The sequence below is a fragment of the Arthrobacter sp. NPDC058097 genome (assembly GCF_042884885.1).
Classification (GTDB): Bacteria; Actinomycetota; Actinomycetes; order Actinomycetales; family Micrococcaceae; genus Arthrobacter.
The window spans coordinates 1-98,955 of the sequence record NZ_JBHVSZ010000013.1 but is presented as its reverse complement, the minus strand read 5'-3'; the positions used below and the strand labels follow the sequence as shown (position 1 = coordinate 98,955).

At 67.2% G+C, this 98,955-nt stretch carries 101 protein-coding genes; 54 read left to right on the top strand and 47 right to left on the bottom strand.

Annotation, left to right across the window (positions count from 1 at the left end; translation table 11 throughout):
* Positions 1-144: 144 nt before the first annotated feature.
* Positions 145-939: a carbon-nitrogen hydrolase family protein gene (locus ACFVTE_RS20420; RefSeq protein ID WP_387103633.1), complete on the bottom strand. Its 795-nt coding sequence runs from the start codon at positions 937-939 to the stop codon at positions 145-147.
* A gap of 32 nt (positions 940-971) precedes the next feature.
* Here ACFVTE_RS20420 and ACFVTE_RS20415 point away from each other — a divergent pair, with 32 nt between their 5' ends.
* Positions 972-1,628, top strand: a complete 657-nt coding sequence (locus tag ACFVTE_RS20415; RefSeq protein ID WP_387103630.1) for a GntR family transcriptional regulator — start codon at positions 972-974, stop codon at positions 1,626-1,628.
* 81 nt (positions 1,629-1,709) lie between these two features.
* Here the strand turns inward: ACFVTE_RS20415 and ACFVTE_RS20410 are convergent, their stop codons facing one another.
* On the bottom strand, positions 1,710-3,104 hold the full coding sequence (locus ACFVTE_RS20410) for an MFS transporter (protein ID WP_387103627.1): 1,395 nt from the start codon (positions 3,102-3,104) through the stop codon (positions 1,710-1,712).
* A 151-nt stretch (positions 3,105-3,255) separates the two neighbouring features.
* On the opposite strand from ACFVTE_RS20410, the gene ACFVTE_RS20405 reads away from it, so the two are divergent.
* Positions 3,256-3,942 carry a DUF2848 domain-containing protein gene (locus tag ACFVTE_RS20405; RefSeq protein ID WP_387103624.1) on the top strand — a complete coding sequence of 229 codons (687 nt, stop codon included), beginning with the start codon at positions 3,256-3,258 and terminating at the stop codon, positions 3,940-3,942.
* On the opposite strand, the gene ACFVTE_RS20400 is transcribed toward ACFVTE_RS20405, so the two are convergent.
* Positions 3,932-4,759 (bottom strand): phosphatase PAP2 family protein, encoded by an 828-nt coding sequence (locus ACFVTE_RS20400; RefSeq protein ID WP_387103621.1) that lies wholly within the window; start codon positions 4,757-4,759, stop codon positions 3,932-3,934. The two genes, ACFVTE_RS20405 and ACFVTE_RS20400, sit on opposite strands and share 11 nt — an antisense overlap.
* Positions 4,760-4,898: 139 nt before the next feature.
* Positions 4,899-5,903: an Lrp/AsnC family transcriptional regulator gene (locus ACFVTE_RS20395; RefSeq protein WP_387103619.1), complete on the bottom strand. Its 1,005-nt coding sequence runs from the start codon at positions 5,901-5,903 to the stop codon at positions 4,899-4,901.
* A gap of 261 nt (positions 5,904-6,164) precedes the next feature.
* Between ACFVTE_RS20395 and ACFVTE_RS20390 the strand changes: the two genes are divergently transcribed.
* Genes ACFVTE_RS20390 through ACFVTE_RS20365 form a run of 6 tightly spaced genes read left to right on the top strand, consistent with a single transcriptional unit; the run spans position 6,165 to position 12,500 of the window.
* The gene (locus ACFVTE_RS20390; RefSeq protein WP_387103616.1) at positions 6,165-7,085 is read left to right on the top strand and encodes a polysaccharide deacetylase; all 921 of its coding nucleotides are present in this window, start codon (positions 6,165-6,167) and stop codon (positions 7,083-7,085) included.
* Positions 7,082-8,395, top strand: a complete 1,314-nt coding sequence (locus ACFVTE_RS20385; protein WP_387103614.1) for an MFS transporter — start codon at positions 7,082-7,084, stop codon at positions 8,393-8,395. Before ACFVTE_RS20390 ends, ACFVTE_RS20385 begins: the two co-directional genes overlap by 4 nt.
* Positions 8,392-9,198 carry an SDR family NAD(P)-dependent oxidoreductase gene (locus ACFVTE_RS20380; RefSeq protein ID WP_387103611.1) on the top strand — a complete coding sequence of 269 codons (807 nt, stop codon included), beginning with the start codon at positions 8,392-8,394 and terminating at the stop codon, positions 9,196-9,198. Before ACFVTE_RS20385 ends, ACFVTE_RS20380 begins: the two co-directional genes overlap by 4 nt.
* Positions 9,188-10,207 carry a ketopantoate reductase family protein gene (locus tag ACFVTE_RS20375; protein ID WP_387103608.1) on the top strand — a complete coding sequence of 340 codons (1,020 nt, stop codon included), beginning with the start codon at positions 9,188-9,190 and terminating at the stop codon, positions 10,205-10,207. The genes ACFVTE_RS20380 and ACFVTE_RS20375 overlap by 11 nt, the downstream gene beginning before the upstream one ends.
* Positions 10,204-11,403, top strand: coding sequence for a M20 family metallopeptidase (locus ACFVTE_RS20370; protein WP_387103606.1), 1,200 nt, complete (start codon positions 10,204-10,206; stop codon positions 11,401-11,403). Before ACFVTE_RS20375 ends, ACFVTE_RS20370 begins: the two co-directional genes overlap by 4 nt.
* A gap of 17 nt (positions 11,404-11,420) precedes the next feature.
* A complete protein-coding gene (locus tag ACFVTE_RS20365; RefSeq protein ID WP_387103604.1) occupies positions 11,421-12,500 on the top strand; it encodes an NADH:flavin oxidoreductase/NADH oxidase in 1,080 nt (359 codons plus the stop codon).
* Between the two features lie 90 nt (positions 12,501-12,590).
* On the opposite strand, the gene ACFVTE_RS20360 is transcribed toward ACFVTE_RS20365, so the two are convergent.
* Both ACFVTE_RS20360 and ACFVTE_RS20355 read right to left on the bottom strand, forming a co-directional pair.
* Complete coding sequence (locus ACFVTE_RS20360) at positions 12,591-13,868, bottom strand: pyridoxal phosphate-dependent aminotransferase (RefSeq protein WP_387103601.1); 1,278 nt, start codon at positions 13,866-13,868, stop codon at positions 12,591-12,593.
* 11 nt (positions 13,869-13,879) lie between these two features.
* Positions 13,880-14,275, bottom strand: coding sequence for a hypothetical protein (locus ACFVTE_RS20355; protein ID WP_387103598.1), 396 nt, complete (start codon positions 14,273-14,275; stop codon positions 13,880-13,882).
* A gap of 8 nt (positions 14,276-14,283) precedes the next feature.
* Here ACFVTE_RS20355 and ACFVTE_RS20350 point away from each other — a divergent pair, with 8 nt between their 5' ends.
* Positions 14,284-15,057, top strand: a complete 774-nt coding sequence (locus ACFVTE_RS20350) for a glycoside hydrolase family 15 protein (protein WP_387103690.1) — start codon at positions 14,284-14,286, stop codon at positions 15,055-15,057.
* A 7-nt stretch (positions 15,058-15,064) separates the two neighbouring features.
* Here the strand turns inward: ACFVTE_RS20350 and ACFVTE_RS20345 are convergent, their stop codons facing one another.
* Positions 15,065-16,039, bottom strand: a complete 975-nt coding sequence (locus ACFVTE_RS20345) for a peptidase (protein WP_387103596.1) — start codon at positions 16,037-16,039, stop codon at positions 15,065-15,067.
* A gap of 237 nt (positions 16,040-16,276) precedes the next feature.
* Here ACFVTE_RS20345 and ACFVTE_RS20340 point away from each other — a divergent pair, with 237 nt between their 5' ends.
* Together ACFVTE_RS20340 and ACFVTE_RS20335 are read left to right on the top strand one after the other, a co-directional pair.
* The gene (locus ACFVTE_RS20340; protein ID WP_387103594.1) at positions 16,277-16,744 is read left to right on the top strand and encodes a hypothetical protein; all 468 of its coding nucleotides are present in this window, start codon (positions 16,277-16,279) and stop codon (positions 16,742-16,744) included.
* Positions 16,745-17,641, top strand: a complete 897-nt coding sequence (locus ACFVTE_RS20335) for an LssY C-terminal domain-containing protein (protein WP_387103592.1) — start codon at positions 16,745-16,747, stop codon at positions 17,639-17,641.
* 61 nt (positions 17,642-17,702) lie between these two features.
* Here the strand turns inward: ACFVTE_RS20335 and ACFVTE_RS20330 are convergent, their stop codons facing one another.
* On the bottom strand, positions 17,703-18,344 hold the full coding sequence (locus ACFVTE_RS20330) for an NADPH-dependent F420 reductase (protein WP_387103590.1): 642 nt from the start codon (positions 18,342-18,344) through the stop codon (positions 17,703-17,705).
* A gap of 412 nt (positions 18,345-18,756) precedes the next feature.
* Between ACFVTE_RS20330 and ACFVTE_RS20325 the strand changes: the two genes are divergently transcribed.
* The 3 genes from ACFVTE_RS20325 (at position 18,757) to ACFVTE_RS20315 (ending at position 20,571) form a co-directional block, all read left to right on the top strand.
* Positions 18,757-18,948, top strand: coding sequence for a hypothetical protein (locus ACFVTE_RS20325; RefSeq protein ID WP_387103588.1), 192 nt, complete (start codon positions 18,757-18,759; stop codon positions 18,946-18,948).
* Between the two features lie 73 nt (positions 18,949-19,021).
* Entirely contained in the window at positions 19,022-19,651 is a 630-nt protein-coding gene (locus ACFVTE_RS20320) for a DUF1992 domain-containing protein (protein ID WP_387103687.1), read from the top strand.
* Between the two features lie 41 nt (positions 19,652-19,692).
* The gene (locus ACFVTE_RS20315; protein WP_387103585.1) at positions 19,693-20,571 is read left to right on the top strand and encodes an HNH endonuclease; all 879 of its coding nucleotides are present in this window, start codon (positions 19,693-19,695) and stop codon (positions 20,569-20,571) included.
* Positions 20,572-20,608: 37 nt separating this feature from the next.
* On the opposite strand, the gene ACFVTE_RS20310 is transcribed toward ACFVTE_RS20315, so the two are convergent.
* Genes ACFVTE_RS20310 through ACFVTE_RS20300 form a run of 3 tightly spaced genes read right to left on the bottom strand, consistent with a single transcriptional unit; the run spans position 20,609 to position 23,838 of the window.
* Positions 20,609-20,932: a DUF6221 family protein gene (locus tag ACFVTE_RS20310; RefSeq protein WP_387103582.1), complete on the bottom strand. Its 324-nt coding sequence runs from the start codon at positions 20,930-20,932 to the stop codon at positions 20,609-20,611.
* A gap of 36 nt (positions 20,933-20,968) precedes the next feature.
* Entirely contained in the window at positions 20,969-21,946 is a 978-nt protein-coding gene (locus tag ACFVTE_RS20305) for an NUDIX hydrolase (protein ID WP_387103581.1), read from the bottom strand.
* On the bottom strand, positions 21,943-23,838 hold the full coding sequence (locus tag ACFVTE_RS20300; RefSeq protein WP_387103579.1) for an ABC transporter ATP-binding protein: 1,896 nt from the start codon (positions 23,836-23,838) through the stop codon (positions 21,943-21,945). Before ACFVTE_RS20300 ends, ACFVTE_RS20305 begins: the two co-directional genes overlap by 4 nt.
* Positions 23,839-24,110: 272 nt before the next feature.
* Here ACFVTE_RS20300 and ACFVTE_RS20295 point away from each other — a divergent pair, with 272 nt between their 5' ends.
* On the top strand, positions 24,111-24,488 hold the full coding sequence (locus ACFVTE_RS20295) for a hypothetical protein (protein ID WP_387103578.1): 378 nt from the start codon (positions 24,111-24,113) through the stop codon (positions 24,486-24,488).
* Between the two features lie 29 nt (positions 24,489-24,517).
* On the opposite strand, the gene ACFVTE_RS20290 is transcribed toward ACFVTE_RS20295, so the two are convergent.
* Both ACFVTE_RS20290 and ACFVTE_RS20285 read right to left on the bottom strand, forming a co-directional pair.
* Positions 24,518-26,383, bottom strand: coding sequence for a Na+/H+ antiporter (locus ACFVTE_RS20290; RefSeq protein WP_387103575.1), 1,866 nt, complete (start codon positions 26,381-26,383; stop codon positions 24,518-24,520).
* A gap of 71 nt (positions 26,384-26,454) precedes the next feature.
* On the bottom strand, positions 26,455-26,598 hold the full coding sequence (locus tag ACFVTE_RS20285) for a hypothetical protein (RefSeq protein WP_387103574.1): 144 nt from the start codon (positions 26,596-26,598) through the stop codon (positions 26,455-26,457).
* Between the two features lie 229 nt (positions 26,599-26,827).
* Between ACFVTE_RS20285 and ACFVTE_RS20280 the strand changes: the two genes are divergently transcribed.
* Entirely contained in the window at positions 26,828-27,439 is a 612-nt protein-coding gene (locus tag ACFVTE_RS20280) for an NADPH-dependent FMN reductase (RefSeq protein ID WP_387103573.1), read from the top strand.
* A 115-nt stretch (positions 27,440-27,554) separates the two neighbouring features.
* On the opposite strand, the gene ACFVTE_RS20275 is transcribed toward ACFVTE_RS20280, so the two are convergent.
* The 3 genes from ACFVTE_RS20275 to ACFVTE_RS20265 form a co-directional block, all read right to left on the bottom strand.
* Positions 27,555-29,078, bottom strand: a complete 1,524-nt coding sequence (locus ACFVTE_RS20275) for a carboxyl transferase domain-containing protein (protein ID WP_387103572.1) — start codon at positions 29,076-29,078, stop codon at positions 27,555-27,557.
* Positions 29,075-30,352 carry a CaiB/BaiF CoA transferase family protein gene (locus tag ACFVTE_RS20270; RefSeq protein ID WP_387103569.1) on the bottom strand — a complete coding sequence of 426 codons (1,278 nt, stop codon included), beginning with the start codon at positions 30,350-30,352 and terminating at the stop codon, positions 29,075-29,077. Before ACFVTE_RS20270 ends, ACFVTE_RS20275 begins: the two co-directional genes overlap by 4 nt.
* Positions 30,353-30,419: 67 nt before the next feature.
* Entirely contained in the window at positions 30,420-31,811 is a 1,392-nt protein-coding gene (locus ACFVTE_RS20265) for an SLC13 family permease (protein ID WP_387103567.1), read from the bottom strand.
* 129 nt (positions 31,812-31,940) lie between these two features.
* On the opposite strand from ACFVTE_RS20265, the gene ACFVTE_RS20260 reads away from it, so the two are divergent.
* On the top strand, positions 31,941-32,642 hold the full coding sequence (locus ACFVTE_RS20260; protein WP_387103564.1) for a FadR/GntR family transcriptional regulator: 702 nt from the start codon (positions 31,941-31,943) through the stop codon (positions 32,640-32,642).
* Between the two features lie 4 nt (positions 32,643-32,646).
* Positions 32,647-33,378, top strand: coding sequence for a glutamine amidotransferase (locus ACFVTE_RS20255; protein ID WP_387103562.1), 732 nt, complete (start codon positions 32,647-32,649; stop codon positions 33,376-33,378).
* 73 nt (positions 33,379-33,451) lie between these two features.
* Here ACFVTE_RS20255 and ACFVTE_RS20250 read toward each other — a convergent pair whose 3' ends face one another.
* Positions 33,452-34,444, bottom strand: a complete 993-nt coding sequence (locus tag ACFVTE_RS20250; protein WP_387103561.1) for a DUF6454 family protein — start codon at positions 34,442-34,444, stop codon at positions 33,452-33,454.
* Positions 34,445-34,787: 343 nt separating this feature from the next.
* On the opposite strand from ACFVTE_RS20250, the gene ACFVTE_RS20245 reads away from it, so the two are divergent.
* The 3 genes from ACFVTE_RS20245 (at position 34,788) to ACFVTE_RS20235 (ending at position 38,624) form a co-directional block, all read left to right on the top strand.
* Positions 34,788-35,186: a cupin domain-containing protein gene (locus ACFVTE_RS20245; RefSeq protein ID WP_387103559.1), complete on the top strand. Its 399-nt coding sequence runs from the start codon at positions 34,788-34,790 to the stop codon at positions 35,184-35,186.
* A gap of 106 nt (positions 35,187-35,292) precedes the next feature.
* Complete coding sequence (locus ACFVTE_RS20240; protein WP_387103557.1) at positions 35,293-36,309, top strand: magnesium and cobalt transport protein CorA; 1,017 nt, start codon at positions 35,293-35,295, stop codon at positions 36,307-36,309.
* 209 nt (positions 36,310-36,518) lie between these two features.
* On the top strand, positions 36,519-38,624 hold the full coding sequence (locus ACFVTE_RS20235) for an Ig-like domain-containing protein (RefSeq protein ID WP_387103555.1): 2,106 nt from the start codon (positions 36,519-36,521) through the stop codon (positions 38,622-38,624).
* A 194-nt stretch (positions 38,625-38,818) separates the two neighbouring features.
* On the opposite strand, the gene ACFVTE_RS20230 is transcribed toward ACFVTE_RS20235, so the two are convergent.
* Positions 38,819-39,655 carry an alpha/beta fold hydrolase gene (locus tag ACFVTE_RS20230; protein ID WP_387103553.1) on the bottom strand — a complete coding sequence of 279 codons (837 nt, stop codon included), beginning with the start codon at positions 39,653-39,655 and terminating at the stop codon, positions 38,819-38,821.
* A gap of 142 nt (positions 39,656-39,797) precedes the next feature.
* Here ACFVTE_RS20230 and ACFVTE_RS20225 point away from each other — a divergent pair, with 142 nt between their 5' ends.
* Together ACFVTE_RS20225 and ACFVTE_RS20220 are read left to right on the top strand one after the other, a co-directional pair.
* Positions 39,798-40,844 carry an LLM class flavin-dependent oxidoreductase gene (locus ACFVTE_RS20225; RefSeq protein ID WP_387103551.1) on the top strand — a complete coding sequence of 349 codons (1,047 nt, stop codon included), beginning with the start codon at positions 39,798-39,800 and terminating at the stop codon, positions 40,842-40,844.
* Between the two features lie 70 nt (positions 40,845-40,914).
* Positions 40,915-41,160, top strand: a complete 246-nt coding sequence (locus ACFVTE_RS20220; protein WP_387103548.1) for a hypothetical protein — start codon at positions 40,915-40,917, stop codon at positions 41,158-41,160.
* On the opposite strand, the gene ACFVTE_RS20215 is transcribed toward ACFVTE_RS20220, so the two are convergent.
* From ACFVTE_RS20215 to ACFVTE_RS20205, 3 genes are all read right to left on the bottom strand, one after another.
* Positions 41,161-41,826 carry a nucleoside/nucleotide kinase family protein gene (locus ACFVTE_RS20215; RefSeq protein ID WP_387103545.1) on the bottom strand — a complete coding sequence of 222 codons (666 nt, stop codon included), beginning with the start codon at positions 41,824-41,826 and terminating at the stop codon, positions 41,161-41,163. It abuts the gene before it with no gap.
* Positions 41,827-41,878: 52 nt separating this feature from the next.
* Positions 41,879-42,352, bottom strand: a complete 474-nt coding sequence (locus ACFVTE_RS20210; protein ID WP_387103544.1) for a sensor histidine kinase — start codon at positions 42,350-42,352, stop codon at positions 41,879-41,881.
* Positions 42,353-42,520: 168 nt separating this feature from the next.
* Positions 42,521-42,757, bottom strand: a complete 237-nt coding sequence (locus tag ACFVTE_RS20205; protein WP_387103541.1) for a hypothetical protein — start codon at positions 42,755-42,757, stop codon at positions 42,521-42,523.
* A gap of 141 nt (positions 42,758-42,898) precedes the next feature.
* Here ACFVTE_RS20205 and ACFVTE_RS20200 point away from each other — a divergent pair, with 141 nt between their 5' ends.
* On the top strand, positions 42,899-43,513 hold the full coding sequence (locus ACFVTE_RS20200) for a TetR/AcrR family transcriptional regulator (protein ID WP_387103540.1): 615 nt from the start codon (positions 42,899-42,901) through the stop codon (positions 43,511-43,513).
* 15 nt (positions 43,514-43,528) lie between these two features.
* On the opposite strand, the gene ACFVTE_RS20195 is transcribed toward ACFVTE_RS20200, so the two are convergent.
* Complete coding sequence (locus tag ACFVTE_RS20195; protein WP_387103538.1) at positions 43,529-43,993, bottom strand: hypothetical protein; 465 nt, start codon at positions 43,991-43,993, stop codon at positions 43,529-43,531.
* A 437-nt stretch (positions 43,994-44,430) separates the two neighbouring features.
* Here ACFVTE_RS20195 and ACFVTE_RS20190 point away from each other — a divergent pair, with 437 nt between their 5' ends.
* A complete protein-coding gene (locus tag ACFVTE_RS20190) occupies positions 44,431-44,970 on the top strand; it encodes an Hsp20/alpha crystallin family protein (RefSeq protein WP_387103536.1) in 540 nt (179 codons plus the stop codon).
* Here ACFVTE_RS20190 and ACFVTE_RS20185 read toward each other — a convergent pair.
* A complete protein-coding gene (locus ACFVTE_RS20185) occupies positions 44,958-45,701 on the bottom strand; it encodes a GAF and ANTAR domain-containing protein (RefSeq protein WP_387103534.1) in 744 nt (247 codons plus the stop codon). The genes ACFVTE_RS20190 and ACFVTE_RS20185 overlap by 13 nt on opposite strands.
* A gap of 288 nt (positions 45,702-45,989) precedes the next feature.
* Between ACFVTE_RS20185 and ACFVTE_RS20180 the strand changes: the two genes are divergently transcribed.
* Positions 45,990-46,862 (top strand): NAD-dependent epimerase/dehydratase family protein, encoded by an 873-nt coding sequence (locus ACFVTE_RS20180; RefSeq protein ID WP_387103532.1) that lies wholly within the window; start codon positions 45,990-45,992, stop codon positions 46,860-46,862.
* Positions 46,863-46,892: 30 nt separating this feature from the next.
* Here the strand turns inward: ACFVTE_RS20180 and ACFVTE_RS20175 are convergent, their stop codons facing one another.
* Entirely contained in the window at positions 46,893-47,648 is a 756-nt protein-coding gene (locus tag ACFVTE_RS20175; RefSeq protein ID WP_387103529.1) for a FadR/GntR family transcriptional regulator, read from the bottom strand.
* Positions 47,649-47,780: 132 nt separating this feature from the next.
* On the opposite strand from ACFVTE_RS20175, the gene ACFVTE_RS20170 reads away from it, so the two are divergent.
* The 7 genes from ACFVTE_RS20170 (at position 47,781) to manD (ending at position 55,115) form a co-directional block, all read left to right on the top strand.
* Entirely contained in the window at positions 47,781-49,067 is a 1,287-nt protein-coding gene (locus tag ACFVTE_RS20170; protein ID WP_387103526.1) for an ABC transporter substrate-binding protein, read from the top strand.
* 86 nt (positions 49,068-49,153) lie between these two features.
* Complete coding sequence (locus ACFVTE_RS20165) at positions 49,154-50,092, top strand: carbohydrate ABC transporter permease (protein ID WP_387103522.1); 939 nt, start codon at positions 49,154-49,156, stop codon at positions 50,090-50,092.
* Positions 50,089-50,988: a carbohydrate ABC transporter permease gene (locus ACFVTE_RS20160; protein ID WP_387103521.1), complete on the top strand. Its 900-nt coding sequence runs from the start codon at positions 50,089-50,091 to the stop codon at positions 50,986-50,988. Before ACFVTE_RS20165 ends, ACFVTE_RS20160 begins: the two co-directional genes overlap by 4 nt.
* Before the next feature lie 11 nt (positions 50,989-50,999).
* The gene (gene dgoD, locus ACFVTE_RS20155; RefSeq protein ID WP_387103518.1) at positions 51,000-52,148 is read left to right on the top strand and encodes a galactonate dehydratase; all 1,149 of its coding nucleotides are present in this window, start codon (positions 51,000-51,002) and stop codon (positions 52,146-52,148) included.
* Positions 52,149-52,156: 8 nt separating this feature from the next.
* Complete coding sequence (locus ACFVTE_RS20150) at positions 52,157-52,837, top strand: bifunctional 4-hydroxy-2-oxoglutarate aldolase/2-dehydro-3-deoxy-phosphogluconate aldolase (protein WP_387103516.1); 681 nt, start codon at positions 52,157-52,159, stop codon at positions 52,835-52,837.
* Entirely contained in the window at positions 52,834-53,820 is a 987-nt protein-coding gene (locus tag ACFVTE_RS20145; protein WP_387103514.1) for a sugar kinase, read from the top strand. Before ACFVTE_RS20150 ends, ACFVTE_RS20145 begins: the two co-directional genes overlap by 4 nt.
* Positions 53,821-53,885: 65 nt before the next feature.
* Positions 53,886-55,115, top strand: coding sequence for a D-mannonate dehydratase ManD (manD, locus tag ACFVTE_RS20140; RefSeq protein WP_387103513.1), 1,230 nt, complete (start codon positions 53,886-53,888; stop codon positions 55,113-55,115).
* A 25-nt stretch (positions 55,116-55,140) separates the two neighbouring features.
* Here manD and ACFVTE_RS20135 read toward each other — a convergent pair whose 3' ends face one another.
* The 3 genes from ACFVTE_RS20135 to ACFVTE_RS20125 form a co-directional block, all read right to left on the bottom strand.
* Positions 55,141-56,727 carry an alkaline phosphatase D family protein gene (locus ACFVTE_RS20135; protein ID WP_387103512.1) on the bottom strand — a complete coding sequence of 529 codons (1,587 nt, stop codon included), beginning with the start codon at positions 56,725-56,727 and terminating at the stop codon, positions 55,141-55,143.
* 109 nt (positions 56,728-56,836) lie between these two features.
* Positions 56,837-57,034: a hypothetical protein gene (locus ACFVTE_RS20130; RefSeq protein WP_307105216.1), complete on the bottom strand. Its 198-nt coding sequence runs from the start codon at positions 57,032-57,034 to the stop codon at positions 56,837-56,839.
* Between the two features lie 125 nt (positions 57,035-57,159).
* Positions 57,160-57,417: a hypothetical protein gene (locus ACFVTE_RS20125; protein ID WP_387103509.1), complete on the bottom strand. Its 258-nt coding sequence runs from the start codon at positions 57,415-57,417 to the stop codon at positions 57,160-57,162.
* A gap of 153 nt (positions 57,418-57,570) precedes the next feature.
* On the opposite strand from ACFVTE_RS20125, the gene ACFVTE_RS20120 reads away from it, so the two are divergent.
* A complete protein-coding gene (locus ACFVTE_RS20120; protein ID WP_387103507.1) occupies positions 57,571-58,347 on the top strand; it encodes a phosphatase PAP2 family protein in 777 nt (258 codons plus the stop codon).
* A 4-nt stretch (positions 58,348-58,351) separates the two neighbouring features.
* The gene (locus ACFVTE_RS20115; RefSeq protein ID WP_387103505.1) at positions 58,352-58,657 is read left to right on the top strand and encodes an MmcQ/YjbR family DNA-binding protein; all 306 of its coding nucleotides are present in this window, start codon (positions 58,352-58,354) and stop codon (positions 58,655-58,657) included.
* A 38-nt stretch (positions 58,658-58,695) separates the two neighbouring features.
* Here ACFVTE_RS20115 and ACFVTE_RS20110 read toward each other — a convergent pair whose 3' ends face one another.
* A complete protein-coding gene (locus ACFVTE_RS20110; RefSeq protein WP_387103502.1) occupies positions 58,696-59,028 on the bottom strand; it encodes a MerR family transcriptional regulator in 333 nt (110 codons plus the stop codon).
* Between the two features lie 139 nt (positions 59,029-59,167).
* On the opposite strand from ACFVTE_RS20110, the gene ACFVTE_RS20105 reads away from it, so the two are divergent.
* The 3 genes from ACFVTE_RS20105 to ACFVTE_RS20095 all read left to right on the top strand — a co-directional run bounded on the left by ACFVTE_RS20105 (position 59,168) and on the right by ACFVTE_RS20095 (position 60,453).
* Positions 59,168-59,590 carry an Hsp20/alpha crystallin family protein gene (locus ACFVTE_RS20105; RefSeq protein ID WP_353713345.1) on the top strand — a complete coding sequence of 141 codons (423 nt, stop codon included), beginning with the start codon at positions 59,168-59,170 and terminating at the stop codon, positions 59,588-59,590.
* Between the two features lie 101 nt (positions 59,591-59,691).
* Positions 59,692-60,030, top strand: a complete 339-nt coding sequence (locus ACFVTE_RS20100; RefSeq protein ID WP_387103499.1) for a J domain-containing protein — start codon at positions 59,692-59,694, stop codon at positions 60,028-60,030.
* Positions 60,031-60,063: 33 nt separating this feature from the next.
* Positions 60,064-60,453, top strand: a complete 390-nt coding sequence (locus tag ACFVTE_RS20095; protein WP_387103496.1) for a hypothetical protein — start codon at positions 60,064-60,066, stop codon at positions 60,451-60,453.
* On the opposite strand, the gene ACFVTE_RS20090 is transcribed toward ACFVTE_RS20095, so the two are convergent.
* Positions 60,450-61,946, bottom strand: coding sequence for an AAA family ATPase (locus tag ACFVTE_RS20090; RefSeq protein WP_387103494.1), 1,497 nt, complete (start codon positions 61,944-61,946; stop codon positions 60,450-60,452). The two genes, ACFVTE_RS20095 and ACFVTE_RS20090, sit on opposite strands and share 4 nt — an antisense overlap.
* Before the next feature lie 181 nt (positions 61,947-62,127).
* Between ACFVTE_RS20090 and ACFVTE_RS20085 the strand changes: the two genes are divergently transcribed.
* Positions 62,128-62,535, top strand: a complete 408-nt coding sequence (locus ACFVTE_RS20085) for a VOC family protein (protein WP_387103491.1) — start codon at positions 62,128-62,130, stop codon at positions 62,533-62,535.
* Positions 62,536-62,601: 66 nt separating this feature from the next.
* Entirely contained in the window at positions 62,602-64,170 is a 1,569-nt protein-coding gene (locus tag ACFVTE_RS20080) for a glycoside hydrolase family 1 protein (RefSeq protein ID WP_387103488.1), read from the top strand.
* 31 nt (positions 64,171-64,201) lie between these two features.
* Here the strand turns inward: ACFVTE_RS20080 and ACFVTE_RS20075 are convergent, their stop codons facing one another.
* From ACFVTE_RS20075 to ACFVTE_RS20065, 3 genes are read right to left on the bottom strand one after another with little or no spacing between them, the layout of a single operon-like run.
* Positions 64,202-65,275 carry an App1 family protein gene (locus ACFVTE_RS20075; protein WP_387103485.1) on the bottom strand — a complete coding sequence of 358 codons (1,074 nt, stop codon included), beginning with the start codon at positions 65,273-65,275 and terminating at the stop codon, positions 64,202-64,204.
* Between the two features lie 52 nt (positions 65,276-65,327).
* Positions 65,328-66,062, bottom strand: a complete 735-nt coding sequence (locus tag ACFVTE_RS20070) for a DUF72 domain-containing protein (RefSeq protein WP_387103483.1) — start codon at positions 66,060-66,062, stop codon at positions 65,328-65,330.
* 10 nt (positions 66,063-66,072) lie between these two features.
* Positions 66,073-66,759: an ANTAR domain-containing protein gene (locus ACFVTE_RS20065; RefSeq protein ID WP_387103684.1), complete on the bottom strand. Its 687-nt coding sequence runs from the start codon at positions 66,757-66,759 to the stop codon at positions 66,073-66,075.
* 202 nt (positions 66,760-66,961) lie between these two features.
* Here ACFVTE_RS20065 and ACFVTE_RS20060 point away from each other — a divergent pair, with 202 nt between their 5' ends.
* The 3 genes from ACFVTE_RS20060 to ACFVTE_RS20050 all read left to right on the top strand — a co-directional run bounded on the left by ACFVTE_RS20060 (position 66,962) and on the right by ACFVTE_RS20050 (position 69,888).
* Positions 66,962-68,767 carry a glycoside hydrolase family 15 protein gene (locus tag ACFVTE_RS20060; RefSeq protein ID WP_387103482.1) on the top strand — a complete coding sequence of 602 codons (1,806 nt, stop codon included), beginning with the start codon at positions 66,962-66,964 and terminating at the stop codon, positions 68,765-68,767.
* A gap of 102 nt (positions 68,768-68,869) precedes the next feature.
* Positions 68,870-69,187 carry a YegP family protein gene (locus ACFVTE_RS20055; RefSeq protein ID WP_387103479.1) on the top strand — a complete coding sequence of 106 codons (318 nt, stop codon included), beginning with the start codon at positions 68,870-68,872 and terminating at the stop codon, positions 69,185-69,187.
* A gap of 5 nt (positions 69,188-69,192) precedes the next feature.
* Positions 69,193-69,888 carry an HAD family hydrolase gene (locus ACFVTE_RS20050; RefSeq protein ID WP_387103477.1) on the top strand — a complete coding sequence of 232 codons (696 nt, stop codon included), beginning with the start codon at positions 69,193-69,195 and terminating at the stop codon, positions 69,886-69,888.
* Between the two features lie 4 nt (positions 69,889-69,892).
* On the opposite strand, the gene ACFVTE_RS20045 is transcribed toward ACFVTE_RS20050, so the two are convergent.
* Positions 69,893-70,189: a hypothetical protein gene (locus ACFVTE_RS20045; RefSeq protein WP_387103476.1), complete on the bottom strand. Its 297-nt coding sequence runs from the start codon at positions 70,187-70,189 to the stop codon at positions 69,893-69,895.
* A 171-nt stretch (positions 70,190-70,360) separates the two neighbouring features.
* On the opposite strand from ACFVTE_RS20045, the gene ACFVTE_RS20040 reads away from it, so the two are divergent.
* Entirely contained in the window at positions 70,361-71,536 is a 1,176-nt protein-coding gene (locus ACFVTE_RS20040) for a zinc-dependent alcohol dehydrogenase (protein ID WP_387103473.1), read from the top strand.
* Positions 71,537-71,641: 105 nt separating this feature from the next.
* Here the strand turns inward: ACFVTE_RS20040 and ACFVTE_RS20035 are convergent, their stop codons facing one another.
* The 6 genes from ACFVTE_RS20035 to ACFVTE_RS20010 form a co-directional block, all read right to left on the bottom strand.
* The gene (locus tag ACFVTE_RS20035; RefSeq protein ID WP_387103470.1) at positions 71,642-72,451 is read right to left on the bottom strand and encodes an SDR family oxidoreductase; all 810 of its coding nucleotides are present in this window, start codon (positions 72,449-72,451) and stop codon (positions 71,642-71,644) included.
* 34 nt (positions 72,452-72,485) lie between these two features.
* Positions 72,486-72,842 carry a VOC family protein gene (locus ACFVTE_RS20030; protein ID WP_387103468.1) on the bottom strand — a complete coding sequence of 119 codons (357 nt, stop codon included), beginning with the start codon at positions 72,840-72,842 and terminating at the stop codon, positions 72,486-72,488.
* Positions 72,843-73,006: 164 nt separating this feature from the next.
* Entirely contained in the window at positions 73,007-73,819 is an 813-nt protein-coding gene (locus ACFVTE_RS20025) for a bifunctional allantoicase/(S)-ureidoglycine aminohydrolase (protein WP_387103466.1), read from the bottom strand.
* 10 nt (positions 73,820-73,829) lie between these two features.
* Positions 73,830-75,104 (bottom strand): DUF6986 family protein, encoded by a 1,275-nt coding sequence (locus ACFVTE_RS20020; protein ID WP_387103463.1) that lies wholly within the window; start codon positions 75,102-75,104, stop codon positions 73,830-73,832.
* A 1-nt stretch (position 75,105) separates the two neighbouring features.
* Positions 75,106-76,704 (bottom strand): malate synthase A, encoded by a 1,599-nt coding sequence (aceB, locus tag ACFVTE_RS20015; RefSeq protein ID WP_387103462.1) that lies wholly within the window; start codon positions 76,702-76,704, stop codon positions 75,106-75,108.
* 23 nt (positions 76,705-76,727) lie between these two features.
* Positions 76,728-78,194, bottom strand: a complete 1,467-nt coding sequence (locus ACFVTE_RS20010) for an NAD-dependent malic enzyme (protein ID WP_387103461.1) — start codon at positions 78,192-78,194, stop codon at positions 76,728-76,730.
* Between the two features lie 212 nt (positions 78,195-78,406).
* Between ACFVTE_RS20010 and ACFVTE_RS20005 the strand changes: the two genes are divergently transcribed.
* On the top strand, positions 78,407-79,162 hold the full coding sequence (locus ACFVTE_RS20005) for an IclR family transcriptional regulator (RefSeq protein WP_377952783.1): 756 nt from the start codon (positions 78,407-78,409) through the stop codon (positions 79,160-79,162).
* A gap of 133 nt (positions 79,163-79,295) precedes the next feature.
* On the opposite strand, the gene ACFVTE_RS20000 is transcribed toward ACFVTE_RS20005, so the two are convergent.
* The 4 genes from ACFVTE_RS20000 to pucL form a co-directional block, all read right to left on the bottom strand.
* Complete coding sequence (locus ACFVTE_RS20000; protein ID WP_387103459.1) at positions 79,296-80,858, bottom strand: NCS1 family nucleobase:cation symporter-1; 1,563 nt, start codon at positions 80,856-80,858, stop codon at positions 79,296-79,298.
* A 128-nt stretch (positions 80,859-80,986) separates the two neighbouring features.
* Positions 80,987-81,811: a MurR/RpiR family transcriptional regulator gene (locus ACFVTE_RS19995; protein ID WP_387103457.1), complete on the bottom strand. Its 825-nt coding sequence runs from the start codon at positions 81,809-81,811 to the stop codon at positions 80,987-80,989.
* 130 nt (positions 81,812-81,941) lie between these two features.
* Positions 81,942-83,423 (bottom strand): nucleobase:cation symporter-2 family protein, encoded by a 1,482-nt coding sequence (locus ACFVTE_RS19990; protein ID WP_387103454.1) that lies wholly within the window; start codon positions 83,421-83,423, stop codon positions 81,942-81,944.
* A gap of 238 nt (positions 83,424-83,661) precedes the next feature.
* Positions 83,662-84,570: a factor-independent urate hydroxylase gene (gene pucL / locus ACFVTE_RS19985; RefSeq protein WP_387103452.1), complete on the bottom strand. Its 909-nt coding sequence runs from the start codon at positions 84,568-84,570 to the stop codon at positions 83,662-83,664.
* A gap of 374 nt (positions 84,571-84,944) precedes the next feature.
* Here pucL and ACFVTE_RS19980 point away from each other — a divergent pair, with 374 nt between their 5' ends.
* The gene (locus ACFVTE_RS19980; protein WP_214856926.1) at positions 84,945-85,118 is read left to right on the top strand and encodes a hypothetical protein; all 174 of its coding nucleotides are present in this window, start codon (positions 84,945-84,947) and stop codon (positions 85,116-85,118) included.
* A 95-nt stretch (positions 85,119-85,213) separates the two neighbouring features.
* On the opposite strand, the gene ligD is transcribed toward ACFVTE_RS19980, so the two are convergent.
* Complete coding sequence (gene ligD, locus ACFVTE_RS19975) at positions 85,214-86,470, bottom strand: non-homologous end-joining DNA ligase (protein ID WP_387103449.1); 1,257 nt, start codon at positions 86,468-86,470, stop codon at positions 85,214-85,216.
* Between the two features lie 110 nt (positions 86,471-86,580).
* A complete protein-coding gene (locus ACFVTE_RS19970) occupies positions 86,581-87,969 on the bottom strand; it encodes an 8-oxoguanine deaminase (RefSeq protein WP_387103447.1) in 1,389 nt (462 codons plus the stop codon).
* 437 nt (positions 87,970-88,406) lie between these two features.
* On the opposite strand from ACFVTE_RS19970, the gene ACFVTE_RS19965 reads away from it, so the two are divergent.
* From ACFVTE_RS19965 to ACFVTE_RS19935, 7 genes are all read left to right on the top strand, one after another.
* Complete coding sequence (locus tag ACFVTE_RS19965) at positions 88,407-88,901, top strand: nucleoside deaminase (RefSeq protein WP_377952789.1); 495 nt, start codon at positions 88,407-88,409, stop codon at positions 88,899-88,901.
* 6 nt (positions 88,902-88,907) lie between these two features.
* On the top strand, positions 88,908-90,473 hold the full coding sequence (locus ACFVTE_RS19960; protein WP_387103444.1) for an NCS2 family permease: 1,566 nt from the start codon (positions 88,908-88,910) through the stop codon (positions 90,471-90,473).
* 190 nt (positions 90,474-90,663) lie between these two features.
* Positions 90,664-92,034 carry an XdhC family protein gene (locus ACFVTE_RS19955; protein ID WP_387103443.1) on the top strand — a complete coding sequence of 457 codons (1,371 nt, stop codon included), beginning with the start codon at positions 90,664-90,666 and terminating at the stop codon, positions 92,032-92,034.
* Positions 92,025-92,990, top strand: coding sequence for an FAD binding domain-containing protein (locus ACFVTE_RS19950; RefSeq protein WP_387103439.1), 966 nt, complete (start codon positions 92,025-92,027; stop codon positions 92,988-92,990). Before ACFVTE_RS19955 ends, ACFVTE_RS19950 begins: the two co-directional genes overlap by 10 nt.
* Before the next feature lie 2 nt (positions 92,991-92,992).
* Complete coding sequence (locus ACFVTE_RS19945) at positions 92,993-95,863, top strand: molybdopterin-dependent oxidoreductase (protein ID WP_387103437.1); 2,871 nt, start codon at positions 92,993-92,995, stop codon at positions 95,861-95,863.
* Between the two features lie 58 nt (positions 95,864-95,921).
* Positions 95,922-96,902 (top strand): aldo/keto reductase, encoded by a 981-nt coding sequence (locus ACFVTE_RS19940; protein ID WP_387103434.1) that lies wholly within the window; start codon positions 95,922-95,924, stop codon positions 96,900-96,902.
* A gap of 97 nt (positions 96,903-96,999) precedes the next feature.
* Entirely contained in the window at positions 97,000-97,650 is a 651-nt protein-coding gene (locus ACFVTE_RS19935; RefSeq protein WP_387103433.1) for a uracil-DNA glycosylase, read from the top strand.
* Positions 97,651-97,676: 26 nt separating this feature from the next.
* Here the strand turns inward: ACFVTE_RS19935 and nboR are convergent, their stop codons facing one another.
* Positions 97,677-98,300, bottom strand: coding sequence for a nicotine blue oxidoreductase (nboR, locus tag ACFVTE_RS19930; RefSeq protein WP_387103431.1), 624 nt, complete (start codon positions 98,298-98,300; stop codon positions 97,677-97,679).
* Between the two features lie 160 nt (positions 98,301-98,460).
* Between nboR and ACFVTE_RS19925 the strand changes: the two genes are divergently transcribed.
* Positions 98,461-98,646: a YegP family protein gene (locus ACFVTE_RS19925; protein WP_387103429.1), complete on the top strand. Its 186-nt coding sequence runs from the start codon at positions 98,461-98,463 to the stop codon at positions 98,644-98,646.
* 71 nt (positions 98,647-98,717) lie between these two features.
* On the opposite strand, the gene ACFVTE_RS19920 is transcribed toward ACFVTE_RS19925, so the two are convergent.
* The coding region (locus ACFVTE_RS19920) for a hypothetical protein (protein WP_387103426.1) at positions 98,718-98,955 on the bottom strand (238 nt) is incomplete at its 5' end.

Sequence of the window (98,955 nt, the reverse complement as noted above, 5' to 3'; positions counted from 1 at the left end):
TTTTTTACCCCCCCCCGCCCGGGCGCGGGGGGGGGGGGGGGCGGGGGGGGGCGGGCGTCCCCCACCCACACCCGGGGGGGGGGGGGCCCCCCCCGCGGCCCCCCCCCCCCCGCCGTCGTACTTCCCGGAAACTGTCCGGCAGGTCTAGAGACTCCGGGCATTCGCCAGTACGGGCAGCTTTCCGCGGACCTCCGGAATGATGGCCGGGTCTATGTCCACGACGGCCAGTTCGGGCTCGCCACCCAGTGCCACCAGCGCGGTACCGAGCGGCGATACCACCGCACTGTGGCCGATCCCGGTGGGCGCGGCGCCTGCAGACGGCAGCCCGAGGGTTGCCGGATCACCCTGGCCGCAAGCCACCACGAAGGTGGTGCTGTCCACGGCCCGTGCCCGGACCAGCAGGTCCCACTGCTCCGCCTTGCCCTCGCCCGCACCCCAGGACGCGCAGACGATGTTGATGGCGGCACCGGCCCTGGCATTGGCCGTGAACAGTGCAGGAAAGCGGACGTCGTAGCAGGTGGCCAGGCCGATGGTGGTGCCGTTGAGCTCGAAAGTCACCGGAGCCGTTCCCGCATCCACGGAATCGGATTCGGCAAAGCCGAACGCGTCGAAGAGGTGGATCTTGTCGTAGGAGGTGTCGAGCCCCGGACCGGTGACCAGCAGCGTGTTCCGTACCCGGCCGCCCTCGCCGGGCGTGAACATGCCAACCACGACGGCGATGCCCAGGTCCCGGGCAATAACCCGTACCGCTGTGGCCCACGGCCCGTCCAGCGGCTCAGCGCTGCCGGCCAGCGGATTGCCGAAGGCGCGCATTGCCGCTTCGGGGAAGACCACCAGCTCCGCGCCGGCCGCCTTTGCCCGCGTGGCGTAGTCTCGGATCAGCCCGAGGTTGGCCGTGAGGTCGGCACCGGTGACGATTTGGGCAACTGCTAGACGCATGGATCTGCTCTTCTCTGTTGTATACCTGATGTATGCGAAAAAGTTCTGGGACGGCGGCGTCCGGCCGGGAGAAGGCGTACGCCTATCTGCGTGAAAACATCCTCACCGACCCGGAGATGCAGGGGCGGTTCCTCAACGAGCAGGAGCTGGCCGCCGAGATCGGGGTCTCGCGCACCCCTGTCCGCGAGGCCCTGCTGCTGCTGGTCTCCGACGGCCTGGTGGAGCTCATCCCGCAGCGCGGCGCGTACGTTCCCCCGGTGACCGGCCGCGAAATCTCGGAACTGATGGAGCTGCGGGGCGTGCTGGAAAGCCACGCCGCCCGCCTTGTCATCGAACACCGCAGCGTTCCGGCGGACCAGATGCAGGACACCCTCGACCAGCAGTCCAAACTGCCCGAAAACGAAGGGGCCGAAGCTGCGCGGGAGTTCATCCGGCTGGACACCCTCTTCCACCAGCAGCTCATTGACGCCGCGGGCAACGAGCTCATCTCCAGGACCTACAGCAAACTGCACGTCCGGCAGATCGTCGTCGGGGTTTCCGCCCTGTTCCGGACCGGGGGACGGCGCGAGCAGGTGTGCTCCGAACACCAGGACATCCTCGATGCCCTGGTGTCCGGAGACGCGGCGAAGGCGCAAAAGGCCATCGACCATCACCTGGCCGTCACCCGCGACATCCTTCTGCGGACCTGATCCCCCACCTGATGGAGTTTTTGTCCAGATATCGCGACTTCCCGGGCCTCTAACTGCCGATATCTGGACAAAAACTCGCAGCTAGGCTGCGCCGGACTGCTGGCCGGCCGAGGCGGAACCTTCCAGCAGCAGCCGGTAGTCCAGGTCCTCGATGGTGTCGTTGTCCCGGCCGAGGGCCAGCCCCAGCACGGTGACCGCCCCGGCCACGGCCACGTAGATGGCCACCGGAATCCACGTCCCGAACTCGGCGAGCAGCAGCGTGAACAGCAGGGGCGCGATGGCGCCGCCGATGACGCCGGCGAAGGTGTACGCCAGCGAGCTGCCGGTGGACCGGAGTCGTGGGGAGAACTGCTCCACAATGAAGGCGGCCTGCGGGCCGTACATGAAGGAGTGGGCCATGAGGCCGAGGACGATGCCCACGATGAGCATCGGCTGGTTGTTTCCGCCGAGGACGCCGAAGAAGATGAACGTCCACACCGCGCCCGCCACAGCGCCGACGCCGTAGACCAGGCGGCGGTTGAAGCGGTCGGAGACGTAGCCGGCCAGCGGGATCATGAACAGCTGGAACGCGGAACCGATCAGGACGGCGGTGAGCACCTGATTGCGCTCGTAGCCCAGGACCTGGATGCCGTAGGTCAGCGTGAAGACGGTGAACAGCGCGTACAGCACGTCCGGTCCCACGCGGCAGAGAATGGCGGCGATGAGCGGGCGGAGCTCCTTGCTGAAGACCTCACGGACGGGGGCGTGGGGCTGCTCGCCGTGGGCCGCGATGGCCTTGAAGATCGGGGTGTCCTCAAGCCGCAGCCGGATCCAGAGGCCAAAGCCAACCAGCACTGCCGAGACCAGGAAAGCGATGCGCCAGCCAAAGCTGAGGAACTGCTCCTCGGTCAGCGAGACGGTCAGAACGGCGAGGGCGCCATTGGCCAGGAGGTTGCCGGCGGGCGGGCCCACCTGGGCCGCGGAGGCCCAGAAGCCGCGGCGGTGCGGGTCGCCGTATTCGCTGGAGAGCAGGACGGCACCGCCCCATTCGCCGCCGACGCCCACGCCCTGTGCGAACCGCAGCAGGACCAGGAGGATCCCTGCCGTGGCGCCGATGTTGGCGTAGCTGGGCAGCACGCCGATGAGCACCGTGGCGACGCCGATGATCATCAGCGTGGTCACCAGGACCTTCTTGCGGCCGATGCGGTCCCCGAGCCGGCCGAAGATGATCCCGCCCACCGGGCGGGAAACATAGCCGACGGCGTAGGTGGAGAAGGCGAGGATTGTCCCGGTCAGGGGATCGGTCGCCGGGAAGAAAACGACGGGAAATACGACGGCGGCCGCCGCCGAGTACACGGCGAAGTCGTACCACTCGAGGGCGGTGCCGGTGAGGCTGGCGGCGAAGGCCTTGTACAGGCCCTTGGGGTGGATCGTCGGGTGCGGGGCGGCGTGCGGATGCGGCGCGGTGCCGGGATCCGGAACTGGAGCGTTGGCCATGGTGTTGTCCTCCACGAGGTTTTTCGAGTGACGCCTGTCACGCTGGCGTTAAATGTATACATTACGCATACTGGATGTACATTGGCGACCGTTTCCGGTTTCCGGTTTGTAAATATTTCTGCAGCAGCAAATGCAAAGGATGGATCCCACGATGACGACTCTGAGCTTCGAACTACCGGACGGCCGCACACAGGATGTGGAGGTCAGGCACCTCCTGAATGCCGGCTACGCGGGGCGTGAGCAGGATGAAGTCCAGGCCCATATCGCTGAGCTCGCTGAACTTGGCGTTCCGGGCCCGGCCACTACTCCCGCCCTGTATCCAGTGTCCCCCTATCTGGCCCAGCAGGTATCGGAAGTCCGGGTGCAGCATGAACGCACCTCCGGGGAGGCTGAGTGGGCCCTTGTCATCACCGGGGAGGGCGTGCTGCTCACCGTCGCCTGCGACCACACGGACCGCGCCCTCGAGGTGCACGGTGTGGCCTGGAGCAAGAACGCGAGCCCGGACGTTCTGGGCCGCAAGGCCTGGCGGCTCGATGACGTCCGGGACCACCTGGACCAGATCACCCTCAAGGCCTGGGTGGGGGAGGGCGACACCCCCGACACCCTCATCCAGGACAGCTCACTGGAAGCCCTGCTGACGCCGGACTACTGGCTGGACGTCCTCACCGAACGCGGCCTCAACGCCCCCGGGACGGTACTCATCTCCGGCACCGTGGCCATGACCGGCGGCGTGAACCAGTTCGCCCGCAGCTGGAAGGTGGAGATGGCCGATCCCGTGACCGGCACCGCCGTGGACGTCCAGTACGTCGTGGAACAGATGGCCGAGCCTATCGGCTGACGTTCGCCGCCCTCTTCTTCCGCACCGTCAGGTAAAGCCGGTGGGCGGTGATCACGAGGGCCAGCCAGGCCGCGCCGAGCGCCCATGCGGCGAGCACGTCGGTGAGCCAGTGGTGGCCCAGATACACCCTGCTCAGGCCCATGGCCGCGGCGAAAACCGCGGCGGCCGCCCCGGTGAGGACGCGGCTGCGGGCCGTCTTCAGGCGCAGGATGATCAGGTAGGCGACGATTCCCGCGATCACCACGGCGTTCAGGGAGTGGCCGCTGGGAAACGAGGCCGAGTGCTCGTAGGGCGGAACGGCGTCGCTGAGGTCGGGGCGGGTGCGGCCGATCAGCCGCTTCCCCGCGATGGTCATCAGCAGGGAGCCCAGGCCGGCCGTGACAATCAAAATGACGGGCGTCCATGAGCGCCGCCGGTAGGCAAGCGCACCCATGGCGGTCAGGGCGAGGATTGGCATGCCGATGGTGCCGCCCACGTCGGTGAAGGCCGTGATGGCCACGTCCAGGCCGGGGGAGCGCAGGCTCTTGCCGGCCGCGAGGACCGGATGGTCGAGGCCGGCCACCCCGTCGGCCCGGACCACCGACTCGTACACCTCGGCAAAGGCGGCGGTGAGGACCGCGGCAATGACCGCCCCCAGCAACAGGGTCAGGATCAATGCGCCCTGCGGGCCCAGGATCTGGCTGATCCGCTGGACGGCTCCCACCAGGAGGCGTCCGAACCGGCTCTGCCAGCGGGTGAGGTCCTTGCCGCCGACGGTCGTGTCCTGGCGGAGCTCACCGCGCACGCCCGTTTCTGGTGTTTCTTGTTTATCGGTCAACGCCGGATCCCGTCCTTCGTCCTCAGCCACGTCACCCACAAGCAGGGCTTTAGTAAGCAACCTTACTGATTGTCTGCGGGAACAGGAAAGCGGACGACGGCGGGAGCCTCCCGCCGTCGTCCGCTCGGGTTCCTGAATGTTACCGGCGCAGCAAGCCTTCCACCTGGTCGCCGATGAAGGCGCCCTCGCGATCCATCCAATAGCGCCGCATGACTTTCAGCCCCACGCTGGTGTCCATGGTCCGGATGCCGGGGAGTGCGCCAATGTCCTCGGTGATGAAGTCGGCCAGGTCTGTTGGACTCCGGAACACCCCGTGAAAGACCACCGGTGCCTGGCCGGTCACCATCGCGATCATGCGGGCAGACTCATGGCTGCTGAGCCGGTCGAGCACCGCGGCGATGGAGTTGGGCTTGACCTGCAGCGAGACAACGGCGGTGAGGGGGAAGCCCACTGCGCTGGGTTCCACCTCGACGCGGGGCGAAATGGCTCCAGTGGCCAGGAGCATCTGGATGGCCCGGTACGCGGAGGAGCTGCTGACATTCAGGGTCCGGGCCACTTCGGCGGCGGAGGCGCGGGCATTACGCCCCAGCTCGCACATGGTACCGAACTCCAAATCCGACAGGTCATCGAGGGAGTTGAGCGCCGGCTGATTGACAGGAATGACGTGGGTGGACAGGGCCTCGGTCTGTTCCGGGGTGAGCCGTTGGAAGCGCCAGTTCTGGCCCACGCGCCGGGAATCCAGCACCAGGCGTGACTCAACCGACCTGATGCCGGCCAGCGAGGGGATCCGGTTGGTGACAAGGTCATTGATGTCTGAACCATGCAGGGGATACAGGTCCGCATAGATGTCGCCGGTTCCCGAGGTGGTCATGACGAACTGGATCTCGGTGAAGGCCTTCAGCTGTTGCGCCACGTGGGTTGATTGGCCGGGCTCGCAACAGATCCACAGCTGTTGCGGGTTCCCGGAGAGGATCAGTGGCCAGGCGAACCGTCCGATCACCTTCATGATCCGGTCCTGCTGCAGCCGGTTCAGCCGCCGGGTGATCGTGGAGGTAGGAATCCCAAGGATCTCCCCAAGGGCGTTTGCAGGGACGCGCGGGGCGGCCTGCAGTGCAGCGACGATGTCGAGGTCGGTCTCGTCCATGAGTGAAATTTCGGCCTCCACCGGTCATCCAAATGCTTTCTGGTGGATCAAGACTACCGCGAAAACACGGGCCGCGACACTGAAAAAACCGTTAACACATCTTTTTTTGAATGATTTTCCCATTGAGGCTTGTCCTCGTTCACGATTTGCCCTACCTTTATGCAGTGAGAGCTGAATCACGCTCAATATTTCGCAACCTTGGACCCCAGGCCGGCCGCTGCCGAATCGCCTGCTGGCCGCGAGACTACAAAAGGAGCACCTGTGAACAACGCCCAGTCGTGGCAGTGGCCCGAGCCTGAGTGGCGCGGGCACGTGAACAAAGTCCGTGCCGGGCAGTCGCTCGTCCACTCCGATCCGTCCCTGCGCTGGCAGGGCGGCGCCCGGGCTGCAGTTCTGCTCTCCTTCGACTCTGACCACGAAACTCCCTCCCTGCGCGACGGCGAGACCTCCCCGGGGCGGATGGCCCAGGGGGAATACGGTGCACGGGCCGGCGTCCCGCGGATCCTGGAACTCCTGCGCCGCTACGAGGCGCCGGCTTCCTTCTACATCCCGGCCGTGTGCGCCCTGCTCCGCCCGGAGGAGGTGCCCACCTATGTGGAACAGGGCCACGAAGTGGGAGTCCACGGCTGGATCCACGAGCGCAACACGCTGCTTTCCTACGAACAGGAGTTGGACCTCCTGGGCCGGGCCACCGACGTCCTGCACAGCCAGTCCGGAACCCGTCCCGTGGGGATCCGGACGCCCTCCTGGGACTTCTCCGACTCCACTCTCGACGTCATTCGGGAGCTGGGATTTGTCTACGACTCCTCCCTGATGGCCGACGACGAACCCTACGAGCTGCTCGCGGACGGGGCCCAGACAGGGATCATCGAAATTCCGGTCGAGTGGATCCGGGATGACGCGCCTTACCTGATGATGGACCGCTTCTCCGGACTGCGCCCCTACATGCCTCCGCGCCAGCTCCTCCAGATCTGGAAGGACGAGTTCGACGCTGCCTACGCGGCAGGCGGCGTCTTCCAGCTCACCATGCATCCGCACATCATCGGCCACCGATCCCGGCTGATGATCCTGGCGGAGCTCATGGACCACATCCGATCCCACAACGACGTATGGATCACCACCCACGCCGACCTGGCAACCCACGTTTCTTCCCAACTCACCCCCAGGATGACAGTCGCATGACTCACCAGCTGACAGTGGAAACCGTCCACGAAACCAAGCTCTCCTCCCGCGGCCGCAAGGCAATCATCGCCGGCGGCATCGGCAACGCCGTCGAGTGGGTGGACTGGGCCGTCTACACCACCTTCTCATCCGTCTTCGCCCACCACTTCTTCCCCAAGGGCGACCCCATCGCTGCCCTGCTGGCCACGCTCGCCATCTTCGCCGTCGGCTTCATCATGCGGCCCGTGGGCGCGGCGGTCATGGGAGCCTACGCCGACCGTCACGGCCGGAAGAAGGGCCTGGTGCTGACCATTGGCCTGATGGCCGGCGCGACCGCCGTGATCGGCCTGGCTCCCACGTACGAGAGCGTGGGGCTCCTGTCGCCGATCATCCTGGTGGTGGCCCGCATGGTCCAGGGTTTCTCTGCCGGCGGCGAGTTCGGATCCTCCTCGGCCTTCCTCGTTGAGTCAGCGGCGCCCCGCCGGCGTGCCTTTGCCGGCTCCTGGCAGCAGGTTTCGGTCGGCGCCGGCGTGCTGCTCGCATCCGGCATGGGGGCGATCATCACCTCCACCCTGTCCAAGGACGCCCTGGACGGCTGGGGCTGGCGACTTGCGTTCCTGCTCGCCGCACTCCTGGGCATCGTGGGCCTCTGGCTGCGCTCCTCAGTGGAAGAGACCGAATCGTTTGTCAACGCCAAGGCCCTTACCGAGGCCTCCGGAGAGACTCGCCGTAATTCGGTGCTGACCATGTTCGTCAAACACCCGAAGGCAACTCTGCGGGTCTTCGGCATCACCATTGCAGGCACGCTGCTGTACTACATGTGGGTCTCATATATGCCCACGTACGCCGCTGTCTCTACTGGCATTCCCCTGAGCCAGGCGCTGCTGGCCAACTTCATCGCGGTCGGCATCTTCCTGATCCTGCTGCCGTTCGCCGGGCTTCTGTCGGACAAAATCGGCCGCCGGCCCACCATGACCGCCTTCGCAGGCGGGTTCCTGCTGTTCGCGTGGCCGGCCTTCACCCTGCTCAACGGCAACTTTTGGGTGCTCCTGCTCATCGAAGTCATCGGCATCATCCTGCTCCTGGGCTACTCCGCCAACTGCGCCGTGATCATGGCCGAGCAGTTCCCCGCCGAGGTCCGGGCGACCGGCATCGGCCTGCCCTACGCCCTCGCAGTGGCGTTGTTCGGCGGAACCGCCCCGTACATCACCACCTGGATGAGCGCCAGCGGCTACGGCGGCTTCGTGTGGCTCTACTGCATGGTGGCGGCAGCGATCGGCGTCGCGGTCTACCTGACCATGCCGGAAACGAAAGGCAAGGCCCTCGATTGAGCCGGCATGCAGTCATCACGGGAGCGGGCAGCGGCATCGGCCGGCAGGTCGCTGCCCGCTTCGCGGGCCTTGGCTACCGGCTGACCCTGGCCGACATCGATGCAGCAGCCCTGCCCTCGGCGGCGGAGGACTGCCGGGCTGCCGGAGCGGCCGAGGTACTGACGGTGGCGGCGGACCTCGCGTCTCCGGACGGCCCCGAGTCCCTGATAGCCGAAGCCTGGGCGGCAGGACCGGTGGACGTGCTGGTCAACTCGGCGGGTATCTACCCGGCCACCCCGATCCTTTCCCTGGACGCGCGGACCTGGGATGCGGTGCAGAACCTCAACACCAGGGCTCCCGTGCTTGCGACTGTGGCGCTGGCCAAGCGGGCCATCGAGGCCGGCCGCGGTGCCTCCGTCATCAATATCTCCTCCGGAGCGGCGTTGCGGGCCCGGCCCGGAGCCGCACCGTACTCCACCTCCAAGGCCGCCCTGGAAATGGCAACCCGGGCCTCGGCGCTCGAACTGGGCCAGCACGGCATCCGCGTCAACGCCGTAGCTCCCGGATTTGTCACAGTAAACAGCAGCGCCAACCCCGTCACCGAGGAATACGCTGCCGCCGTCTCCGGCAACCCGCTGGGCCGCCGCGGTGAACCGGACGATATCGCCCGCGCGGTCGTATGGCTCTCCGGCGAGGAAGCCGAATGGATCACCGGCGAGACACTGCGCGTCGACGGCGGGTCCTCTACCGGTGCCATTAACCTCCCGCTCCACTGGCCAGCTGGCACGGCGGTTCAGGGCAAGAAAGGAAACCATGAAGGATAGTCCATACACAGTAGTCGGGGCTGGCGCCATCGGCGGCACCCTTGCCGCGCACCTGCACGCACAAGGTGTCCCGGTTCAACTGGTCGATGCCGACGCCCTGCACGTCGAGGCGATCCGCAAGAATGGTCTTCAGATCAAGACGCCCGGCGGCGTGCTCGTCGCGGAGGTACCGGTGTACGGGTTGGACGATGCCCCGGAGAACCTGGACCGCGTGCTCCTCGCCGTGAAGTCCCAAGCAACAGACAAAGCAGCGGCCTGGATAGCCCCACGGCTGAGCAGTGACGGCTACGTCGCCTCCATGCAGAACGGGCTCAACGAGGCGACAATTGCCGCGCACGTCGGTGCTGACCGGACCGTGATTGCCTTCGTCGACCTCTTCGCCGATGTCCTGGAACCGGGCGTCATCAATGACGGCGGCATAGGCGCCATGGCGCTCGGCGAATTCGCAGGCGGCACCAGCGCCCGGGTACGGCAGCTTGCCCACGACCTGCGGCACTGGGGCACCCCGACAGTCACCGGAAACGTCGCAGGGTTCCTGTGGGCCAAGCTGGGCTTCGGCGCCATGCTCACGGCGACGGCGCTGGCAGACGCGGACATGGCCGAGCTCATCGACCGGCACCGGCCCGCCATGAACGGGCTGGCCGCGGAGGTGTTCGACGTCGCGGCGGCCGAGGGCATCAGCCTTGAGGGCTTTGATGCGTTTGACCCGTCCAGCTATTTGCGCAGCGCCGACCCCGTGCGGAACTCCGAAGCCACGGACGACCTCATCAAATGGCTTTCCACCCAGACGAAGACCCGGTCCGGCATCTGGCGTGACATCGCCGTCAGAAAGCGTCCTACCGAGGTTGCCAGCCAGTACCACCCGGTCCTGCTGATCGCTGAGGAGCATGGGCTGAAGCTGCCTCTGGTGGAGGAGCTTGTCGCTTTGATCGGGCAGCTCGAGCGCGGCGTGATCACTATGAGTGAAGAACATCTCGTGGCCCTCGACAAGAAGGCCATGGCAGGATGAGCACCCTTCACGACTTGCCGGCATGGATTGCTGCGAACAGGCCACACATGGTGGCGGACCTGACGGAATACGTATCCCAGGAAACTCCCTCGGACGACAAGGCGCTGCTCGCATCGGGGCTGGCCTGGGTGGAGGAATGGGTGCGGGCCCGCATCGGAGCGCCGGCCGAACGGCGTCTCTTTGACGGCGGTGAATGGGGTGACACCCTTGTGCTGGATTATCCGGCGGAGAATAGGGCCAATGCCTGGATCACGGCTTTGTGCCACTACGACACCGTCTGGTCCGCCGGCACACTCCGCGACTGGCCCGTGACCGTCGAGGGGGACCGCTTTTCCGGACCCGGTGCCTTGGATATGAAGGGCGGCCTGGTGCAGCTCGTGTGGGCGCTGAAGGCCGCGAAGGAACTCGGGCTTCGACGGCCGAACGTCAGGCTGGTCCTGAACGGCGATGAAGAAGTGGGCAGCCCGTCCTCGCGTCCCGTCATTGAGTCGGAAGTGGTCCGCGGTGACGCCGTCCTGGTCTTCGAAGCCAGCGCCGGGGGAGCGTTGAAGACTGCGCGCAAGGGCGTGGGCATCTTCCAGGTGAGCGCCACCGGACAGGAAGCGCATGCCGGGCTTGACCCGGAGGTGGGAGTCAGCGCCATCGACGAGATTGCCCGCGTGATCCTCCGGCTCCATGGCGAGACCGATCTTGAAAAGGGGACCACCGTCAACGTCGGTCTGGTCCGCGGTGGCACCCGGACGAACGTCAAGGCAGGCACCGCGACAGCGGACCTCGATGTCCGGGTTTCCTCCGAGCGGGAAGCCAAGCGCATTGAGGCAGTGCTGGACGGGCTAACAGCCCGCCATGCGGACGCGACACTGAGCGTCAGCGGCGGCTGGAACCGGCCTGTCATGGCACGGTCCCCGCAAACGGCACGGCTGTTTGCGGCGGCTGAGCAAGTGGCGGAGCAACTAGGCTTCCGGCTGGCAGAGACGTCGGTTGGCGGTGCCAGTGACGGCAACTTCGCGGCCGCGCTCGGTTTGCCGGTGCTGGACGGGCTCGGCGCGGTGGGGGATGGCGCGCACGCGCGGAACGAATGGATCAGCATTGACGGCATGCTCGAACGCACCTGCCTTGCCGCAGGCCTTCTCGCCGCACTGGAGGAGCCCGACGTTCTGCCCCGGGGCTCTGTAGCCAACGCCCTGGCTGTCTAAAGGAAACGTTGAAATTAATGAGCATCCAATTCGAAAAATTTGTACGCCCCCTGAAGTTGCGTGCATTGGAGATCCCCAACCGCATATGGATGTCTCCGATGTGCCAGTACTCGGCCGGGGCGGATGGTATTCCCACCAGCTGGCACACCATCCACTACGGGTCCCGGGCGGTGGGCGGCGCCGGGATGATTATGGTGGAGTCGACCGCCATCGGGCCCCGCCACCGGACTACCGCCCACGACCTTGGCATTTGGAGTGATGACCAGGTCAGTGCACACCGGGAGCTGGCGGCCCACATCAAGCACCTTGGCGCGGCCGCCGCGGTGCAGCTTCAGAGTGCGGGCCGCAAGAGTTCTCACAACGTGCCGTGGCTACTGGGCGGCCAGAACAGTGCAGTAACCGTCGACGACGGCGGCTGGATTCCCATGGCCCCGTCCGCCAAGCCGTTCGGTCAGCTCACCGTTCCAGTGGAGATGACAATCAGCGAGATGGACGAGGTGGTGGAGGCATTCTTCCAGGCGGCTGTCAATGCGCACGCCGCCGAATACGATGTTGTCGAGGTCCACGCAGCGCATGGCTATTTGCTGCATCAGTTCCTCTCACCCATCACGAACGATCGCAGCGATGACTACGGCGGCTCGCTGGAGAATCGGATGCGGCTGCCCTTGCGGGTCTGCAAAGCGGTCCGCGAAGCGTTTCCGCAAGAGAAGCCAGTTTTTGTCAGGATCACGGCCACCGACTGGATCGACGGCGGCATCACAATGGAGGAGGCCGGTACCTTTGCCGGCCGTCTTGCGGGCCTGGGCATCGACCTGCTGGACGTGACATCGGGGGCCTTGACCGCAGACGTTCCGCCGCCCAGCAGGCATGGGCTAAACCTGGAGTTCGCCGAGGTCCTGCGGGAAAAATCCGGACTGGCCGTGGCGCCCGTCGGTCAACTCTCCGACCCGGACTTGCTGGGGACGGTTTTTGAATCTTCGCCGGTGGACGCAGTGATCGTAGGCCGAGCCCTCCTTCTGGACCCCTACTTCGCGCTCCGGCTCGCCGGAGACGCACCGAAAAAGTTCTGGCCGAGCCAGTATCACCGGGCGCTGTAGTCCGGGGCGCTCCTACGAAAGCGGACGACGGCGGGAGGTTCCCGCCGTCGTCCGCTTTCCAATGCCTTTTGGTCCGTGCCGCTGCAGGGCTCAGGCGCTCAGTTCGTCCTGGCTGTGGTGGGCGTTGCCGGACATGGCGCGGGCGCGGCCCGCTTTGGCCCGGTACGAGGACAGGAAGGTGGCGATGCGGCGCACGGCCTCGCGGATGTCGTCCACGGCGGGCAGGATAACGAACCGGAAGTGGTCGGTGGCGTGCCAGTGGAACGCCGTCCCGTGCGAGACCAGGATTTTCTGGTCCTGCAGCAGGTCCAGGACAAACTGCTCGTCGTCCACGAACGGGTACATCTCCGGATCCAGCTTCGGGAACAGGTACATCGCACCGGCGGCCGGAACACAGCTCACGCCGGGAATCTCGTTGAGCAGCCGGCACGCGAGGTCGCGCTGTTCCCGCAGCCGGCCGCCGGGCCGGATCAGGTCGGTGATGCTCTGGTAGCCACCCAGCGAGGTCTGGATCGCGTGCTGCGCGGGAACGTTCGGGCAGAGCCGGAGTGAGGCCAGCAGTTCCAGCGACTCCCGGTACGCGGCGGTGGCCCAGCGCGGACCGCAGACAGCCACCCAGCCGGCCCGGTAGCCCGGCATCCGGTAGGCCTTGGACAGGCCGGAGAAGGTCAGCACCGGAATGTCCCGGGCCACGGAAGCGGTGTGGATGTGGACGTTGTCGTCGAACAGGATCTTCTCGTAGATCTCGTCGGAGAACAGCACCAGGTCATGGCGCCGGGCCAGATCGGCGAACCCCTCCAGGATGTGCCGGGGATAGACGGCGCCCGTCGGGTTGTTGGGGTTGATGAGCACGATGGCCCGCGTGCGGTCGGTGATCTTCGCCTCGACGTCAGCCATGTCCGGCCACCAGTTGTTCTCCTCATCGCACACGTAGTGCACGGCGCTGCCGCCGCACAGCACGGTGGCCGCCGTCCACAGCGGATAGTCCGGGGACGGGATGAGGACCTCGTCGCCGTCCTCCAGGAAGGCCTGCAGCGTCATGGAAATGAGCTCGCTGACCCCGTTGCCGATGAAGATGTCCTCGACGCCGATCTCCATCAGGCCCTTGGTCTGGTAGTACTGCGAAATGGCGGTCCGGGCGGAGAAGATGCCCTTCGAGTCGCTGTAGCCCTGCGCCTCGCGCAGGTGGTGGATCATGTCCACCACAATGGACTCCGGCGCATGCAAGCCAAACGGCGCCGGGTCCCCCAGGTTCATGCGCAGAATGCTGTGGCCTTCCGACTCCATTTTCTTCGCCGCATGCTGCACCGGACCCCTGAGGTCGTACCGGACATCTTGCAATCGGCTGGAATTCTGCATGGCGCGCATGAGGCATGTTTTCACAGCTGCGCCGCTCCGGACAATGTGAACAGCGCAGCCCCGCCGGGGCCTTCCCCGCGGGCAGCGCCCGTGCCCTCGCAGAGCCTTGCCGAATCGGTTATGGTGCGGGCATGGCCAGTGACCCGATTGCTGATTATGCGCTGCTCTCCGACTGCCGATCCGCCGCGCTGGTGGGGGCCAGGGGATCGGTGGACTGGCTGCGTTTCCCCGACCCGCGGCCCGAATACGGCCTGGTCCGGCCGCTGCTGCAGCCGACGGCCGGCGGCCTGCTCGCCCGGGGCGGAGCCGATGTGCTGGCCCTGTCCAGCCCGGTCCCGTTCGAGCTCGACGGCGGACCTGCCCGGGCCCGGCTGTCCCTGCGGACCGGCGACGCGGTGCACTTCGTCCTTCACCACCGGCACAGCTGGCAGGACCGGCCTGCATTGGCGGTGAACGGGACCTGTCCGAGCGCGAGCTCGCGCACCTTCCGGGCTGGCGCTCCAGCCGGCCGGTGCGGGTCGGCAACGGGGCATGGCAGCAGCGTCAGCTCGACATCTACGGGGAGCTGCTGGACTCCGCGGCCAGGCTGCCGGAACTCCTCGCCGGCGTGGAACCGGAGACGAAACGGTTCCTGGCCGGCGCCTGGGACCGGGTACGGGGCTGGGAGCAGGCACGCGAGGACATGGCTGCTGCGATCCGCGGCCAGGGCTGGAGCGATGCAGCAAACGCCTACACCCAGGCATTCGGCTCGGCCGAGCTCGACGCGTCAAGCCTGCTGCTGTGCATCGCGGGCTTCCTGCCGGCCGACGATCCGCGCATGCTGGCCACCATCGACGCCGTGGACCGGCACCTGACCGATGACCGGGGCCTGGTGTACCGGGACCGGGCTGCCGACGGGCTTCCGGGTGAGGAAGGGACGTTCCTGCTGTGCACCTTCTGGCTGGCCCAGGCCCTGGCGCTCGCCGGGCAGACCGAACGGGCCCGCACGATTTTCGACCGTGCCGCCGGCTTCGCTACGGACCTGGGGCTGCTGGCGGAGGAGGTGTCGGCCGATGGCCGTGAACTGCTGGGGAATTTCCCGCAGGCGTTCAGCCACATCGGGCTAGTCAACGCCGCCTGGGCCATCGCGTCCGCCGAGCAGAACGGGAAGAACTCCGAGCAGAACGGGGAGAACTCCGAACAGAAAGGGCGGGAGTAGCGCCGGCTCAGAGTTCCGGGACGCATTCCCCGCCGCCCAGAACGGCCAGGCCGGCGAGGTCGCCGGCCGCGAATTCGGTGACTCCGGTGCCCTCCGGGTTCATCAGCTGCGTAGGGTCGTTCACGTGGTCCAGGCCCACGACGTGGGCGAGCTCGTGCATGATGACGGCTCGGCCGTACTTCGATCCGTCAGGCCACCGCAGGATGTCCGCGAAATCGGGGGCATCGAGTGCCACTTGGCCCGCCACCAGGACGTAGGGCTGACCCTCCACGTACGCGTAGCCGCTGCCGCCCAGGCCGTCGACGTCCCCCGCCAGGTCAGGACTCTCCGAAGGATTGGACCAGGCAATGAGCACAGGTGCCCACCTCTTGCCGTACAGGTCCGGCTGGTACGTTTCACGCTCGTCGCTGGGGGCTTCCGACGTGGGCCCGTCGTAGACAAAGCGCAGTCCTGTGGCGGCAGAAACCCTGGACACTGCCTCCTGGATCAGCTGGTCAGCGCCGGGCGGGGCGTTGTCGGGACGGACCACGTAGTGCACGGGCCGGCAGGGATCGTAGGCGGCGAACGGCTGGCCGGGGTCGGGGGATTCCTGCAGCGCGTACGCCTTCGACCCCGCGCTGGCAGGCGGCTGTCCCAGCGGCGCAGCGGCGGCCTCGAACCCGGGCGGCGGCACCGGCGCTCCGGGGAGGTACGGCAGGACTGCAGGCAGCACAAAGCGCTCGAAGACCATCGGCACCGAGGAGAGGCCCACGAGCAGGGCAATGCCCGCGCCGATGGCCCACTTTCTGCCGAGGCGTCTTCTGCGCCGGCCGTAGGCCGGACCCGGAGGGGGCATGTGGGTGGGCGGACCCGTACGCCACGGGGCGGGGTCCTGCAACGCTCCGAAAGCCTCGTCGATGGCCCACTGCGGAACACGGCCGCTCGCGGACCGCCGGACGCCCGGGGGCAGTCCCTCGGTAGGAATGAAGGATCCGTTGGGCACGCCGAAATCTGGTGGCGGCGGGCTCTCCCGCCAGTTGGAATCCGGACGCAACAGTGTCCCCCTGGTTGTTGCACGTGGCCATCACGAGAAATGGCTCACCCAAAGCATAAGCGTGCAGGGGGGACAATAGCTGCCATCAATTCTCCGACGGCGGCCGCCGCCGTTGCCGCGGTCACCGGACCTGACGTAGCTTCGGGGAAGAACATGCTTGGGAGTTGGCCAGAAGGAGTGTTGAGGATGTCCCTGTTCAAAGGACTTGTGAACGGAGCGCTCGCCGGCGCCGCGGGAACCACGGCGCTGAACGCGGTGAGCTACCTGGACATGGTGTGGCGGGGCCGGGCGGCGAGCACCACCCCCAGCGACTCGGTGGAGCGGCTGGCGGAACGGGCAGGCGTGACCATCCCGGGGACCGAGGCCCAGCGCGGGAACCGGGTGGAGGCGCTTGGCCCGCTGCTCGGGATCGCCACCGGCATGGGCCTCGGCGCTGTGCTGGGGGCGGCCGGATCAATGGGGGTGCGCACCGGACCCGTGGGCTCGGTGGCGGTGGCCTCCGTGGCCGCCCTCCTCGTCTCGAACGTTCCCATGACGGCCCTGGGCGTGACGGATCCGCGGACCTGGAGTGCCGCGGACTGGGTCAGCGACATCGTGCCGCACGTCGCGTACGGCGCGGTCACGGGGCACCTGCTGGAGCACCTGCCCAAGTAAGTGGCTGTTCCGAAAGAAACCGAAGCGACGGAGCCCGAGCACTCCCGGCCGGACAGCCGGAAGGCGCGCTGGGGCACCCGCTGGGCCACCGTCGTCGCCGTCCTCCAGCGGCTGCTGTACGTGGCCATCACCGCCGCGGTGGGCTGGGCCGTCTATTTCTTCCTGCTCGCCCGGCTGGCCAGGGGACCGGAGCAGGTGTGGGTGTTCCTCCCGGTCTGGCTGATTGCCGCCTACGCCTTCCTGCCACGCGTCCACAAGATCCTCAGCAGCCTGTACCTGCCGAACTACTTCATCGGACGTGCCCGCACCGGCGACGGCGTGCTGGGCGACCCGGTCAACCTCGCCGTCATCGGCCCGGCGGAGGAGCTGCGCACCGCGATGCTCACGGCGGGGTGGATCGAGGCCGACCCCGTCACCCCGGCCACTGCCTGGCGCACCCTCACCGCGACGCTGCTGGGCAGGAGTTATCCGCAGTCGCCGGTCAGTGCCCTGTACGTCTTCGGCAAAAGACAGGACATGGCGTTCCAGCGCGAAATCGACGGCAACCCGCGCAAGCGGCACCACGTGCGGTTCTGGAAATGCCCCGACGGCTGGATGCTTCCCGGCGGGTTCGCCGTCGACTGGGTGGGAGCCGGAACGTACGACAAAAGCGTGGGACTGTCGCTCTTCACATTCCAGATCACGCACAAGATCGCCGACGGCACCGATGAGGAGCGCGACTTCATCATCGGCACGCTGAAAACTGCCAATGCGGTGGAATCCGTGCACGTCATCCGCCACTTCTCCTCCGGCTACCACCACCGCAACGGCGGCGGCGACAGCATCCGCACGGACGGTCACCTGCCCATCATCGACCTCCTGCCGCCGGAACAGGCTTACCCTCCCCGGCCAAATTAGCCGGATGGAGAACGCAAGAGGACGACGACGGGACGCACCCGCCGTCGTCCTCTTTCCTTTGTCAGATGGTCCGCGGAGCCTTTGCCAGGTTCTCGGCGAGCTCGGCCGCGTTCTGCCGGACCACGTAGGCCGGGCGGTCGCGCTCGACGCGCCAGCTGTCGGCCAGGGGACCGATGTTGACGGTGTCGAAGCCGAACTCGTCGTAGAGCTTCGTCACGAGGTCACTGGCCTCGGGGTAGTCGCTGGCCGTGGCCAGCGCGCGGCGGTTCTCCGTGCCCGCCGGGGTACCGTCCGAGGAGATCTGCTTGGCCATGATGTGGTTGAAGCCCTTGGCCACCTTGGACTTCGGAAGGTGCTCCTGCAGCAGCCCGGATGTGGTGGCGTCCCCGTTGTCCAGCGCCGGGAAGCGGCCGTCCCGTTCCCAGTAGTAGTTGTTGGTATCGATCACGATCTTTCCGGCCAGCGGCTCCACGGGGATGTCCCGGTAGCTCTTGAGCGGAACCGTGACGACCGCGAAGTCACCCGCCGCTGCGGCCTCCGCAGCTGTGGCCGCCTTCGCCCGCGGTCCCAGCTCCGCAACGAGCGGGGCCAGCGTTTCCGGCCCCCGCGAATTGCTGATGACCACGTCATAGCCGAGCTCCACAGCCTTGCGTGCGACCTGGCTTCCAATGTGTCCTGCACCGATGATTCCGATTGTTGTCATGTCCGTCGCAACAGCCGTCAGGCGGCAGGTATTTCGCACATTACGCCCGACGACTTACGCCGAACTGTTTATGTTCTGCGACGGCGGGCTGCCGGCGGCCCGCGCGTGCCCAAGTAGCGGAAGCCGCGCAAATTCGAGTACCTGCTACGGATGCCACTACAGGCTTTGGCGCATAGGGTTGACTCATTGGGCGGTGGAAAGTGTGACGGCGACACCAATTGCCGGCACACACGGGGCTGGGACGGCCGCCACGGTTGTTGCCGTACCAGCCGGTCCTCCCCGGCTGGTTCGGCACGTCGGTGATCGCCGGATCGATTAGCCGCAGGGCTGCCAAAGCCTCGTCTGACGGCCGGCAATCATGGTTAACTACCCGGTCCGGCTTTATGTTGCCGCCCCACCTGCGAGGGCCCCTATGAAGATTTCGAGGTCTGAACTTCCCGTCATCACGGCGGCTGTGAACACGGCACCTGTGAAGGCGGTCCCCGACCAACCTCCCGGCCCGGCCGCAGCCGCCCCGGAGGCTGCCGCCGTGCGGCCCCAGGGCGACGGCGTCACCGCCGTTCCGGCGCGCGCCGACATCGGCAACTGGCCCGACCCAATGTAAACCCGGCCCGGCTGGTTCCCCGCAACGCTTCGTTGAAGTGTCCGGCACGCGCCGGAATACTGGAATGGGAACAATGTCCGGCGGCAGGGGCGGTGAAAAGGTGACGGGTTCAACGGGCGGCGACTTCAGGCGGAAGGTGGCGCGCGCGGCCGAACTCCGTGCCCTCCGGTCCTCCGGCGGGACAGCCGAGGAGGACGCCGAGCTGTCCGCCGCGGAGTCCGAACTGCGGGAAAAACGCCGGAAGGTCAGCGACGCGGCCCGTGCCGATTACCTGATCCGGGATGCGATGGCCCAGGGAAAGTTCGACAACCTGAAATACTCCGGCAAGCCTATTCCCGGGCTCGGCGAGGGCTACGATCCCGACTGGTGGGTCAAGGGCCTCATCCAGCGCGAGCACCTCACCGGGCTGGGACCAAAAGCAATCCTGCTGCGCACCGAGGACGCGGAGCTGGACGCCAGACTGGACGCGCAGTACACGGAAAAGCAGGTCCGCGACATCGTCCGGGACTTCAACGCCAGCGTCATCGATGCCCGCCGCCAGCTCCAGGGCGGGCCGCCGGTGGTGACGAAAACCCGTGACGCCGACGTCGAGGTGCAGCGGTGGCGCGAACGGCGGGCCGCGGCGGCGGCCGCGGCTGCGGCGGAACCTGTTCCCGAAGCCAAACCGCCGTGGTGGCGGCGCCTGCGCCACCGCTCCTCCTGAGCCGCGAGTCCTTAAGTCCCACGAGGTGGCACGATAAAGGAATGGTGGCTGTTCTGCTGGGCTGGGACCCGGGCGTAGGCGATACCTGGCCGGGCTATTCACGGGTGGTGGATGAGCTGGGCACCGCCGGTGTGCACCGGCGCGCATGGCCCATCGGGCAGGGAACCGGCACCGGAGCTCAGCCGGCACCGGGAGCAGACGCCTGGCTCCTGCTGCATGGAAAGGCAGGCAGCGGGCTGATTGGCCACGGTGTGGTCGCCTCTGCCCCATATCTGGCTGCGGGGCCGGATCCGGAAGGCGAACCCCAGACCTGCCTTGACGTGGACTTCGACGTGCTGCTGCCGCTCGGGGACGAGGTACCGGCGGACGTCCTGGCAGCCCGGACGCCGCTGACGGACTGGTTTGCTGCGGCGCCCGCTGGCGCCTGCCGGCTAATTCCGGAGGAAGAGGCACGCGCCATCCGCGAGCTCTGGACCGAATGCATGCCCGCCGACGAGATGGATCCGGTTCTGCCTGTGCCCGGTACCCTGCCGCAGGACGACCTGGTCCGGGTGGGCGTCAACCGGTACGAGCGCAACCCGCACGCCCGGCGCGTCTGCCTGGCGCACCACGGCACCTCGTGCGCCGCCTGCGGGTTTTCCTTCGAAGCCGCCTATGGCCCGGAAGGCGAAGGCTTCATCCACGTCCACCACCTGGTGCCGCCGGCCCAGCTGGGGCCCGGCTACGATCTCGACCCCGTGGGTGATCTCGTTCCGCTCTGCCCCAACTGCCACGCCATGGCGCACCGGCGCCGCATCCCCTACACCGTGGCCGAACTGCGGGCCATGCGGTCCCGAGCAGGGTACATCAGCGGATCCGTGGTGTCGCAGCAGGAGCTGGACGCCCAGGCCGACGCCCGGCGCATTCTGGGCAGCACCTGAACCAACGTTGGCCGCAACCGCGCCCGGCAGAGGGAACCTACGGATACCAGAGCCAGTCCCGGTTGAAGTCGGGATGGTCGCTGTAGGGGACCGCGAGTGCATTGAGGGACAGGGTGGTCCATTCCAGCGCCTGCGGAATCCACTCGGTCTCGTCCCCGAAAGGATCGCTCACGAGTGTGGCCAGCGCTGTCTGCCGGGCCGCCTCGACGATGCCGATCAGGCGCCGCTTGGCTTCGCACTCCAGCAGCAGGCGGCGTTCGTACCACTTGCCCGATTCCGACGTCGTGCGGTCGTCGAGCAGTTTGCGCGCCACGGCCTCGTCCTCAGCGATGCGCGCGGACAGGAACTCCACAATGTCCACTGTCTGAGCGTACGCCCGCAACCAGGGCATACGGTGCTAGACGGCGGCCCGAAGGTCTGCAGGGGAGCGAAGCTCCGCGGCGCTGTTGAGGTCCACCGCAGTGCTGAGGTCCGCCGGGGACAGCGGCAGATAGTAGGCGGAGCGGTAGCGGGTACGGTCGCCGGTCAGCACCCACGCCGACCCCTTGCGGACGCGGAAGCGCTTGGTCAGAACCGTCCGGTCGTGTTGGATGAGGTGGGCCAGGACATCGGCCATGACATCCTCGTGCGTGCACAGGACCGTTCCCGTCCCGCGGGCCCTGGCCACGAGGTCCAATGTGGCCGCCAGGTTGCCGCCGGTCAGGTGCTCCGAGAGCTCCACTTCGAGCGATTCCCGGCGTGCCAGTTCGGCGACGGTTGCGACGCAGCGGATCGAGGGCGCCGAGACGATGCGTTCGACGGCAAACATGGCTCCCAGCGAGGCCAGCGACCCGGCAGCCTGCTCGCCGGTCGGTGCCAGCTGCCTGCCGCCTGCTGCCGGGTCCCACCCATCCCGTTTCGTCATCTCAGCCCCGCGCACCAGCAGCAGCATTTTCTCCCGCTTCGGCGCCGGACGGACGCCCAGCTCCGATTGGAGCCGGCTGCCCAGGGCGATGATGGCTGGCCTGTCCCGGGGTTCAGACACCGTGCGCAAGGCGGCCGGAAGCGAAAGCCAACTGACGGCGTCGACCTCGTCATTGGGGGTGAAACGGCCTGTCCCCGCCGCGGCAGCCCAGTAACGGATGGTCTTGATCCTGCGTTTGGCGTCCTCGTAGCGGATGCTGGGCAGTTCCGCGCCCACGCGGCAGCGCAGGCCCGTTTCTTCCCGCACCTCGCGTTCCGCGCATTCCCGGCCGGTTTCACCGGGGTCCGCCTTGCCCTTGGGGATGGACCAGTCGCCGTGGGCCGGCCGGTGGATCAGGAGCACTTCGAGGGCGCCCTTCGTTCCGATCCGCCAGGGGAGGGCGCCGTATGTCGGGGGCTTCGCCCTGTTCATGCGCTCGTCTCCGTCTGAAGGCTGCCGTTTCCGGCAGAAAGCAGGTCCCCGGCGGGGACCAAGGTGTCTGCAGAGACCAGGTTCTCGGCCGGGACCAGGGTGAGGGCCGGCGCGTCCTTGGCGTGCTGCAGGCTGTCCAGCCGGCTGTAGAGACCGCCTGACGCGGCGAGTTCGCCGTGCCTGCCGCTTTCCACGATCCGCCCCTTGTCCAGCACATAAATCCGGTCGGCCCGTTTGAGGGTTGAGAGCCGGTGCGCGATGACGATCACCGTGCGCCCGGCCATAAGCCGCTCGAGGCCGCGCATGACGTACTGCTCCGAGATGGCGTCCAGGCCCGACGTCGGCTCATCGAGGATGACGATGGGGGTATCCCGGACCAAAGCGCGGGCGATGGCGATACGCTGGCGCTGGCCGCCGGAGAGAGTAACGCCGCGCTCCGCCACCGGGGTGTCGTATCCCAAGGGCAGGGTGCGGACGAACTCGTCCACGTGGGCTGCCTCGGCCGCGGCCAGGACCTGCTCGCGGGTGACGCCCTCCGAGCCGTAGGCGATGTTGTCGTAGATGGTCCCGCGGAACAGGATGGATTCCTGCAGCACCATCGAGACCTGCCTGCGCACGGTGGCCACCTGCAGGTCCCGCACGTCCAGCCCGTCAAGCAGAACTTCCCCCTCGGCCGCATCGTAGAGCCGCGGAATCAGGCTGACGACGGACGACTTCCCGGCTCCCGTCGGGCCGGTGATCGCCACGACGCTGCCGGGCTCCACCTTGAGGTCAACCCCGTGCAGCACATGCCGGTCGCCCTGGTAGCCGAAGCTCACCGAGCGCAGCTCCACGGCACCGGCCAGCCGTGGAGCCGGCCGGGCGCCGGGCAGGTCTGAGATGGCGGGCGCGGTGTCCAGGATTTCCTGGATCCGCTCGGCGCTGGCCTGGCCGCGGCTGATGACGGTGGTGAGCTTGGCCAGCGACTTCATGGGGGAGTACAGGGCCTTGAGGTAGGCGAGGAAAACGAGGAGCAGGCCCAGGGTGAGGGACCCATCCAGCACCCGCTGGGCGCCGATCCAGAGGACCAGCACCGTGCCCAGGGTTGCGATGATGTCAACCAGCGGCGAGAACAGGGACTGCAGCCGGATGACCCTCAGGCCGGCGTCGCGCCGGCCGTCGTTCCGGGTCCGGAAGTCCTCCTCGTGGCGCGCCTCACTCGTGTAGGTCTGCATCACCCGGACCGAGGCGAATGTCTCCGACATCGCCGCCGCGATGTCGCTGTCCCTGCTGCGGGCCTCCTTCGACGCGCCCTTGATGCGGCGCCGGTAGAAGAGCACCGTGATGAACAGCAGCGGCGACACCGCCAGGCCGATCACGGCAAAGGTCGGGTCGATCAGCATGCAGATGGTGATGACGAAGCCCAGGATGAAGATGTTGGGCAGCAGCACCGACAGGATGGACACCATGAGGGCGCGCACGTAGTCGACGTCGGTGGTGGTGCGGGTGACGAGGTCGCCCAGTCGCTGCTTGTCGTGGAAGGCCAGTGACAGCCGCTGCAGATGGGTGAAGACTTCGGCACGGATGGTGGCCATTGCCCTCTCACCGACGCCGTTGAGCAGGCGGGTGCCGAGGTAGTCCGAGCCCGCATTCAGCACCGTCATCGCGAGCAGCGCCGAGGCGGCGAGCAGGAGCAACTGCAGCTGGCCCAGGGCGGCCAGGCCGAGGAAGGCGGGCATCTCATGGAGCTTCGAGCTGCCCGTCGGCTGCAGCACGTCGTCGACAATGACCTTCATGGGCCACGGCAGGGCCACTTCCATGGCGGCGACAAAAACCACCAGGAGGGCGCCGCCTGCCAGCGCCCAGGCATGTGGGGCTATCGCCCCGCGGAACCGCCAAAAGGTTTGAAACATCTCTCCCCCTAAGAAGAAACCGGCGGTCGCGGGCATCGCCCGAACGCTGCGCGTTGGGCGATGCTCTGAGACCGTCCAGGGATCATCCCTGGTCCCGCTCACTATTTCCTACAGAGCTTTGGGAAAACTCTCCCGGAGCTTGGGGAAAACCTGCTGGCGGTTTGGAGCCCGACGGCGGTTCCACCGTTTAGGGGGCTTACATCCGGGCTGTCTCGGACTACCGTTTGCATGTAGAGGCAGTTTTCAACCTGCAGGGCAGCAAAGGAGTGGCCATGGGCGACGTGTGGATCCGCACGATCAACCATGGACTGGTGCGGGCCGACAGGGTCACGGAGATTGCCGCATCCCGCGGATCGGTCCACGAGGAGCGCGGGTATTCGATCAAGGCCGTGGCCGAGGGCAAGGCCTACATCCTGATCGACAACAGCGACCTTGAGGGCACCCCGAACGGACGGTTCGGCCATGCCGGCCGCATGCAGGCGGCATTGCTCCTCGCCGTGGACGAGGCACGCACGGCCGCCACATCGATGGTGATCAGTTATGAACAGGCCGGGGAACGCTGGGTCCTCACCCCGGCGTCGGACATTGCGGGTGAATCGGTGCCGGCCGTGCCGATGGCATCGGGGGACCATCACCTGCCCGCGGGCTGAGGTACGGCCAGTCCGTCGTAGCTGCCCGATTACCCGAGCAGATCATCCACATAGCACCACCGCCAGTCCTCACCCGGTTCGATGCTGCGCATGACCGGGTGACCGGTCGACTGGAAGTGCTTTGAGGCGTGGGTGGCAGGCGAGGAATCGCAGCAGGCCACATTGCCGCACTCCAGGCACATCCGCAGGTGGACGGTGGTGGTCCCTTCGCGTAGGCAGGCGTCACAGCGTGCATCGCCGGGAACTTCGGGTTCGCGTGCCGCCTCCAGGTGCTCGCAGTCGCCTCCCGGCCTGGCGACGGCGCGGGAGCCGGAAACATCGGCCTCCTCGATGACGGCGTCCAGCATCGACTCCTCGACGTCGAGCCGCTCCAGGACGCTGCTGAGGACCTCGTGGGGGTAGTTCCCGCCGCTCCTGAGTTCGAGGACTTTCGCCCGCTCCGCCTCAAGCATTGCCAGCCGCAGCTGGGCATAGCGCTGGCTGGGGGTGGCTGCCTCCGCCGTCGGCCTCCCAAGACGTTCCCACGCCGCCAGCCCGCGTTCCTGCGTCCTCCGCTTGAGCATGGCCACCACCTCCGGCGGGTCGTCATCCGTCTGCAGCTGATGCAGCCGCTCCACCCCCGCTGCTGTGGCCTGCTGCGTCAGATCCGCCTGGGCCAGCGCGTCCTCGCCTGGATCGGGGCCCTGCACCCGGAGCAGCCGTACCAGGGCGGGCAGTGTGAACCCCTGCAGCGCCAGGGTCCCGGCCACCACAACCATCGCTGCCAGGATCAGTACCGTGCGGTGTTCCAAATCCTCGGGCAGGGTGAGGGCCGCGGCGAGCGTGACCACCCCGCGCATGCCGGCCCACGAGATGATGGCGGGGTACTGCCAGGGCGGAGCGGGATCCTTCCGGGCCACGGCCGGGATAAGCCTGGGCAGATAGGTCGCCGGAAAGACCCAGACCGGCCGCAGGAGCAGCACCGCCAGCAGGATCACCGCGCAGCCCGCCCAGATCCTGGCCGAGCCCAGGGAATCGTCCTGGACGCCCTCGATAATGGTCCGCACCTGCAGGCCGATGAGGAGGAACACCGAGTTTTCCAGCAGGAACTGAACTGTCTCCCAGTTGCTCCGCTGGCTTTGCCGGGCGGCCCCGCTGGGCATGGACGGCGCCTTCGTGCCCATGATCAGGCCGGTGACTACCACGGCCAGGACGCCGGACGCGTGGATAGCCTCCGCGGGCAGGTACGCCACGAAGGGTGCCATCAGCGACGTGGAGGTATTGATGGCCACGTTGCGGATCCGCAGGCGCAGCTGGGTCAGGACGTAGGCAGCGGCGAGTCCCACCACCAGCCCACCGCCGGCGGCGAGCAGGAAGTCGGCGCCGATCTCCAGCACGGACACGCTTCCTGCGATGGCCGCGATGGCTGCGCGCAGGCACACCAGGGCGGTTGCGTCGTTGACCAGCGATTCGCCTTCCAGGATGGTCACGATCCTGCGCGGCATCCCCACCTTGCGTGCAATGGCCGTGGCGGCCACCGCATCGGGCGGGGCAACCACGGCACCGAGCGCGATGGCTGCGGCCACCGGTATCTCCGGGAACAGCCACCAGACCACCAGGCCCACCACGATGGTGCCGAAGATGACGTAGCCCACCGAGAGCAGCCCGATGGCCCTTTTGTTGGAGTGGAAGTCGTAGAGCGACGTCTGCAGGGCCGCGGCATACAGGAGCGGCGGCAGCAGCCCTACGAGGACCAGCTCAGGGTTGAGGTCGACCCGGGGGATGAACGGGAGAAAGGAGCCGGCCACTCCGGCGAGTACCAGGAGCAGCGGAACGGATACGTCAAGCTTCCGGCCAAGGGCGCTAACCGCGCAGACCACGGCGGCGAGAGCCAACAACCCCAGGGCGACTTCCATGCAGCTATTTTCTCAACTGTCCCGGACCGCCCAACGGAGGGCGGCGCCGTCGGACATTACCACGACGCAGGTCAGGACCTGGTTCCGCCGGCGTCGTCGGCACCCTCGGCCGGATCCTGCGAATGCACACGGATGTCGGTGGGGTCGGCCGTTTCATCGCCTTCGGCGGGGGCTTCACTGTGGATGCGCTGCAGCATCTCCGGATTCTCGCTCATGACTTCCGTTCCTCTGTTGCGGTTGTGTGCTGGTGGCCATCGCTTAGGTTCATCTAGCTACCGCACCGGCAGGGCTGTCAAGAACCGGTGCGCGCTCTGGCCGTGGATTTTGTTGTGTGCTGAACTGTTGGGGTTGCACCCGAAATGCCCCGCGGCTAACTGCCGCAGCACTGCCCTTTGCACCATCGGCCCAGCCGGTTCGCGCCGGCTGATGGGAAGGAACACCACTATGGCAACGCACAAGATCGGCTATTTCGTAGGGAGCCTGGCCAGCGGCTCCATCAACCGGACGCTCTCCAAGGCCCTCATCAAGCTCGCCCCCGGGGACCTGGAGTTTACCGAGATCCCCATCAAGGACCTGCCCCTGTACAGCTACGACTACGATGCCGAATTCCCGCCCGCAGGCCGTGCCCTCAAGGAAGCCATCGAGGGCTCCGACGGCATCCTCTTTGTGTCCCCGGAATACAACCGTTCCATTCCCGGGGCCCTGAAGAATGCCATCGACTGGGGATCCCGTCCCTGGGGGACCAACTCGTTCGCCCGCAAGCCCACCGGCATCATCGGCGCCTCACCCGGGAGTATCGGCACCGCCGTGATGCAGTCCTCCATGCGCGCCGTGCTGAGCTTCCTCGATGCCCCGCAGCTGAACGCGCCCGAGGCCTACGTGAAGTTCAACCCGGACGTGTTCGGCAGCGACGGCGAGGTGAAGGACGAATCCACCGAGGCCTTCCTGCGGCATTACATGGAGGAGTACTGCGCCTTCGTCCAGCGGGTCCTGGCCGCGAATGCACCTGGCCACATCGGCGACCCGGAACCCGACACCCAGAAGCTCTCCCGCTAGCCGCCCCTCGCCCGACCCGCCCTCGTTCTTCCCGAGTTTTTGTCCAGATAATGGCCGCTCGGAGGCCCCGAAGCCCCATTATCTGGACAAAAACTCCTAGAAGTGGAGGGTGGTTTTAGAGGGACAGGGGGACCATGCCGCCGAGGTTGCGGTACTTTTCGAGCCGTTGCGGGAGGAGTTCCGCCACGCCGGCGCCCGAGAGCGCGGCCAGCTCGTACTCGATGGCCTGGCCCAGCCGCTGGCAGAAGGCCCTGCCCTCGAGGGCAGCGTCGCCGCGTTCGTCCACGATGTGCTCCACCATGCCGTGGGCGTAGAGCGAGGCGACGTTGACTCCCTGCGCCTCGGACATCGCCGGGGCGAACTCGGTGCTGCGGTGCACGATGGCGCTCGCACCCTCGGGCGGCAGCGGGGACAGCCAGGCGTGCTGCGCGGCGATGGTGCGGTCGGCAGGGAACAGGGCCAGGGCGCCGCCGCCGGTGCCCTGGCCCATCAGCACGGAGACGGTGGGGGAGTTGAGCCCGATGAGGTCGTGCAGCGACCGGGCGATTTCACCGGCCAGCCCGCCCTCTTCCGCTTCCTTTGACAGCGCCGCCCCGCCCGTGTCGATCACCGTCACCAGGGGCAGTCCGAGTTCCTCCGCCAGGCGCATGCCGCGCCGGGCTTCGCGCAGCGACGCCGGCCCCATGGCGGTCTGCTGCGAGGGCCGCGGGCGGGTGTGCCCGATCACCACGCAGGACTTCTGGCCGAAGCGGGCCAGCGCCAGCAGCAGTCCGGGGTCCTTTTCCCCCTGCCCGGTGCCGTTCAATGGCAGCACATCGCGGGCGCCGTAGGCCAGCAGCTGCCGCAGGTCCGGGCGCCGCGGATTCCGGGAGATTTCGATCGATTCCCAGGCTCCGGCGTCGGACGGTTTCACGGACAGTGTCCGCGGCGGCCGGACCCGCGCATGCGGGCCGGCGACGAGAATGCTCAGGGCGCGGTCGACGACGTCGGACAGCTGCCACGGCGGGACCACCGCGTCCACCAGGCCCTTGTCGAACAGGTTCTCGGTCACCTGGACGTTCTCCGGAAAAGGGGAACCATAGAGGGCCTCGTAGACCCGGGGTCCGAGGAACCCGAGGAGGGCGCCCGGCTCGGCCACCGTGATGTGCCCGAGGGAACCCCAGGAGGCCATGACGCCGCCCGTGGTGGGATGCCGGAGGTACACGAGGTAAGGGAGTCCTGCCTGCCGGTGCGCCCGGACCGCCGCGCTGATCTTGACCATGGAGAGGAAGGCGATGGTGCCTTCCTGCATCCGGGTTCCACCCGACGCCGGTCCGGCCAGGAGCGGAAGCCCCTCCCGGGTGGCCCGTTCGACGGCGTTCACGATCCGTTCCGCTGCGGCGAGGCCGATGGAACCGGCCAGGAAGCGGAACTCGCTGACTATGACGGCCACCCGCCGGCCGCGGATGAGGCCCTCACCGGTGAGGACGGACTCGTCCACGCCGGTCTTCTCCCGGGCCGCCGCCAGCTCCTGCCGGTATTCCGGGGTGGGATCGGGGTCCACCACGGGCGAGTCCCACGTGCGGTAGGAACTGGGGTCAAGGACGGCGGCAATGAGTTCGGCGGCGTCCAGGTGGCGGGCCTGCTGGGCTGCACTCATGCTCCGCGGCCCTCCCCGGCGGCGCCCGCAGAGGCACCGGAGGCAGCAACGGCTTCGGCCGGAACAAGCCCCAGCCACTGCCGGATCTGGTCGCCGTCCTGGTCCAGCAGCGGCGGAGCCGTGTGGGCCTTGAGCGTGGTTTCCGCGGTGTCCGCGGCGCTGAAAAAGCGCAGCGGCGGCCCCGGCAGGGTGACGTTCCCCAGGATCTTGTGGTCGACGTCGATCACCAGGCCCTGCGAATGGACCTGTTCCCATGCGTAGACCTCGTCCAGCGTGCGGACCTTGCCCGCCGGGATCCCGGCCTCGTTCAGCAGGGCCAGCAGCGGCTCCGCCTCATACGCGGCGAAGGCGCGCTCCACCTCCTCGATGACCTTTTCCCGGTTCCGGACGCGCTCGGCGTTGGACGCGAACTCCGGCCGGTCCGCATCGATGCCGAACGCCGCGGCAAACGTGCGCCACAGCTTCTCGCTGCCCACGCTGATCTGCACGCGCCCCTGCCGGCAGTGGAACAGGCCGTACGGCGCGATGGACGGGTGGTGGTTGCCCTGGGCCTTGGGCACCTCGCCGGCAACGGTGGCGCGCGTGCCCTGGAACGCGTGCACACCGATCAGCGCGGCAAGCAGCGAGGTCCGCACGATCTGACCCTGGCCCGTCCGTTCGCGCTGCAGCAGCGCCGCAAGCGTGCCGAACGCCCCGTACATGCCGGAGAGCAGATCCGCGATGGGCACGCCCACCCGCTGGGGGTCGTCCGGGCCGGAGCCGGTGAGCGACATCAGCCCGGCCTCACCCTGCAGGATCTGGTCGTAGCCGCTGCGGCGCGACTCCGGGCCGTCGTGGCCAAAACCGGTGATGGACAGGACCACCAGCGCAGGGTTCAGCGCGTGCATCTCCGCCGCGGAGAACCCCAGCCGGTCCAGCACGCCCGGGCGGAAGTTTTCAATCACGACGTCGGCACGCTCCAGCAGTTCGCGCAGCACCGTCCGCCCGTCGTCACTCTTCAGGTCCAGCGCGATGGATTCCTTGTTGCGGTTGCAGGAGAGGAAGTACGTGGCCTGGGGATCGTCCTCGGGACCGACGAACGGCGGCCCCCAGCCGCGCGTATCGTCTCCGGTGCCGGGACTCTCAACCTTGATGACCCGTGCGCCAAGGTCTGCCAGCATCATGCCGGCGTGCGGTCCGGCCAGGGCCCGGCTCAGGTCCACCACAAGGTATCCGGCGAGGGGGCCTTCGGGCTGCGCCGTGCCTTCGGGCTGGGGCGTGGAATCATGGCTCATGCTGGGTGTTCCTTCTCTTGCTTGGAGGGGCTGCTGGTGCTGGTCCCGGGCATTGACGTCCGGGCGGCTACATCCAGCCCGGGAGGACCATAACCAGCCAGGCAATGGCGGGGCCGGCGATGACGACGACGCCGCTGTAGGCCAGGATCTGCTTGTAGAACTTGTCCTTGTCCACGTCCTCCGGGGCGTTGGCGAGTACCAGCGCGCCGTTGGTGGAGAACGGGGAGACGTCCACGATCGTGGCGGCGACGGCCAGGGCGGCGATCACGCCGACGGCGCCGATCTCACCGGTGGACAGGAACGGGACGGCCAGTGGGATGAGCGCGGCCAGGATGGCGGTGGAGGAGGCGAAGGCCGAGACCACGGCGCCGATGTAGCAGATCAGCAGGGCCGCGAGCAGGGGCATCCCGAGGTGGGCGACGCCGTCGGACACGAACTTGATGGTGCCGGCTTCCTCGAGGACGCCCACGAAGGTGAGCATGCCGCAGATGAGCAGGACGGTTGACCAGCTGATCTTGTTCACGGCGCCCTTCTGGGCGGCGGGCGAGACGAGGGCCAGGACCATGGCGATGGTGATGGAGACGAACCCGACGTCCACCTTGAAGCCGAGCGAGATGACGGCGAGCGCGATCAGGCCTGCAATCGTGACCAGCTGCGGGACAGTGGCCCGGGCGCCGGAGGCGTCAGCCGCGTCAGCGGCAGCTGAAGAGGAGCCGGAGGTTCCCTTGCGGGCGACGCCGGAGGAGGAGATGTCGGAGCCGGAGCCCTGCAGGGTGACACCGGCGGCGCGGGCGCCCACGCTCACGGCCATCCGGGACTCGGCGGCGTGCTCCACGAGCCGGCCGGTCTTGGTGGAGAGCAGTTTGCTGCCGCCCAGGACGATGAAGAGCACCACGGCGATGGCGAGGTTGAAGACGAAGCTGGCGAGGAAGATCGCCATGGGGCTGGCCTCGAGGTCCGTCTTGGCGATGATGCCGTTGACCGTGACGCCGTAGACGGCGATCGGGGAGAAGCCGCCGGCCTGCGCCCCGTGGATCACCATCATGCCCATCATCAGGGGGTTGATCTTGTGCTTGGCGGCGAAGCTCAGGGCGATGGGGGCGATGATTGCGACGGCGGCGGGAGACAGGGCGCCGACGGCGGTGATGACCGCCGTGATGGCGAACATGACCCAGGGGATGAGGGCCACCTTGCTGCCCACCATCCGCACCGCGCCGCGGACCAGCAGGTCGATGGTTCCGTTGTTCTGGGCGATTGCGAAGAGGTAGGTGACGCCGACGATCGTCAGGAACAGGCCGCCGGGAAAGTTGGCAAGAATGTCGGTGGTGGACATTCCGAGGACCACCGAGCCGAGCAGGAAGGCGCCTACGAAGGCCAGGGCGCCCATGTTGAGGGGCAGCACCGTGGCCAGCAGGAACATCACCGCCAGGATGATGATGGACAGGACGGGAGCGGACATCGTTGTTCCTCCGGGGATGAGAGTTGATGTGATGGGGATTACAGGCTCACTGGCCTAGCCTCCTAGACACTAGGTGACTTTGTCAATACTCCTCCGCTAAGCTGATGCAAGACCGCCGGAAGGATGCGCATGCCCAAGAAGACCGCAACGCAACAGATTTCCCGCGTCGCGCGCCCGCGTCTCTACGAGCAGCTTGTAGAGCAGCTGATGGATTTCATCGAGTCAGCACAGCTGGGGCCCGGCGACACCCTGCCCGCCGAACGGGACCTGGCCGAACGGCTGGGCGTCTCGCGGGCGACGCTTGCCCAGGCGCTGGTGGCCCTGGAAGTCCTCGGCGTTATCGACGTCCAGCACGGCACCGGAGCGGTGCTGGTCTACCGTCCCAACGTTCCCTCTGTGCTCAAGGGACTGCGCGAGCACCGGAGCCGCCTCCCCGAGATCGTGGAGGCCCGCAGCACGCTTGAGGTCAAGCTGGCCGAGCTTGCGGCCGCGCGGCGCACGGACGAGGACATGCAGGCGATCGACAAGGCACTCGACGTCATGGCGGAGGAGGTGGCCGCGGGCGCGAAGGGGGCCCATGGCGACGAGCTGTTCCACCAGGCCATCACCGCCGCGGCGCACTCCGGCGTGCTGGCCCAGCTCATGACCTTCATTGCCGAGATGATCCTCGAAACCCGGCTCGAGTCGCTGGGGCAGCCCGGCCGGCCGGAGCAGTCCCTGGCATCCCACCGCAAGATCGCGGACGCCATCCGGGCCCAGGATTCGGAGGCCGCCGCGGCAGCAATGCTGGACCACATCACCCTCGTGTCCGACGTCGCCCTGCTGAAGTAAGCACGTGAAGCCGTTTCTGCTGCTCGCCTCGCGGGCCGAGGACGTCGCCGCGGAGGACGAATACGAGGCGTACCTGCGCTTTGGCGGGCTGGAACCGGATCAGCTGACGCGGATCCGGATGGAGCGGGCGCCGCTGCCGGAGCTGGACCTGGACGACTATGCCGGCGTCATCGTCGGCGGCAGCCCGTTCACCTCGAGCGACCCGCCCGCGAAGAAGAGCGAAGCCCAGCACCGGGTGGAGCGCGAACTGTCCGGGCTGCTGGACCGGATCGTGGCGGAGGACTTCCCGTTCCTGGGCGCCTGTTACGGCGTGGGGACCCTTGGCCTGCACCAGGGCGCCGTGATCGACCGGACCTACGGCGAGCAGCTGGGCGGGGTGACCATCAGCCTGAGCCCGGAAGGCCTGGAGGACCCGCTGCTCGCCGGCCTGCCCGCGCAGTTCACCGCGTTCACGGGGCACAAGGAAGGCTGCACGGTGCTGCCGCCGCACGCTGTGCTGCTGGCGAGCTCCGCCGCCTGCCCGGTGCACATGTTCCGGATCAAGCAGAACCTGTACGCCACACAGTTCCACCCCGAGCTCGACGCCGAAGGCCTGGTGACCAGGATCGACATTTACCGCCACGCCGGATACTTCCCGCCCGAATCCGCCGAACAGCTGATGGCGGAGGCCCGGACCTTCACGGCCACGGAACCGATGAAGATCCTGCGGAACTTCGTGAAGCTCTACGGCAAGTAGGCACAGCGATAACAGAGGCGGACGACGGCGGGACGCACCCGCCGTCGTCCGCTTCCTTTTTGCGGTACGGCGCTTAGTGCGCCGGGGTCACCGTGGCCTCATAGGTGAGGATCTCGGTGCCGTTGCCCTCTTCGCCGTTGTCCGGCGCTACCCGCATTGTCAGGCGGTTGCCGTCAGCGGTCATCTTGAAGGGGTTGCGGGTTGCCACATGGCCTCCCGCGGTCCACTGCTGGAAAGGCACGTCGTGCAGGACGTTGTGGGTTCTGATGTCGAGCAGGGCGATGCCGCCAAGCTCGTAGTTCGCGGCAGGCCCGCCGGCAGCGGGTGTCTGCGGCAGGTTGGCCAGGCCGGCGCACAGCATTTTGGAGTCCGCCGCATACTGGCAGTCCTGGTAGTCGATGAAGTTGTCCGGATTCTGCCACGTGGACAGTTCCTTGCCTTTCAGATTCCACTCGGCGAAGCGGCGCGAACCCCAGGTGTTGCCCACCAGGTGTCCGGTCTGTTTGTCCAGAACGATGCCGCCGAAGTGGTCCTTGACCTCGAACTGCTTGTGCACATCCAAGGTTTCGGCGTCCACCCGGTACACGATGGAGCTGCTGTTGGGGCGGTACTCCGCCACCGGCACCCAGACGTTCCCGCCGTCGAAGTCGATGCCTCCGGGGTGGTACATCGCACCCTCGCCCAGGACGATGTCCCTCTGGAGCTTGCCCGCCTTGTCCATGACAAAGAGGTGGCCCTTACCCTTTCCCGGGGTGCGGTCGTAGCCGCCCTGGGGGCTGGGAAACTTCACAGTCGGTTCGATGATCTCCACGGACGAGAGGAAGATGTGGTCCTCCGTGAAGGCGATGCCTTCCGTGTGGAAGGTGGGAAAGTCCAGCTTCAGCGTGCCGGTCAGTTGCCAGGCCGTAGCGCGGCCGACGGCGGCAAACCCGTCGGCGACGGCGGTTTCCGGCGAGCGGCGCTCGCCTTGGGATGCCTGTGCGACGGCAGTGCCGCCGATGGCGGACGCGGCGATGACCGCCGCCGCGGCTGCGGCGAAAATGGTGCGCGTGCGGGTGATGCGCATGGGGAGACCCTCTCGTTGGTTCGGACCGCAACGACGCTAACGGCCGGCCGTGAACCGGCGGCAAAGGACGGCTTAACGCGGTTTGGCCGGCCGGCACACCGGTGCGCGGGCGGCCATTTTTCGCGGGCCAACGCTGCCCATTGACTTCGGCCTGCGGAGGTCTACGGTTGAACTACGTCAACATTGATCTGTTGCGTGCGCGTGCGGCGAGGGGCAGCCACACCAACATACGCGGTTGCCGCACCGTCACGTCTAGGCGGCAGTCCGCACCTCGCCAGCGTTTGGCTCCCCTCCGGAGCCACCTTCACATTCCAGGTCTCAACCCAGTCTGCAGGTGCCGTCCATGACCGCCAATTTTATTACTGCCCTAGCCGTCAAGTCCTTCGATGAACCGGACAAGAAGAGGTGCCCCGACAAAGCCGAGGTGGACCTGGTCAGCGTCAACGACTTCTCGGTCGCCCGACTGATCCTTGCCCCCGGCTGGCGCTGGTCCGAATGCACCAAGCCCACGGAGCAGACACCCTTCTGCCAGCACAACCATCTTGGGTTCTGCATCTCCGGTGCCATGGAGGTCGAGACACCGGAGGGGGTCCGCTCCTTCATCCATGCCAATGACACGTATGCGATTCCGCCGGGACACGATGAGTGGGTGGTGGGCTCCGAGCCGTTCGTGGCGGTTGAATTCCTCGGCGCGGCCTCGTTCGGGCGGCCGGTCAGCCGCGGGCTCCACGCCAGAATCTGATTGGCCCCGCGCGGCGGCTTGGTCCCCCGGCCCCTTATTGGCACGGCGTCCCGGAAGGGATAACGTCACTGCCATGGGATGCCGGTCCAGCTGAGGAGTCGCTGCCATGGCCATTATCGATAACGCCGTCTACGTGGCCGGACGCCGGACGGCTGATCCGGAGGGGCTGGAGGAGACCTACTTCCTGCTGCGGCAGCGCGAGGGGATGGCCTGGATTGGCCTCTACCGTCCCGACCCCCACGAGTTGCGGTCGGTGGCGGACGAGTTCGACCTCAGCGCCCTGGCTGTCGAGGATGCGCTGACCGGGCACCAGCGCGCCAAGCTTGAGCTTTACGGTGAGACGCTCTTCCTGGTGTTGCGCCCGGCACGGTACCTCGACGACATCGAAAAGGTGGAGTTCGGCGAGATCCACGTCTTTGCCGGGCCGGATTTCGTGGTCACCGTCCGCCGCGCGGAATCACCGGACCTGGCGCGGGTGCGCCGCCGGATGGAATCACAGCCCGAGTTCCTCGCCCTGGGTCCCGACGCCGTACTGTACGCCATCCTGGACCAGGTGGTCGACGAGTACGAGCCGGTTGCGGCTGGCCTGGAAAACGACATCGACGAGATCGAGGACGAGCTGTTCGGCGCGGACCCGGAGGTGTCCCGGCGCATCTACGAACTTTCCCGCCAGGTCATCACCGTGCAGCGTGCCACGGGGCCGCTGGCCGGAATCCTACAGGCCCTGATCAGCGGAACGCCGGACCACCACCCCGGCCCCGAACTCCAGGACCACCTCCGCGACGTGCTGGACCACGTCCTGCGGCTCAACGACCGGATCGCGTCCTTCCGGGCGCTGCTGCAGAACGCGCTCGCCGTCAATGCGGCACTCGTGGCCCAGCGGCAGAACGACGAGATGCGCCGCCTCACCGAGTCCAGCTTCGCGCAGAGCGAGCAGGTCAAGAGAATCTCTTCCTGGGCGGCCATCCTCTTCGCGCCGACGCTCATCGGGACGATTTACGGGATGAACTTCCACACGATGCCCGAACTCGACTGGATCTTCGGGTATCCCATGGCGCTGGGGCTGATGATCGGCATGGGGCTGATCCTGTACGCCGCCTTCAAACGGAATAACTGGATCTAGCGAAAGCACAGGTTTACGCGGTTTTTCCGCAGGACCCGAAGCTTCATCGAAGCTTCCGTGCAGCTCCGGGCCGGTGCGGGACCGCGGAAAATACACTGGAATCAGCCGTCCGCTGGCTCTTCCCGCCGGCCCCTCAGCTTTCGAAGGAACCCAAAATTCGCGCTTCGTCTGTTCTCCGTCCTGCCCTGGCCACGCTGCTGCTCACGGGCTTGGCCGCCGCCTTCGCGGGGGTCTCGCCGGGCACTGCCGACTCCGGTGCTGCAGCCGGCGCCGCCCCGGAAACCCAGGCCGCAGCTCCTGCCCGCTACATCGTGCGCTACTCCGCCGGGACCGACGTATCCTCGGCCGTGCGGAACCTGCACTCGCGGAACATCGGCGTCGGGCGCATCTTCGCCAAGGCCATGCGCGGTGCCGTCGTGACGGCGACGCCGGGGCAGGCCGCGGAACTGAAGCGCTCGGCGGGCGTTGCCGCCGTCGAACTCGATGCCCCGGTGACGGCCGCCGATACCCAGCCGTCCGCAACGTGGGGTCTGGACCGTATTGACCAGCGTGCCCTGCCGCTGTCCGGGACCTACACCTCGGCGTCCTCCGGCGCCGGCGTGAGCGCTTACGTGATTGACTCCGGCGTGCTGTCTGCGCACGCGGAGTTTGGCGGGCGCGTCGCACAGGGCTGGACGGCGATTTCCGACGGGCTGGGCACCGGGGACTGCAACGGCCACGGCACGCATGTTGCCGGCACCATCGCGGGAAAGACCTACGGCGTGGCCAAGGCGGCCACCGTGATTCCCGTCCGCGTGCTGGACTGCAACGGATCGGGCTTCAACTCGGACGTCATCGCCGGGCTCGAGTGGGTGGCGTCCAGCCACCAGGCCGGGACCCCGGCCGTGGCGAACCTGAGCCTCGGCAGCACCGCCAGCGCCATGGTGGACGCCGCGGTGCAGGGCATCATCAACGACGGCGTCACCGCGGTGGTCGCCGCCGGGAACGCCGCCGCTGATGCGTGCAACAGCTCCCCGGCACGCGTGGCCGGCGCGCTGACCGTCGCCGCGAGCGACTCCGCGGACAAGCAGGCGTCCTTTTCCAACTACGGCAGCTGCGTCGACCTGTATGCGCCGGGAGTCGGCATCAAGTCCGCTTCCCCTGCCTCCACCACGGCCACGGCCCTGATGAGCGGCACCTCCATGGCGTCCCCGCACGTGGCCGGCGCCGCAGCCGTCCTGCTGTCCCGCTCGCCGGGCCTGCTCCCTGCGGACGTGGCGGCGAAGCTGCTGTCCGCAGCTACCCCAGGTGCTGTCTCCGCCGCCACCGCGGGAACCCCCAACCGCCTGCTGTTCACCGACCCCGCCGCCGCGGTCCTCGCCGCGCCGGCAGTGACGGCGCTCAGCCCGGCAGCCAGCTCCTCGGGCACCGCCGTGGCAGCCAACGTCACAGCCACCTTCGGCTCAGCGGTCCAGGGCGTGAACGGTTCCACCTTCATCCTCCGGAACGCCTCCGGAGCAACAGTGCCCGCCGCCGTCAGCTACGACGCCGCCACGCACACGGCAACCCTGAACCCCGAGGGCCTGCTCGGAGCATCGCAGAAATACACGGCCACGCTGACCGGCGGACCCGCCGCCATCCGCGACGCCGCAGGCACCCCCTTCGTAACGGGCAGCTGGTCCTTCACCACCGCCGCGGCCCCCACGGTCACCGCACGCACGCCCGGCGCGAACGCCACCGCCATTGCGGCCGGAAGCAACGTCACGGCGACGTTCAGCACCGGAATACAGGGCATCAGCGGCAGCACCTTCGAGCTGCGCGGCCCGGGCGGCACCGTTGTCCCCGGGGCCGTCACCTACAGCGCCACCACCCGGACCGCCACGCTGGACCCCGCGGCCAACCTCGCCAACGACGCCAAGTACACGGTGGCCCTGACCGGCGGGCCCACCGCCGTCCGCGACGCCGCAGGCACGCCGCTGGCCACCACCAGCTGGACGTTCACCACCGGCCCGGCCCCAGCCATCACGGCCATGACGCCGCGCCAGGGCACCACGCTGGTGCGCCGCGCCACCAACATCGCGGTGACCTTCAGCGAGGCTATCCAGGGTGCGGGCACCGGCACCGTCACGCTAAAGAACACCGTCACCGGCGCCAAGGTGACCGCCACCGTTTCCCGCAACGGCACCACGAACCAGTGGATCCTGAAGCCTACGGCAACCCTGGCCGTGCGGACCGCCTACGCGGTCAGCGTGACCGGCGGCGCCGCGGCGGTCCGCGACCTGGCGGGCAATCCGCTGAAGTCTGCCAGCTGGACGTTCACCACAGGCTCTCTCTGAGCCATAACAAACCGGGCGAGAGTCAAAGGGAGGCCGACGGCGGCACCCGCGTGCCGCCGTCGGCCTTTTCAGTTAGTTGGATGAAGGGTCAGCCTGAAACGCCTGGCGGTGTCAGTAGCTGTGGCCGAAATCGACCGTCCCGTTTTGATCCCGGCGTCGGTCGCCTGCCGCGGCATTGACCGAATCGCGCGGGGCTACTTGCGCAGGAAAGCGAGCAGTGCCTCGTTGACCTCTGCGCCGTGGGTCCAGAGCAGTCCGTGCGGGGCGCCGTCGATCTCCAGGTACTCAGCCTCCGGCAGGGCCTTGTGGAACTCCCGGCCGGTGGCGTCAATCGGCAGGATGTTGTCCGCCGTGCCGTGCACGATCAGTGCCGGGACGTCGATTTTCGGGATATCGGGGCGGAAATCGGTGATCCAGGTGGGTTGGGCGGCCACCGAGGCGAAAGCACCGGAGCTGGCGGCGAGGTTCCAGCTGGCCCGCACGGACTCCTCGCTGAGCCGGGGGGTGCCGAGGAAAGTGTCGCTGTTGTAGAAGTTCTTGAAGAACTCGGTGAAGAAGGCGTAGCGGTCTGCCTTGACTGCCTCGGCGAGGCCATCGAACACGGACTGCGGCACTCCGGTGGGGTTGTCGTCGGCCTGCAGGAGGTACGGTTCCAGGGACCCGAGGAAAGCGGCCTTGGCCACGCGGGCCGACCCGAAGGTGGAGAGGTACCGGGCCACCTCACCGGTTCCCATCGAGAAGCCCACCAGCACCGTGTCGTTGAGGTCCAGGGTGGTGAGGACGGTGTTGAGGTCGCCCGCGAAGGTGTCGTAGTCGTAGCCGGTGGTGGGCTTGCTGGACTTTCCGAAGCCGCGGCGGTCGTACGTGATGACCCGGTAGCCGGCGTCCAGCAGGGCAGCGGTCTGCTTCTCCCAGGAGGACCCGTCCAGGGGGTAGCCGTGGATGAGGACAACAGCCTGTCCGGTTCCGTGGTCTTCGTAGTAGAGCTCGATGTCGGTGCTGTTTTCCTGTCCAACGGTGATGTAAGCCATGTCAGCATTCCCTTCGGTCTCGTGAGAACGGACGTCCTCAAGCGGTGGTACCAACCTATCGGGATCGCGGGCCGGTGCGCGCGGCCTGTCACAGGGCGTAGCCTGCAGGAATGGCAGCAGGGACCGGGGTGTTGTGCAGGGCATGAAACGAATTGGCTTCCTCTCCTTCGGCCACTGGGGCCCGGTGCAGGGTTCCCGCACCCGGACGGCCCGTGATGCGCTGCTGCAGGGGATAGAGCTGGCGGTGGCCGCGGAGGATCTGGGCATCGATGGCGCCTTCTTCCGCGTGCACCACTTCGCACGCCAGCAGGCATCGCCGTTCCCGCTGCTGGCGGCCGCCGCGGCCCGCACCAGCCGCATTGAGCTTGGCACCGGGGTCATCGACATGCGCTATGAGAATCCGCTGTACATGGCGGAGGAGGCGGCGGCCACGGACCTCATCAGCGGCGGCCGGCTCCAGCTCGGCATCAGCCGCGGTTCACCCGAGCCCGCCCGCAACGGCGCAGCGGCCTTCGGGTATGCGCCGCGGGAGGGCGAGACGGATGCCGACATGGCGCGCCGGCACGCCGAGGAGTTCCGGCGGGCCATCGCCGGCGCCGGCGTGGTGGAAGCCGACCCGCGGTACGCCGGAGGGGCCACCGGGCTGCTGCCCGTCCAGCCCCGCTCCGAGGGCCTGCCCGCGCGGATCTGGTGGGGCGCCGGGACCCGGAAGACGGCGGTCTGGGCGGCAGAGCGGGGGATGAACCTGATGAGTTCCACGCTGCTGACCGAGGATACCGGGGTGCCGTTCGATGAGCTGCAGGCCGAGCAGATTGCCATGTTCCGCGAGGCATGGGACGCGGCCGGGCATGGCCGCGAGCCGCGGGTTTCCGTCAGCCGCAGCGTCCTGCCACTGGTTGATGACGAGGACCGCCAGTACTTCGGGCTGAGCGCACTCCGTGAGGGCCGGGACCAGGTGGGTGCCCTCGACGGAACCCTGGCGCGCTTCGGCAAGAGCTACATCGGTGAGCCGGACGCCATCGCCGGGGAGCTCGCCGCCGATGCCGCGGTGCAGGCGGCGGATACCCTCCTGCTCACCGTCCCCAACCAGCTTGGCGTGGAGTACAACGCCAAGCTGCTGGGAAACATCGCCCGCCATGTTGCCCCGGTCCTGGGATGGGCGCCGCACGAGGTGCGGGAGCAGGCGTAACCCGGAGCTGCCCGTGGTGCCTGCGCCTAGACTGGGACGCGACCGGCATTTCCCAGTGAGAGGCAGTGGCATGACCGACAGCAAGCGCAACGCGGAAGAGCCCGGCGGCCTTCGGGGCCCTGGCGACCCGGACACCGTCGAACAGGAGCAGCCCCATCCCGAGGCCGGTACGCCGCACAACATCCGTGAGGAGCAGATGACACAGGCGGGCGGCACGGTTCCAGCCAGCTACGTGGGCAGTGGGGCGCCGGAGGGCGGACACAAGCCGGAAGAGGCCGCGGACGAACCGGGGCTGTGGGACGCCGGGGACAGGTAGCTAAAGCCAGGGAAGGATCCTGTCGGCGCGGGAGCGTGTGGCTTCGATCAGGCGCGCATTGGCCGCGTCCGGCCCGTTGGCCCAGGCCTCGGCCGCCGCGCGGTCCATGCCGAAGAGCATGTGCCGTTCAATCAGGCGGGCAAGGCGCATGTCATGCGGTGTGTCGATGAACCACACTTCGTCCAGTTGTGCCCGCACCTGCTGCCAGCGCGGACCGTCGTTGAGCAGGTAGTTGCCCTCGGTGATGATGACGGGGAAAGCGGCCGGAACGGCCAGCGATGCGGCCACCGGCTCATCGAGCGTCCGGCGGAAGTCCGGAGCATACACAACGTCCTCGTCCCGGCGCGCAAGCCGCTGCAGGAGCGAAAGGTAACCGCCGACGTCGAACGTGTCCGGCGCGCCCTTGCGCTGCCGCAGCGGAGTGCTGTCGATGATGGCGTTGCCCAGGTGGAAGCCGTCCATGGGCACCACGAGGGCGGCATCGGAGCCGAGGGCCTCCGCGAGGCAGGCCGAGAAGGTGGACTTGCCGGACCCCGGCGAGCCGGCCACGCCGAGGAGAAACCGCCTTCCGGAGGTCACCCGGCTGCGCAGCTGGGCGACGGCCTGCTGGATTTCCGCGGAATCGAAAGCCCGGAGGGAGCGTGGCTCAACGTTTGGAAGGGTCATGCACAGCATCCTAGGCGGGGCCCGGGATGCAGACGCCGTAATGCGCGGAGGTTCAGTCGAGCGGGATGGTGATGGTGATCGCGGTGCCGGTGCCGGGAGCCGAGGTGATGTTCACGGTTCCGCCCGCTTCCTCTACGGCCTGCGAGATGGTCCGCAGGCCGTGGCCGTTGACTTCTCCCGGCGACTGGGGGGCCGACTCGAAGCCGGTGCCGTTGTCCGCGACCATGAGGCGGATGCCGTGGAAGACGGCGGCAAGCCGGACAGTCACATCCGTGGCGTGCGCATGCTTGAACGTGTTGCTCAGCGCCTCCTGCGCCGACTGGTAGAGCAGGGAGGCGCAGCCGGATGAGATCTCCACGCCGTGGTGCGGTGTCTCCCAGCGGACGCACGTACCCTGACGGCGCAAGGGGGCCGTGAGCCTGTCGATGCAGCCGGCCAGCCCCAGCCGGTAGAAGTCCAGCGGCTGACGGTCAGTGATGAGACCCCCGACTTCGACGACTTCCTCGAGAGTTGCTGATTGGTTCATGGCGGCCCCCCGCTTCCTTGCGGTCCTCGTTGCATGCTCCCCCTGGAAGGATCGCTCCTCCAGGGGCTGATGCATTAAGGGTGGTGCCGGCCGATCAGGCTTGCCGCAGGTTTACCCCGGGATCGAATCAAGTTTCCGCAAGATGTTCTGCAGCCGGGTGTTCTGCGGCTACTGGGCCATCATCCAGGGCTGGAGCGAGTGCTGCGGATACGTGGCGGCGTCGGCGGCGTCGAGCACCTCCAGCGCTGTCATGTGCGCGGCTTCCGCCACTTCACGGATCGGCTTGCCGTGGGTTACTGCCGCGGCAACTGCACTTTGCAGGCTTGCAGCCGCGGGGTCATGCTCTACTGCTGCGGATTCCAGCGTCGCCACGGCTTCTTCCACCGCGCGGATGTCTTCGTCCATCGGTACCCTCCTGTATCTGCCCCATTGCAGTGACACCAGGCGCTGGGAGCTGCAACTGCTCCCCGGACGAAGTGTCATGATCCTAAAACAATAAGACAGACAGGTCTGTCTCTGCCAGTGCCAAGGTACACTGAATCTCTGATGAGTGCTCCTGATGCAACCGGGGATGCGTTGCTGCCTGAAGAGGTGCGTACCGGCCATAGTGAACCAGTGGACCGGATCCTGGCTACCGCCTACGAGCTTTTTTCGCACCGCGGTGTCCGCGACGTCGGAATCAATGAACTGATCGAGCGGTCCGGAGTGGCCAAGTCCACGTTTTACCGCCACTTCCCGTCCAAAGACGCACTGGTCCTGGCATTCCTGGCACTCCGCGACCAGGTCTGGACCGTGGACCTGATCGTCTCCGAGGCGCGGCGCCGGGGTGGCACTCCCGAAGCGCGCCTGCTGGCCATCTTCGACGTCTTCGGCGACTGGTTCCAGCGGGACGATTTTGAGGCGTGCACCTTTATCAATGTCCTCCTTGAGATGGGCCCCGGCCATCCGCTGGGGGAGGCCAGCATCGGCTACCTCGCCAGGATCCGCGGCCACATCCAGGCGCTTGCCGAGGAGGCGGGGCTGGAACGCCCCGACGAATTCGCCCGCTCGTGGCACATCCTGATGAAGGGCTCCATCATTTCCGCGACCGAAGGCGACTTCCTCGCCAACAAGCGGGCGCAGCAGATGGCCGGCTGGCTGATCGCACACCACCGGGGCTGACCCCTTCCGGCCCGTTCAGTCGTGCCGCAGCAGGTTCCGCAGCGGAGCCGGGAGCCACTTCGGCTTCGGTCCGTCAGCCGGGTTTTCATCACTCTCCTTCGAGGGCTCCGCGGCGCCGGCTGTGAAGTAGTCCCCGCCCGCCGGGAGATAGTCACCGGCCGGGAGGTTGCCGTCGCCGGCCGCCGGCGGGAGGCAGGCGTTCTCACTCAGATGGCACAGCAGGGCTTGCTCGGGGGACCCGGGATGCGAGGCCAGGTGCTGCAGCAGCCGGCGCCGGGCGTCCGACTGGACGTCCGTGGTGGCGAGGATATCCAGGATGAGTTCGATGACCTGGGCGCGCATCACGGTCCGGTCGATGGACCTCAGCGAGTCGCTGCAGAAGACCTCCAGCGCGTCCGCTGCATCCTGGGTACACCGGACCGGTTCCGTGGCCGTCTTCAGCCATTCAGGCTCAGCAGGGGAGTGGGCATTAGCGTCCATCGGGACCTCCGGACATGTTCGCGTCTTCCTCGAGGGTCTTCACTGCGTTCTTCATCACGGCTCCTCCATTGGCGGCATGATTCCTGCATGGTGACAATGTGCGGCGGGGCTCCTGTGAAAACCTCGTTCCGGGGACCCCTCGATTGGAACGCGCCGGGTGGAAATTGGGGGGTCAGTGCAGCAAAAAGGCCTCCCCCAGGCCGGCGGCGGGCGCTGCCGGCGGAAAGTTCCCGGTTTTTCACAAGGAAACTCTCAGGATTCGTCCGTCGTGGGCTGCCGGAGGCCGGTTGGTTCCAGCAAGCGGGCTGGCCACCGCCCTGGACAGGCATTCGGCAAGAGACAAGCGTTCCACATGGGCGTAGCTTTGTTGGTGTTGGGACCCGATCCGGTTCTCCGCATCCTGCAATGGGGCCGGAAGCTGACAGGAGGTAACAGCGTTGACCAACATATTCAGGCGTGCCGGCGTCGATATCCCGGAACCCTTCCGGCGTTTCCTGGAGGGGGATTTGGACGCCTGGCTGCGGGTGGAGGAATACCGTGAGTCAGGCTCCCTGGTGGTCAGGGCCGAGGCGCCGGGCATCGATCCTGACAATGACGTCGATATCACCCTCGCCGGCAGCCAGCTGCGGATCACGGTCCGCCGTGAGGAAAAGTCGGAGCACACGGAGAGGGAAGGGTACCGTTCGGAATTCCGCTTCGGCACGTTTTCGCGGACAGTAAGCCTTCCGGCCCCGGTGAATCAGGAGGACATCCGTGCTTCGTACACCGACGGCGTCCTGGAAGTCCGCGTTCCGTTGACCGAGGAACCCGCAGCGGGCGGCCAGAAGATCCGGGTCTCCCGCGGCGCTGGATCTGCCGGTGCGGGCGCCGAGGGTGCCGGAACCGGCGGTGCCGGGACTGGCGGTTTCGGAGCCGGTACCGCGGGAACTGGGGGGACTTCGCGCACTACGGGGCAGGATCCACTTCAGCCCTCGTAGTGCGTCCTCGCCGGGCCCTGGCCGAGGGAGTCCACGATTGACGTCGCAACGCTGTGCAGCTTGATGTTGCGGGTGCTCGACGCTGCCTTGAGCAGGTCGAAGGCTTCCTCCTGGCTGCACCGGTTCTGGGCCATGATCACGCCGACGGCGACGTCAATGACGGTCCGGGTTTCTAGCGTGGCCTTGAGGTTGGCGGCAGCGTCGCTGTAGTGGGCGAAGCGTACGGCCAGCCGCAGGGCCATTGAGGTCTGGCTGACGAAGTCCTGGGCCAGTTCCAGGACCCGGCCCTCGAACCGGCCCGGACGGTGCGAGTACAGGTTCAGCGCGGCACGGGTCTCGCCCTCGAGGACGAACGGGATGGCGAGGATGGAACGGACGCCCTGCCCCAGAACCTTCTCCGCGTAGCTCTCCCAGCGGTCGTGCTTCTCGAGGTCCGTGATGTGGATGGTGACCTGGTCGCGGGAAGCCGTCATGCAGGGGCCGTCGCCGAAGTCGTACTGGATCTCGTCCATGGCCTGCGCCTCGGGGCTGCTGCTCGCCACGGTTGCTGCCTTGCGGTGCCGCAGCAGGGTCACGCCGCAGAGGACTTCGTCGCCGGGTTCGGACAGGCTGCGTGCGGAAATCCGGGCAAGCTCGTGGAGGAATTCGCCCACGTCGGAGCTGGTGAGCACAAGCTCGTTGAGGTGCTCCGTGACGGAGTTTTCAGGTTTTGCGGTCGACTCGCTGGCCACGATCTTTCGGTACCGTTTCGCTCAGGTCAAGACGAACCGGCGGGCGCAGCGCAGGGGACCCCGTTGGCGGGGCGGTAGCAGCAAGCAAGGTGCCGGATCGAACAACAATCCAACGGCCTTCTGCTAAACCGTACCGAGAAAATATACACCAGAACCGCACGCGCCATGGCCGTGGTTACAGGCGCGGGCCCTAGGCTGGGGGAAAGGTGCCGGGCGGCGGAAGCCGCAGCGGCCATCGGATTGCGGCCGCCCGGGCCAGGGCCGGCCAACCAACAGAAGGAGGCCGCGGTGAGAATTGCCGTAACGGGAGGCAGCGGAAAGCTCGGACGGAACGTGGTCCGCAGGCTTGTGGCGGACGGGCATTCCGTCCTTAACCTGGACCGGACCGGCAGCCGGAGCCCGGACTTTGCCGCCGTGGACCTGCGCAACTACGGGCAGGTTGTGGACGTCATCCTGGGCCTGGACGACAGGCACCAGGGCTTTGACGCCGTGGTCCACCTGGGCGCCATCCCGGCTCCGGGCCTGGTGCCCGACGCCGCCACCTTCGAAAACAACATGCTGTCCACCTACAACGTGTTCCAGGCGGCCCGCAGGGCGGGCATCAAGAAAATCGTCTATGCCTCCAGTGAGACGGTGCTGGGACTGCCGTTCGACGTCGACCCTCCCTACATCCCGGTGGACGAGGAGTATCCGGCCCGCCCGGAGAGCACCTACTCGCTGGTCAAGCATTTGGAGGAGCAGATGGCCATCCAGATGACGCGCTGGGACCCGGAGCTGAGCATCGTTGGCCTCCGGTTCTCCAACGTCATGGACCCGGAGGACTACGAGGAGTTCCCGTCCTTTGACTCGGACACCGCCCTGCGCAAATGGAACCTCTGGGGCTACATCGACGCGCGCGACGGTGCGCAGGCAGTGGCGCGCGCCCTGGACTATCGCACGCCGGGGTTCGAAGCCTTCATCATCGCCAACGAGGACACCGTCATGGGCCGTTCCAGTGCCAGCCTGGCGGCGGAGGTGTTCCCGCGGGTGGAGGTGACCAAGGAGCTGGGCGAGCACGAGACCCTGCTGTCCATTGACAAGGCCAAGCGGCTCCTTGGCTACGCGCCCGAACACAGCTGGCGGACCTACCACTCCAACCGCACGACGCCCACCGAGGACTGAGCACCGAAGGGGGACTGCTTTTCCTAAACGCTAAGGATCGTTTCGCGTTGGCGAAGCAGTGCCCTGCTGGTGCAGTGACCAGATGTCGCCCATTTCCTCGGTGGACTGCTCAACGATCCTGCTCATCGCCCCATGCGCAGCCTCGGCCTCGCCGCGCTGGATGGCGCTGGCCACGTCGACATGGAGCTGCAGGGCTTCGTGATGCGGCAGATGCGGCATCAGTCCGTGTTCGGTGCGGCCCGTAAGTACTTCCCTCACCAGGTCGTGCAGCTGGGAGAACATCGCGTTGCCGGATGCCTTGAGGACCGCGGCATGGAATTCGATGTCGAGGCGCAGGAACTGTTCCTGGTTATCGCCCTGGCCAGCGGCCCAGAGCCGTGCTGCCAGGGACACCAGGTCGGAGCCGGCTTCCAGTGAGATCCGACCTGCGGCGAGCTTGGCTGCTTGCGGCTCTATGGCGCCCCGCAGCTCATTCAGTGCCCGGAGCTGATCCAGCCGCGCGGAGGATGCCAGTCGCCACCGGATGACCTGGGGGTCATAGAGGTTCCAGTGGTCCTCAGCCTGGACCACCGTTCCCAGGCGCCGGCGCGATTCGAGCATGCCCATGGAACTGAGCACCTTGGTGGCTTCCCGGACCACGGACCGGGAAACCTTGTGCTCGAGTTCCAGCTCCTCGATCCGTAGGACCGAGTGCGGGGCCAAGGTCCCGTCCGCGATTGCCAGGCCCAGCCGTTCCAGGAAGGAGGCGGGTGCGGCCTTAGGGTTCTCCGCCGTTGGAGTTTTCATAAATAAATCATACGGCTTGATAGTCAGGTCTTGTTTAAGTCTGTCTTATTTGTAAGGATCGCTGGCGGAGCGAATGCAAGGATGCGTTTGTGGGCGGCCGGACGATCTCCGGCCCTGAGTCAAGGAGTCGTAATGAAGCGACGTTCAGTAGTGAAGTACGCGGCCGTCGCCGCTGCCCTCTCGGTGGGGCTTACCGCCTGTGGGGGAGGCGGAAGCAGCGAGTCGAAGGGATCGGACACGGTCCGGGTCACTCTCGCCAACCATGTTTGGACTGAGGGAATTAAGGCGGCGACCCCGGAATTCGAAAAATCCACCGGGCTCAAAGTGGAACTCACCCAGCTTGGCGAGGACCAGCTGTCCGACCAGTACAACGTCAAGCTCAACGCCGGCAGCGACGAAATCGATGTCATGATGTACCGGCCGCTTCAGGAGGGCAAAGCGTTCGCCAAGAACGGCTACCTGGCGGACTTGACCGGCAAGGTTGCCGAAGACGCGGACTGGAACTGGAAGGACTACCAGGACGGCCCGGTCAAGGCCTCCACCTTTGAAGACAAGGTCATGGGTGTTCCGATCATCACCGAGCGCGAGGTGCTTTACTACCGCAAGGACCTGCTGAAGGCAGCCGGCCTTGAGGTGCCCAAGACCATGGAGGAGCTCGAGGCTGCGGCCAAGAAGATCGCCTCCGCGGACACCGCCGGCTTCGTTGCCCGCACTGGCAAGTCCGCCGCGGTCACCCAGTTCTCCAGCTTCCTGTACAGCTTCGGCGGCGACTTCACCGACGAAAGCGGCAAGTCAGCCGTCGGCAGCGAGGAAGCCAAGAAGGCCTACGCCTTCTACGGCGGGCTCATCAAGAACTACGGCCCCAAGAACGTCAGCACCGACATGAGCTGGCCGGAAGCCATGGCCATCTTCACCCAGGGCAAGGCCGCTTTCTACACCGAGGCGGATTCCCTCTACAAGAACGCCACCGATCCGGCCAAGTCCAAGGTGGCCGACACAGTGGGCTTTGCCCCGCTTCCGGCCGGACCGGCAGGCTCCAAGCCGTACAACATCCCGTCTTGGGGCCTGGCGATCAACAAGGCCTCCGGCAACCAGGACAACGCCTGGAAGTTCATCAAGTGGGCCACCAGCAAGGAGCGCACCCTCGAAGCACAGAAGGCTGGCGTTCCCGGTCCCCGTGCCTCCGTCTGGTCCGACCCGGCCGGCACCTCCACCTACCCGAAGGACCTGGCCTCCGCCATCGCAGTGAGCGCCGAAAACGGCGTGGGCCACGACCGCCCGCAGGTCGTCACCGTCGGCAAGGCCCGCGAAATTGTCGGTGAACCCATCGTCGCGTCCATCACCGGCTCTGACGCGTCGTCCGCTGCCGACCAGGCCAACACTGCCTTCCAGAAGTTCCTGGACGGCGAAAACAAGTAAGTAAAGCGCGACGGCGGGACAACCGCTCGGCTGTTGTCCCGCCGTCGAACTTGAAAAGCCTTCACCCCCAACTTCTTAGGTGAACCATGTCTGTACTGACCCCTGCCCGGACGTCCGGTCAATCGGCGAGCAGCCGGGATAATTTTTCCGCCTGGGCGAACCGCCACCGGAAATGGCTGTTTGCAGCCCCTGCCATGATCTTCGTCGGCATCCTCATCGTCTTTCCGCTGGCCTGGACCCTTTACCTGAGCCTGACTGATTCCCAGGGGTCCGTCCGCGCGGCCTCTGACTTTGTGGGGCTCGAAAACTACCTCACCGTCCTGACAGACACCGAACGGTTCTGGCCGGCCGTAGGCCGAACGCTGTCCTTCACGCTGACCGCCCTGGCCTGCGAGATTGTCCTGGGCATGTGCATCGCCTTGCTCCTGTGGCGGCCGTTCCGCGGCGAAAAGTGGGTCCGCGTAGCCATTCTGCTGCCGCTCGTGGCCACCCCGGTGGCGGTTGGCATGATGTGGCGCCTGATCTTTGATCCGAACATCGGGTTCGCCAACCAACTGCTGGGGCTGATCGGCATTCCGCCGCAGCCCTGGCTCTCCGGGCAGGACTCTGCCCTGCCCACCACTATCTTCATGGACATCTGGCAGTGGACCCCCATGGTGGTCCTTATCCTCCTGGCCGGCCTGACCTCACTGTCCGACGAACCGGATGAGGCTGCACGCATGGATGGCGCCAACGCGTTCCAGCGCTTCTTCTTCGTCACCCTGCCCCTCATGATGCCCACCGTGATCGTGGCCATCCTGCTGCGCGGCATCGACGCGCTCAAGACGTTCGACATCCTCTACGCCACCAAAGGCAAGGGCGGCGGCTCATTTCACGAGGTGGAGACGCTCAACGTCTACGCCTACGGCCTCAGCTTCGACTACAACCAGTACGGGATCTCCTCAGCCGTGTTGATCCTGTTCTTCATGATCATCATCGGCTCCATGTGGCTGCTGACCATGCGCAAGAAAGCGGTAAGCAAATGACCGTCCAGACGGAAAACGGAGAGAACACAGAATCCCGGACCCCGGCTGCCCTGCGGCGGTCAACGGTCCGCCGCAGGAAACCGTTGCGTAGCAGCGGGTACAAGGTGTTCCGGGTGGTGGCCCTGGTCGTGGTGGTGCTGTTCCTCATCGCGCCGCTTTTCTGGATGCTGCTGGCCTCCTTCAAGACCAACGTGGACATCTACGACGCCGGGAAGTCGTTCCTGTTCACCCCGACCGGCGAGAACTATGCCAATGTCCTGCAGCGGAACAACTACTTCGTCTTCATCTTCAACAGCTTCTGGGTGGCCTTCGTTTCCACTGCCTTGTCGCTGGTCCTGGGTGTTCCGGCCGCTTACGCCATGAGCCGGTTCACCATGCACCGCTCCGCGCTGGTGGTACTCATGGCACGTGTGATTCCCGGCGTCTCGCTCCTGGTGCCTTGGTACTACGTCTTCTCCAACCTGAAGATGGTGGGGGGCTTTGAGGTGCTGATCCTGAGCCACATGTTCGTGGCACTGCCGCTGATCGTCTACATCATGATGAGCTACTTCGACTCGCTGCCCCTGGAACTGGAGGAGTCGGCGCAGGTGGACGGGCTCACCCCGATCGGTGCCTTCCGCCACATCACGCTGCCGCTTTCCGTCGCGGGCATGGCCACCGCCGGCATCCTCGCCTTCATCTTCTCCTGGAACAACTTCATGTTCGCGCTGGTCCTCTCCGGCTCCAAGACGAAGACACTGCCCGTGGCCATCTTCGACTTCGTCTCCTACGCCAGCATCGATTGGGGCGGGCTGATGGCCGCCGCCACGGTGGTGACCATCCCGATCATGATCATTGCGCTGTTCACGCAGAAGTACATCGTCTCCGGTCTGACCGCCGGTGCCACCAAGGGCTAGGGGGCTCGGAAATGACACGAATCAGCAGGATCGAAACGTTCCTCGTACCGCCGCGCTGGCTGTTCGTCCGCATCGAGACGGACAGCGGGATCATCGGCTGGGGCGAGGCCAGCTGCGAGGGCCGCAGTGAAACGGTCCGCACCGCCGTCGAGCAGCTCTCCGAGCTGCTTATCGGCCAGGACGCCCTCCGCATCGAAGACCATTGGCAGGTCATGACCAAGGGCTCGTTCTACCGGGGCGGCCCCATTCTGGCCAGCGCGGTATCCGGGCTGGACCAGGCCTTGTGGGACATTGCCGGCAAGCACTTCAACGCTCCCGTGCACCAGCTGCTGGGCGGACCGGTCCGTGACCGGATCCGGATGTACGGCTGGGTGGGCGGCGATGAGCCCAACGAGGTGGCTGACCAGATCAGCGCCCAGCTCGACGTGGGCCTGACCGCCGTTAAGATGAATGCCAGCGGCAGGATGAGCCCGGTGGCCTCGGTCGCGGAGCTCGACGGTGTGGTCCGCCGTGTGGCCGCCGCCCGCGAAGTCCTGGGGGACCACCGCGACGTCGCCGTGGATTTCCACGGCCGCTTCAGCCTCGCCAACGCCCGCCGGGTGGCGCCGCTGCTGGAACCGTTCCGGCCGTTCTTCCTCGAGGAGCCCGTGGTTCCCGAGAACAGTCACCTGCTGCGCGAATTCACGTCCGCCACCACGACGCCGGTCTCCACCGGCGAGCGGCTCTACAGCAGGCAGGAGTTCCTGCCCGTGCTGCAGGCAGGGATCGCCGTGGCGCAGCCAGACCTCTCGCATGCGGGCGGCATCACGGAAACCCGCAAGATCGCCTCGCTGGCCGAGATCTACGAGGTGCAGCTTGCCCCGCACTGCCCGCTCGGCCCGCTCGCGCTGGCCGCATGCCTGCAGGTGGGATTCGCGACCCCCAACTTCCTCATCCAGGAACAAAGCATCGGCATCCACTACAACCAGGGCGCCGAAGTTCTGGACTACGTGGTGGACAAGACACCGCTGAAGTTCGTGGACGGGCACATCGAACGGCTGACCGGGCCGGGCCTCGGCATCGAGATCGACGAGGCCGTTGTCCGTGCCGCGGACAAGCAGGGCCACGCTTGGCGCGGGCCGGTATGGCGGCACCCCGACGGCTCCTTCGCAGAATGGTGACAGGCAGAATGACCAACACAGGAACCGTGAAACCGGAACTGCTGCTCGACGGCGTCAGGGACAGCCGGCTGGTGGCTATCGTGCGTGGCTCAGACGGGCAGGCCGCCGCGAAGGCAGCGCTCGTGGCCATGGAAGAGGGATTCAGATACGTCGAAATCGCCCTCACCACCCCCGGCGCCCTGCAGGCCATCACCGATGTCCGGGCAGCGGCCCCGGCAGGATGCTTCGTCGGAGCGGGAACCGTCCTGACAGCGCGGGACGTGGACAATGTCCTGGCTGCCGGCGGGCAGTTCACCGTCACCCCGGCGCTGGCCGAATCGGTGGACGAGTCCGCACGGCAGGGCATACCCGTTCTGGCCGGGGCGATGACGCCCAGCGAGGCGTACGCGGCGATGACACGAGGGGCCACCGCCGTGAAGCTTTTCCCCGCCTCCATCGGCGGGCCGTCCTACCTCAAGGCACTCCGAGACCCGTTTCCGGAGATTCCCTTCATCGCGGTGGGCGGTGTTGGACTGGAACAGGCGGCAGCGTTTTGGGAAGCGGGAGCCATCGCGGTGGGCCTCGGCGGGCCGCTCTTCGGCGACGCGGGCTCCGGCGGGGACCTTGCGCAGGTGCGGTCGCGGGCACGCAGCTTTGTGGGACTGGCCGCCGACTTCGGCCGGCGGACGCCTTCGGCGGGCGCACGGTGAGCCCCGCAGTCGACCTCGTGACCCTTGGCGAATCGATGGTCTCGCTCCGCACCGCCGGGCCCATCTCCGCGGGCGGGTGCCTGTCGATGCATGTGGCCGGGGCGGAGTCGAACGTTGCCGTGGGTGCGGCAAGGTTGGGGCAGCGGGTGCGATGGGCCGGCGTTGTCGGCGTTGACCCGCACGGTGAGTTCATCCTGCGCCAGCTGCGGGGGGAGGGCATCGACGTGCGGCACCGGGAAGACGCCGCCCGCAGCACCGGGGTGATGTTCCTGGAACGGCGCACCACAGACGTCACTCGCGCCTACTATTACCGCTCCGCCTCTGCCGGGTCCACGCTCAGCCGCGAGGACGTTGACCTCGCATTGCAGGGCGGCGCCCGGGTGCTTCACCTGACCGGCATCACGGCGGCCCTCAGCCCGCAGGCCCGGGAAGCCGTCGAATACGCCGCGCACCGTGCCAAGAACGAAGGGATCCTGGTCTCGCTGGACGTCAATTACCGCAGCAAGCTTTGGTCCCGTGAGGAGGCCAGCGCCGCCCTGGCCAGGATCGTCCCGCACGCCAGCGTCCTGATCGCGTCCGACGATGAACTCGAACTCGTCGCGCCGGACATGGACCACACGGTCTTGGAACGGGATTCTTCGGGAACTGCCGAGGTCCTCGCGGCCAAGCACCTCCTGGCTGCCGGCGTGCGGGAAGTGGTGGTCAAGCGCGGCGCTGCCGGTGCCGAGGTGCACACCGCCGACCAACGCTTCGAGGTTCCCGCCGTGCCGGTGACGAGCATCGACACCGTCGGCGCGGGCGATGCCTTCACGGCCGGATACCTCTCTGCACTGCTCGACGGCGAGGAGGTGGCCGGACGCCTCCGGCGCGGGGCACTTGCCGGCGCGTTCGCCGTCAGCACGGAGGGGGACTGGGAAGGCCTGCCGCGCACCGGCGAACTCGCGCTGCTGGGCGACCATGTTGCCGGCAGCACCCAGCGCTGAGGCGCATACTCCTGGGCCATTCGGCCCGAACCTGAACTGATGGATATGAAAGAAAGGTCTGGACCGTGAAAATCATTGCCGCGGAAGTCTTCGTGACGAGCCCGTCCCGTAACTTCGTGACGCTGCGGATCACCACCGAGGACGGTGTGACCGGCATCGGTGACGCCACGCTGAACGGGCGCGAGCTCGCGGTGGCCGCGTACCTGAAGGAGCACGTGGCGCAGCTGCTGATCGGGAAGGACCCGCACCGGATCGAGGACACCTGGCAGTTCCTGTACCGGTCCTCGTACTGGCGCCGCGGCCCGGTGACCATGGCGGCGATCGCCGCGGTGGACATGGCGCTGTGGGACATCAAGGGCAAGCTGGCCGGCATGCCCGTGTACCAGCTGCTGGGCGGGGCGTCCAGGAACGGGCTGCGGGCCTACGGTCACGCGTCCGGTTCGGATATTCCGTCCCTGTTCGATTCGGTCCGCGAGCACCTGGAACTCGGGTACAAGTCGGTGCGGATCCAGACCGCCGTGCCCGGGATCAAGGCCGTGTACGGGGTGGCCGCGCAGGCGCAGGCATCGGGGGAGCGCTACGACTATGAACCCGCCGGCCGCGGTGCGTTCCCGGTGGAGGAGGACTGGGACACCCGGGCCTACCTGCGCCACCTGCCCACCGTTTTCGAGGCGGTCCGGAACGAGTTCGGCCCTGAACTGCCGCTGCTGCACGACGGGCACCACCGGATGACGCCGATCCAGGCCGCGAAGCTCGGCAAGGCCCTGGAGCCGTATGACCTGTTCTGGCTCGAGGACTGCACCCCGGCCGAGAACCAGGAAGCTCTGCGCCTGGTCCGCCAGCACACCACGACCCCGCTGGCGATCGGTGAAATTTTCAACACCGTGTACGACTACCAGACCATCATTAAGGAACAGCTGATCGACTACGTCCGGGCAGCGTCCACCCACTTCGGCGGGATCAGCCCGTTGAAGAAGGTCATGGACTTCGCCGCGCAGTACCAGATCAAGTCCGGCTTCCACGGCCCTACCGACATCTCCCCGGTCGGGTTCGCCGCTCAGCTGCACGTGGGCCTGGCCATCCACAACTACGGCATCCAGGAATACATGCAGCACTCGGACAAGACCAACGAGGTCTTCGAACAGTCCATGACCTTCACCGACGGCTACCTGCACCCGGGCGACAAGCCCGGCATCGGCGTCGAATTCAACGAGGAAGCCGCGGCCGCCTACCCGTACCATCAGGCCTACCTGCCCTACAACCGCCTCGTCGACGGAACGGTCCACGACTGGTGAGCGCGCACTGTCCTGTTGGGTGCGGTCAGGCGCGGGGCTGGAGGCCGGGCACGCCGTCGACGATCCGGAAGGATGCCTTGGTGCTGACCGCCGAACCAGGGGTGTTGACGTAGTCCAGCACACGGAAGTCAGCCGTCAGGGAGTCCTTGGTGATGGTGGTCCGGACGTAGCCGCGCTGGTCGTTGTAGAACTTCAGGTGCTCGTTCCAGGCCATCACGGGGTCCGTGACGGAACCCGTCCCGTTGCCGGTGGAGGTGACGGACGTGCACACCAGCTCCGAACCCACCACGGGTGCGTCCGGGTTCTTGTAGTCCACCTTGACGTTGTTGGCCCAGTTGCGGTGCACGTCGCCGGTGAGGACGACGGCGTTGCGCACCTTCGCGTCCACCCACCCCTGGGTGATGCGGCGGCGGGAGGACGCATAGCCGTCCCAGCCGTCCATGGACATGTCGTCGATGTCGGCGGCCTGGTTGCGGTCCCGTTCGGCGAAGAACACCTGCTGACCCAGGAGGTCCCACCGGGCCTTGGACTTCCGGAAACCGTCCAGCAGCCACTGCTCCTGCTCGGCCCCGGTGATTGTGCGGTTCTCCGCCAGGCGCTCCTGGACGTTCTTCCGCCAGCCGTCACCGGCCAGCTGGTCGTCCCGGTACTGGCGCGTATCCATCATGTGGAAGTTGGCGAGCTGGCCCCACTGCACCGTGCGGTAGATCTTCATGTCCGCACCGGCAGGCATGGACGGCGCGCGGAGCGGCATGTTCTCGTAGTACGCCTGGAACGCGGCGGCCCGGCGCTTCCTGAAGTTGGCCGCAGTGTCGTTCAGCTGGGCCGGGTCCGCGTTTTCCGGCACCTCGTCCGCCCAGTTGTTGTCCACCTCGTGGTCATCCCAGACCACCAGCCACGGCGCGGCGGCATGCGCAGCCTGCAGGTCGGCGTCGGCCTTGTACTGGGCATGGCGCTGGCGGTAGTTCTCCAGCGTCACCGTCTCCGGGCCTTCGTGATCGCGGACGTTCCCGCCGCCGGTCACGTAGGAGCCCTTCTTGTACTCGTACTGGTAGTCGCCGAGGTGGAGGACCAGGTCCGGCTGGTCCTCGGCGAGGCGGCGGTAGGCAGTGAAGAAGCCGTGCTCGTACTGGGCGCAGCTGGCGAAGGACATGGCCAGGGCGGCCGGCGTTTCGTACCAGGCAGGGCTGGTCAGCGTACGGCCGACGCGGCTGATGTGGCGGCCGGCACGGAACCGGTAGAAGTACTCGCGCCCCGGCTTGAGGCCGCGCAGCTCCGCATGGACCGAGTGCGCGCTTTCCGGCAGGGCCTGCTCCACGCCGCGCCGGACCACGTTCCGCATCGCCGGATCCTCGGCGACCTCCCAGGACACAGTGACCACGCGGGAGGGCATGCCGCCCAGGCCGTCTTCCGCGAGCGGGTCGAGCGCGAGCCGGGTCCAGAGCACGAAGCCGTCGGGCCACGGGTCGCCGGACGCGACGCCGAGGGTGAAGGGGTCGGTGGGGAGGCTGGCATCTGCATTCCGGGGATCGGCGACGGCGGTGCCCGGCAAGGCGATAACGAGGCCGGCGCCGAGGCTGCTGGTGATGAGTGTTCTGCGCGTGATGTCCATGGCCCCGAACCTAACGAGGCAGCTTGGACAGGCGGGGACGCGCGCGTGAATCGCGAGTGAACGGTAACACGCCGTCCGGCGAAGCGGCGCGCAGCCAGGCGGAGCGCCGTTACTTGGACGGCTGGGGCACTTCGCAGGTCAGCTTGGGGTTCGCGCCCATGTAGTTCAGCGGTCCGGCGGCGATGGTGATCGCGACGGTTCCGGCCTCCGTGCAGGAGTCCGGGGAGCCGCCAAAGTAGCCCCGCTGAAACGCGGCGAACACGCCGACGATGAGCCAGATGACCACAAGCGTTCCGATGATCCTCACGGCAGCCTCCGTAGCCCCGTTGCCACTTTAATGTGGGACTAATTATCCACCGCGGCTGTCATTCCGGACAGGGCTGCCGGAAGGGGTCTATCGGTTCTGCGGGGTGGCCCTGGGCTGCAGCCGGGTCAGCTGGGTTCCGTGGTGTCCACCGGTGTTTCCTCCACGTCGGGGGTGTCGTCCGCCGTGGCAATCTGGCCGTCGCCGGGGGGTTTGGCTCCGGTGCCGTCCGTGCCCTCTTCTGGTTCGAACGTGTTCGGCTCGCCCGCTCCCACGGCGACGCCGGAGCCGGAGTCCGGGACGCCGTCGCCCTGGGTCTGGGGTGAATCAGTCTGTGGTGACGTTCCGCTGTTCTGGCGGTCCTGGCCGGTTCCTTCAGTGCTCATGTTGTCTCCTGAGACCTTGTGGGGCTGGAAGTTTTACCGTAACAGCGGGGGAGGACATCCGTAAGGGGGCTTAGGATTTTCTGCCGCCGGGCGCGGAACAGGGATAACCTTCACATCTAGGCAGTTTTCCTCAGTGCACAGGCGGTCTTTCAGTTGGCAGAAGAATCAGCGCGCAAGCAGGGCCGGTGGCGGGCCTTCCATGACAAGTTCGTGGTGGAAGAACGCTATATGGATCCTGGTGCCAGAAAAGGCCTTTACCTGACGGCGGTCATCCTTGCCGTTGTGGGGGCAACCGTATTCTTCTTTGCGCTCTCAGGTGTTCAGGACCATGACGGGCTGGCCAGCGCTGATGATGAGTCGTGGAGGTGGCTCCTGACTACCCGCAGCCAGGTGCTGACCGTGGTGATGATTGTCCTGGCTGTCATCTTCGGGCCCGTGGCGCTGCCCATCATTGTCCTCGTTGTCACGGTGGCATGGGGCATTCTGGCCAAGCATGCCTGGCGGCCGATTCTGCTGGCGGCGGGAATGTTGACCGGTGTGGGACTGGCGCAGCTCATCGGCAGGTCGGTGGACAGGCAACGCCCTCCGGTGGACCAGATGCTGTTCGGCGCAGACCACACCTTCTCCTTTCCGTCGGGGCACGTTCTGGGGGCCTCGGACTTCCTGCTCATAACGGCGTTCCTGGTCTTTTCACGCCTCCGGAAACCAAAGACCACGGTGGTCGGTTTTGTCTGCGCCATCATCGGAGTCATTCTGGCGTCCGTCAGCCGGCTGTACCTCGGCTACCACTGGGTGAGCGACGCCGTGGCCTCCGTAGCGCTCTCACTGGTGGTGCTCGGTGCCGTGATTGCCGTGGACACCTGGCGCACCGCCCGCGTGGCCGGCGAACGGGTGACCGGCGAGCTGTCCAAGGCGGATTCCCCGGACTGACGGCATGGCCAACGAGGATGATGTCCGCAGGATCTGCCTTGCCCTGCCGGGTGTGACGGAGCGCCCCAGCTGGAACCAGCCCGCGTGGTTCGCCAAGACCCTGATGGCGCGTATCTGGGAAACCGGTGTGCTAACGGTCAAGACCGCGGAGCGCGAGGCTTTGGCCGGCACGGATCCGGAGACGTACTTTTGGACGCCGCACCATGAGCGGTCGCCGCAGCTGGTCCTTGTCCGGCTTTCAAGGGTCGACGGCGACCAGCTCGCCGAACTGCTCGAGGACTCCTTCCTGCTGGCCGGCGGGCGGCTGTAGGTCCTTGGGCGCCGGCGCTTCATGTCTCGGCGTCCGGATTAAGTCTGGGCGTCCGGATCGGTGCCCGGCGGCGGGCCGGCCCTGCGGCCCCTGGCCCGCTGCAGCTGGCGACGGAGCCGGGCGTTGTCCAGCTCCAGCTCCAGCACCTTGGCCACGCCTGCCAGATTGAGGCCTTCGGCAAGGAGCTCGGCGATGCGGCGCAGTACGGCAAGGTCCGCGTCGCTGTACTGGCGGGTTCCGCCGTCGGTCCTTTCGGGGGTCAGCAGGCCGCGGCGCTCATAAAGCCGGATGTTTTGCTGGCCCGTTCCCAGGAGCTCAGCCACCACCGAAATGGCGTACAACCCGCGCTCCGCGCCGTCCCTGTTGGCCATGTGATTCCCCGTCCAGATTTCCTCGTTTTTCCTCTTGCCCCAGTTTGTCACTGGTGCTATAAAAAATCTATATTCACCACCATAGATATAGGGGTGGTGGGTAGCCATGAAACCTACATGCTGAAGGGAGTGGGAAATGATGCTAATCCGTACTGACCCGTTCCGTGAGCTGGACCGGCTCACCCAGCAGGTCTTCGGAACAGCAGCCCGTCCGGCGGCCATGCCGATGGATGCGTGGCAGGAAGACGGGGAGTTTGTGGTGGCCTTCGACCTGCCCGGGATCTCGCCCGACGACGTGGATCTGAACGTCGAGAGGAACGTCCTTACTGTCCGGGCGGAGCGTCGGGACGCCACCCAGCCCAACGTCGAACTGGTGGTTTCCGAGCGGCCCCGCGGCGTCTTCAGCCGCCAGGTCATTCTCGGAGACACCCTGGACGCGGACAAGATCAAGGCCAGCTATGACCTTGGTGTGCTGACACTGCGGATCCCCGTTGCCGAGCAGGCGAAGCCGCGGAAGATCGAGATCGAAAGCAAGGGCCAGCTGCATCAGATCGAGACGTAGCCGGCCGCCGCACTGACAGGGGCGGCCTGCGGGTTCCAGCCGGATTCCCCAGGCCGTCCCGGCTGCGGCAACCAGAAACGCAACTGCAACAGGCTTCTGTGATGACCAGCCCCACAGCGGACTACTATGCGGTGCTGCAGATTCCGCGCGGCGCGTCGCAGCAGGAAATCGCCCGCGCCTACCGCGCCCTGATGCGCCGCCACCATCCGGATGTTGCCGGCGACGACGCGCTGCCGGCAGAGCTGCAGCTCATCATGCAGGCCTTCGCGGTGCTTCGGGACCCGAAGCGCCGCGCCGCATACGACCGCGAAGTCCTCGGTGCCGCGGCGTCCGGCGGGTCCGGCGGGCAACCACAAGACATTCCGATCCGCGTGGTCCGGCCCCCGGAACCGCCGCTGCGCGTCACCCCTGTCCGGTGGGAGAGCGGCCCCTGGGCCTGAAACCGATCCAAATTTCGGAGGAGAACCACAGCCATGAGTGATTGGCGCCGCTACGACTCCCACCTGATCCCGGCCTTCCACGAACGCTTCGAGCAACGCTGGGGCAAGGGCACAGCGCCCTTTCTGGATCCCGAGGCCCACGAGGAGCCGCTTCCCCGCGCGCAGTGGATCAATCCCACAACCGGTGCTGCGCTGGCCGTCGTTCCGATCTGGTCGGACGACGACCACCAGCACCGCACCTTTGGTGTTTTTTACCTGCCGCCCGCCGGGGACATCTGGGTGCTTCGCCCGGGCCTTACCGGCTTCCTCGAGCCGGGCGAGGACGGCTCCGCCAACCTCGTGGCATTGCGCAACGACGCCTTCCGCAAAGCCGTATCCCACGCCAACGAATTCCTCTTCGGCCCGCCGCCGCTGGTGGACTAACCCGGTCCGGCGAAGCCGACGCTGCCAGCGTCGGGCCCAGGGAAGAAGCCCGGCCCGCCAAAGCCCGGCCCGGGGAAGCCGGGGCCGCCGAAACCGCCCTGCCCGTCCCCGCCGCGGGCTGGGCCGCTGCCCAGCAGGCTTCTGGTGAGCGTCTCGCCGTCGGCCATCAGTTCCTCCACCGCCTCCAGAAGGTGGCTGTCCGAGACAGGGGCGCCGTCCAGTGCGGCACGCACGACGGCCCTGCGGACCAGCTCGCGCGCGAATGAGGCCGTGGTTCCCTCGGTGCGCGCGGCCGCGTCCCGGACGGCGGCCGGGCTGAACGGGGTCCCGCGCGCATACAGCGTCACGAGCCCGATGCGCTCATCAAGGGCGGGAAGCGGAATGTCCACGGCCAGATCAACGCGGCCGGGGCGCTGGGCGAGGGCCCGCTCGAGCATGTCCACGCGGTTGGTGGTGAGGACGAACGCGACGTCGGCGTCGTGGTCCAGGCCGTCCATGGCATCGAGGACCTCGAACAGCAGCGGCTGCGGCCCGTGCCCGAAGCTCCGGTCCTCGGCGATCAGGTCGCAATCCTCAAGCACCACGATGGACGGCTGCAGCGCGCGGGCCATGGCGGCCGCCTCGGAGATCCTGGCCAGCGACCCTCCGGACAGCAGGACCGCCGTGATGCCGGCGCCCTGGCTCAGCAGGTACCGCACCGTGTGGGTCTTGCCCGTGCCGGGTTGGCCGTACAGCAGGATGCCCCGCTTGAGGTGCTGGCCGTACTCCTTCAGGGACTCCCGGTGCTCGGCGATGCCCAGGGCGTGATCGGCCACCTTCTGGAGCAGACCCTGCGGCAGGATGACGTCGGTAGCAGTGAGTTCCGGCCGCGCGTGGAAGGTCACGCCGCCGCTGCTGGGCCCGTACTCGCCCATGACCAGCGAAATGACCTGGCCTTTCAGGATGCTGCCGCGCTGCATTCGCCTGCCGAACTCGGCCAGGAAGTCCGCCGCGTTCTTGGCATCGGCAGCCAGGACCTCAAGGCAGGCCGTTTGCCGGCCGTAGCGCGGCGCCGCGTCACGCTGCAGGACGGCAACAGGGCTGCCCGCGTGCCGGAAGAGCCACAGTCCCAGGGCCACGGCCTGCCGCTGTTCGTCCGGGCCCACCGCGAGGTTGATGTAGTCGGGCTGGGACAACGGGAACTGGGGGAAGAACTGTGACTGCTGGAGCATGTCGCTCAGGGACTGGTGGTGCCGCTGGTCACCGCCGCCGATGCCCACCAGCCGGAACTCGGGATCCTCGCCGGCGAGTTCGGCCATCAGGATGTCCGCGTCCACGAACCGGTGCGCCGGGACCTCCTCCACCACCACCGCGAGTGATTCGGCCGGTACCGCCAAATGTTCGGTGATGGTTGTCAGCAGCTGCGTGCCGGCCTTGACGCGGTGCTGGCCGGACTGCGCGATTTCCACCAGATGCGCGAAATCGTCGATGAACTTCCCCAGTTTTTCATCCATGCCGCAGACCCTACCAGCGGCGGTCAAGGTCCCCTCGTCAGCGGCACCGGCCTGTGTCATTCTGGGAGGTACGCAGTCCGGATGTCATTCTGGGAGGTACGCAGTCCGGAGGTGCCGCAGCCTGGAGCTACGGCAGTCCTCCCGAGCTGACGAAGGACCGGAGCCGTCGAAGGAGAAGGCCATGTTTGCGCCCAAGGGTTCGTTTTCCAGCTTCAGCGTTGACGACGTGGCGCGCGCCAGGGAGTTCTACGGGCAGACGCTGGGCCTGTCCGTGTCCGACGGCGCGATGGGCACACTGGAGCTGTCCATGCCCGAGGGCCACACGATTTTTGTCTACCCCAAGGACAACCACGCGCCAGCCACCTTCACCGTCCTGAACCTTGTGGTGGACGACGTCGAGGCGGCCGTTGATGAGCTCAACGCGGCAGGCGTGCAGACCAAGATCTACGACGATCCCAGCCTGCCCACGGACGACAAAGGAATTGCCCGGGGGATGGGCCCGGACATCGCCTGGTTCAAGGACCCGGCCGGCAACGTGATCTCCGTGATTAATCCGGGCAGCGCCAGCCCGGACAACGCTGCGCCTTAGCGGTAGAATCCGGCAATCTGAAGTTTTCGGCCCACCGGCCTTTCACAACGTCACAGAGGTCCAGCGATGCATCCTTCCGCCAAAGAATTGGCCGCCATGGTTCCGACCGGATTCACCCTGGGGGTGGCTACCGCAGCATTCCAGATTGAAGGGGCACTCGACGAGGACGGCCGGGGACCGGCCGGCTGGGACGTCTTTGCCGCCAAGCCAGGGACGATCGTGGACGGCCACAGCCCGGCCGTGGCGTGCGACCACTATCACCGCATGCCGCAGGACGTGGCCCTGATGAAGGAACTGGGCATCGACTCCTACCGGTTCTCGCTGGCGTGGCCGCGCATCCAGCCGGACGGCCGCGGAGCGGTGAACCGGGCCGGCCTGGACTTCTACGACCGGCTGCTGGATGAGCTGCTGGCCAACGGAATTTCGCCGATGGTCACGCTCTACCACTGGGACACACCGCTGGCCCTCGATGAGGACGGCGGCTGGCTCAACCGGGACACCGCCTACCGGCTGGGGGAGTTCGCCGCCATCGCCGCCGCCGCGTATGGCGACCGCGTGGCCCGCTGGGTAACCATCAACGAACCCGCCACCGTGACCACCAACGGCTACGCCCTGGGTCTGCACTCCCCGGGGAAGGCCGACTTCGCCAATGGCCTGCCCACCGTGCACCACCAGCTGCTGGGCCACGGCCTTGCGCTGCAGGCATTGCGGGCCGCGAAAGTGCCCGGCGAAATCGGCATGACCAACGTGTACTCGCCCGTGGTGCCCAACTCCGGCAACCCGCTGGACTGGATCAGCGCCGGCGCCATGGACGTGGCCCAGAACCGGCTCTACGCGGACCCCGTGCTGACCGGAAAATATCCGGATCTGGTCCGGGCGGCGAAGTTCTTCTCGTCCTTCGAGCATCCGGACGAGGACATGGCCGTCATCTCCCAGCCGCTGGACTTCTACGGCATGAACTACTACATGCCCACCAGGGTGGCGGCCGGCGGAGGCGACAGCCCCGTCCCGGCGGCCATGGCCGAAGCGATGGGGGACGACCTCAAGGACGCCACGCCCGGCGCCCCGCTGCACATCGAACCGTGGCCGGACACGGAAACCACTGCCTATGGCTGGCCGGTGAAGCCCGAGTACATGGCCGTGGCGCTCAAGGAAATGGCCGAACGCTATCCGAAACTCCCGCCGGTGATCATCACGGAGGGCGGCGCGAGCTTTGAGGACATCAAGGTCCGGGACAAGTCCACCAACCGGACCTTCATTCCGGACGAGCGGCGGCTCCGCTACCTCTCCGACCACCTCGGCACAGCCCTCCGCGCCACCGCCCCCGGCGGCGAGGCTGAAAAAATCGACCTGCGCGGATACTACGTCTGGTCGTTCATGGATAACTTCGAATGGTCGGGCGGCTACAACCAGCCGTTCGGCCTGGTCCACGTTGATTTCGAGACCCAGGTGCGCACCCCGAAAGCCTCGTTCTACTGGTTCCAGGAACTTCAGGAGGAACGGAAGCTGGCAGCCTCGGCGGATGCCGCCGTCGCCGCTGCCGCAGCAGGGCCGGACAGCGCCGTGGCTGAGGGAATGCTGACAGAGGCAGGGATGTCCGACGGCGGCACGCCCGACGCCGGACCGGTCACCTAGGCAGCCCGGTCACCCAGGCAGCTCCGGTCACCTAGAGCAGTTCGAGCTGCCGGAGCTGGCGGGCTATGCCCGCGCCGTCGGGGGAGTAGATCCACGGCACCGTCGAGGCGCTGTGGTCCCCGTCCTCGGAGTGGCCGCCTGCCAGGACGGACTCGCTCACCGAGAGCTGCCGGATGGCGATGGCCGCCACCTTGTCCGCGTTGTGCTGCGTGAACTGCGAGTAGATCTGCTCGTCGTGCTGGCCGTTGTCGCCGATCAGGAGCCAGCGCATGTGCGGGAACTCCGCCGCCAAACGCTCCAGGTTGCGGCGCTTGTGTTCCTGGCCGCTGCGGAACCAGCGGTCCTGGGTCAGCCCCCAGTCCGTCAGCAGCAGCGGACCTGCCGGGTACATGTTGCGGGTCAGAAAGCGTGCGAGGGTGGGCGCCGCGTTCCACGGGCCCGTTGAGAGGTAGATGACGGGCGCGTCGGGATGTTCAATGGTGAGCCGGTCCAGCAGCACTGCCATCCCCGGGGTGGCCATCCTGGCCCGCTCACTCAGCACAAAGGTATTCCACAGTGCCAGGAAGGGCCGGGGCAGCGCCGTCACCATGACGGTGTCGTCGATGTCCGAGACGATGCCGAATTTGGTGTCGGGGGCAATGATGAAGATGTTGGCTTCCACCGGTTCGGTGCCCTGGGAACGGAGGATGGCGGTGTGCCAGCCCGGGGCCAGGGACACCGGAATGTCGATGTCCACCAGCCCGCCGCGGTCGGCCTTGACCTTCGTGACCGTTCCGCCGATCTCGATCTCCACCTCGGAACCGGGAATCGGAACGCTGGTGAAGGCCCGCCAGCCGCGCACGTTTTCGGTGCCGTTCCGGGCGGCATGGTCGGCGCGGCTGCCGGGCACGGGTTTGCTGGCCAGCACCACGCGGCCCAGGACCCGGACCCACTCGGTGGACCCATAGCCCTGGTAGGCGATGGTCTTGGGCTCGAACTTCCAGCGCCGGGCGAGCTTCAGGCGCGCCGTGTTGATCGCATCGGATAGCCGGTGGGCCAGGCGGAAGACGCGCGTCCCTGACAAACTCGCCTCTGACAACGGTGATTCCTGTGACGCCATGTCCATGCCTTCACTCTGCCACAGGGCAGCGGCCCATGGGCTGCCCGCCTGCGCTCTGTTACTCGCCGTCTCCCAGCATGCCGCGCAGGGTGGCGGCATTCCGCACGGCGTTTCCGCCGCCGTCGTTGTTGAAGTACGCGAAGACTTCCCGGCCGGAGCTGCGCCACTCCCTGATCCTGTCCGCCCACCAGCCCAGTTCCTCGTCCGAGTAGGAGCCGCCGTACAGGTACTGGTGGTCGGGCCCGTGCAGCCTGACGTAGACGAACGGGGCGGTCGCCTGCAGATTGCAGGGCAGGTTGGCGCCGCTCATGACGGTGTACGCGGCGCCGTGCCGTTCCAGCAGCCCGTATACCTCCGGCTGCTCCCAGCTAGGATGCCGGAACTCCACGGCCACCCGGATCCATCCGGGCAAGGCGCCGAGGAAATAGTCCAGGCGGGCATCATCCCGCTCCATGCCGGGAGGCAGCTGGACGAGCAGTACCGCGCGCTTGTCGCCGAGCTCATGCCAGCACCGCGAGATCCGTTCGATCCAGACCTCCGGGCCGTACAGCTTCTTGGCATGGGTGAGCCCGCGCGGGGCCTTGACGGACAGGGCAAAGCCGGGCGGCAGCCTGGTCCGCCAGCCGGCGAACGTGGTGTCCCGCGGCCAGCGGTAGAAGCTGGCGTTCAGCTCCACCGTGCTGAACCGCGCCACGTAGTGCTGCAGCCTGTCCCTGGTGGGCAGTCCGGGCGGGTACAGCACGTTTTCCCAGTGGTCGTAGCTCCAGCCGGACGTGCCGATGTGGATGTTCACGGGCGGTACTTCAGTCGAAGTGGGTGGTCACGGTGCCGCCACCGGCGGACTCCACAATGGCCGCAGCGACGTCGCGCAGCTTCAGATTGCGCGTGCTCGACGCCGACTTGATGAGGTTGATGGCGTCCTCCTGGCTGCAACGGTTTTGCGCAATGATGATCCCGACGGCCGTGTCAATGATGGTCCGGGACTCCATGGCCCGCTTCAGATTGGCGGCGTTGTCGTTGCGCTGGGCGAGCAGGACCGCGAGCCGGAGGCCCTTGGAGGCCTGGCGGACATAACTGATGGCGCTCTCAACGGCACCCGGGTCAAAGACGTTTGGTTTCTCGGAGTACAGGTTGAGTCCGGCCCGGGCGTCAGCGCCGGGCAGGTCGAAGGGGACCGCCAGGACCGACCGGATGCCGTTCCTCAGCACGGTGTCGTTGTAATCCGGGAACTCGGTGTCGAGCTCGAAATCCGGAACATGGACCAGGACGCCTTCCCGGCAGGAGCGAAGGCAGGGGCCGTCGCCGAACTGGTACTGGATTTCGTCCAGTGCCTGCGCGTGCTCGCTGCTGCTGGCCACGGTGGCGGCCGAACGGTGCCGCAGGAGGGTGATGCCGCAATAGATCTGGCCGCGCGGGCCGGACATGCTCTCGGCCGAGAACCGTGCCAGCTCGTCGAGGAAGTCCTGGACATCCTGGGTATCCAGCAGCATGTCCTGGACGCGGCCCACCACGTCCGCTTCGTTCACGCGACTCTCCACGCAAGGCTCCACTTCCGCCCCGCCATCCGGCTGAACCGGGGGAAGGCTTACTGGCAAGAACTGATTGGCTAGGCTCCGGCGGCCGCTCCGCCTGACTTCAGGCTACACCCGGGCACCCCTCGTGCAGCGGGGCCTGCTGTGGCACTGTAAGGGCATGGTACGCATTGAGGATTATGCGGTGGTCGGGGATCTGCACACAGCAGCCCTGGTCAGCACAGAAGGGTCGATTGACTGGCTGTGCCTGCCGCGGTTCGATTCGCCAGCCTGCTTCAATGCGCTCCTGGACACCCCCGAAGCGGGACGCTGGCTTGTGGCCCCGGCGGCCGGGGGCGGCTGCACGCGCCGGCGCTACCGCCGTCACACCCTCATCCTGGAAACTGAGTGGGAAACCGACGACGGCGCCGTCCGCGTCATCGACTTCATGCCGCCCCGCGACGAGGTGGCGGACATCGTCCGGATCGTGGTAGGGCTGCACGGACACGTCCGGATGAGAAGCGAACTGGCCCTGCGGTTCGACTACGGCCACATCATGCCCTGGGTGCGCCGGGACAGCCACGGCCTCCACGCCATCGCCGGGCCGGACTCTGCCTACCTGGTGACCACCGCCCCGCTGCGCGGTGAACGCATGCACACCCTCAGCGATTTCACCGTGAAGGCCGGCGAACGGGTGCCGTTTGTGCTGACGTGGGCGCCCAGCCATGTCCGCCGGCCCCGGTCCGTGGACGCCGAGGAAGTCCTCGACTCCACCGAACGGTTCTGGCGGGAATGGACGGACAAGTGCAAGGTGTCCGGGCCGTACAAGGACGCCGTGCAGCGCTCGCTGATCACCCTCAAGGCCCTCACCTACGCGCCCACCGGAGGGATCGTTGCGGCCGTGACCACATCGCTGCCCGAGCAGCTGGGCGGTCCGCGGAACTGGGACTACCGCTTCTGCTGGCTCCGCGATGCCACCCTGACGCTGCAGGCACTGCTCGCCGCCGGCTATACGTCCGAGGCGGCGGCCTGGCGCGACTGGCTGCTGCGGGCCGTGGCGGGGGACCCGGCCGACCTGCAGATCATGTACGGAATCCACGGCGAACGCAGGCTGCCGGAACTGGAACTGCCCTGGCTGGCCGGCTATGAGAATTCGGCGCCGGTCCGGGTGGGCAACGCGGCCGCGGGCCAGCTGCAGCTGGATGTCTGGGGTGAGGTGCTGGACTGCCTTTCCCTGACCCGAAACTCACTGCTGAAGCACACGGACGAAGCCTGGGACGTCCAGGTGGCGCTGATGGAGTACCTCGAGGGCGCCTGGGACCAGCCGGACAACGGGTTGTGGGAGATGCGCGGCCCGCGCCGCCATTTCACCCACTCCAAGGTGATGGCATGGGTGGCTGCGGACCGGATGGTCAAAGGCGTCCGGGATTCGGGGCTTCCCGGTCCCGCGGACCGGTGGGAGGCGCTCCGCGACACGATCCATGCCGAAGTCATGAAGAACGGCTTCGATCCCGCCAGGAACACTTTCACGCAGAGCTACGGCCGGCCCGAACTTGACGCCAGCCTGCTCCTCATTCCCCGCGTCGGCTTCCTTCCGCCGGACGACCCCCGGGTCCTCGGCACCATCGACGCCATCCAGCGCGAACTGACGGAGGACGGGTTCGTGCTCCGGTACCGCCCCCAGGTGAGCGACGACGGGCTGCCGGGGGGAGAAGGAGTGTTCCTCGCCTGCTCCTTCTGGCTCGTGGAGGCGCTGCTCGGGGCGGGCCGTCGTAGGGAGGCCACGGAACTGTTCGAGCGGCTGCTGTCGCTGCGCAACGACGTCGGCCTGCTGAGTGAGGAATGGGGCGTCCAGAGCGGCCGGCACCTGGGGAACACCCCGCAGGCGTTCAGCCACTTCGCGCTGGTGACCAGCGCCTTGGAGCTGAGCCAGCGGCGGCCCCGCCGGAGCGACAAGCCGCTCCCCTCGAAGGCCGCTACCCGGTAGCGAAGGCGGTTAGGCCAAAATTGGATGACGTCTCTCACCTTGGCGGGTAGGTAAGTATACTTACTAACACCTCACCGAAGGGTGAAGAAGGAGGAGAGCCAAATGTCTGGATATTTCGAGTTGGTGGACGCTCCCGACGGCGGATACAGGATCCGGTTGCTGGACGGAACGGGGGCGCTTATGGCGGTGTCTGTTACTTTCCCGACGAAGCGTGCAGCTGTTGCGGGGGTGGCCCAGGCCAGGGAGATCGCCGGTACCGGCCTGATCCGTGACCTTTGCAAGGACGCAGTGAAGCGCCCCGCGCCCAAGCGTCATGGAAAGCCGGCAAGGCAGCCGGTGAAGTCGGCGGTGGGTGTCGGTTACGGATCCCCGAAAGCCGTGACTGGCCGGGTGCCCGCACCGCTGCTGGCGAAGCGCTGAGGCCGGTGGACGTGCCGGAGCAGGTAAACGGGCGGAAGGGTGTCCTGTTCGATGTTGACGGGACGCTGATCGATTCGGCGTACATCCACACCCTCGCCTGGTGGCAGGCGTTCCGCCAGTCGGGTTTCGACGTGCCCATGGCCCGGATCCACCGCTGTGTGGGGATGGGCGGGGCGCGCCTGGTCGACAGCCTGCTGCCGGAGGCCCGGGACAAGGATGTGGACGAGGATATTCTGTCTGCCCATTCCGGGGTTTTCGGCACCTACGGGCCGTCGCTCCGCGCCCTCGACGGTGCCCGCGACCTGCTGGCCCGGTGCAGCCAGGACGGGCTGGCGGTGGCGCTGGCCTCGTCCGCGAGGGAGCAGGATCTCAAGGCGCTCCGCTCGGCTCTGTCGGCGGATGAGTTCATCGACGCCGCTACCAGCTCCAATGATGCGGAAAACAGCAAGCCCGAGCCGGACATCCTGATTGCTGCGCTAAAGGCCGTGGGGGTGCAGGCCTCCGATGCCGTCTATGTGGGGGACGCGGTGTGGGATGTCATGGCGGCCAGCAGGCTCGGCATGCCTACCATTGCCCTCACCTGCGGCGGCACCAGTGAGGCAGAATTGCGGGATGCAGGGGCCGTCGAGGTCTACGCGGGGCCGCGGGAACTGCTGGACAACCTGGGCGTCAGCGCGATCGGAAAGCTGCTCGGGGGGTAGGTGTTCAGGCTTCGGCCGTGTCCACCCTGGATTCGGTGTTCGTGAAACCCCCGCCCTCGGGCTCGTCGGCGTAGACTCCCTTGTTCCACGACACCGCTACGGCGACGGAACCGTCGTCGTTCCTCACTACCTCGGTGACCACCTCCGAAACCGCCGCCCCCATGGCGAGGATCTTCGCGCGGTAGGTGGTGACCAGCTCCTCGAGGCTGGCCTCCGTCCATTCACCGGGACGCATGCGCGTGGAGATTTCCACCGGTTCGGGCTGGTACAGCGACATGGTGGCGCCTTTCCTTGGGGGCAAGAACAGTTCCTACGCTAGGAGCGTTCTCCGGCTGAAACAAGAGAAAAGCAAGGATGCTTACTTTCCGTTCTCGAAATCCGGAAAAAATTGATAAGCATACTGACCTTCACATCGGCGCCGGATCGGGCTACGGTCGAAAGAACGCGACGCGCAGCTACGGGAAGGCATTCCATGAAGGCAGTGACTTGGCAAGGCAAGCGCTCCGTAAGCGTGAAGGAAGTACCGGATCCCGTCATCCAGGAGCCCACGGATGCGATCGTAAGGATCACGTCATCGGCGATCTGCGGTTCCGACCTGCATCTGTACGAGGTGCTTGGCCCCTACATGCACGAGGACGATGTCCTGGGCCACGAACCCATGGGCATCGTGGAAGAGGTAGGGAGCGCAGTCACCAGCCTGGCCAAGGGTGACCGCGTGGTCATTCCCTTCAACATTTCCTGCGGCCACTGCTACATGTGCTCGCAAGGCCTCCAGTCGCAGTGCGAAACCAGCCAGGTCCGGGAAAAGAACTCGGGCGCCGCGCTTTACGGCTACTCGGAGCTCTACGGCTCTGTTCCCGGCGGCCAGGCGGAGTATCTGCGGGTGCCGTTCGCTGATTACGGTCCCGTGAAGGTGGGGCAGGAGCTGCCCGACCAGCGGTACCTGTTCCTTTCGGACATTCTTCCCACCGCCTGGCAGGCGGTGAAATACGCAGACTCACCGGCCGGAGGCACGCTGGCAGTTTTCGGCCTTGGTCCGGTGGGACAGTTCGCCTCCCGGGTGGGTGCCTACCTCGGCCAGCGGGTCATCGGTGTTGATCCCGTGCCGGAGCGGCGCGAGATGGCCGCGCGCCACGGCGTCGAGGTCCTTGACTATGCCAAAGGCATATCCGACGAACTGCGGGAAATGACCGGCGGCAGGGGCCCGGACGCGGTGGTTGACGCCGTCGGGATGGAGGCACACGGCTCACCGGTGGCGGGATTCGCCCACCAGGCACTGGGCCTCCTCCCCGACAAGGTGGCACAGAAGGCCATGGAAACCGCCGGCGTGGACAGGCTCGCCGTGGTCCACACGGCCATCGACTCGGTCCGGCGCGGGGGCACGGTTTCCCTGAGCGGCGTCTACGGCGGCACGGCGAGCCCCATGCCGCTGCTCACCATGTTCGACAAGCAGATCCAGCTGCGCATGGGCCAGTGCAACGTCCGCCGGTGGACCGATGAGCTGCTTCCGCTGGTGGAGGACGACGCCGATCCGCTGGGTGTGATGGACCTGGTCACCCATACCGCGGGACTGGCCGGGGCGCCGGAGCTCTATGAAAAGTTCCAGAAGAAAGAGGACGGCTGTATCAAGGTGGTCCTCAAACCCTGACGGGTTCCAGAGACGCCGGACTTTAGCAGCGAGGTCCGGGACGGCGGCTGGCGGGTGGACTCACCCGTCAGCCGCTTTCCGTTAAGGGCTACTGCTCGCAAGTGGCTATGGCTCCCGCCAATCGTGGCCGGTGATGTGGGAGCCGGCCTGCGGCCCCATCTGGAGCATGCCGCCGTCGACCGCCCATGACGCGCCGGTGACATAGCTTGACGCCGGTGAGGCGAGGAACGCGATAACGGCGGCCACCTCCCGGGCGTCGCCGGGCCTGCCGAGGGGAACGCCCGGCCGGTCCTTGGTGTGCGGGTCCTCATCGGTCTGGCCCGTCATCGGCGTCGCTATTTCGCCGGGGGCCACGGAGTTGGCCGTGATGCCGTGGCTGGCCAGCTCCAGCGCAATGGTCTTGATGAGTCCGCCCAGCCCGTGCTTGGACGCGTCGTACGCTGACGAGCCGACCCTCGGCTGTGTCTCGTGGACGCTGGTGACGGCGATGATCCGGCCGCCCCGCCCGGCGTCGACCATGCGGCGGGCGGCCGCCTGGATGCAGAGGAAGGCGCCGTTCAGGTTGGTGTCCATGGTCCTGGCCCAGGTCTCATAATTCAGTTCGAGGAACTTGGTGCCGTCGCCCGTGCCGGAGTTGTTAACGAACACGTCCACGCCGCCCAGCTCCTCCGCGAGGGAGTCGATGACACCGGCGCAGGTCAGCAGGTCGGTGGTATCGAGCTGCCGGACCACCGCGTTCCGGCCCGCGGCCCGGACCTCCCCGGCCGTGCGCTCGGCGCCATCCCTGTCCGTGTGCCAGGTGACGCCGACGTCCAGCCCGGCCTGGGCCAGGGCCACCGCGGTGGCGCGGCCGATCCCGGAATCGCTGCCGGTAACGATGGCGGTGCGGGGCGAAAATTCGGGCGAGAAGTTCACGGTGCGTCCTTTCAGGCCGGGCGTTCTTGCGGGATCAGGCCGCCGCATCCACAACGCAGAAGCGGTTTCCGTCCGGGTCTTCCAGCACGATGAAGTCCGGGTCATCCGGATAGGAGTCCCAGTCCACCCGGGAGGCCCCGAGCTCAACGAGGCGTTCCACCTCGGCGGCCTGGTCATCGGCATAGAGGTCGAGGTGGAGGCGCGGATGGGACTGCACCGGGGTCTCGCTGAGCATGAGGGCGAGCCGGGCGCCGTCGCCCTTTTGCGGGACCAGTACCACCCACGTCTCGTCGCCGTCGTCCCGCGGGATGTAGCCGAGGGCGTCGCACCAGAAAGCGGTGGCGCGGGCAACGTCGTTGACGCCAAGGACTGTCGTTCCGATCGTCAGCATGCCCCCATGCTTCCGCGCGACCAGTTGCGATGCAAGGGTTCCGGCTGGGTTGACCTTTCTCGCGGAAGGAGACGAAATCGCCGGAAACGCGCGAAACCGCCGGAAGCTTCCAGCGTACTGGCAGTCTTCCGGCGGTTTCGGTGGTCCTGACCCGAAAGCAGGGACTACGTCAGGCGGACCTGGCGGTTCATGTCCTTGTACAGCAGGTAGCGGAACTCGCCCGGCCCGCCCGCGTAGCAGGCCTGCGGGCAGAAGGCCCGCAGCCACATGAAGTCGCCGGCCTCCACCTCCACCCAGTCGTTGTTGAGCAGGTACATCGCCTTGCCCTCGAGCACGTACAGGCCGTGCTCCATGACGTGGGTCTCCGGGAACGGGATCACACCGCCGGGCTGGAAAGTGACGATGTTGACCTGCATGTCGTGGGCCAGGTCGCTGGAGTCCGTGAAGCGGGTGGTCTTCCAGACGCCGTCGGTGTCGGGCATCGCGGTGGGCTCGACGTCCTTCTCGTTGGTCACGAAGGACTTGGCCTCGTACCCCTCCAGCCGCTCGTAGGCCTTCCGGATCCAGTGGAAGGAGACGATGTCGTCCGAGACGTTCTCGACGCCCCACTCGGAACCCGCGGCGAGGTAAGCGTAGCCGCCCTCCTCGAGGAGGTGCAGTTCGCCGTCGAGCGTCAGGTTGAGCCTGCCCTTGGTGACGAAGACAACGCCCTCGACGCCCGCCTCGAACTCAGCTTTCGGTGCGCCGCCGCCCGGGGCGATCTCGACGATCAGCTGGGAGAAAGTGGTGGCGAACCCGGAGATGGGACGGGCGATGATCCAGGAGCGGGTGTTGGTGAAGCCCGGCAGGTTGGACGTGACGATGTCCGTCAGGACGCCCTTGGGGATGACCGTGTAGGCCTCCTTGACGATGGCCCGTTCCGTGGTGAGGTGGGTCTGCGGCGGCAGGCCGCCCTGGGGGTAGTAGTAGTTGCCCATCAGTGGATCCTTACTTTGATGTGGTCTGGGCCAGCCGTGGGTGGGCCAGGCCAGTGAGTTTGGGGATTGCGACGCCGGCCAGGGCCAGCACTTCCTCGGCGCCGACTGCGCCGCACTGGACGCCGCGCAGCACGAACGCGGCAAGCGCGCGGGCCGTGGCCGGCTCGTCCATCACGCCGCCTTCCGTCTGCTCCACATAGTTCCGCAGCCGGGCGGCCGCAGCCGGCAGGCCCTGGCGGTAGAAGGCATAGGTTGCTGCGAAGCGGCTCGGCAGCTGGGCCGGGTGGAGGTCCCAGCCCTGGTAGAAGCCGCGCTCCAGGGAACGGCGCACCAGGCGGCCGTGCAGCTGCCAGGCGTTTTCCACGTTGTCGCCCACGGGAATGATGTTGGTGGAACCGTCGGACAGCCGGATGCCGGTACCCGCCACGGCCAGCTGCATGACCTCCTTGGCGAAGTCGGCCACCGGATGTTCCATCGACTGGTACTCCGCCGAGATCTGCAGGGAGGCGGAGTAGTCGTACGTGCCGTAGTGCAGGCCGCTGATCCGCCCGGGAACGGCATGCGGCAGCTGGGCCACCGGGGACGTCCCTTCGGGGCCGAGGATGAGCTGCGGAGTCTCCACCTGCACCTCGAACCGGAGCCGGCCGGCCGGGAGCGAGTGGATCTCCTCGAGGCGGGAGACGGCGTAGTCCATCGCCTGCACCTGCGCCACGGTGGTGACCTTGGGCAGCGTCAGGACCAGCCCCTCAGGCAGTTCACCGGCGGCGGCCAGGCCGGAAACGAACAGGTCCAGGGTGCGCAGCCCGCGGGCGCGGGTAGGCGCCTCGAAGCACTTGAACCGGATCCCGATGAACGGCGGCGCGGAGCCGGCCGAGACTGCGGTGGCCATGGCGGAGGCCGCGGCAGCGGCGGCGGCGTCCTCGGCGTCGTCGCCCCGGTCCCCGAACCCGTCCTCGAAGTCGAGCCGGAGGTCCTCGATCGGCTCGCTGCCCAGCTTCGTCTCCACCCGGGAGGCGACCGCCTCGGCGAGCTCGGCGTCCTGGCCCAGCAGCGAACCGAGCCGGGCCAGCCCGCCGTGGGCGGCCGCCGTCGCCATCGCCTGGGTTCCCCAGTCGGCGGCGAGCGACGGCGTGAAACGGTCGGCGGGCACGTAGACGGTGTGGACTGGCTGGCGTGAGCCGTCGTCGCCCGGGTAGTTCTGCTCAAGCAGCCGGTCGGTGTCCGCCAGCTGCCCGTCGATCCGGGCCAGGTCCGCCGCGGTGAGCGATGTTTCGGGTACCGCCATCTCAGCCCACCAGTTCGTATGCGGGGGTGGTGAGGAAGTCCGTGTAGTCCTCCGACAGGCAGATGTCGCCGATCAGGCTGCTGGCCGGCTGGTAGTAGCGGGCGAACGCTTCCTCGCCCACCTCGCCGCGCAGCTTCTCGGTTTCCTCGGCGAGGATGCGGGTGACCAGTTCGCGGGTGACCTTGTTGCCGGTGTCCGCGAGGACCACCTCGTTGCGGATCTGCTGCCAGACCTGCGAGCGGGAAATTTCTGCCGTGGCGGCGTCCTCCATTAGGTTGTGGATGGCCACCGCGCCGTTGCCGGAGATCCAGACGGCGGTATACGCCACGGCGACGTAGAGGTTCAGGCGCAGGCCGGCTTCGGTGACCTGGCCTTCGGCGGAGGCGATGTCCAGCAGCTGGCCGGCCGTGACCGAAACCTCCGGTCGCTGCTTGTCCAGCTGGTTTGGCTTGTCGCCGAGCACGGAGTCGAAGACCTCCTGGCAGACGGGCACCAGGTCAGGGTGGGCCACCCAGGAGCCGTCGAAGCCGTCATTCGCCTCGCGGGTCTTGTCCGCACGGACCTTCTCAAAGGCCTGCGCGGTGACCTCGGGTTCGCGGCGGTTGGGGATGACCGCGGCCATGCCGCCCATCGCGAAGGCGCCGCGGTGGTGGCAGGTCTTCACCAGCAGTTCCGTGTAGGCCCGCATGAACGGAGCCGTCATGGCCACTGTGGCGCGGTCCGGCAGCACGAAGCTGGCGCCGGCGTCGCGGAAGTACTTGATGATGCTGAACAGGTAGTCCCAGCGGCCGGCGTTCAGGCCCGAGGCGTGGTCCCGCAGCTCGTAGAGGATCTCGTCCATCTCGAACGCAGCCGGGATGGTTTCGATCAGCACGGTGGCGCGGATGGTGCCCTGGCCGAGGCCCAGGAAGTCCTGGGCGAAGACGAACACGTCGTTCCACAGCCGTGCCTCGAGGTGGCTCTCCATCTTCGGCAGGTAGTAGTACGGGCCGTGGCCGTTGAGCACCAGCTGCTTGGCGATGTGGAAGAAGTGCAGGCCGAAGTCCACCAGCGCGCCGACGGCGGGTTCGCCGTTGAGCAGCAGGTGCCGCTCCTCCATGTGCCAGCCGCGGGGGCGGGCCACGACGACGGCCAGCGGGGCGTCGGTGCGGAGCCGGTACTCCTTGCCCTCGGGGGAGGTGTAGCTCAGGGTTCCGGTGGCGGCATCACGGAGATTGAGGATGGCATCGATGACGTTGCCCCACGTGGGCGTGCTGGCGTCCTCAAGGTCGGCGAGCCACACCTTGGCGCCGGAGTTCAGGGCGTTGATGGCCATCTTGGCCGGCGACGCCGGGCCGGTCATCTCAACCCGGCGGTCCTGCAGGGCCGCCGGTGCCGGCGCAACCTTCCAGTCGCCGTCGCGCACGTTCTTGGTTTCCGGCAGGAAATCCAGGCTGCCGGTCCGGGCCACCTGCTCACGCTTGGCTTTCCGGGCCGTGAGCAGCTCGCCGCGCCGGCCGGCGAAGCGCTTGTGGAGCTCCTCAACGAACGCGAGGGCCTTCGGGGTGAGAATTTCCTCCGCACGCTCTATCGGCCGGGGGTCTGTGACTGTAATAGCCATTGTGGGTCCTTTCCAGGGCTGATTCAGGCGTTGGCGAGGGCCGCGTCCGCGGGCGCAGCTTCTTCTGTTGAGTCTTCCGCTGATGTTGCCGCGGCGCCAGTACCCTCTGCGGCGTGGGCGGCCGCGGCGACTGCTGCCGCGACGTCGGCGGCAACGTGGGGATCGAAGACGCTGGGGATGATGTAGCTGGCGTTGAGCTCGTCGTCAGCAACCCGGTTGGCGATCGCTTCGGCGGCGGCCACCAGCATCTCCGGCGTGATGTCGGATGCCCCGGCGTCCAGCAGCCCGCGGAAGAAGCCCGGGAAGGCGAGGACGTTGTTGATCTGGTTCGGGAAGTCGCTGCGGCCGGTGGCGACGACGGCGGCGTGCTTGGAGGCCACGGTCGGATCGATTTCCGGCGTCGGGTTGGCCATGGCGAAGACGATGGCGTCCTTGGCCATCGAGGCGACCTGCTCCTCGCCGATCACATGCGGCGCGCTGACGCCAATGAAGACGTCGGCGCCCTTGAGGGCCTCGTGCAGGGTGCCCGAGAAGCCCTCTTCGTTGGTGTTCGCGGCAATCCAGGTGCGGTGCTCGTCGTCGTACTTTTCACCCGAGTGGATGGCGCCGGAGCGTCCGGCGGCGATGATGTGCTGCGCGCCCTGGGCCTTGAGGAGCTGGATGATCGCGGAGCCCGCGGCGCCGACGCCGGAGACCACAATGCGGACGTCCGCGAGCTTCTTGCCGACCACGCGGAGGGCGTTGACCAGGGCGGCCAGCGTGACGATGGCGGTGCCGTGCTGGTCGTCGTGGAAGACCGGGATGTCCAGTTCCTCTCGGAGCCGGTTTTCGATTTCGAAGCAGCGCGGTGCGGCGATGTCCTCGAGGTTCACGCCGCCGTAGACGGGCGCGAGGGCCTTGACGATCTTGATGATTTCCTCGGTGTCCTGGGTGTCAAGGCAGACGGGCCAGGCGTCGACGTTGGCGAACTGCTTGAACAGCGCGGCCTTGCCCTCCATGACGGGAAGCGCAGCTGCGGGGCCGATGTTGCCGAGGCCCAGGACGGCAGAGCCGTCGGTGACCACGGCGATGGTGTTCCGCTTGACCGTCAGGTTCCGGGCGGCGTCGGGGTTTTCTGCGATGGCCAGGCAGACGCGGGCGACGCCGGGGGTGTAGGCGCGGGAAAGGTCGTCGCGGTTGCGCAGGGCAACCTTCGGGACCACCTCGAGCTTGCCGCCGAGGTGCATGAGGAAGGTGCGGTCCGAGACGTTGCGGACGGTGACGCCGTCGAGCGCGTTGAGCGCATCCTTCACGCGGTCTGCGTGGTCCTGGTCGGTGGTGTTGCAGGTGACGTCGACAACCAGGGTTTCGTGGTGGGACTCGGTGACGTCCAGTGCGGTGATCGCGGCACCGGCCGCGCCGACGGCTGCCGCGAGCTCGCTGGTGGCGGAGAAGCTCGAGGGGGCCTCCACGCGCAGGGTGATTGAGTTTCCGGGGCTCGGGTTCGCCATTGAATGTCCTCCTGGTCAGGCCCGCCGTTGGGGCGGACTCTTCAGCTAAATGTTTTCGTATTATGGATATTATTATCTACTTTATGGAAACACAAGCCCTGATTGATTCCATCGACGCGGCCGGGCGCCGTGCTGTATCTTTGGCTGTCTAAGCAACTTTTTTCACGATGCGGATAAGAGTTGTCGTATTCGAGGCAACAGGAGAGTGCTACATGGCTGAGAAGGCCAGCGGAGGCGTGCAGTCGGTCGAGCGCGTCTTTGAACTTTTGGAACTGATCACCGACGCCGGCGGCGACGTGACGCTCAGTGAGCTCTCCTCCTCCACGGACCTGCCCCTGCCGACGATCCACCGGCTGCTGCGCACGCTCGTGGCGCTGGGGTACATCCGCCAGTTGCCCAACCGCCGCTACGCCCTCGGCCCGCGGCTCATCCGCCTGGGCGAAGGCGCCAACAAGCAGCTCGGTGCCCTGGCCCGGCCACAGCTGAAGTCCCTCGTGGACCGGCTGGGGGAGACGTCCAACATGGCCGTGCTGGACTCGGACATGGTGATCTACGTGGCCCAGGTGCCGTCGCTGCACTCGATGCGCATGTTCACCGAGGTGGGCCGCCGCGCCCATACCCACGACACCGGAGTGGGCAAGGCGATCCTGGCGCAGCTGGACGACGAGGTGGTGCGCGGCATCGTGACCCGCACCGGCATGCCTACGCCCACGGCCAAGAGCATCGGCGACTTCGATTCCCTGATCGCGGACCTGAACCGGATCCGGGAGCGCGGCTACTCGATCGACGAGGAGGAGCAGGAGCTCGGCGTGCGCTGCTTCGCCATGGCCGTGCCCAACGCTCCGACGCCCACCGCCATCTCCGTCTCCGGGCCGGTCTCCCGAGTGGACCAGGCGTTCGCCGACCGCGCCGTGCCCCTCCTCCGCGAAGCAGCCCAGGCCATCTCGGACGAGCTCAACCAAAACTGACCCCCGCCGTCGTTCTTCTCCCGGAACGCCTGAGCGCCAACGAACACTTGAGGCCCCTGGAAACTGGGGCCTCAAGTGTTCGTCCGCGCTTAAGCAGCGCGCTGCCTAGCTCAGAGTTCGACGGCGGCGGGTACTAAACGCGCGTGCCGTCGCTGACGGTGCCGGTGTCCTCTCCGGAGGGTTCGAGCGAGATCATCGGGGACTTGCGCTCCATCGCCCGGAAGGCGACGTAGCCGAGTGCGCATCCGAGGAACCAGCTGTAGTTTCCGATCCAGGTGGCATTCACTGATGTGGCCCCGGCGTCGAGCAGGATCTTGGGGATCAGCACGGAGGCGATGGAGAGTGCACCGCTGATGGCCACGGCCTTGACGGCGTTCGGGTTGTAGCCGTTCCGGAACCAGTAACGGCCTGTGGTCTTCATGGTGTACATGTCGTCCACCCAGACCTTCTGGCGGCTGACCACGTAGTACCCGGCGATCAGGATGCCGAACAGCGGTCCGATCAACGCACCCAGCACGCCCAGAGTGTAGTGGATGGCGTCGTTGTTCGAGTACCAGTTCCACGGGGTCAGGATGACGGAGCCGACGGCGGCAATCATGCCGCCCGCCCGCCAGCTGATTTTCTGCGGGCTGACGTTGGAGAAGTCGAAGGCCGGCGAGATGAAGTTGGCCACGATGTTGATGCCCACGGTGGCGATGACGAAGGTGAGTCCGCCCAGCAGCACGGCGAACACCGTGTCGATTTCCTGAACAGTCTTGACCGGATCCGTGATGAGGCGGCCGAACACCGGGATGGTGGCCGATGCAGTGATCACGGTCAGGAGCGAGAAGAACAGGAAGTTCACCGGCAGGCCCAGGAGGTTGCCCGTCTTGACCGCCTTGTAGCTCTTGCCGTAGCGGGCGAAGTCACCGAAGTTGAGCATCGGCCCGGAGAAGTAGGACACCACCAGGGCGATTGCGGAGATCATCACGGGGATGGAGGCGGCGAAGTCCAGGGGTTCGCCGCTCGACAGGTTCAGGCTGATGTTGCCGATGCCCGCCTTGGAGACCAGGTAGATGGCCAGGATCAGCATCACCACGTAGACGGCGGGGCCGGCGAAGTCGATGAACTTGCGGATGCTCTCCATGCCGTTCCAGAAGAGCGCGGCCTGGGCCATCCAGAGGATGCCGTAGCAGATCCAGCCGAGGGTGGAGAGGCCCAGGAAGCCGCTCTGTTCGACGTCGTACAGCGGCGCCATATCGGGGAAGAACTTCAGGAACACGATCGCCAGCGCCTCGGAGGCCAGGAAGGTCTGGACACCGTACCAGGCCACTGCGATCAGTCCGCGGATGATCGCCGGGATGTTGGCGCCTTTGACCCCGAAAACCGCCCGGTTGATGACCGGGTACGGGACGCCGGTGAGCTGGCTGGGCTTGGCCACGAGGTTGCAGAAAACATTGACAATCACGATGCCGACGAGCAGGGCTACCAGGACCTGCCAGCTGGCCAGGCCCAGCGCGAACAGGCTTCCAGCCGTGACATAACCGCCGATGCTGTGGACGTCCGACATCCAGAAGGCGAACAGGTTGTAGCTGGACCAGCGCTGGTTCTTCAGCGGTACGAGGTCCTCGTTGCTGAGCTGCGGGTCGTAGTCGGGGAGCTGGCCGGTGCGGACGGGTGCTTCAACCCGGGCTGCGGCCGTTGCGGATTCTGTCATGGATTCCTCTAAAAGATTGGGACAGCCGCCGGTCCGGCCGTTTCACGCTTTCAATTAGATGGAACCCATGTTTCAGCGCTGTTTCTGCTGGAACAAATCCTCTTTACTTCTGCCCTGCCGTTCCGGCGTCAGCGAGCCTCGATCTCGCCCAGCGAGTCGAACAGGCCCGCAACCTCCCGCACCCGCTCGCGGCCGGAACGTCCCAGCGCCAGGAGCACGCCGTTGGCCAGGAGGCTGACCAGGCTCATTGCCGCAGCGTAGCTGTCAAAGGCGTGGGCGCCGTCCACCGGGCACTCGAGCCAAAGGCTGGCGCCGGCAGCCAGACGACGCGCGCTCGGGTCCCCGATCAGAATGGTCGCGGCTCCGGTGGCCGATGCTGCCTGGAGGACTTTGCGGAACTCAGCGGGCCGCCGTCGGAAGCCGAAAAGGACCACCGCGTCGCCGGATCCGAGCCCGGCAAGCTCTTCGCCGAGGCTTTGCCCGGGCTGCGGCGCTACGGATGCGCCATTGCGGCACTGGAGCAGCTGTTGCCGTAAATGCAGTGCCACCGGATAGCTGTTGCGGAAGCCGAGCAGCAGCACGGTTCCGGCGCTGGCGAGGGTGCCGCTGGCCGCGGACAACTTGTCTTGGTCGAGTGATTCGGCCAGGCGTCGCAGGTTTGCCTGTTCCTGCCCCAGGTGAGCGGCAAGGCCGCCGTCGGACGACTGCGGCCCCAGCGGCATTCCGCTGGAGCGGATGGACCGGGTGTGTTCCTTGACCTCGTTGAAATCCTCGAAGCCAAGCCGCCGGAACAGCCGGCTCATGGTTGCCTTGGAAACGCCGCTGAGCCTCGCCAGTTCTGCGGCGTTGTAGGTAGCGAGGTCGCCGAGGCGGTCCAGCAGCGTGTCTGCCGCCTTCTGTTCCTGGGGGCTCAGCCCCGCATAATGCCGTTCGATTCGTTCGTCGATCCTCATGAAACAACCGTCTCACGCCGGCAGCGCCCGCGGCATAAGGCGTCAGGCGTCACGCGGGGAGCGCGAACGAACACTTGAGGCCCTTGGAAACAGGGACCCTCAAGTGTTCGTTCGCGCTGGGTGGGGCGGCTCAGTGCTCCGACGTGGTGGAGGACTGGACCGGGACTTCCTTGCCGTCGCAGTCGATCAGCTTGCCGCCCTCGTAGCGGTCGCCGTCTGCCAGGCACTTCAAATCCTCCTCGCGGACCACGCGGCCGGTTCCGGCCACGAACACTGACTGGTTGTCCGAGTTGCCCGCCTTGAAGTGGTTGAACAGCAGGTTCAGCAGGATGGCCATGACGGCCGCCGAGCTGATGCCGGAGTGGAAGATGGTGCTGAACCAGGACGGGAACTGGTCGTAGAAGGCCGGCGCGGCGATCGGGATCATGCCGAAGCCGATGGACGCAGCCACGATGATCAGGTTCATGTTGTTGCGGTACTCCACCTTGGAGAGCGTGCGGATGCCGCTGGCGGCAACAGTTCCAAAGAGTACGACGCCGGCACCCCCCAGGACGGGCGTCGGCACCGCCGCTACTACCCGGCCAAGGACCGGAAGCAGGCCGAGGATGACGAGGATGAGGCCGCCGGCGCTGACGACGAACCGGCTCTTGACGCCGGTGATGGCCACGAGGCCGACATTCTGGGCGAAGGCGCTCTGGGTGAAGGAGTTGAACAGCGGGGAGATGGCGCTGGAAAGCATGTCGGCGCGCAGGCCGTCGCCGATCCGCTTGGAGTCGACCTTGGTGCCCACGATCTCGCCCACCGCGATGATGTCCGCGGAGGTTTCGGTGAGCGTTACCAGGATGACGATGAGCATGGAGATGATGGCCGCAATCTCGAACGTCGGCGGACCGAAGGCAAAGGGGGTGGGGAAGGCGATGATCTCGCCGGTGCCCACCTTGGAGAAGTCGGCCATGCCGAAGGCGAGCGCGATCAGGGTGCCGAGGACCATCGCGAGGAGGATGGACAGCCGGGAGATGGCGGCGTTGCCCACCTTGCTCAGCAGCAGGACGATCGCCATGGTGGCAGCGGCGAGTCCGATGTTGGCCATGCTGCCGTAGTTGGGGGCTGCCTTGTTGCCGCCCATCGCCCAGTTGGCAGCCACCGGCATCAGCGTGAGGCCGATGGTGGTGATCACGGTGCCCGTGACAACCGGCGGGAAGAACTTGATGATCTTGGAGAACAGCGGGGTGATGAGCAGGCCGATCAGCGAGGCCGCGATCACCGAACCGAAGACCGCCTGGATTCCGCCGCCGCCATGGACAATCGCCACCATCGTGGAGACGCCGGCGAAGGAGACGCCCTGGACGAGCGGAAGCTGGGAGCCGAAAAAGCGGACGCCGACGGTCTGGAGGATGGTGGCGAGGCCGCCGACGAAGAGGCAGGCGGCGATCAGCAGGCCGATGTCCTGGGATGACATGCCGGCCGCGGCGCCGATGATCAGGGGCGGGGCGATGATGCCGCCGTACATGGTGAGGACGTGCTGGAACCCATAGGCGAAGGTGCTGCCGATTGGGAGGCGCTGATCTTCCGGGCGGGTCGCCGCCGGGCGGCTTTTCTTGGTGATGTTCATGGCAGACTTTCTTGGTTCATGGCAGACGCCTTCGTCTGGCTAACAATGTCTGGCTAACAATTTGAGTCTTGTGGCGCGGGCCGGGAGTTTTTGTCCACTTATTAGGGGTTCAGGGGCGATTAAGTCGCGATACCTGCACAAAAACTCCGGGCCGGATGGTGCGATGAGGTGCCGGCGGGCCCGCGGAGACCTTGGGGTCCGCGGGCCCGCCGGCGACGCGTGTCCGGCCGGCTGGGGTTTAGCAGAAGCCGGCGATGCCCTGCCAGGCGGCGTCGGCTGCTTCGGCGTCGTCGCGCAGGACGGTGGCCTCGATGAGTCCGTACGGGCGGTCAGCGGCGTAGAAGACCTCGTTGGGGTTGTCGAGCCCGAACGGCGAGAGGTCCACCAGGAAGTGGTGCTTGTTGGGCATCGAGAACTTGATCTCCTCGATCTCGCTGTGGGCTTCCAGGACCTTGGCGCCCATGTCGAACAGGGTCTGCTGCAGGGCGTGGGAGTACTTCTCGGTGAAGCCTTCAAGCAGGAGGCCCTTGACGTCCTCGTAGCTCTTGTTGAAGTCCAGCGCGCTGAAATCCGTGCCGGCCTTGAAGCGCCAGCGGGCCGAGACGTCGGTGGCCAGGATGCGGTCGGTGGTCTCCGGCAGGGTGGTGTACCTGTCCTTCGGGTAGCCGACGAAGCCGGACTGCGTGGACTTCAGGACAGTCAGGTCCTTGAGTCCGGAGATCAGGTGGGTGGTTGCGCCGTCGCGGACCAGGACGGCGGTGCGGACTTCCTGGCCCTTGCGGACGAAGGAGTGGTCATGGGCGCTGCCGTGCGCCTGGATGCGCTCCCAGGCGTAGGACTCTGCTTCCCAGCGGCCGCCGGTAACCCAGCCAAAGCTGGAGGTGAAGTGCTCGCCGAGGCGGAGCAGGAAAGCCTCGGGGGAGCCGACTCCTTCCCGGGCGAAGGCGTAAATGGTGTTCTTCTGGGTGTCGGTGGCCACCACGTGGGCGTTGTCGCCTTCGAGGTGGGCGGCTTCGAAGTCGCCGCGGAGCTGCGAGGTGACGTTCAGGTCCTCGATCTCGTGCCGGTCGGTGTCGCGGGTGATCTTGACGACGCGGACTTCAGCCTTGCCGTACTGGTTGTGGCCGAGGACGATCTTGTTGCTCATGGTCTGTTCCCAACTTCCGGTATGTGGAATGAAGGTCCCACATAGAAATTAAGTGCGTGTTTCCCACGCGTTTCTGTGGCGTCGACCCAAACAAAAAATGAGCCGACATCAGTTGTGATGCCAGCTCATTACGACCCTGCCTGCTGCTCCCAGGTTACGTGACGTGCGCCACGAATTGCCTTCAAGCGTAGCGCAGGCTGCCGGTGGTGTACATCACAAATCCAAAAAACCGTTTGTGACCGGCGATGGCGGATGGCCGGGCTGGGGGTCTTGACGCGGAGCGCCGGACATCCCTAAGATTCCATATATCAAAAACTAATTTCCGCTATACGAAAATACTCGAGGGGATGAGCGCAAGAAACGAGGAGGAACAGATGGACTCTCAGGATCAGAACAACGTCGCGGAATTCCCGGCACCCGGCCAGGAGCTGTACCTGCCGTTCGGCGCCACGGATCCCGACTTCTACATCCCGGCCGACTGCGACCGGCGCTCCGGCGGCCTGTCGCGCTGGCTGCGGGCGCTTCCGGTCTTCGGCCGGCGCCCGTAACGCCGTAACCGCCGCAGGACGCGCAAATGGTCCGGCGACACCCGTTTTCGGGCGTCGCCGGACCATTTCTGTGTCGCCGGACAGTATCCGCGTCCTCAGTCCGTAGGCGAAGAGCCGGGACGCCCCGGCCACTCCTTGCCGGCCCAGGGGTCGTAGTCGGCAATAAGCTCCTCCTGCGCGGGGCGCTCGGCCTCGGGAACGTGCTGCAGGTTCACCCGCACCCGGTACCAGAGCGAACTCGAGCCGCGCATTCCGTCCACCAGCACATCGGCCGGATGCAGCGACGGCACCACGTCCGCATGCCGCGACTTCCACTCGTCGAGCGCGGCGAGCGCGTCCGGCTTGGTCTTGGTGCGTGCCACCTCGATCAGCGGCATCACCGACTGTCGGCGGCCGGAGCCGTTGCCGGCGCGCGGCGCCTTCTCCGCGGGGCCGAGTTCGGCGGCCAGGGCGAGTAGCCCGTCGAGGGTTCCGGCGGCGTCGTCGATGCCGGCGTGGGGGTCGCCCACCTCGGCGAACCGCTCCGTCACTGTGGGCACCGTGAACTGTTCCGGCCGGGCGGAGCGGACCTCGTCCCAGGTGAGCGGCGTCGAGACCCGGGCGTCGGGCAAGGGCCGTACCGAGTACGCCGAGGCCACAGTGCGGTCCTTCGCGTTCTGGTTGAAGTCCACGAACACACTCTCGCCGCGCTCCTCCTTCCACCACCTCGCTGTGGCGAGGCCGGGAGCGCGGTTCTCGACCTCCCGGGCCAGAGTCTCGGCTGCTAGCCGTACGTCGCGGTACGACCACCGCGGCGCAATCCGAGCCAGGATGTGGAGTCCCCGCGACCCGCTCGTCTTCGGCCACCCCACGAGCCCCATGTCGTCGAGCACCTCCTGCGCGACATACGCGACGTCGACGATCTGCGACCAGTCGACCCCCGGCATCGGGTCCAGGTCCACCCGCAGCTCGTCCGGGTGCTCGAGGTCCTCGGCGCGCACCGGATGCGGGTTGAGGTCGAGGCAGCCGAGGTTCACCACCCATGCCAGGCCCGCGGCATCCCGTATGACGGCTTCCTCCGCCGACGTCCCCGACGCATAGTGCAGCGTCGTCGTGTCGATGAAGTCGGGGTGGTTGTCCGGTACGCGCTTCTGGAAGAACGGCTCCGCGTCGATGCCCTTCGGGAAGCGCTTGAGCACCATCGGCCGCCCGCCTGCCCCGCGCAGCGCGCCCTCCGCGACCGCCAGGTAATAGCGAACCAGATCGAGCTTCGTCAGCCCGGGCTCCGGGAACACCACCTTGTCCGGGCTCGAGATGCGGACCTCGGTGCCGGCGATGTCCAGGATCTCGGCCGGCGTCTTCGACGGAGTCATGCCGCCACGCTAGCAGTTGACCGGCCCCGTTTCGATGGTTCCGTGCGCACTCGACGTTGCGAATCGTCGTCTGTGCAGGGAACCGTCGAAATGGCGGGCGCGGCGCGGCGTCAGCCGTTCACCAGCCGCCGCGCCGCCGCCGAATGCTCCGCGACCAGGCCGGCCACGTCCAGCCCCGGAATCTGCCCGTCGACCACCCGCCACTGCCCGCCCACCATCACGCGGTCCGCGCGGTCGGCGGCGCACAGCAGCAGGGCTGCAACGGGGTCATGGCTGCCGGAAAACCGCAGGTCGTCCAGCCGGAACAGGGCCAGGTCCGCCTGCAGGCCGGGTGCCAGCTGGCCCAGGTCCGGCCGCCCCAGCACTGCCGCCGAGCCGCGCGTGGCCCAGCCGAGCGCCCGCTCCACCGGCACCTGCGCGCCGTAGCGCAGCCGCTGGAGGTACAGCGCCTGCCGTGCCTCCAGGATCATGTTGGAGGCATCGTTCGACGCCGATCCGTCCACTCCCAGCCCCACGGGCACTCCCGCGTCCTCCAGTTCGAGCACCCGCGCGGTGCCGGACGCGAGGCGCATGTTCGACGTCGGGCAGTGGGCGACGGCGGTTCCCGCAGCTCCCAGCCGGGCAATTTCTGAGTCGCTGAAATGGATGCCGTGGCCTAGCCAGGTCCGGTCCGTCAGCCAGCCCACGGTGTCCAGGTAGTCCACGGTGCGCAGGCCGAAGGTCTCGAGGCAGAACTGCTCCTCATCGAGGGTCTCCGCGAGGTGTGTGTGCAGCCGGACGTCGTGCCGTTCCGCCATCGCGGCGCTCTCGGCCATGATCTCCTTGGTGACCGAAAACGGCGAGCAGGGCGCCAGCGCAATCTGGATCACGGCGCCGTCGCCGCGCTCGTGATACTCGCGGATGAGCCGTTCACTGTCGGCGAGCACCACCTCCGGTGCCTGAACCGTCGACTGCGGCGGCAGCCCGCCGTCGTCCTCCCCCAGCGTCATGGAGCCGCGGGTCAGCGTGGCCCGCATGCCGAGGCGCCGGACGGCGCCGATTTCGACGTCGACGGCGTCCTCCATTCCTGCGGGGAAGAGGTAGTGGTGGTCGGCGGCGGTGGTGCAGCCGGAGAGGAGCAGCTCGGCGAGGGCCACGGTGGCCGCGAGGTCAAGGTCGTGCGGGGTGAGCCTCGCCCAGACCGGGTAGAGGTTCTGCAGCCAGGGGAACAAGGGAGCGTTGGCCACCGGACCCCAGGCGCGGGTGAGTGTCTGGTAGAAGTGGTGGTGCGTGTTGATCAGGCCGGGCAGCAGCACGTGGTTGCCGGCGTCGAACGTCTGTCCGCAGGGTGCGGAGGGCGTCTGGCCGGCGCCGAGCACCTCCACGATTTTGCCGCCGCTGATCACGAGGCCGCCTGAAGCGTCGAGGCCGTTGGCGGTGAAGGCCGCCAGCGGGTTCCGGATCCAGAGCCGGGATGCCGGCTGGGGGAGAGTCCCTGAAAGGTAAGAGGGCTGGGTCATGGGGGTCCTTGTCTGAGCGTGCTGATACTTTCCAGCTCAGTGGTCCTGTCTGCTGATCCAGGGGACGTGCTGCCCTGCAACGTGACGTCCGGGCGGCGGGTCGGCACCAGCGTAGGGCGGGCGCGGGACGGCGGTCAATGGCCGCACTTTGTGACCGGTCCGGCGGACAGGCGCGCCCGGCAGCCCGGCAAGGGGCTGTGAGGCACTCGAAACACGCATTTCACATTGCGAAATTAAATTTCCAGAAAATTATGGCGCGGGCCACATTCCGGTGCTAATCTCGATGTTGCCAAAGGCGGGCACCCGGGACTCCGGGAAGCTATCTACCAGGCGCAACTTAACCTTCAAAAGCACATGCTGAAGCCTGGTAACCGTCGCACTTGGTCCTTTCCGTTCCGTCGCGGGGTACCGGCTTCCACAGCAAAGGGAGTCGCATCATGAGTACCACCGTCACGGCCGAGGCATACCTGGCCAGGTCCATCCAGTTGGCAACCGCCAACGTCCTGAACAGCGGCGGCCCGTTCGGCGCCGTGATCGTCACCGCCGACGGTCAGGCGTTCGACGGCGTCAACAGGGTCACCGCCGACAACGATCCCACCGCCCACGCCGAGGTCACGGCCATCCGCCGCGCATGCAGCGGTCTTGGCACCTTCGACCTCCGCGGAGCCACCCTCTACAGCAGCTGCGAGCCATGCCCCATGTGCCTCGCCTCGGCGCTCTGGGCCCGCATCGACCGGGTCGTCTTCGCCGCCGACCGGCACGACGCCGCTTCCGTGGGCTTCGACGACGCAGTCTTCTACGAGTACTTCGACAACGAGGACCGGCACGCCCTGATGCCGGTCTCCAAGCTCGAACTGGGCCACCCCGAAGCCCCGGCCATCCTGGAACCGTTCAACACCTGGAACACGCTCGACTCCAGGATTGACTACTAGGGCCCGGTGGCTGACATGACAATCCTGGACAACACCGCTGAAAAGCAGGCTGCGCTTCAGGGCGCGGGGCAGACAGCGGCACTCGAAATGCACCAGACAACCGGGAAAGCACAGCGGGGCAACGGCCCCAGGCCCCCGGCGTCGAACTCGTTCCTGGACCGCTTCTTCCACATCACCCGGCGCGGTTCCACCGTGGCCCGAGAGGTGCGCGGCGGACTGGTCACCTTCTTCACGATGGCCTACATCGTCATCCTGAACCCGCTGATCCTCGGCGGCTTCAGTGCGGACAACGCCCCCACGGACGTCGCCGGCGGCTGGCTTTCGGCCGCGCAGGTGGGCGCAGTCACCGGGCTGACTGCCGGCGTCATGACCATCGCGTTCGGCCTGATCGCCAACCTGCCGTTCGGCCTGGCCGCGGGACTGGGCATCAACTCCTTCCTCGCGGTGGCAGTCATCCACGAGGTCACGTGGGCCGAGGCGATGGGCCTGGTGGTCATCAACGGCATCCTGATCGTCCTGTTCGGCGTCACCGGCGCGCGGACCGCGATCTTCCGCGCCGTGCCCAAGGAACTGAAAGCCGCCATCACCGTGGGCATCGGCCTGTTCATCGCCTTCATCGGCTTCGTGGACTCGGGCTTCGTCAAGGCCACCGCCGGCGGGCCTCCGGTCCAGCTCGGCGACAACGGCTCCATCACCTCCATCCCCACCATGGTGTTCATCGTTGGGCTGCTGGTCATGGGAATCCTCGTGGCACGGAAGGTCCAGGGCGGACTGCTCATCGGCATCGTGGCCACCACGGCACTGGCCGCCGTCGTCGAGGCAATCATGCACATCGGCCCCGCCAGCAAAACCAACCCCGGCGGCTGGCACCTGAACACGCCGGTGCTTTCCGGCCACCTGGTCTCCGCGCCGGACCTCGGCCTGGTGGGACATTTCGACCTGTTCGGCGCCTTCGGCCGGATCGGTGGCCTGGCCGCGACGATGCTCGTGTTCACGCTCGTGTTCACCAACTTCTTCGATGCCATGGGCACCATGACCGGCCTCGCGAAGAGCGCAGGCGTGGCGCACAAGGACGGCACCTTCCCCCGGCTCAAGTCCGCCTTCATCGTCGAAGGCGTGGGCGCGGTGGCGGGCGGCGCGACGTCGGGTTCCTCCAACACCGTGTACATCGACTCCGCGGCCGGTATCGGCGAGGGCGCACGCACCGGGCTGGCCTCCGTAGTCACCGGCGCGCTGTTCCTGTGCTCCATGTTCCTCACCCCGCTCACCAGCGTGGTGCCGCTCGAGGTGGCAGCCGCCGCCCTGGTGGTGGTGGGCGCGATGATGATGGCGCAGATCCGCGAGATCAAGTTCAGCAAATTCGCGGTGGCACTGCCGTCCTTCCTGACGATCGTCACCATGCCGCTGAGCTACTCGATCGCCAACGGCATCGGCGTGGGCTTCGTGACCTGGGCGGTCATCGGCGCGGCCTCCGGCAAGGCGAAGAAGATCCACCCGCTGATGTGGGTGGTCACCGTGGGCTTCATCGTCTACTTCGCGCGGGGTCCGATCGGGGCACTGCTCGGGGCATAGGGCCAGGGGCAGGACAGGCGCCACGACGCGGAAAATGCCACGCGACGCGCAAACGGCCGGCGGACACGGGAATCCGCGCATCCCCGGACCGTTTGCGCGTCGCCGGGCCGGACCGGCGTCGAATGCTTTCAACTGACACGAATAGGAACGAGAATATGGGCACCATCGCACGGGAAGAGGGAGTGCTGCCATGCTGGATCTGATGCCTTCTCTGGCCGGCTGGCGCCCGGCAGCGTCCGGGGAACGGTGCGCCGTCGCCACGATCATCACCGCCAGCGGCTCGGTGCCGCGGCCGCCCGGGACCTCCATGCTGGTGTCCGAATCGGGGGAGATTCTCGGCAGCCTCTCGGGCGGCTGTGTTGAAGGCGCCGTGGTTGCCTCGGCGCTGGAGGTGATGGCCGACGGCGGTACCCGCCTTGAGGCGTTCGGCTTCAGCAGCGAGGACGCATTCGCCGTCGGGCTCACCTGCGGCGGTGAGCTGGAGGTCCACATCCAGCCGCTGGACGCCGGCGCCGCCGGGTTCGGCGCGCTCCGGAAGTTCGCGGCCGGGGACCCCGAACGGCCGCTGGCCCTGATCCGGCGCATCGACGGCGCTGCGGCCCCCAAAACCGTGCCCGGCAGCGCATTGGGGGCTGCCGGAGCCCAGGGAGCCGGAACTCTGGTGACGGCGTCCGCAGAGCCGCCGTCCGTCGTCGTGGTTCCCGATCCCGGCACCTTTGAGGTTGCGGGATCGGTGGACCTCGCGGCACTGCTGGGGCTGGACGCCCTGAACCTTGACGCCGGCGCCAGGCGGGAAGCACTCCAAGCGGCCGCGGCCCAGGTCGAGCCGCTGCTGCGCGGCGGCCGGACGGGGCTGGTCCGGCTGGGGCCGCCGCAGGGCTGTGCCGGCGGTCAGGCCCTGTGCGGCGGCGCGGAGACCTCGCCCGAACCGGTGACCCTGCTGGTGGAGAGCCGCCTGCTGCAGGCCCGCCTGCTGGTGTTCGGCGCCAACGATTTCGGCGCGGCGCTGGTGCCGGCCGCGAAGCTGCTCGGCTACCGCGTCACCTTGTGCGATGCCCGGCCGGCGTTCGCGGCGCAGGAGCGTTTCGCCGCCGCGGACGAGGTGGCCACCGACTGGCCGCACCGGTATCTCGCCGCTGAAGCCGCAGCAGGCCGGATCGATGCCCGCACGGTCGTCTGCGTCCTCACCCACGACCCCAAGTTCGACATTCCGCTGCTGCAGGAGGCGCTGGAGCTGGACGTCGCCTTCGTCGGTGCCCTGGGTTCGCGCCGCAGCCACCGGCAGCGCATCGACGGGCTGCTCGAGGCCGGCGTTGCACCGGAGCGGCTGGCCCGGCTGCATTCGCCCATCGGCCTGGATCTCGGCGCCGTCACACCGGCGGAGGTGGCCGTCTCCATTACCGCGGAGCTGATCGCAGCCCGCACCGGGGCCGCCGCCTGCACTCCTTTGCGGGACGGCAGCGGACCCATCCATTTCCTTCCCGCCGGGGGCACGCGGCCCGCGTTAAGCCACCAACCGGCACTCACTACAGAGGCATCCCAGGAGATCGCATGGACATGAACACCATCGAGGCGGTGGTCCGCACCACCGACCCCGCCGACTGGCGCGACGGCGACGCCTGGCTCGCGGGCGGCACCGTCCTCTTTTCCTACGGCAGCACGGCCTTCGGGCCCGAGCCGCTGCGGCGCCTGCTGGATCTCGGCTCCGCCGGCTGGCAGCCCATCACCGTGACGGCGGACGGCATCGAGCTCGCGGCCACCTGCACGGTCGCCGAACTGTACGCGCTCCCGGAAAAGCTGGCAGGCGAAGGCGGCACTCCGGACTGGGCAGTGAATGCTCCGGACTGGCCTGGACTCGACCTGATCCGGCCCTGCTGCGACTCCTTCGTGGCGTCCTTCAAGGTCTGGAACATGTCCACCGTGGGCGGCAACCTGTGCACATCCCTTCCGGCCGGACCCATGATCTCACTGTGCGCGGGACTGGACGGCGCGGCCACCATCCTCGCTCCGGGAGGCGCCCGCCGGGAGCTGCGGGTGGCCGACCTCATCACCGGGGACGGGCAAAACGTCCTGGCACCCGGCGAGCTGCTCCGCAGCGTCAGCCTGCCGGCGTCGTCGTTGTCCTCCCGGGTGGCGTTCCGCCGTCTCTCGCTGAGCAACCTCGGCAGGTCGGGCGTGCTGCTGATCGGAAGGCTCGACGGCGGAGGCCGGTTCACGCTCACCGTCACGGCCGCCACCAAGCGGCCCGTGCAGCTCCGGTTCAGCTCCCTGCCGGACGCGCCGGAGCTGGCGGACAGGCTCGAGGCCGCCATCCCGGCGGGCCTGTACCACGACGACATTCACGGGCTGCCTGCTTGGCGCCGCGACATGACGCACCGCCTGGCCGAGGAAATCCGGGCAGAACTAGGCCTGTCGGCCGGAGCGCCAACAGCAGTGTCCGGCGACTTCTGGCCGGCGCAGCAGAGCACACAGCAGACCCGGCAGACGCCGCCGCAACAGACAACGAGAGGGGCCTGAGCATGGCCATGGAAATCAACGGCGCGCCGGTGCAGGCGCAGCCGCGGCCGGGCCAGTGCCTGCGCACGTTCCTCCGGGAGCAGGGCAACTTCGGAGTTAAGAAGGGCTGCGACGGCGGCGACTGCGGTGCCTGCACCGTGCACGTGGACGGCACCCCGGTGCACAGCTGCATCTATCCGGCCGTCCGCGCGGAGGGCCACACCGTCACCACGATCGAAGGCCTCGCCGCCACGACCGAGGGGGCCGGCCTGCACCCGGTGCAGCAGCAGTTCCTGGACCGCCAGGGCTTCCAGTGCGGCTTCTGCACTGCTGGCATGGTGATGACGGCGGCCACGTTCGACGACGCGCAGAAGGAAAACCTGCCGCGGAACCTCAAAGGCAACCTGTGCCGTTGCACCGGGTACCGCGCCATCACGGACGCCGTCTGCGGCCACGAGGGCCACCCGGCGCCGGAAGGCTCCGGCTCGGGGATTGCCGGCGAGAACCAGCCCGTCCCCGCGCCAGGCCGGCTGGGCGACGACGTTCCCGCCCCGGCCAGCCGCGCGGTGGTCACGGGGCAGGCCCGCTACACGCTGGACGTCCCCGCCGAGGCGCTGCCCGGCCTGCTGCACATGAAGCTCGTCCGCTCGCCGCACGCCCACGCCCGGGTCCTGTCCATCGACACCTCGGCTGCCATGGAGGTGCCGGGAGTCGTGGCCGTCCTCACTGCCGAGGACGCCCCGGACCTGCTGTACTCCAGCGCCCAGCACGAGCTATACACCGACGACCCCGATGACACCCGGCTGCTGGACACCGTGGTGAGGTTCCGCGGGCAGCGGGTGGCCGCCGTCGTCGCCGAATCGGTGGGGGCTGCGGAAGCGGGCGTCCGCGCGGTGCGGGTTGAGTACCAGGAACTGCCCGCGGTGTTCACCCCGCAGGACGCCATTGTGCCCGGTGCGCCCGCCCTGCACGGGGACAAGGAGGCCGGCGCCGCGCGGATCGCCCAGCCGGGGCGGAACATCGTTGCCGAGCTGCACTCCGAACTTGGCAGCGTCAGCGACGGCTTCGCGGCGGCCGACTTCATCCACGAGCAGACCTACCGCACCCAGCGGGTCCAGCACGTCGCGCTGGAAACCCACGCCTCCATCGCTTCGGTGGACGACGACGGCCGGCTGCAGGTTCGCACCTCCAGCCAGGTCCCGTTCCTGGTGCGCCGCACGCTCTGCCGCGTGTTCGGGCTGCCGGAGGACCAGGTCCACGTGGTGGCCGGCCGGGTGGGCGGCGGCTTCGGCGGAAAGCAGGAGGTCCTGACGGAGGATATCGCCGCGCTCGCGGCCCTGAAGCTGCGGCGCCCTGTCCAGCTGGAGTTCACCCGGACCGAGCAGTTCACCGCCAGCACCACGCGGCACCCGTTCACCATCAGGCTCAGGGCCGGCGCCAGCAATGACGGCCGGCTCACGGCGCTGCAGCTCGATGTCCTCACCAACACGGGCGCCTACGGCAACCACGCGCCGGGCGTCATGTTCCACGGCTGCGGAGAGTCCCTGGCCGTCTACAAGTGCGCCAACAAGAAGGTGGATGCGCTCGCCGCCTACACGAACACCGTGCCGTCCGGCGCCTTCCGCGGCTACGGCCTCAGCCAGATGATCTTTGCCATCGAATCGGCCATCGACGAACTGGCTGCGGGCATCGGCATGGACCCGCTGGAATTCCGCCGCCGCAACATGGTCCGCGAGGGCGACGACATGCTCTCCACCCACCCCGATCCCGAGGAGGACGTCCACTACGGCAGCTACGGGCTGGACCAGTGCACGCGCCTGGTGCAGGACGCGCTGGAACGCGGCCGCGAACGTTACCGGGCGGCCGGACTCGACGACCTGGGGCCGGACTGGGTCACGGGGGAGGGCACGGCCCTGTCCATGATCGACACCGTGCCGCCGCGGGGCCACTTCGCCCATTCCAGGCTCCGGCTCCTGGCCGACGGAACGTACGCCGCCGACGTCGGAACCGCCGAATTCGGCAACGGCACCACCACGGTGCACGCCCAGCTTGCGGCGACGGCGTTGTCCACGGTGGCCACTCGGGTCGCCGTACGGCAGTCGGATACGGACCTGATCGAGCACGACACCGGCGCCTTCGGCTCGGCCGGCACGGTGGTGGCCGGCAAGGCGACGCTGGCCGCCGCCGAGGAACTGGCCGTCCGGATCCGGGCGTTCGCCGCCGGCGTCCGGCAGATCCAGGCCTCCGGCTGCGTGCTCGACGGCGATGCCGTCGTCTGCGAGGGAACCAGGGTGCCGCTGACTGAACTGTTCGACGCCGCCCGGCAGGCCGGCGTCGAACTCGAGGCCGAGGGGCGCTGGGGCGGAACGCCGCGCTCGGTGGCCTTCAACGTCCACGGTTTCCGCGTGGCGGTCAACACCGGAACCGGCGAGCTGCGGATCCTGCAGAGCGTGCAGGCGGCCGACGCCGGCGTCGTCGTTAATCCGCGGCAGTGCCGGGGGCAGATCGAGGGCGGGATTGCCCAGGCCCTCGGGGCCGCCCTCTACGAGGAGGTCCGGGTGGACGACGCCGGCCGGGTCACCACGGACATCCTCCGGCAGTACCACATCCCCTCCTTCGCGGACGTGCCGCGCAGCGAGGTGTACTTCGCCGACACCAACGATTCCCTGGGTCCGCTCGGGGCAAAGTCCATGAGCGAAAGCCCCTTCAACCCCGTGGCCCCTGCACTGGCCAACGCCATCCGCAATGCCACCGGGGTGCGGTTCGCCGAGCTGCCGATCGCCCGGGACAAGATCTACCTGGGCCTGAAGGAGGCGGGGCTTGTTCCGGAGAGCGTTCCGGCAGGCAACGTTCCCGCAGGTCCAAGCAACGCGGAGTCACTTTGCGCCCAATGAAGCGCCGCCGGAGGGCGCGAAGTGACCCCGCGTGGGGTTGGCAACATATAGTCGGGGGATGGAACAGCGCATCTTAGGCAAGACCGGACGGAACGCTTCAGTCGTTGGATTGGGAACCTGGCAGCTCGGCGCGGACTGGGGCAACGTTGACCCGGCCCAGGCTCAGGCCATCCTCGCGGCCTCGGCGGAGGCCGGCGTAACCTTCTTCGACACGGCGGACGTCTACGGGGACGGCCGCAGCGAGCAGGCCATCGGAGCGTTCCTGGCCGACAACCCCGGCACAGGAATCACCGTGGCCACGAAGATGGGCCGCAGGCTGGAACAGCTCCCGGAAAACTACAGCCTGGCCAACTTCCGCGAATGGGTGGACCGCTCCCGCCGCAACCTGCGCACCGACGCACTGGACCTGGTCCAGCTGCACTGCCCGCCCTCCGCCGTGTACAGCCGCGCCGAGGTGTACGACGCCCTGGACACCCTCGTGGCCGAGGGGGCCATCAAGAATTACGGCGTCAGCGTGGAACGGACCGATGAAGCCCTCGAAGCCCTGCGGCACGAGGGCACGGCCTCTGTGCAGATCATCCTGAACGCCTTCCGGCTCAAGCCGCTGGACGAGGTGCTCCCCGCAGCGAAGGCCGCCGGGGTGGGCATCATCGCCCGGGTTCCGCTCGCCTCCGGTCTCCTGTCCGGCAAGTACACGAAGGAGACTGTCTTCGCGGCGGACGACCACCGCAACTACAACCGCGGCGGCGACGCCTTCGACGTCGGCGAAACCTTCTCCGGGGTGGACTTCGAGCTGGGGCTCAAGGCGGTTGCCGAGTTCGAGCAGCTGGTGCCGGAGGGCTCGGGCACCGCGCAGGCTGCGATCGCGTGGGTTGCGGCGCAGGACGGCGTCACCTCAGTCATCCCCGGTGCCCGTTCCGTGGAGCAGGCGCGGGCCAACGCCGCCGCGGCCGCCACAGTGCTCAGCCCGGAGTTCGACGAGGGCGTGCGCTGGATCTACGACCACTACTTCCGCGAGGCAATCCACCCCCGCTGGTAAAAGCAACGCGGGGTCACTTACCGCCCAATCCGGGCCTCCATTGGGCGATAAGTGACCCCGCGTTGCTTTGATCCGGGGGCTGAAGGGAGGCGGGCGAATGGGCTCATCGTCGATCGAAGACTTCATTGCCCGGCTCGCCGCCGCCGAGACGCCTCCGGAGTGCACCAACTTCTTCGACCACTCGGTTCCGGCGAATGCCCTGCGCCGGCAGAACCTGGCGGCCTACCTTGGCGACGTGCTGGCCCGCGCTCCAAAGGTGCTGCTGGTGGGGGAGGCCCCGGGTTTCCGGGGCATGCGGATCACCGGCGTTCCCTTCACCAACCGGACCATGTTCGCGGGACCCGCCAACCACTTCGGGCTGTTCGGCTCCGGGGCAGGGTATGTCCTGCCCCCTGAGGCTGCCGGCGTCGCCGCCGAACCCACGGCCACCGTCATGTGGGAGGTGCTGGCCGAACTCGACTTCCTCCCGTTGCTGTGGAGTGCCTGCCCCTGGCACACGCACGTGCCGGATCAGCCGCTGTCCAACCGGACACCCACACCCGCGGAAGCCGCACTGGGCACGCCGTTCTGGCAGGCCCTGACCGGGATCTTCCCCATCGAAACCGTGCTGGCCGTCGGGAATGTCGCGCACCGGAGCCTTGGCCGCAGCGGCCTGAACGCGCCGAAAATCAGGCATCCGGCCCACGGCGGCAGGGCCCGCTTCAAACAGGGGCTACAGGAACTTCTTGAAGCGGGGATGGTCCAGTAACGGGTTCAGCGACGGCCGCCGCTGAATCAGCCCAGCAGGTGCAGCTGGTCCGGTGTGTCGAGGTCCTCGCCGCCGGACTGGCCTGAACCGGGCGGCAGAGTGCAGTCCACCAGGTCGATCAGCTCCGGATGGCCCTGCAGGAAACGGCGGGCACCGGCGTCGCCACCTGCCGACGCCGTAGCTTCCGCGCGGAGCGTGGCGTCGAGCAGCAGCGGGTGGCCGCGCCGGAGCTTCCCCGAACCGTCGGCGTACGCCGCCGCAGTCACCCGACCCGGCCGGTGTGCCCCCAGCAGCCGGGCGACAGTTTCTGCAGTCAGCCCGGGCTGGTCCACGAGCGCCACCAGCACATGGTTCTCCTGCGGTGCGCTCTCCAGTCCCGCTGTGAACGAGCTGCCCATTCCGGCGGCCCACGCCGGGTTCTCCACCACCGTGTGCCGGGTCAGGTCAGTCCGGGCGCGGACCTCGCCGGCGCCCGCGCCGAGCACCACCACAACCTCGCGGCAGCCGCCGTCGAGCAGCACGTCCGCCAGGGCCTCTACGAGGGTCCGTCCCCGGAACGGAAGCAGCGCCTTCGGTCCCCGGCCCAGGCGGGTCCCGGCACCCGCCGCCAGCAGCACGCCGGTGGTCTGGGGGAGGGGAAAGTCGGTCATGGAATCACCCTAAATCATGCCGGAGCGGGCATTCGGCGGGATACTACCCGGTAGTAGGGGTGGTTCGTCCAGTGAATGGCCGCTAACGTCGGATATGTCGTGTTGGCAATTGGGGGTCGTAATGGCAGCTGCAACGGTGCAGTTGGCGGAAGGAGCGTATATGGCAGGCGCATTCGTAATCGAGACGGCAGGCGCAGGACAATACCGGTTCAGGCTGACGGCTGACGACGGAACCGTGGTTGCGGTCTCGCCCAGTTTCTCAAACATCAAGGCCGTCACCGCCGGGATCACGGCAGTCCGGGAGAGCGCAGCCACAGGCTTCGTCGTCGACCGCCGGCGTCCCTGACCCAACCTAAAACCGCGACGGCGGCCCCCACCATCAGGTGCGGGCCGCCGTCGTTTTTGGTTTGCAGGGCGTCAGGAGTCGCCGCCGGCTCCTCCCGTTGTTCCCGCCGTGACGTCCAGGAGCTTGTAGCGGTCCATGGCGTACGACGGCGCGCCCTCCTGCACCTCGCCCCTCGCCGCCAGCAGCTGGAGGGTTTTGACGATGATGGAGTGGGTGTCGTTTTTGAAGAAGCGGCGTGCTGCGGCGCGGGTGTCGGAGAAGCCGAAGCCGTCGGCGCCGAGGGTGGCGAAGTCGTTCGGGATGAACTGG

Excerpts from the sequence above, each read along its gene's own strand:
- ACFVTE_RS20420 (WP_387103633.1), bottom strand. The coding sequence starts at position 939 with ATGCGTCTAGCAGTTGCCCAAATCGTCACCGGTGCCGACCTCACGGCC.
- ACFVTE_RS20415 (WP_387103630.1), top strand. The coding sequence starts at position 972 with ATGCGAAAAAGTTCTGGGACGGCGGCGTCCGGCCGGGAGAAGGCGTAC.
- ACFVTE_RS20410 (WP_387103627.1), bottom strand. The coding sequence starts at position 3,104 with ATGGCCAACGCTCCAGTTCCGGATCCCGGCACCGCGCCGCATCCGCAC.
- ACFVTE_RS20405 (WP_387103624.1), top strand. The coding sequence starts at position 3,256 with ATGACGACTCTGAGCTTCGAACTACCGGACGGCCGCACACAGGATGTG.
- ACFVTE_RS20395 (WP_387103619.1), bottom strand. The coding sequence starts at position 5,903 with ATGGACGAGACCGACCTCGACATCGTCGCTGCACTGCAGGCCGCCCCG.
- ACFVTE_RS20385 (WP_387103614.1), top strand. The coding sequence starts at position 7,082 with ATGACTCACCAGCTGACAGTGGAAACCGTCCACGAAACCAAGCTCTCC.
- ACFVTE_RS20375 (WP_387103608.1), top strand. The coding sequence starts at position 9,188 with ATGAAGGATAGTCCATACACAGTAGTCGGGGCTGGCGCCATCGGCGGC.
- ACFVTE_RS20370 (WP_387103606.1), top strand. The coding sequence starts at position 10,204 with ATGAGCACCCTTCACGACTTGCCGGCATGGATTGCTGCGAACAGGCCA.
- ACFVTE_RS20365 (WP_387103604.1), top strand. The coding sequence starts at position 11,421 with ATGAGCATCCAATTCGAAAAATTTGTACGCCCCCTGAAGTTGCGTGCA.
- ACFVTE_RS20360 (WP_387103601.1), bottom strand. The coding sequence starts at position 13,868 with ATGCGCGCCATGCAGAATTCCAGCCGATTGCAAGATGTCCGGTACGAC.
- ACFVTE_RS20340 (WP_387103594.1), top strand. The coding sequence starts at position 16,277 with ATGTCCCTGTTCAAAGGACTTGTGAACGGAGCGCTCGCCGGCGCCGCG.
- ACFVTE_RS20330 (WP_387103590.1), bottom strand. The coding sequence starts at position 18,344 with ATGACAACAATCGGAATCATCGGTGCAGGACACATTGGAAGCCAGGTC.
- ACFVTE_RS20325 (WP_387103588.1), top strand. The coding sequence starts at position 18,757 with ATGAAGATTTCGAGGTCTGAACTTCCCGTCATCACGGCGGCTGTGAAC.
- ACFVTE_RS20320 (WP_387103687.1), top strand. The coding sequence starts at position 19,022 with ATGTCCGGCGGCAGGGGCGGTGAAAAGGTGACGGGTTCAACGGGCGGC.
- ACFVTE_RS20315 (WP_387103585.1), top strand. The coding sequence starts at position 19,693 with ATGGTGGCTGTTCTGCTGGGCTGGGACCCGGGCGTAGGCGATACCTGG.
- ACFVTE_RS20305 (WP_387103581.1), bottom strand. The coding sequence starts at position 21,946 with ATGAACAGGGCGAAGCCCCCGACATACGGCGCCCTCCCCTGGCGGATC.
- ACFVTE_RS20300 (WP_387103579.1), bottom strand. The coding sequence starts at position 23,838 with ATGTTTCAAACCTTTTGGCGGTTCCGCGGGGCGATAGCCCCACATGCC.
- ACFVTE_RS20295 (WP_387103578.1), top strand. The coding sequence starts at position 24,111 with ATGGGCGACGTGTGGATCCGCACGATCAACCATGGACTGGTGCGGGCC.
- ACFVTE_RS20290 (WP_387103575.1), bottom strand. The coding sequence starts at position 26,383 with ATGGAAGTCGCCCTGGGGTTGTTGGCTCTCGCCGCCGTGGTCTGCGCG.
- ACFVTE_RS20285 (WP_387103574.1), bottom strand. The coding sequence starts at position 26,598 with ATGAGCGAGAATCCGGAGATGCTGCAGCGCATCCACAGTGAAGCCCCC.
- ACFVTE_RS20280 (WP_387103573.1), top strand. The coding sequence starts at position 26,828 with ATGGCAACGCACAAGATCGGCTATTTCGTAGGGAGCCTGGCCAGCGGC.
- ACFVTE_RS20275 (WP_387103572.1), bottom strand. The coding sequence starts at position 29,078 with ATGAGTGCAGCCCAGCAGGCCCGCCACCTGGACGCCGCCGAACTCATT.
- ACFVTE_RS20270 (WP_387103569.1), bottom strand. The coding sequence starts at position 30,352 with ATGAGCCATGATTCCACGCCCCAGCCCGAAGGCACGGCGCAGCCCGAA.
- ACFVTE_RS20265 (WP_387103567.1), bottom strand. The coding sequence starts at position 31,811 with ATGTCCGCTCCCGTCCTGTCCATCATCATCCTGGCGGTGATGTTCCTG.
- ACFVTE_RS20260 (WP_387103564.1), top strand. The coding sequence starts at position 31,941 with ATGCCCAAGAAGACCGCAACGCAACAGATTTCCCGCGTCGCGCGCCCG.
- ACFVTE_RS20250 (WP_387103561.1), bottom strand. The coding sequence starts at position 34,444 with ATGCGCATCACCCGCACGCGCACCATTTTCGCCGCAGCCGCGGCGGCG.
- ACFVTE_RS20245 (WP_387103559.1), top strand. The coding sequence starts at position 34,788 with ATGACCGCCAATTTTATTACTGCCCTAGCCGTCAAGTCCTTCGATGAA.
- ACFVTE_RS20240 (WP_387103557.1), top strand. The coding sequence starts at position 35,293 with ATGGCCATTATCGATAACGCCGTCTACGTGGCCGGACGCCGGACGGCT.
- ACFVTE_RS20230 (WP_387103553.1), bottom strand. The coding sequence starts at position 39,655 with ATGGCTTACATCACCGTTGGACAGGAAAACAGCACCGACATCGAGCTC.
- ACFVTE_RS20225 (WP_387103551.1), top strand. The coding sequence starts at position 39,798 with ATGAAACGAATTGGCTTCCTCTCCTTCGGCCACTGGGGCCCGGTGCAG.
- ACFVTE_RS20220 (WP_387103548.1), top strand. The coding sequence starts at position 40,915 with ATGACCGACAGCAAGCGCAACGCGGAAGAGCCCGGCGGCCTTCGGGGC.
- ACFVTE_RS20215 (WP_387103545.1), bottom strand. The coding sequence starts at position 41,826 with ATGACCCTTCCAAACGTTGAGCCACGCTCCCTCCGGGCTTTCGATTCC.
- ACFVTE_RS20210 (WP_387103544.1), bottom strand. The coding sequence starts at position 42,352 with ATGAACCAATCAGCAACTCTCGAGGAAGTCGTCGAAGTCGGGGGTCTC.
- ACFVTE_RS20205 (WP_387103541.1), bottom strand. The coding sequence starts at position 42,757 with ATGGACGAAGACATCCGCGCGGTGGAAGAAGCCGTGGCGACGCTGGAA.
- ACFVTE_RS20200 (WP_387103540.1), top strand. The coding sequence starts at position 42,899 with ATGAGTGCTCCTGATGCAACCGGGGATGCGTTGCTGCCTGAAGAGGTG.
- ACFVTE_RS20195 (WP_387103538.1), bottom strand. The coding sequence starts at position 43,993 with ATGGACGCTAATGCCCACTCCCCTGCTGAGCCTGAATGGCTGAAGACG.
- ACFVTE_RS20175 (WP_387103529.1), bottom strand. The coding sequence starts at position 47,648 with ATGAAAACTCCAACGGCGGAGAACCCTAAGGCCGCACCCGCCTCCTTC.
- ACFVTE_RS20170 (WP_387103526.1), top strand. The coding sequence starts at position 47,781 with ATGAAGCGACGTTCAGTAGTGAAGTACGCGGCCGTCGCCGCTGCCCTC.
- ACFVTE_RS20165 (WP_387103522.1), top strand. The coding sequence starts at position 49,154 with ATGTCTGTACTGACCCCTGCCCGGACGTCCGGTCAATCGGCGAGCAGC.
- ACFVTE_RS20160 (WP_387103521.1), top strand. The coding sequence starts at position 50,089 with ATGACCGTCCAGACGGAAAACGGAGAGAACACAGAATCCCGGACCCCG.
- dgoD (WP_387103518.1), top strand. The coding sequence starts at position 51,000 with ATGACACGAATCAGCAGGATCGAAACGTTCCTCGTACCGCCGCGCTGG.
- ACFVTE_RS20150 (WP_387103516.1), top strand. The coding sequence starts at position 52,157 with ATGACCAACACAGGAACCGTGAAACCGGAACTGCTGCTCGACGGCGTC.
- ACFVTE_RS20135 (WP_387103512.1), bottom strand. The coding sequence starts at position 56,727 with ATGGACATCACGCGCAGAACACTCATCACCAGCAGCCTCGGCGCCGGC.
- ACFVTE_RS20125 (WP_387103509.1), bottom strand. The coding sequence starts at position 57,417 with ATGAGCACTGAAGGAACCGGCCAGGACCGCCAGAACAGCGGAACGTCA.
- ACFVTE_RS20115 (WP_387103505.1), top strand. The coding sequence starts at position 58,352 with ATGGCCAACGAGGATGATGTCCGCAGGATCTGCCTTGCCCTGCCGGGT.
- ACFVTE_RS20110 (WP_387103502.1), bottom strand. The coding sequence starts at position 59,028 with ATGGCCAACAGGGACGGCGCGGAGCGCGGGTTGTACGCCATTTCGGTG.
- ACFVTE_RS20105 (WP_353713345.1), top strand. The coding sequence starts at position 59,168 with ATGCTAATCCGTACTGACCCGTTCCGTGAGCTGGACCGGCTCACCCAG.
- ACFVTE_RS20100 (WP_387103499.1), top strand. The coding sequence starts at position 59,692 with ATGACCAGCCCCACAGCGGACTACTATGCGGTGCTGCAGATTCCGCGC.
- ACFVTE_RS20095 (WP_387103496.1), top strand. The coding sequence starts at position 60,064 with ATGAGTGATTGGCGCCGCTACGACTCCCACCTGATCCCGGCCTTCCAC.
- ACFVTE_RS20090 (WP_387103494.1), bottom strand. The coding sequence starts at position 61,946 with ATGGATGAAAAACTGGGGAAGTTCATCGACGATTTCGCGCATCTGGTG.
- ACFVTE_RS20085 (WP_387103491.1), top strand. The coding sequence starts at position 62,128 with ATGTTTGCGCCCAAGGGTTCGTTTTCCAGCTTCAGCGTTGACGACGTG.
- ACFVTE_RS20080 (WP_387103488.1), top strand. The coding sequence starts at position 62,602 with ATGCATCCTTCCGCCAAAGAATTGGCCGCCATGGTTCCGACCGGATTC.
- ACFVTE_RS20075 (WP_387103485.1), bottom strand. The coding sequence starts at position 65,275 with ATGGACATGGCGTCACAGGAATCACCGTTGTCAGAGGCGAGTTTGTCA.
- ACFVTE_RS20065 (WP_387103684.1), bottom strand. The coding sequence starts at position 66,759 with ATGCTGCTGGATACCCAGGATGTCCAGGACTTCCTCGACGAGCTGGCA.
- ACFVTE_RS20060 (WP_387103482.1), top strand. The coding sequence starts at position 66,962 with ATGGTACGCATTGAGGATTATGCGGTGGTCGGGGATCTGCACACAGCA.
- ACFVTE_RS20055 (WP_387103479.1), top strand. The coding sequence starts at position 68,870 with ATGTCTGGATATTTCGAGTTGGTGGACGCTCCCGACGGCGGATACAGG.
- ACFVTE_RS20040 (WP_387103473.1), top strand. The coding sequence starts at position 70,361 with ATGAAGGCAGTGACTTGGCAAGGCAAGCGCTCCGTAAGCGTGAAGGAA.
- ACFVTE_RS20030 (WP_387103468.1), bottom strand. The coding sequence starts at position 72,842 with ATGCTGACGATCGGAACGACAGTCCTTGGCGTCAACGACGTTGCCCGC.
- ACFVTE_RS20025 (WP_387103466.1), bottom strand. The coding sequence starts at position 73,819 with ATGGGCAACTACTACTACCCCCAGGGCGGCCTGCCGCCGCAGACCCAC.
- ACFVTE_RS20020 (WP_387103463.1), bottom strand. The coding sequence starts at position 75,104 with ATGGCGGTACCCGAAACATCGCTCACCGCGGCGGACCTGGCCCGGATC.
- aceB (WP_387103462.1), bottom strand. The coding sequence starts at position 76,704 with ATGGCTATTACAGTCACAGACCCCCGGCCGATAGAGCGTGCGGAGGAA.
- ACFVTE_RS20010 (WP_387103461.1), bottom strand. The coding sequence starts at position 78,194 with ATGGCGAACCCGAGCCCCGGAAACTCAATCACCCTGCGCGTGGAGGCC.
- ACFVTE_RS20005 (WP_377952783.1), top strand. The coding sequence starts at position 78,407 with ATGGCTGAGAAGGCCAGCGGAGGCGTGCAGTCGGTCGAGCGCGTCTTT.
- ACFVTE_RS20000 (WP_387103459.1), bottom strand. The coding sequence starts at position 80,858 with ATGACAGAATCCGCAACGGCCGCAGCCCGGGTTGAAGCACCCGTCCGC.
- ACFVTE_RS19995 (WP_387103457.1), bottom strand. The coding sequence starts at position 81,811 with ATGAGGATCGACGAACGAATCGAACGGCATTATGCGGGGCTGAGCCCC.
- ACFVTE_RS19990 (WP_387103454.1), bottom strand. The coding sequence starts at position 83,423 with ATGAACATCACCAAGAAAAGCCGCCCGGCGGCGACCCGCCCGGAAGAT.
- pucL (WP_387103452.1), bottom strand. The coding sequence starts at position 84,570 with ATGAGCAACAAGATCGTCCTCGGCCACAACCAGTACGGCAAGGCTGAA.
- ACFVTE_RS19980 (WP_214856926.1), top strand. The coding sequence starts at position 84,945 with ATGGACTCTCAGGATCAGAACAACGTCGCGGAATTCCCGGCACCCGGC.
- ligD (WP_387103449.1), bottom strand. The coding sequence starts at position 86,470 with ATGACTCCGTCGAAGACGCCGGCCGAGATCCTGGACATCGCCGGCACC.
- ACFVTE_RS19970 (WP_387103447.1), bottom strand. The coding sequence starts at position 87,969 with ATGACCCAGCCCTCTTACCTTTCAGGGACTCTCCCCCAGCCGGCATCC.
- ACFVTE_RS19965 (WP_377952789.1), top strand. The coding sequence starts at position 88,407 with ATGAGTACCACCGTCACGGCCGAGGCATACCTGGCCAGGTCCATCCAG.
- ACFVTE_RS19955 (WP_387103443.1), top strand. The coding sequence starts at position 90,664 with ATGCTGGATCTGATGCCTTCTCTGGCCGGCTGGCGCCCGGCAGCGTCC.
- ACFVTE_RS19950 (WP_387103439.1), top strand. The coding sequence starts at position 92,025 with ATGGACATGAACACCATCGAGGCGGTGGTCCGCACCACCGACCCCGCC.
- ACFVTE_RS19945 (WP_387103437.1), top strand. The coding sequence starts at position 92,993 with ATGGCCATGGAAATCAACGGCGCGCCGGTGCAGGCGCAGCCGCGGCCG.
- ACFVTE_RS19940 (WP_387103434.1), top strand. The coding sequence starts at position 95,922 with ATGGAACAGCGCATCTTAGGCAAGACCGGACGGAACGCTTCAGTCGTT.
- ACFVTE_RS19935 (WP_387103433.1), top strand. The coding sequence starts at position 97,000 with ATGGGCTCATCGTCGATCGAAGACTTCATTGCCCGGCTCGCCGCCGCC.
- nboR (WP_387103431.1), bottom strand. The coding sequence starts at position 98,300 with ATGACCGACTTTCCCCTCCCCCAGACCACCGGCGTGCTGCTGGCGGCG.
- ACFVTE_RS19925 (WP_387103429.1), top strand. The coding sequence starts at position 98,461 with ATGGCAGGCGCATTCGTAATCGAGACGGCAGGCGCAGGACAATACCGG.